Genomic DNA, 114,616 nt, shown 5'->3' with positions numbered 1-114,616 from the left:
GTCGTGGACGAACGAGTACAGCGAGGCGGGCCTGCCCCCGGAGCGTCCGGACGGTGCGGTGTCGCCGGTGTCGGTGAGGAGTCCGCGGCGGGAGAGCACGCGGTGCAGGTTGGTCGCCGCCACCCGGTAGCCGAGCGCGGCCGAGTAGTGCTCGGCCAGTACCGAGACCGGGAATCGCCGTGGCACGAGGGCGAAGCCGAGGTTGGTGTAGCTGAGCTTGGCGCGGAGCCGGTCGCGGGCGCCGGTCACGATCTCCCGGTGGTCGAACGCCGTGCGCGGCAGATCGTCGACGGGATGCCATGCGGTGTCCTCGGGAACCTCGGGGTCGACGTCGGACGGCACGAGGCCGAGGAACGCCGTGGCCACGACCCGCGGCCCCGGGACGCGCCGTGGCTCGCTGAACACGGCGAGCTGTTCGACGTGCCGGAGCTGGCGGATGTCGACCTTCTCCGCGAGCTGACGGCGGATGGAGACCTCGACGTTCTCGTCCGCGCGCAGCCGGCCTCCGGGGAGTGACCAACGTCCGAGGTGTGGATCGAGCGCCCGACGCCACAGCATGACCTGCAACGACGGCGGCCGATCGCTCGCCCGCGGGCGCCGGACGCGGAGGACGGCGGCCAGAACCTCGTGTGCCAACGGGTCGCGGCTGTTAATATGGGAGTGCACGGTTTTCGATTGTAAGGCGAAAACTGGTCGAATGCACGAACCGGAGGCTCGACATGCCGACGCTCGACACGGCGATCAACGGCGACCCTGACACCGGCGCGGACCTGACGCCCTACGGCGGCGTGACCGCCGACGCGGCGTGGGCGGAGGAGATCCGCTCGCTGGCGCAGCAGCGGGACGCCGTCCTGCTCGCGCACAACTACCAGCTGCCCGAGATTCAGGAGATCGCCGACCACACGGGCGACTCGCTGGCCCTCAGCAGGATCGCGGCCGAGAGCGACGCGTCGACGATCGTGTTCTGCGGCGTGCACTTCATGGCCGAGACCGCGAAGATCCTGTCGCCGGACAAGACCGTGCTGATCCCGGACGCGCGTGCGGGCTGCTCACTCGCGGACTCGATCACCGGTGAGCAGCTGCGCGAGTGGAAGGCGGAGCACCCGGGCGCGGTCGTCGTCTCGTACGTCAACACCACCGCCGAGGTGAAGGCCGAGACCGACATCTGCTGCACCTCGTCCAACGCGGTCGACGTCGTGGCGTCGATCCCGGCCGAGAGGGAGGTGCTGTTCTGCCCGGACCAGTTCCTCGGCGCGCACGTCAAGCGAGTGACCGGCCGCGAGAACCTGCACGTGTGGGCGGGGGAGTGCCACGTGCACGCCGGCATCAACGGTCCCGAGCTGGCCGAGCGGGCGGCGGCGGACCCCGATGCCGACCTGTTCATCCACCCCGAGTGCGGGTGTGCCACCTCGGCGCTGTATCTCGCGGGCGAGGGTGCGGTGGCCGAGGGCCGGGTGAAGATCCTCTCGACCGGCGGCATGCTCACGGCGGCGCGGGAGACGAATGCCGAATCGGTGCTGGTGGCCACCGAGGTCGGCATGCTGCACCAGCTCCGCAAGGCCGCACCGGAGACCGATTTCCGTGCCGTCAACGACCGGGCGTCCTGCCGCTACATGAAGATGATCACCCCGGCGGCGCTGCTGCGATCGCTGCGGGAGTGTGCCGACGAGGTGCACGTCGCTCCGGAGATCGCCGAGCGGGGCCGTGCGTCGGTGCAGCGCATGATCGAGATCGGCACGTCGGGCGGCGGCGAATGAGCGTCGATTCGCCGGCGGTTAATGATTATGAGGCGAAAACTGGCTGGGCGAGTCCGCGGTGGGAGGCCGCCGCGGACGTGGTCGTGCTCGGCAGCGGTGCCGCCGGACTGAGTGCGGCGGTGCGGCTCCGCGAACGCGGCCTGCACGTGCTCGTGGTGACCAAGGGGTCGATCGGGGACGGCAACACGCGGTGGGCGCAGGGCGGTATCGCCGCCGTCGTGGACGCTGCACCCGATGCGGACGTCGCGGACGCGGGCCGCGGCGACAGTGTGGCCGCGCACGCTGCGGACACGGAGACGGCGGGTGCCGGGCTGTGCGAGCCGGACGCCGTGGCCGAGGTCGTCGCCGGGGGAGCGGGGGCGGTCGCCACGCTGCGTCGCTTCGGTGCCGTCTTCGACGAGGCCGCCCGCGGCAGCGACGGTGCCCGCGGGCTGGCGCGCACGCGGGAAGGCGGGCACAGCGCGCTGCGGGTGATCCATGCCGGCGGTGATGCGACCGGCGCCGAGGTGCAGCGTGCCCTCGTAGCGACCGCGACCGGCGACGACGTCCCGGTGCTGGAACGCCATGTGGCCGTCGATGCCGTGCGCACCGCCGCAGGCCGGATCGCCGGGGTGACGGTGCTCGACGACCGCGGCTGCCCCGGCGTGGTCCACGCCCCGGCACTGGTGCTCGCCACGGGCGGGCTCGGTCAGCTGTACGGCGCCACGTCGAATCCCGAACAGGCGACCGGCGACGGGGTCGCGCTCGCGTTGCGTGCGGGTGCGCCCGTGGCCGATCTCGAGTTCGTGCAGTTCCACCCGACCGTGCTGTACGCGCCCGGCGCGCGCGGCAGGCGGCCGCTGGTGACCGAGGCCGTGCGCGGCGAGGGTGCGGTGCTGGTCGACGCGACCGGCACGCGCGTGATGCCGGGCGTGCATCCGCTGGCGGACCTGGCCCCGCGGGACGTCGTGTCGGCCGCCGTGATCCGCCACCTCGCCGGGGCGCCGGGCGGGGTCGACGACCACGTGTTCCTCGACGCGACCGGGATCGACGGGTTCGCCGCACGCTTCCCGACGGTGCGGGCCGCGTGTGAGACCGCAGGCATCGACCCCGTCCGGGAACCGATCCCGGTCGCGCCCGCGGCACATTTCGCGTGCGGCGGGGTCGTGGCCGGCACCGACGGGCGTACGCCGGTGCCGGGACTGTACGCCGTGGGTGAGGTGGCGCGGACCGGTCTGCACGGTGCGAACCGCCTCGCGTCGAACAGCCTCCTCGAAGGACTCGTCGTCGGCAGGCGTGCGGCCGATGCCGTGGCGGAGGATCTGGCGTCCTGCCGGCCGGTCCACGCCCGCAGTACGCAGGCGCGGACGGACATCGGGACCGCTGCGTGGCCGGATCCCGCGCCGCTGGAGTGCGCTCCGCGGGACGACGTGCAGCGCGTGATGAGCCGGTACGCCGCGATCGGCCGCGATGCCGACGGCCTCTCCGTCGCCGGATCGGTGCTCGACCTGGCGGCATCCCGTTCGGTGTCCGGCTCCGGACCGGACGGTGCGGGAGGCGCGCGCGAGCGGGTCGAGGACGCCGCGTTGACCTTGGTCGCGCGGGCACTCCTCTCCGCCGCGTCGGCGCGTACGGAATCCCGCGGATGCCACGTCCGCACGGATTTCCCGGAGCGTGACGACGTGTCCTGGCTGCGCAGTCAGACGATCCGGCTGAGCCCGTCGGGCCAGCCCGTGCTGGCCGAGGCGGCGGCCGTGGAGGCCGCGTGACCGGCAACGATGGGAACGGGCACGAGACCGGTGGCAGCAGCAGGAACGGCATGAGCGAGGGCGGCGTGGACGAGAGCGGCATGAGCGAGGGCGGAGTGGACGAGAACCGCGTGGACGGTCCGGACGTCGAGGATCTGCGGCGGGTCGTCACGACGGCGCTGGCCGAGGACCTGCGGTACGGACCGGACGCGACGACGGCGGCGACCGTCGGTGCCGACGTCACCGCGACGGCGGCGTTGACTCCGCGGACTCCCGGGGTCGTGGCGGGTGTGCCCGCGGCCCTGGCGGTGTTCGACGAGGTGCTCGGCGACCGCTACGACGTGGCCGCGCGCGCGGCCGACGGGGCACGCGCGGAGCCGGGTGTGCCTGCACTGGTCGTGCGCGGCACGGTGCGGGACCTGCTCACCGCGGAGCGGACGGCGCTGAACCTGCTGTGCCACCTGTCGGGTATCGCGACGGCGACCGCGGCGTGGGTGTCCGCTGTGGACGGAACGGGCTGTGCGATCCGTGACTCCCGGAAGACACTGCCGGGACTGCGGTTGCTGGCGAAGTACGCCGTGCGGTGCGGCGGCGGGGTCAACCACCGGATGGGGCTCGGCGATGCGGTGCTGATCAAGGACAACCACGTCGTCGCGGCGGGGTCGGTGACGGCCGCGTTGCGCCTGGCGCGGGAGCGCGCCGCGGGCCTGCCGTGCGAGGTCGAGGTGGACGACCTGGAGCAGCTCGCCGAAGCGCTGGACGCGGGCGCGGACGAGGTGCTGCTCGACAACTTCACGCCGGAGTGGTGCCGGGAAGCCGTGGCGCTGCGCGACGAGCGCAGCCCGAAGACCCGCCTGGAGTCCTCGGGCGGGCTGCGGCTGGAGAATGCCCGCGTCTACGCCGAGTCCGGTGTGGACTATCTCGCCGTCGGCGCGCTCACCCACTCCTCACCGGCGCTCGACGTGGGGATGGACCTGACCCGCTGACCCGCTGACGCGCCCCGGCCCGCCGGGCCGGGGCGGCACTGCGACGGGACGCGGGGCCTCAGCGGAGCTTGCGGTTGGCGAGCGCGCCGGTGGCCCTGCGGGACGCCTCGGCGACCGCAGGGTCGAGGTCGGCGAGCACGAGTTCCGGGGCGGCACCGGCCTGCGCGCGCACCGCACCGAACGGGTCGGCGACCGCCGAGTACCCGACGCCCGTCGGCGCCTTCGGGTTCACCTCGACGCCCGCCGCGGCCGGGTCGGCCTGGCCGCACGCGAGGATCCAGTTGCCCGAGTCGAGCGCGCGGGCGCGGGTGAGCAGGTCCCACTGCTCGCGTTTGCCCTCGCCCGCACCCCACGACGCGGCGAGGGCGATCGCGTGCGTGCCCGCCTCGGCCAGCTGCTGGAACAGTCCGGGGAAGCGCACGTCATAGCAGGTCGCGATGCCCAGCCGGACGTCGTCGACGTCCACGGTGACCAGCTCCTCACCGCCCGCGACCGTCGTCGATTCGTGGAATCCGAAGGCGTCGTACAGGTGGATCTTGTCGTAGCCGCGGTGCTCGCCGGGGCCGGTGACGAGCAGGGTGTTGCGCACCCGGTCGCCGTCCGGGGTGAACATGCCCGCCACGACGAGCACGCCGTGTTCCCGCGCGATCGCGGCCACCTCCGAGGCCCACGGCCCGTCGAGCGGCTCCGCCAGCGGTGCGAGTTTGACGCCGAAATGCGCCATCGTGGCCTCGGGAAACACCACGACACGGGCGCCGCGCGCCGCGGCGTCGGCCGTCCACCCGCGCACGAGTGCGAGGTTCGCCGCCGGGTCCGCCGTCGACGTGACCTGGCACAGGGCGATCCGCAGCGCCGCGTCCATCAGCCGGTCTCCTTCGCGTTCGGTGTCCACGTCGTCCATGCCGTCCACGCCGGGGCGCGTGTGGCTCAGCGTACGGGTGGCGGTGGAACGGCTCCGCCGCACGCAGGCCTCCGCGTGGCGGTGAGGCGGGGCGCGATCCGGCCGGGCGAGGCTGCGGTGACCCGGCAGCCCGTGCGCTGGTGGTGGGCCTCACCTCGTACCCTGGAAGGCATGTTGAACCGCACCGACCTGCGAGGTCGCGTCCCCCGGCCCGCCGAGCTGCGTGCCACGTTGCCGCGCGCCGAGGTGAACGTGGACGCGGCGCTGCATCAGGTGCGGCCGGTGGTCGACGCGGTCCGTGACCGGGGCGTCGAGGCGGTGCTCGAGTACACGGAGAAGTTCGACGGCGTGCGTCCCGCCGCGGTGCGGGTGCCGCAGGCCGAGCTCGACAGGGCGCTGGCCGAGCTCGACCCGGACGTCCGCGCGGCGCTCGACGAGGCGATCGTGCGTGCCCGCGCGGTGCACGCCGACCAGCGGCGTGGTGCGGTGACGACGCAGGTCGCCGACGGGGGCACCGTCACCGAACGCTGGGTGCCGGTCTCCCGCGTCGGGCTGTACGCGCCGGGCGGGTTGGCGGCCTACCCGTCGAGCGTCGTGATGAACGTCGTACCCGCGCAGGAGGCGGGTGTCGGGTCGCTCGTGCTGTGCTCGCCGCCGCAGGCCGAGTTCGGCGGGCTGCCGCACCCGACGACCCTGGCGGCCGCGGCGCTGCTCGGCGTCGACGAGGTGTGGGCGGTCGGCGGTGCCCAGGCCGTCGCCGTGCTCGCCCACGGTGCGCTCGACACGGACGACTCCGAGCTCGACCCGGTCGACATGGTGACCGGGCCGGGCAACGTCTATCTCACCGCGGCCAAGCGCATGCTGCGCGGCATCATCGGCATCGACTCCGAGGCGGGGCCCACGGAGATCGCGATCCTCGCCGACGGGACGGCCGACGCGGGCCACGTCGCGGCGGATCTGATCAGCCAGGCCGAGCACGACACCCTCGCGGCGAGTGTGCTGGTGACGACGTCGGAGCGGCTCGCCGGCGACGTCGACGCCGAGCTGGAGCGCCGGGTCGCGACGACCAAGCACACCGAGCGCGTCGACACCGCGTTGCGGGGCCCGCAGTCCGGCACCGTCCTGGTGTCCACCGTGGACGACGGACTGAACGTCGTCGACGCCTACGCCGCCGAGCACCTCGAGATCCAGACGGCGAACGCACGCGAGGACGCTGCGCGGGTGCGCAACGCGGGCGCGGTGTTCGTCGGCCCGTACGCGCCGGTCTCGCTCGGCGACTACTGCGCGGGATCGAACCACGTGCTGCCCACGGGCGGTTTCGCGCGGCATTCGTCGGGCCTGTCGGTGCAGACGTTCCTGCGCGGCATCCACGTGATCGACTACAGCGAGGCGGCGCTGCGCGAGGTGGCGGGCAAGGTCGTCGCGCTGGCCGACGCCGAGGACCTGCCCGCGCACGGCGAGGCCGTGCAAGCACGATTCGAGGGAGAGACCCGGTGACGGCTCGGGACACCCAGCACTCCGACGAGACCCAGCGCCCCGACAGGACCCAGAGCCCCGACGAGGTCGGGCTCGACGACCTGCCGCTGCGCGAGGACCTGCGCGGCAAGAGCCCCTACGGTGCGCCGCAGCTGGACGTTCCGGTGCGGCTCAACACCAACGAGAATCCGTATCCGCCGCCGCAGGCGCTCGTCGACGACGTGACCGAGGCGGCCCGCGAGGTGGCGGCGCAGTTGCACCGCTACCCGGACCGCGACGCCGTGGCGCTGCGCGAGGACCTGGCGGCGTACCTGACGTCGTCGGTCGGGGTCGAGGTCACCAGTCGGCACGTGTGGGCGGCCAACGGCTCCAACGAGGTGCTCCAGCAGATCCTGCAGGCGTTCGGCGGTCCGGGACGCACCGCGCTCGGATTCGAGCCGTCGTACTCGATGCACCCGATCATCTCGGCCGGCACGCGCACCGACTGGATGCCGGCGCCGCGGCGCGGGGACTTTTCGCTGGACGCCGCCGAGGCCGCCCGGATCGTCGAGGAGCGCAAGCCGGACGTCGTGTTCGTGACGAGCCCGAACAACCCGACGGGCGGCTCGATCCCGCTGGCCGAGCTGGACGCCGTGTTGCGGACCGCGCCCGGCCTCGTCGTGGTCGACGAGGCCTACGCGGAGTTCTCCTCGCAGCCGAGTGCGCTCGAACTGCTGCCGCGGTATCCGGCGAAGCTGATCGTCTCCCGCACGATGAGCAAGGCGTTCGCGTTCGCGGGCGGGCGGCTGGGTTATCTGGCGGCCGCGCCCGCCGTGGTCGACGCGCTGCAGCTGGTGCGGCTGCCGTACCACCTCTCGGTGTTGACACAGGCGGCCGCGCGGGCGGCGCTGCGGCACGCCGACGCCACGCTGGGGTCCGTGGCCACACTCGCGTCCGAACGCGACCGCGTGGCGGATGCGTTGCGCGGACTGGGGTTCGAGCCCGTTCCCAGCGACGCCAACTTCATCCTGTTCGGACGGTTCGCCGATCCGTCGGCCGCATGGAAGTCCTATGTGGACAGTGGCGTGCTGATCCGTGACATCGGGATCGACGGGCACCTGCGCGTGTCCATCGGGACCCCGGAGGAGAACGACGCCTTCCTGGAGGCGAGCAAGGAGGTCGGCCGGTGAGCCGGACAGGCAAGGTCGAACGGACGACGAAGGAGTCGTCGATCCGGGTCGAGGTGGATCTCGACGGCACCGGGCAGGTCGACGTGTCGACGGGTGTTCCGTTCTACGACCACATGCTGACGTCCTTCGGTGCGCACGGCTCGCTCGATCTGACGATCGCCGCGACCGGTGACGTGCACATCGACGCGCACCACACCGTCGAGGACACCGCGATCGTGCTCGGGCAGGCGATCCGCGAGGCCCTCGGCGACAAGAAGGGCATCCGCCGCTTCGGCGACTGCTGGATCCCGATGGACGAGACGCTCGCGCACGCCGCGATCGACGTCTCCGGCCGCCCGTACTGCGTGCAGTCCGGTGAGCCCGACGAGTTCAACACCTTCACGATCGGCGGCAACTACCCGTTCGTGCTGACCCGCCACGTGTTCGAGTCGCTGTCGTTCCATGCGCAGCTCGCGCTGCACGTCCGGGTGATCCACGGCCGGGATCCGCACCACATCGCGGAGGCCCAGTACAAGGCCGTGGCGCGGGCACTGCGCGCGGCGACGGAGCACGATCCGCGCGCCGGTGGCGTGCCGTCGACGAAGGGGGTGCTGTGAGTGGATCAGCAGTGGGTCGGCGTGCTGTTGCTCGGCGTGGCGGGATTCCTCGTCGGCGGTGTGTACAGCACCTGGCGCAACGGGTCCCGCGTCCTGGCCGCCGTCTTCGGCCTCGCCGCGCTGGTGGCGATCGGCGGTGCCGTCGCCTGGCTCGCCTGATCGGCGCAGGCCGCCGGCCCGCGGGCCGGCGGCGTTCCTGCGGACCGCGGCCGTGAGTCAGCGCGTGCCCGCGGGGCGTACCGGGACGACGACCGGATTTCCCCCGGCCGTGGTGAGGACCTCGACGTCGGCGGCGTAGTGCTCACGCAGCCGCTCGGTGGTGAGGACCTGCGACGGCGTGCCCGCGGCGACGACACCGCCACGGTCGATCAGCACGAGTTCGTCCGCGTACTGCGCGGCGATCGTCAGGTCGTGCAGGGTCGTCACGACCGTCGTCTCGTCCTCCCTGCGGAGCTGGTCGAGGCGTTCGAGCAGCGTCTGGGCGTGGCCGATGTCCAGCCCCGTCGTCGGTTCGTCGAGCAGCAGCAGCGGCGTGCGCTGGACCAGTACCCGGGCCAGTACCGCCCGCTGCGCTTCGCCGCCGGACAGGGTTCCCAGTCGCCGCCCGGCCAGCTCGTGCAGATCGAGCCGGGTGAGTGCATCCTCCACAACGGACACGTCGGACGCGGATTCCCGCGCCAGCGTACCGAGATGCGGTGCTCTGCCGAGCAGGACGTAATCGGTGACGGTGAGCCGTTCCGGCAACGCCGGGTTCTGCGGGGCGTAGCCGATGCGGCGGGCCAGGTCCTTGCGCGGCAGCCGTCCGGTGTCCGTGCCGTCGAGCAGGACCGTGCCCCGGCGCGGGACGAGTCCGGCAACGGCCTTGAGCACGGTGGACTTGCCCGCACCGTTCGGCCCGACGATCGCCAGCCACCGCCCGCGGCGCGCCTCCAGCGACACGTGTGTCACGACCGGCTCGGCGCCGTAGCCTGCACTGACGTCGTGCAGCGACAGCGCGGTCGCGGCCTGCGTGGCGGTCACGACAGCCGCTCCCGGTTCGTGCGCAGCACCAGGGCGAAGAACGGCGCGCCGGCGAACGCGGTGACCACGCCGAGCGGCAGTTCGCCGGGCATGATCGTCCGGGCGACGATGTCGGCCATGATCACGAACGCGGAACCGCCGAGGAGCGAGAGCGGCACGATCACGCGGTAGCTCGCGCCCGCCAGCAGCCGCACCAGGTGCGGCACGACGATCCCGACGAACCCGATCAGCCCGCTCACCGACACGGCTGCGGCGGTGGCGAGCGAGGCCGCCGACAGCACGGCGAGGCGGATCCGGCCCGGTCGCACACCCAGCGACGTCGCTTCCGCGTCGCCGAGCGTGAGCAGGTCCAGCAGCCGGGCCGACGCCACGAGGACGATCCCGGCGAACGCCACGTACGGCAGGGCGAGCCACACGTCGGTCCAGCCGGTGATGTTCAGGCCGCCGAGTGTCCAGGTGTAGACCTGTTGGAGGGTGTCGGTGTCGAGTTGCTGGACGAACGTCTGGATCGCGGTGAGGAACGCCGTCACCGCGACACCGGCCAGCAACAGCCCGGCCGTCCCGGCGCCGCCCGCCGATCGGCCGAGCATCCAGCTCAGCCCGACGCCCAGCAGTGCGCCGGCGAACGCCGCGAGCGGCAGCGGGCCCACCGGGCCGAGCGACCAGGCCGTCACCGCGGGCGCGAACACGACGAGGGCCGTCACCGCCATGCCCGCCCCCGCGCCGGCACCGAGCAGGTAGGGATCGGCCAGCGGATTGCGGAACACGCCCTGGAACGCCGCACCCGCCCCGGCGAGCGCCGCCCCGACGAGCGCCGCGAGCAGCACTCGCGGCGCTCGCAGCTGCCACACGACCGCAGCCTCGGCCTCCGACAGCGGCGACAGCCCACCTGTCAGCTGCGCCAGGATCTCCGCCAGCACCCGGTTCCCGGCGAGCTCGCCGGGACCGATCAGCAGCCCGAACAGCGCGGCGACCACGAGCACGGCCACCGCGACGGCCACCGCGAGCGGTGTCAGCCGAGTGGTGTGCGCGGGCACTCGGGTGGTGTGCGCTGCGGTGCGCCGCGACCGGGTGCGGAGCATCAGGCTTCCGCGACCGCGTCGGCCACGACCCGCACGAACTCGACCAGACGCGGGCTCCAGCGCGAGGCGATGTCGTCGTCCAGTGCGAACACCCGGCCCTGCTCGACGGCGGTCATGGTGTCCCATCCCGGGCGCTCGGCCACCGTGTCGGCGTTCTGCCCGCAGCACTTCGTGTCGGCGAGGAACACCAGATCCGGGTCCGCTCCGACGATCTTCTCGGCCGACAGCTGCGGATAGCCGTTCATCGCGTCCGGATCCCCCTGGTCGGCGATGTTGCGCAGGCCGAACAGGTCGTAGACCTCGCCGAGGAAGGTCGCCGACGTGATCGTGTAGTAGGTCGGGTCGACCTCGTGGTAGTAGCTCAGGTCCTTGTCCGGGGCGGAGTCGGCGAGGTCGGTGATCGTCTGCTCGGTCTCGTCGGCGAGCTGCTGTCCCTCCTCGGCGTTCCCGGTGGCCTTGCCGACGAGCGCGAACTGGGCGTAGGCGTCCTGCAGCGTCTCCGGGGCGGGCAGTACGAGGGTGGGGACGCCGGTCTTGCCCAGGGCGTCGGCGAGCTTGCCCTCCGCGTCCGAGCCCACGACGACCAGGTCGGGATCGTGGGCCGCGATCGCCTGCGGGTCCGGGTCGATGCCGGACATCTCCGTGCGCGGAGCCTCGGACGGATGGGTCGACATCTCGTCGACGGCGACGACCTGCTCGCCGGCATCGACCTCGTACAGCGTCTCGGTGACCGACGGTACGAGCGAGACGATGCGCTGCGGCTGCGCGTCGAGGGTCACGGCGGGTGCGCCTGCCGGCTCGACCGTGACGGGGAAGTCGGTGCCGGTGTCACCGCCGCCACCGCCCTCGTCGGTGCGCTGGGCACAGCCGGCGAGGGCGAGCACACCCAGCAGGGGAAGCAGGGCGAGCAGCCGGACGAACCGACGGGTGCCGGACGATCCGGTGCGGTGGGCTGCGGTGCTGTGCATTCCGGAACCCTGCTTTCCGGAACCCTGCTTTCCGGAACCGGAGCCGGGTGCTTCGGGTTCGTGCACCTGTGCACTGGGACGGGGAGTCGGCTGGTGAGCCATCGGGGCCTCGGGCGTTCGGGTCGGCCGGCGGAGGCGCGGCTGCGGCCGTCGGGTGGCCGCCCGCGCCGGTGCGGAACCCGCGGGGGAGTCCTGGAGCGCCCGAGGCGGCGGTGTGAGGGCCGTCCCTGACGCCGCACCTCTGCGCCGGAGGTGGGCAAGGCGTCGACGCGGGGCGGAGGCGACCTGACTCGACCCGCCCGAGTCGCAGAACACCAGGTCAGCCGGCTCGGGCAGTCATCACAGTTGCGGCACAGTGCCGGATTCGCACCGGACTTCGCTGCCGCCCGCGTCGATACGACGTTACCAGCCTCCCGTTCACGTCACCGCGGATGCCGGGGTCGCAGGACGGGTACTCGCCGCGAACGGGGTGCGCGGGCGAGCACTTGCCGCGACCGGCCGGCACGTCGGAAACTGGTTCGTCCGGGGTCGTCGGATCACGGTCGTCGGATCACGACGGTCCGCCCGGGAACGGCCTGCTGATCCGGCGCCGGGGCGTTTCTCGAGTGTTAAAGTCGTGGTAACAGGCGGGCCACAGTCGTCCCGTGCCCCGAAGACACCGAGCACGAAGACGACGCAGGAGGTCCGAGTTGATCTTCTCCGCGATTCCGCCGACGCAGGGCCTGTACGACCCCGCCACGGAACAGGATTCCTGCGGTGTCGCCATGGTCTCCCACCTCCGTGGCGTCCGCTCCCACAGCATCGTCAGCGACGGCCTGACCGCGTTGACGAACCTCGACCACCGCGGCGCCGCCGGGGCCGAACCGACCAGCGGCGACGGCGCCGGAATCCTGGTGCAACTGCCGGACGAGCTGTTGCGGGCGGAGGCCGATGTCGACCTGCCCGCTCCGGACGCGTTCGGCGCCCATCACTACGCCGCCGGCATGGCGTTCCTGCCCGCCGACGAGGACCTGCGCCGCGAGGCCGTCACGATCATCGAGCGCATCGCGGGCGAGGAGGGGCTCCGCGTCGCGGGCTGGCGGGACGTGCCCACCGACGTCGACGCCGCCGACGTCGGCCCCACCGCGCGGTCGGTGATGCCGCACTTCGCCTACCTGCACGTCACCGGCCTGCCGGACGCCGACGGCGAGCAGCCCTCCGGGATCGACCTCGACCGGCCGGCGTTCTGCCTGCGCAAGCGGGCCGAGCACGAGACGGCCGATGCCGGGTGCGGGGTGTACTTCCCGTCGCTGTCGGCGCGCACGCTCGTCTTCAAGGGCATGCTCACGCCCGCGCAGCTGCCGCTGTTCTTCCCCGAGCTGCGCGACGAGCGCATGCTCAGTGCGATCGCGCTCGTGCACTCGCGGTTCTCGACCAACACGTTCCCGTCGTGGCCGCTGGCGCATCCGTTCCGGTTCGTCGCGCACAACGGCGAGATCAACACCGTGCGCGGCAACCGCAACCGCATGCGCGCCCGCGAGGCGCTGCTGGAGAGCGACCTGGTCCCGGGCGACCTCTCGCGGCTGTATCCGGTGTGCACGGAGGACGCCTCCGACTCCGCCTCGTTCGACGAGGTGCTGGAGCTGCTGCACCTGGGTGGGCGCAGCCTGCCGCACGCGGTGCTGATGATGGTGCCGGAGGCGTGGGAGAACCACGCCGGGATGGACGAGCAGCGCCGCGCCTTCTACCGCTTCCACGCCAGCCTGATGGAACCGTGGGACGGACCGGCGTGCGTCACGTTCACCGACGGCACGATCGTGGGCGGCGTGCTCGACCGCAACGGCCTGCGGCCCGGCCGCTGGTGGCGCACTGCCGACGACCGCGTCGTGCTGGCCAGCGAGTCGGGCGTGCTCGACATCGAGCCCGCCGACGTCATCACCAAGGGCAGGCTCAAGCCCGGCCGCATGTTCCTCGTCGACACGGCCGCGGGCCGGATCGTCGGCGACACGGAGATCAAGGACGACCTCGCGCGCGGGGCGCCGTACGACGAGTGGCTCCACGCCGGCCTGCTGACGCTGCCGGAACTGCGCGGCCGCGACCACATCACGCAGACGCACGCCTCGGTGCTGCGCAGGCAGCTGTCGTTCGGCTACACCGAGGAGGAGCTGAAGATCCTGCTCGGGCCGATGGCCGGCCACGGAGCCGAACCGCTCGGGTCGATGGGCACCGACACCCCGACCGCGATGACGTCGCAGCGTTCGCGGCTGCTCTACGACTACTTCAAACAGGGCTTCGCGCAGGTGACCAACCCGCCGCTGGATGCGATCCGCGAGGAGCTGGTCACGTCCATGAGCCGGATCATGGGCCCGGAACGGAACCTGCTGGATCCGGGGCCTGCGTCGTGCCGGCACATCGAGCTGCCGCAGCCGGTGATCGACAACGACGAGCTCGCCAAGCTCATCCACGTCGACGACGACGGTGATCTGCCGGGTTTCGCGTGCGCGGTGTTGTCCGGGCTGTACGACGTCGAGGGCGGCGGGCCGGCACTGGCCGAGGCGATCGAGCGCGTGCGCCGTGAGGCGTCGGAGGCGATCGCCGCCGGTGCGCGCACGCTCGTGCTGTCGGACCGCGATTCGGACCACAGCATGGCGCCGATTCCCTCGCTGTTGCTGGTGTCGGCGGTGCACCACCATCTCGTGCGCACGAAGGAGCGGCTGCAGGCCGCCCTGGTCGTCGAGTCCGGCGACGCCCGCGAGGTGCACCACATCGCGTTGCTGCTCGGCTACGGTGCGGCGGCGGTGAACCCGTACCTGGCCTTCGAGACGATCGAGGACATGATCGGCCAGGGTGCGATCCCCGGGATCGAGCAGGCCACGGCCGTGCGCAATTACGTGAACGCGCTGGTCGCGGGCACTCGGAAGATCATGTCCAAGATGGGCATCTCGACGGTCGGCGCGTACACCGCCGCGCAGGTCTTCGAGGCGCTCGGACTGTCGCAGGACGTGCTGGACGAGTACTTCACCGGCACGTCGTCGAAGCTCGGTGGCGTCGGCCTGGACGTGCTCGCCGAGGAGGTGGCCATCCGGCACCGGCGCGCCTATCCGGACCACCCCACGGACCTGGCCCACCGCGGACTGGAGTCCGGCGGTGAGTACGCCTACCGGCGCGACGGCGAGCTGCACCTGTTCACGCCGGAGACCGTGTTCCTGCTGCAGCACGCCAGTAAGACGCGCAGGCAGGAGGCCTACCGCGCCTATACGGAGAAGGTGGACGAACTCAACCGTGCGGGCGGTGCGGTGCGCGGTATGTTCGCGCTCCGTGCCGACGGCCGTGATCCGGTCCCGATCGACGAGGTCGAATCGGTCGAGTCGATCTGCAAGCGGTTCAACACCGGCGCCATGTCGTACGGGTCCATTTCGGCCGAGGCGCACGAGACCCTGGCGATCGCGATGAACCGGATCGGTGGCCGGTCCAACACCGGCGAGGGCGGTGAGGACGTCGAGCGCTTGTACGACCCGGAGCGCCGCAGTGCGATCAAGCAGGTCGCGAGTGGACGGTTCGGCGTGACGAGCGAGTACCTCGTCAACGCCGACGACATCCAGATCAAGATGGCGCAGGGCGCCAAGCCCGGCGAGGGCGGGCAGTTGCCGCCGAACAAGGTGTACCCGTGGATCGGCCACACGCGGCACTCCACGCCGGGTGTGGGGCTCATTTCCCCGCCGCCGCACCACGATATCTACTCGATCGAGGATCTGGCGCAGCTGATCCACGACCTGAAGAACGCCAACGACCGGGCTCGCGTGCACGTCAAGCTGGTCAGCTCGCTCGGCGTCGGCACCGTGGCCGCGGGGGTCTCGAAGGCGCACGCCGACGTCGTGCTGATCTCCGGTCACGACGGCGGCACCGGTGCCTCGCCGCTGAATTCGCTGAAGCACGCGGGCACCCCGTGGGAGATCGGCCTGGCCGAGACGCAGCAGACGCTGATGCTGAACGGCTTGCGCGACCGCATCACCGTGCAGGTGGACGGTGGGATGAAGACCGGAAGGGACGTCGTCGTCGCCGCGTTGCTGGGCGCCGAGGAGTACGGGTTCGCCACGGCGCCGCTGGTCGTCGCGGGCTGCATCATGATGCGCGTCTGCCACCTGGACACCTGCCCGGTCGGGGTCGCCACGCAGAATCCGGAGCTGCGCGAGCGCTACACGGGGCAGGCCGACCACATCGTGAACTACTTCCACTTCGTGGCCCACGAGGTACGCGAGCTGCTGGCCGAACTCGGCTTCCGGTCGCTCGACGAGGCGATCGGCCGGGTCGACGCGCTCGGTGCCGACGAGGCGATCGAGCATTGGAAGGCCGAGGGGCTCGACCTGGCGCCGATCTTCGCGATCCCGGAGGAGACGCCGTACGGCGGTGCGCAGCGCAAGCTCCGCGAGCAGGACCACGGCCTCGACCGCGCGCTGGACCACACGCTGATCCAGCTGGCCGAGGCGGCGCTGGAGGATGCACATCCGCTGCGGCTCGAACTGCCGGTGCGTAACGTCAACCGTACGGTCGGCACGCTGCTCGGCGCGGAGATCACGCGCCGCTACGGCAGCGCCGGTCTGCCCGACGACACGATCCGGGTGGCGCTGACGGGGTCGGCGGGCCAGTCGCTGGGTGCGTTCCTGCCGCCGGGGGTGACGTTGGAGCTGACCGGCGACGCGAACGACTACGTCGGCAAGGGCCTGTCCGGCGGGCGCGTCGTCGTGCGACCGCACGAGGCCGCGGAATTCGCCGCCGAGGGCCAGGTGATCGCGGGCAACACGATCGCCTACGGCGCCACGAGCGGCGAGGTGTTCCTGCGTGGTCAGGTCGGTGAGCGGTTCGGCGTGCGCAACTCGGGTGCGCTGATCGTGGCCGAAGGCGTCGGTGACCACGCCTTCGAGTACATGACCGGGGGCCGGGCCGTGGTGCTCGGCGCCTCGGGCCGGAACCTCGCGGCCGGCATGTCCGGCGGCGAGGCGTATGTGCTGGAGCTGGACCGCGGCAAGGTCAACCCGGGCATGGTCGAGCTCGAAGAGCCCGGCGCCGACGACCTGGTGTGGTTGCGCGGCGTCGTCGCCCGGCACGCGGAGTTGACGGGTTCGGCGGTGGCGACGTCGCTGCTCGGTGACTGGCCGCGGCGGTCGGCGGCGTTCACCAAGGTGATGCCGCGTGACTACAAGCGGGTGCTGGAGGCGACCGAGGCGGCACGGGTCGAGGGCCGCGATGTGAACGAGGCGATCATGGAGGCGGCTCGTGGCTGACAATTGCGGAGCTTGCGGAGCGGCAGTCACGATCGCCGACCGGGTGCGGGTGTCCCGCAAGACACTGGAGGCGGCCCGTGGCTGATCCGACGGGTTTTCTGAAGTACGAGCGCTCCGAGCCGCCGAAGCGCCCGAAGGCCGAGCGCACCCACGACTGGCAGGAGGTCTACGCGGACCAGGGCTCGCAGGTGCGTAACGAGGCGGTGCGCACGCAGGCGAGCCGGTGCATGGACTGCGGCATTCCGTTCTGCCACAACGAGCGGTCGGGGTGCCCGCTGGGCAACCTGATCCCGGAGTGGAACGATCTGGTGAGTCGCGACGACTGGTTCGCGGCGAGCGAGCGGCTGCATGCGACGAACAATTTCCCCGAGTTCACGGGAAAGTTGTGTCCCGCGCCGTGCGAGGCGGGGTGCACCCTGTCGATCTCGGGGTTGTCGGGCGGGCCGGTGGCGATCAAGCGGGTCGAGGAGACGATTTCGGCGCAGGCGTGGGAATCGGGTTACGTCGAGCCCCTGACGGCCGAGGAGTTCTCGGGCAGGCAGGTGGCGGTCGTCGGTTCGGGGCCCGCGGGGCTGGCTGCGGCGCAGCAGTTGACGCGTGCGGGCCACGACGTGACGGTGTTCGAGCGCGACGACCGGCTCGGCGGGTTGCTCCGGTACGGGATCCCCGAGTTCAAGATGGAGAAGAAGGTCCTCGACCGGCGGCTGGCGCAGCTGCACAGCGAGGGCACGAGGTTCGTCACCGGCTGCGAGGTCGGCGTCGATCTCACGGTCGAGGAGTTGCGGGAGCGTTACGACGCGGTCGTGCTGGCGGTCGGTGCGCTGCGCGGCCGGGACGACACGGCCACGCCCGGGCGTGAGCTGGACGGCGTGCACCTCGCGATGGAGCACCTGGTGCCGGCGAACCGGTCCTGTGAGGGGGACGGTCCGCCGGAGATCACGGCCGAGGGCAAGCATGTGCTGATCATCGGCGGTGGCGACACGGGTGCCGACTGCTACGGCACGGCGATCCGCCAGGGTGCGCTGTCGGTGACGCAGCTCGACCAGTATCCGGAGCCCCCGCACACGCGGGACGAGGAGCGTTCGCCGTGGCCGACGTGGCCGTACATCCTGCGCACCTACCCGGTGCACGAGGAGGCGGGGGAGCGGTTGTTCGCGGTTGCCGTCACGCGGTTCGTCGGCGACGAGAACGGCAGGGTGCGGGCGGCCGAGCTGCACACGGTGCGGGTGGAAAAGGACCCGGACACGGGGCGCCGCGAGGTCGTGGCCACCAGTGACGAGGTGCAGGAGGTGCCAGCCGACCTGGTGCTGCTGGCGATCGGGTTCGAGGGTGTCGACCACATGCGGCTGACCGCCGACCTGGGGCTGTCGCTGAACCGGCGCGGCACCGTCTCGTGCGGTGCGGACTGGCAGACCGAGGCGCCGGGGGTGTTCGTGTGCGGTGACGCCCATCGCGGCGCGTCGCTGGTCGTGTGGGCGATCGCCGAGGGGCGGTCGGTGGCCGCGTCGGTGGATGCCTACTTGACCGGGGACTCGGACCTGCCGTCGCCGGTGCATCCCACGGCACTCCCGCTGGCGGTCGTCTGACGTAGCCGGTCCGACGCGTACTCGTCCGATGTGGACTGGTCCGAGGTGGGATGGTCCGATGTAGACGTTCGAGGAGTCGGGCCGAGTGGTCCCGGCTCCCTGTTGGTGTGCGGGCGGGGTTGTCGCGCGCGGGCGGGTCCCCGGGGAACGGCCTGTCCGGGGTGCAGAGTCGGGGTGCAGAGCCTGAGGGTGGATTCACCAGGAGAGGAAGGGATTATCCGGCCTGTTCGCGGGCGCGGATCCAGTCGCGTCGGCCTGCCAGGTAGGGCTCGATGTCGTGGACCGGGACCAGTGCGACGTCCGCCGGGTCGAGATGGCGGGCGGCGATGACGATCGCGTGCTCGTGGTCCGGTTCCCAGGCTGCGTACCAGCGCTCGCCGGTGTCCCAGCGCCGGAAGGTTCGTGGTTGCCCGTCGACCATGATCTCGACCTGACTCTCGGCGGACGAGACATCGGTGCGGCGCCGGCTGGCGCGCACGGTCTCCCGATCGACCGGCCCAGTGGCGCCGCGGTCGCCGAGGGTCCGTTCGAACCGGAGTTCCCGGACCAGGTGGTCCGCGGGGTCGCACGTGCTCAGGACGCGTAGCCAGGGCACCGACTCGTCGTCGGGGTCGCCGTGTTCGAGGCCGATCGTGGTGGCGCGGCCCGTACCGTCGTCGCGGAACGACCAGGGGCCCGTCAGGAGGATTCCGTTCCACGCCTGCTGTCCGAACAGTGGTAGGTCCCCTGCGGTGTCGCGCATCCGGGTTTCGATGGCGGCGTAGTGGCGCCAGAAGTTCTGGGATGCGCGGCGCCGGGTGAGAAACCGCTTCCGGCGATAAACCGCATGGCGTCGGCGTGGCCTGCGAAACCTCATGGTCCGATGCTTGCACAGCCTGCGCCGAGCCGGCGACCACTCACCTCCGCGATCCGGGGACGGCGGGTTCGCGGTGCCGGCGAGCTGCGTGAGATCGCCGGTGACCCGGTGGTGGCTCACCGGGTCACCGGCAACGGCCGTCTCAGTCGCTACCTTCTGCGTCCTGGAACAGTCCGAACTCCACGCCCTGGGCGTCGGCGCAGTGGGCGTACGCGCCGGACGGGATCGTGACGGGATCGTCGGCCGTGCCGCCGAGTTCACGCACCCGGCCGACGGCGGCCGCGAGGTCGTCGACGTCGAAGTAGATCCGCGGGCGCCGGGACGGGTCGTCGTGCGGCGATCCGCCCATCGGCTGCGGTCCCTGGATCATCGAATAGCCGGGGAAGTTCCCTTCGTGGAACGTCCAGCCGAACAGCGAGCCCCAGAAGTGCTGGGTTGCGTCGATGTCAGTGCTCGGCAGTTCGAAGTACGTGACCTGTCCGTTCATGGCTATTCCTCCGTCGTCGAATCCTGCGCGTGATTCGCATGTATCGGTTTATGTCAATGTACTGACATCGAGTCTATGTCAGAATGCTGACATGGAGCAAGCGGAGCGGGTCGGCGATCTCGAACTGTCGGTGGGTTATGTGCTCAAGCAGGTGCACGCGGCGCTGCGGACCGCGATGGACGAGGCGTTGCGGCCGCTGGAGCTGACCGTTCCCCAGTACGCGTGCCTCGAACTGCTCGGCCGGAATCCCGGGTTGTCCAACTCCGAACTGGCCCGCCATGCCTTCGTCACCCGGCAGTCGATGAACCTCGTTCTGCGCAGGCTGCAGGAGCGCGGCCTGCTCGCGCGGCCCGAGCAGGCGCCGCAGGGGAGAGCCCTGCCGACCGACCTCACCCGCGAAGGACGGGCGGTGCTGCGCGAGGCCAGCGTCGTGGTCCGGGCCGCGGAGAAGCAGCTGTTCTCGCCCCTGTCCCCGGAGCAACAGCGCAGACTGCGGGAGGATCTCGCCGCCTGCCTCCCCGCCGTCGCCGACCAGTACTGACGACTACCGGAGGACCTGTCCTGCACCCGCTGCCCGGGCGTGCGGGCATGATCCGCGTCCACCTCACGCAGACCGGGATGGTCGGTCGTTAGGATCAGCCGCGCTACGCGACTGTTGGGCATTGAGGGAGTTTGGGGCGATGGCGGACTTCACCGTGGATGTCGGTGGGCTCGAGGCCCTGGGCACGGACCTGGACCGGACCTGCGAGAACATTGATACGGCCACCAAGAAGCTGGCCGATGCCGCGAAGGACTCGATCGGTACGGCCGAGCTGGACGAAGCCTGCGAAGACTTCCGGTCCGAGTGGGAAGAAGGTCTGAGCAAGTTGCGGGAAGCCGTCGACGAGATTCGCGGCGGGCTCTCGGAGGCGCAGAAGGCTTACGCCGATGTCGAAGGCGATTTGCGGGCCAGTCTCGGCAAGATGGCGCAGGGTGTCGAGTCGGCGGGCCTGAACGGGGGCGGCCATGAGTGACGACCAGTTCCCCTCTCTCGGGTTCGACCCTGCCCCCGGAAACCCGGGAACCGTGGGCGGCCTGGCGAAACAGATGACGGACACGAGTGTCTACGCCAGAGAGGCACACGAGGTCATCACCTCGATCCAGGGCAAAAAGGACACCTGGACCGGTGAGGCGGCGAAGGCCTTCGCCGACAAGGTCGGTGAGCTGCCCGGGTATCTTGATGCGGCCCACACGTCGTTGCGCGATGCCGGCAAGGCCTTGTCGGGCTGGCAAGACACCCTGAAGCAGCACCAGGCGAGTGCCAAGAAGCTGGAAGAGGAGTGCCGTAAGGCCATCGAGAAGGCGGAGCGGGCCGATGCGGCTGCGCAGCAGGCCACTGCTCAAGCCAACACGCCGGTCGCCAGCGGCAGTGACCCCGCCTCCGTCGAGTCGGCGCGGCAACAGCAGCAGGCCGACGCGAACGCAGCCGCCGATGCCAGGCGTGCGGCGGGCGAGGCCTGGGGCAAGGTCGATGACATCCGCCGGAAAGCACGTGAGCTGAAGAGCGCGTGGGAGCAGGACGCCCGCACCTGCGCCGATACGCTCCGGAACGTTGCTGAGCGGGCGCCGGACAAGGGATTCTTCGAGTCGATCGGGGACGCCTTCTCTGCAGCGGGCAGTTGGATTGGTGATCACCTCGGCGAGATCGGCGACGTCGCCGGGATGATCTCCGCGGTCGCGGGTGCGTTGGCGTTCATTCCCGTGCTTGCTCCGGTGATGGGGCCGGTTGCGCTTGCTGCCGGTGGCATCGCCCTCGCTGCGCACGGCGGCGAGATGGTCAAGGAAGGCAAGTGGGACGAACCCGGGGCATGGGTCGGCCTGGGAGCGGACGCGCTCGGCGTCCTCCCCGGCGTCGGCGCCGTGTCGAAGGGGATGTCGATGGCCACCGACTCACTGCAGGTGGTGGACGGCCTGGCTCCGGCGGCGATGAGTGGTGGCAAGGTCATGTTAAGAGAGGCCGGACAGGTTGCCGAACCGGCCAAACTGATGGGCTCGTTCGGTGAGAAGGTTGCGAGCACGGTCGGCGGTAATGCCGATACCATCGCCAAAGCGACGCAGAACACCTTCAGCCTGGGTTCGCAGGTGCCGACCGGTTTGGACATGGCGATCGGCAACGACACCACCGATACGATCAAGAGCGGCACCGGATACGCAGCCGGCGGGATGGCGGGTGCGCAGAGTGTCGGCCAGTGGGGCCAGAACGGGTCCGCACTCAGCGACCTGGGGAGCTCACTCGCCGGTTTCGCCAGAGCGGCCGGCTGAGGTCCGGGTCGGCTTTACATGAAGGTTGAAGTTGGATGACAGTGGTTACCGACACCCCGAATTCGCAGCGACGTTTCCCGCTGGTGTTCGCGTTGCCCGCCCAGTTCCGGCCGGTCGATCTCTCCGCCGACGCGGCCACCCGCGCGAGCCGGTTGCAGGAGCAGCTGGAGTCGAGCCTGCCGGGGCTGTCCGGTGAGCAGTTGCTCCATGTACTCCTGGCCAATCAGTATTCGGTCGAGCGAATGCTCGACGAGGGAGTTATCTACGCGGCGACATTTCTGGGACGTTCCGATCGTGATCCGAATGCCGCGTCGATGGCACAGTTCAGTGTCCTGACGAGGAAGATGGCAGGGCATCATCGGCAGCCGTTGGAACCGGTTCTCGAATCGATTCGACGAGAGCGCGAGAACGCCGAGGCGCAGTACGTCGATCTCGAGATCGGTCGGTGTCTAGTCGTCATGGAGGACGACCGATTCAGCAATCCGGTGCGGGTGACAGGCGAACCGACCGACACAATGCGCCACGTGCGGCAGATCCAGGTGATCTTTCCACTGGTGGACCGTGGGAAGCTAGCCTTCTTCGCATTGAGTACGGAGTGTCTCTGGGATTGGGATGATTACGTCGCGATGATGGCGGAGATCTGCAAGACGATTCGTTGGGCTGAGAGCGATGACGAGCCCAGCACGATCAGCAACGTTTTGGACGGGTGACGTGGGCGTCGCACTCTGGATATTTTTCGGCCTGCTCTGCGCGTTGGCGCTCGCCGTCGTCGGCATCGCCGGATACGCGACCGTTCAACAGCGGCGGACGCCGATCGAGCAGCGCACGCAGCAGGTGCTGGAGAAGTTGCGCGAGGAGGAGACGGCCACCGGGGCGACGTCGATCCTGTCCGGCTACCGGAGCGGAGTGAACGACGACGCGGTGCGTGAACTGGCCGAGGCGAACGGCTACCGGTGGACGGGCTACTCGGGTCTGAACAACCGCCAGCTGAACTTCCAGCGGAACCTGCCGGGACAGGGGTCGGTGTGATGGAGCACGACGCGACGGCCGCCGAAGCGGAGTTCGTTGCCCGGCTGGGTGAGCTGCGCGTCGATCTCGGCGGCACGGCCCGGATCGACGTGTCCGACATTCCGCGATCGTCATGGCGTCGTTGTCGGGAGCTCGCCGAGGCGCACGGCTGGGAGTTCAAGGCGGTGGCCCCGGAACGGGGAGTCCACCACTGGGTGCTCGCGCGTCCGGGGACGGCGAGTGTCGACCGGCGTGATGCGCTGTTCATCACCGGGCCTTCGCAGGCGGAACTGCGGGAGTATCCGCGTGCTCGTGAGGTCGCGGAGCAGGTGTGGCGGGAACTGGGAGTGGACCCGCTGTCGCAGGCTGCGCTGAACGAGACCCGGGCGGCGCACAACGCGTACAGGAAGACGACGAACCGCTTCGTCGCGTTGGCCGTGTGCAGCGGTCTGGCGTTGCTGGTCGTGCTGGTGACCGCGGGGAGGTTGTTCGGCGACGGCGGCACGACCGCGCTCGTGCTCGGCGTCGTGTGTGCTGCCCTCCTGGTGAGTACGGTGAGCGGCACCGTCGGCATCGTCCGCCGCGAACGTGCTCGCAGAGCGGCGATCCGGCCGTTCACCCATGGATACGAACGCGTCGTGGCGGCGGTCCTGCAGCGTGGCGAGTGACACCCGGTGCGCCTGAATCGCGCATCGAAACTACTCCGTACGGCCCAGTAGGGGAGCCTGATCGACCGAGCGGTAGCTGGGTTACTCGGCGGTACAAATCGGTTGTTGCTCACGTCACTCTTACGGGGTTCTGTGAATCTCCGACGAGGAGGCGTGATCGTGCGGTTGCGTTGGGCGCGAGGAGTTCGAAGGGTCGCCGCGGTGGCGGCGGGCGCCGCGATGGTGACATCGGCGGTGGCCATGCCGGCCGCCGCCGACCAGCAGACGCCGGATTCGTCCGGCGACGTCGCGGTGCACCGGATGGATGCCGACGCCGCGGACTGGACGCCGCAGCGAATGCGGTCGGCCATGCCGCTGGACAGGGTGCTGTCGACCGCGACGGGACTCGTCGGCGGTCTGGCGAGCGTGCTGCAGGGGCTGCTTCCGTTTCAGCAGGCCGCGTCCACGGGTGACGAGTGGACCGGCGGTGGCGCTGTCACGAAGACCGCGGGCCGGGTGTTCTTCACGATGGACGGCCAGGACGCGTCGTGCAGCGGCAACGTCGTCGAGAGCGACAACGGCAGCGTGGTCGTGACCGCGGGCCACTGCGTGAAGTACCAGGGAACCTGGCACACCGACTGGGTGTTCGTCCCCGGCTACGACAACGGTGACGCGCCGCACGGGGAGTGGGCGGCCGAGCAGACGATGACCACCCCGCAGTGGGAGTCCGACGAGGACATGAACCACGACGTGGGCATGGCCGTGGTCGAGGAGAAAAGCAGCGGGACCATCGCCGAGACGGTCGGCACGCAGCAGATCGCCTTCAACGGCGAGCGTGGCCAGGAGATGCACTCGTTCGGCTACCCGGCGGCCGAACCGTACGACGGCAGCACGCTGACGTACTGCAACGGCAGTACGTTCACCGATCCGCTGCTGACCGACGACCACGGCATGAACTGCGACATGACCGGCGGTTCCAGCGGCGGCCCGTGGTTCAGCAGCTTCGACCCCGAGACGGGAACCGGCGTGCAGGAGTCGGTGAACAGCTTCGGCTACACCTTCCTGCCCGACATGATGTTCGGCCCATACTTCGGTGACGAGGCAGAGACGCTCTACGAGCGGGCGTCGGCGGCATAAGCCGCGCGCGGCACCGGTCCCGGTGCCGCGCGCGGCATTCCCGGTGCCGCTCCGCTCACAGCCGGTCGTCCACGGTGGACTCGTGACCCGTCGGGTCGGCTCCACCGTGGACGACCGTGTGGGCCGGGTCGGAGTCCGACAAGGATTGTCGTGGCCGACGCGGCCGCCGCCCTCGTGCACCGTCGGGCGGCAGCCACAACCGCTCAGCTGTCTCCTCGGCGGGGGATCGCCAACCGAGATTGTTGATGCGCTCTGCATTGCAGTCGATGTACAAGTATGTATGAGTTCGTTGCTGCAGATCAGGGAGGTTCCTGAGGACGCCCGACGTGCCCTGAACGCCCGGGCAGCTGCGCGGGGAGAATCTCTCGACCGTTACCTACTGCGGCTGGGCTGCCAGGAGGCGGCGCGTTCGACAGCGGACGAGGTGCTCGAGCGCGTTGCCCGCCACACCGAACGGTCCGATACCTCCGCAGCGGCGGTCCTCGACGCGGCCCGGGGTGAGCGCGATGAGCGCCTGAGCGAGCGCACCGAGACATGATCGTCGTCGACAGTGCCGCGGTGGCGGATGCGTTGGCCGCCGTGACCGGCACCGACAAGCTGCGCGCCCACCTCCGTGACGAGGAGCTCCACGCGCGGCTCCGGCAACCGGGCTCCGGCACACCGGCGCAACGGCAAGGTGTCCGTACTGTCCAGGGCACCGCCGCGGCGCCCTACCGGGCTCCGCCACGGAGATCCGCCACGAAGCTCCGGCAGGCCTTCCGACATGGGGTGGGGCCGTCCCGGCATGTGACATTCGTATGCTGGGTGGCGTGAACTGGACTGTGGACGTCCCCCTCGACGCATTGCCCTCGCTGCCCCCGCTGCCCGCCCCGCTGCGCGAGCAGCTCGACGACGCGCTCGCCCGGCCCGCTGCCCAGCAGCCCGAATGGCCCGATGCCGACAACGTCAAGGGTGTCCGGTCGCTGCTCGAGAGCGTGCCGCCGATCACCATGCCCGCCGAGATCGACCGGCTGCGCGAGCGGCTGGCCATGGTGGCGCGCGGTGAGGCGTTCCTGCTGCAGGGCGGTGACTGCGCCGAGACGTTCGAGTCCAACACCGAGCCGCACATCCGCGCCAACCTGCGCACGCTGCTGCAGATGGCCGTCGTGCTCACCTACGGCGCCAGCCTGCCGGTGGTGAAGGTCGGCCGGATCGCCGGGCAGTACGCCAAACCGCGCTCGAAATCGACCGATGCGCTCGGCCTGCCCGTCTACCGCGGCGACATCGTCAACTCGCTGGCCGCCGAGCCCGAGCTGCGCGTGCCCGACCCGGGCCGCATGATCCGCGCCTACGCCAACGCGGGCGCCGCGATGAACCTGGTCCGCGCCCTCACCGGCGCCGGGATGGCCGACCTGGCCCAGGTGCACGACTGGAACAAGGACTTCGTCCGCACCTCGCCCGCGGGTGAGCGCTACGAGGCACTGGCCGCGGAGATCGACCGCGGGCTGCGTTTCATGTCGGCGTGCGGCGTGCAGGACAGCTCGCTGCACAGCACCGAGATCTTCGCCAGCCACGAAGCGTTGCTGCTCGACTACGAGCGGGCGATGCTCCGGCTCGACGACCCGTCCTCGCCCGACGCGCAGCTGTACAACCAGTCGTCGCACTTCCTGTGGATCGGCGAGCGGACCCGCCAGCTCGACGGCGCGCACATCGCGTTCGCCGAAATGCTGGCCAACCCGATCGGCCTCAAGATCGGCCCGACGACCACGCCGGAACAGGCCGTCGAATACGTCGAACGGCTCGACCCGCGCAACGAACCCGGCCGGCTGACGCTGATCTCGCGCATGGGCAACGGCCAGGTCCGCGAGGTGCTGCCCGCGATCGTGGAGAAGGTCGAAAGCTCCGGCCACAAGGTCATCTGGCAGTGCGACCCGATGCACGGCAACACCCACGAGACGTCCAACGGCTACAAGACGCGGCACTTCGACCGGGTCGTCGACGAGGTGCAGGGCTTCTTCGAGGTCCACAACCGGCTCGGCAGCTACCCCGGCGGGGTGCACATCGAGCTGACCGGTGAGGACGTCACCGAATGCCTCGGCGGCGCGCAGGACATCTCCGATCTCGACCTGTCCGGCCGCTACGAGACCGCCTGCGACCCGCGGTTGAACACGCAGCAGTCCCTCGAGCTGGCGTTCCTCGTCGCGGAGATGCTGCGCTCCTGACGGTCCGTCCCGCGCCGGGGCACGCGCCCCGGCGCGGAGCGGCTCACGACTCCAGCTGCAGCCGTGCCATCGACTTGGTCACCGCATCGGCCAGCGAACCGACGTCGCTGACGGCGTGCCCGTTCGCCTGCAGGCCGACGTGCACGCCGTCGCGGTAGGTGGCCACGGCGATGCCCACCGACTGATGCGGCGGCAACGGCACGAACGGATACACCTCCCGCAGCCGCGCTCCGGCGAGCGAGAGCGGGATACTCGGCACCGGCACGGTCGTCACGACGGTGTCGAACAACAATGGAGCGGCCTTGCCCGCCGTCTTCGTCGCCAGCCGGTGCAGCCCGGCCGGCAGGCGCCCGGCCAGTACCGGCAGTGCGCCCGCACCCCGCGTCGGCCCGGCCTCCTTGTTGTGGGCCATCGCCTCCCGCACGAGCCGGAGCCGCTCGACCGGGTCGTCCACCTCGACGGGCAGGTCACACAGGTAGCCGGACAGGCTGTTGCCCGCGTTCCGGTGCTCCCTGCTCCGGCGGCTCACCGGCACGAGCGCGCGCAGCGACCGGGCGTCCGCACGCTGGCCACGGTTGATCATCCACTCGCGTAGCGCACCGGCGAGCACGGCGAGCACCACGTCGTGAGTGGTGCCGCCGTGCGCGGTGCGGACGGAGCGGATGTCGCCGCCGTGCAGCCGGACGAGGCCGATCCGGCGGCTGGGCGAATTGACGGTCGCCGTGGGGGAGAACGGATACGGCCGTGCCGACGTCACGATCGAGCCCGCGATGCTCGCCGATTCGGCGGCCTGACCGAGCAGCGCCGTCGCCGATTCGGTCACCGCGCCGAGCGGCGACCGCGGCTTCTCCTCGGGTTCGTCGTCGACGGGCTGGCGCTGCCACGGCAGGGTGATGTCGTCGAGGAGCGCCATCGCGAGTTCGACCGCGCCCATGCCGTCGGCGAGGGCGTGGTGGAACTTCACCAGCAGCGCGAAATCCCCGTCCGGCAGGCCGGTCACGAGCTGAACGCTCCACAGTGGACGGTCGAGGTCGAGTGGTTCGGCGATCCAGTGCTGCGCGAACGTCGCGAGCGGATCGGATGCGTACCGGTCGTACAGCCGGCTCACGGCCACGTGACGGTGCGGGTCGAACGCCGGGTCGTCCTCCCAGCGGGCGCCGCTGAGTGGAAGCAGGCCGGTCCGTACGCGGCGCCGGAGGCGGGGAATGCGGGCGGCGCGTTCGGCAAGCAGGCCCGCGACGTGGTCGGCGTCCCAGTCGTGGCGGGGACGGAACGTTGCGACCGCGCCCATGTGCATCGGTGTCGCGTCGTCTTCCAAGCAGAGGAAGGCCGTGTCCAGTGCGCTGAGTCGTTCCGGTGCCATACGAGTCTCTCGGACGATGGTGTAGGTGCGGGTGAGCAATCAGTGCACCAGCCGCGCGTGACGCCGACATGGGCGTCGTGTAACCGCCTTGGAAACGCCCGGCAGGCCTGGTGGTGATTCCCTGTCGTCGTTGTCGGCGCCTCCCGCGGCGCGGCTTGAGGGGTGTGGGTGCGAGATCACATGATCGGGGTCAGGGGAGTGTCGAGAGGGTGATCTCCGTGCCCGGCTCCACCCGCTTGCCCGGATCCGGGGATTGGCCGACGACCAACACGAACCGGTCACCGCCGAGTCCGCCTGCGTCGCCCTCGTCGCCCTCGTCGCCTGCCACCGTCAGGCCCGCGTCGGACAGCAGCTGCCGCGCATCCGGCAGCGGCCTGCCCTGCACATCCGGCACGTCGACCGCGTCGGACACGTACACGCCGATGCGGGTGCCCTCGTCGACGGTCTCGCCGTCCGCGGGGTCGGTGCGCACGACGTGGCCGCCCGCGACCTCGGTGGAGAACTCCTCACCCGCGTCGTACGGTTCGAATCCGGCGTTCTGCAGCGTCGTGAACGCCTCGTCACGGGATCTGCCCACGACCGACGGCACCGGTAGCGGTTCGGGGCCCTTCGACACGACGATGGCGACGTTCGTGCCGATGTTGGCCTGGGTGCCGGGCTGCGGTGACACCGAGAGGACCGCACCCTGCTCGACGTCGGTGCTGTACTGGTCGGCGTTCTCGTCGCGGGTCGGCGTCAGCCGGGCCCGTTCTATCGCCTGCTGCGCCTGTTCGACCGAGGTGCCCGGCTGGATGTCCGGCACCACGGGCTTGCCGAGCGAGAGCATGACGGTCACCCGGTCACCCTGCTCCGCCTGCGCGCCCGCGGGCGGATCGGTGCGGATGCCGGTGCCGCTCGGCACCGTGTTGTGCCGCTCCTGTTCGAACGTCGGCGTCAGATCGACGTTCCGGAGCGCCTGCGCGGCCTGCTGCCGGTCCAAGCCGGAGATGTCGGGCACGTCGACGTACCGGCCCGACAACAGCCACCAGCCACCGGCTCCCACGCCGCCCACCAGCAGCAGGGCGGCCACGAGCCACAGTGCGAGCCATCCGCCGCGCCGCCGGGGCGCCGCGGGCTCGTCGCGAGGAGGCCCGTCACCGGGAGGTTCGGAGGCGGCGCCGGATGCCGTCGCCGCGGACCGGGGAAGAGCCTGCGTCCCGGTCGGGCCGTCCGATGTCGGCGCGGTCACGGCCTGCATCACCGGGACGGTGCGCTCGGCGTCGCTCTCGGGCGGGGACGCTTCGGGCGATCCGGCCTGTTCCGGCGGCGGCAGCTGCGGAGCCGGTGACTGCGCCGGTTGCTGCGGCGGGTGTTGCGGTGCGGGGATCGGCACCGCGGTCCGCTGGATGCCCAGTTCGCCGCGGATCGCGCGCAGCTGCTCGAGGAACGCCGTCGCGTCGGCGGGCCGGGCGTCGGCGTCCCGGCGGGTCGCACGCAGGACGAGGTCGTCGAGTGCGGGCGGCAGGTCGGAGCGGGCGGCGCTCGGCGCGGGGACGTCGTCGTTGACGTGGCGATAGGCCACGGAGATCGGCGTGTCCGCGGTGTAGGGCACGTGCCCGGTGAGCATCTCGTACAGCAGGATGCCCGCCGAGTAGACGTCGCCGCGTTCACTGGCCGAGCCGTCGGTCACCTGCTCCGGCGACAGGTACGCCACAGTGCCGAGGATGACGCTGCCCGTCGTGTTGGCCGTGGCGGCGACGGCGCGGACCAGGCCGAAATCGCCGACCTTCACCACCCCGCTGCCCGCCTGGCCGCCACGGCCGATGAGGACGTTCTCGGGCTTGACGTCACGGTGCACCAGGCCGGCGGCGTGCGCGGCGCCGAGCGCGGACAGCACGTCCTCGGCGACCGTCAGCACCTGCGGCAGGGTGAGGGCGCCGCGGCCCTCGAGCAGGTCACGCAGCGTGCCGCCGTCGACGAGCTCCATGACCAGGAACGCGCGCCGCTGCTCGGAGCCGGGGGTGCCGTCGAACCCCTGGTCGTGGACGGCGACGACGTGCGGATGGTGCAGTTTCGCCGCCGACCGGGCCTCGCGCTCGAACCGCTCGACGAAGCTGCGGTCGTCGGCGAACCGGGAGTCCATGATCTTGATGGCCACGGGCCGGTCGAGCCGGGTGTCGAGCCCCCGGTACACCGACGACATCCCGCCGCGGGCGAGTAGCCCGTCCACGCGGTACCGCCGGTCGAGCAGCGCTCCGACGAGGTTTTCGTCCGTCCGTGTCACACCGTGGGATCCTACGGCCGGGCGATGCGGGCGGTACCCGGTGTCCCCGCTACGCCATTCGCCTGGTGCGGCGCTCGCACGGCGTGGCGTGTGGCAGGGTGGAACACGTGAGTGCAATCCCCCTGGCTGACGATGTACTCGATGCCGACGTCACGGTCGTACCCGTGGCCGAGGTCGCGGAGATACTGAACGTGGCGCAGAACAAGGTCCGGCAGCTGCTCCGGGACGGTCACCTGGTCGCCGTCCGTCGTGACGGCGACCTGATGATCCCCGCCGATTTCCTGCGGGACGGCGCGGTGATCAAGGGCCTCGCCGGTACGATCACGGTGCTGTCGGACGCCGGGTTCACGCGCACGGAGATGCTGCGCTGGTTGTTCGCCGAGGACGAGTCGCTGCCCGGTACGACACCGATCAACGCCCTGCGCATCAACCACGGCACCGAGGTCAAGCGCCGCGCCCAGGCGATGGCGTTCTGACGGGCGGTCCCACACCGGCCGCGCAGACGACGGCGCCGCGCGGCCCTCAACCGCGCCTGCGGTGCGCCGCGACCCGTGCGCGGGTCGCGGCGCACCGGGCCGAGCAGTAGCGGCGCGGACTGCCACCGCCGAGTTCGGCGAACGCCCTGCCACACGCCGTCGAGGGGTGACCGCGGTGCGGTGCCGCGGTGCAGCGGCCCGTGGGGGCAGCAAACCCAGGAACATCGTTTCGACGGTGTTCCGGCGACGCCATATCCTGGGCGCGGCCGATGCTCCCGAACGGGAACGGTGAGTTGGTGTTGGTCGAGCTACCTATGGTAACTTCGGAAACACCACGTCCCCCACGCCTCTCCACGGAAGCGCACTTGGGGGATTTTCTTTGTCTGGGAGTCGGAGTGTCCACATGTCCCGGAAGTCACCGCGGGCCCGGGGTTCCCTCCGCTACGAGAAGCCACCGCTGACGCTCGACGAGCTTATGGCGTTGCTTTCCGATCGTGGCCTGCACATCCCCGATCCGGAGAAGACTGGCCGGTACTTGCGCCACATCGGCTACTACCGGCTCTCGCCGTACACGATCCCGTTCCAGCAGCGCGATCGTCGGCCCGACCACGTCTTTCGGCCGGGAACCTCGTTCGAGGATGTACTGGACCTGTACGTGTTCGATCGTGCGTTGCGGCTGCTGGTGATGGACGCGTTGGAGCGGATCGAAGTGGCGGTACGGGCGGCACTCACCGATCACATGTCGACCGCCCACGGCGGCTCGCATTGGTACATGGCCCCATCGCACTTCAAGAACCGCGATAAGCACACAACGCTCCTGCGAATCGTTCGAGAAGGGTGCGAGGACCAACTGCGCAGGGCGCCTGATGTTGACGATGGCTCATTGGTGCACCCGTCCGCGCTCGAGCATTATCTGACGACGTACTGCACACCCGATCTACCACCGTCGTGGCTCATGGTTGAGACCCTCACCATCGGCCAGCTGGACAACACGATTCGCAATTTGCGTCGCCGAGGTGATCAGACTGCGATCGCGGCCGGTGTCGGCCTGACCGCGCCGGTACTTGATTCCTGGATGCGTACGTACGTGAGGGTGCGGAACATCTGTGCCCATCACGGGCGGCTGTGGAACGTCGGTCTCGGTGTTCCTCCGGCGATCCCGCAATCGAAGACGATCTCGTGGCTCCGCTCGCCCCTGCCTGACAGTTCACGGGAACGCCTCTACCCGGTTCTCGTGTCGCTCCAGTCGGTGCTTGACGCCGTCTCGCCCCATAGCAGTTGGGCGCGGCGCCTTCATGAACTCGTGGTTACTCGCCCGCGGGCGAACTTGGTGGGTATGGGAATCCCCGAGGGATGGGTGGACGACCCCTTCTGGAATCGGCACCTCGGTTGACGTCCGACGATGCAGTGCCCTCAGTCACGCCTGCGGTGCGCCGCGACCCGTGCGCGGGTGGCGCACCGGGCCGAGCAGTAGCGGCGCGGACTGCCACCGCCGAGTTCGGCGAACGCCCTGCCACACGCTGTCGAGGCACACAGGCCACCCGGTGGGCGCTGCCGGTCCGCGAGCAGCGTCGCCAGGGCGAGACAGGACGAGGTGACCAACCACTCGTCCCACGGCGCATCGTCGTGGGAATCGACGTGCAGATGCCACGGATGCGCACCCTCGTGGGTGGTCAGCCGCGGCGGCCGGGCGTGACGGGCGAGCAGGTCGTTGAGCCGGTTCGCCGCGTCGCCGGCCGTGGTCGCGGCGAACACCGTGCGCAGCTGCTGCGCGGCCTCCCATAGCCGGGGAAGGTCGCCGGCGGTGAGGTTCAGCGGCTCCCGTTCGCCGTGCGCCACGAGGACCTCGCGCACGGTGTCGACGGTGGGGTTGCCGGTGAGCAGCACGTTGATCACGTCGGCGGCCCGCGTCGCAGCGGCGCGTGCGGAGACACCGGGAAGTGGTTCGTCGCGGGCTGGCACATCCCGAGTGTAACGTCTTCTTTATGAGAGGGCGTTACGCCTTGGTCGGATACCTCGCCGGAGCGCTCGCGGCCCGTACCGGCGACGAGATGTCCGGGCCCGCGTTGTTGCTCGCCGCCGTCGCCGTGACCGGTTCGGTGACTCAGGGCTCGGCCGTGCTGACGGCGCTCACCGCCGCCGCTGCCGTGGGTGGTCCCGTGCTCGGTGCGCTCCTCGACCGCAGCGGTCGTCCCGGTTCGGTGCTGGCCGCGGTGCTCGCGGGCTACGCGGCGGGGCTCGGTCTCGTGCTGCTGTGCCTCGGTGAGGTCCCGGTGCCCGTCGCTGTGGCCGTCGCGGCGCTGGCGGGACTGCTCAACCCGGCGGTGGCGGGCGGCTGGTCGTCGCGGTTGCCTGCGGTCGCGGTCGGCGGTCTCGACCGTGCGAGCCGGTTCGACGCGATGACGTTCAGCGTCGCGAGCCTGGCCGGTCCCGCGGTCGCGGGGTTCGTCGGCGGATCGACTGCCGTGGTGGTGTCGCTGGCGGTCGTGGCCTTCGGCGTGCCCGCTGCCCTGGCGCTGCCGTCGGCGCGTTCCGGTCCCGCGCGGGGGTCGGCGCCGGGCGCTCGCGTGCTCACCGACGTCCTCGCCGGGCTGCGCGCGATCGCCGGGAGCGCGTCCCTGCTGCGGGCGACCACCGTGTCGGTCGTGTCGTACGTCGGAGTCGGCGTGTTCGTCGTGTGCTGTCCGGTACTGGGCATGCGGCGGTTCGGTGATGCCGACCGCGGCGCGCTGCTGCTGGCGGTCCTCGCCGCGACCGGGCTGCTCGCCAACGCCGTGCTGGCGCGGCGGAGGCGGCAGCCGACTCCCGACTCGGTGATCCTGGTGAGCACGCTGGTGCTCGGTGGCGGGTTCCTGCTCGCGGCCGTGCCCGGGGGCGGCTACGCGATCGCGGCCGCGGCACTGTGCGGCATCGGCGAGGGGCCGCAGTTGGCCGCCCTGTTCGCCGTGCGGCACCGCGAGGCGGACGCGGAGGTGCGCGCGCGGGTGTTCACCATCGGCGCGAGCCTGAAGATCGGCGGTGTGGCGGTGGGCACCGCGCTCGCGGGCGTGTTGCTCGCGTGGTCGCTGACGGCGTGCCTGCTCGTCGCGGCGGCGGCGCAGGTCCTCGCAGCCGGGCTCTACCGGGTCTGCGCCTCGCGCCAGCGCTGCGGGGTGACGCCGTAGCGGCTGCGGAAGCGGCGCACCAGGTAGGACGCGTCGCGCAGGCCGGTTCGTGCTGCCACGACCCCGAGCGGCAGGTCGGTCTCACGCAGCATCCGGCGCACCTCGGTCAACCGGCGCTCGGTGATCCACTCCAGCAGCGGCCTGCCGGTGCGTTCCCGCATCAGCGTCGTCAGGTGTCCCGGCGTGTAGCCGAGCGTGGCCGCCACGTCCGTTGCCGAGATCGGCTCCCGGAACGTCTCCTCGATGCGGTCGAACACCCGCTCCACGAGTGCGTCCCGGGTGTCGGGCTGCGGCGGGGCCAGGCGTGCCGCGTCGATCAGCAGCCGGGTGAGCAGACTGGCGACCGCCTCGCGTGCCCCGAGGCGTTCCGGCGCGGCCAGTTCGGCGGTGAGCTCGGCCAGCTGCCGGGACCAGCGGTCACGGTCCTGCTCGGGGACGAGCACGGGTGTCGCATCCGGTGCGAACAGGGCGAGCAGCGGATGCCCGGTCCAGGTCAGCGGGGACACCGACGCCAGCGCGGGCACGGCGTCCGGGGTGAACGAGACGGACCACGCGCTGCCGTCGGCGGGCGCGGCCGCCGCGGCCGGTGTGACGACCTGCCCCGGCAGCAGGGCGTGGACCTCACCTGTCCGCAGGGAGCGGCTGGTGCCGTTGATCTCCATCGCGCCGGCATCCCGCTCGACATAGGTCAGGACGAGGAAGTCGTGAGCGTGGCGGTGATCCGGAGGGGCGGACGTACCGTGACCGGCTGGGCCGGCAGGCGTCGAGGAGCCGAACCGGGTCACGGTCACGGCGGGCATGCTCAGCGGCTGTTCGTGGCGGTAGACGGGGGTGCCGTCCTGGCGCACCGTGCGCAGGCGCCGGGTGCCGCCCACCTGGCCGCCGACGGCCTCGCCGTGCGTGGTGCGGGAGGGCGCCACGTCGGCGGGTGCCGCTCTGTCGGCGGGTGCCGCGGCGGAGGACGTGTCGTCGGAGGGCGTGTTGTCGGAGGACGCCCTGTCGGAGGGCGCCGGGTCCGAGGGCGCCGGGTCCGAGGGCGCCGTACCGGCGGATTCCGGATCGCCCGACGAATGTGCCATGGCTACCAAGGTATGTCCTGCTGGGAGCCCGTGAAATGTCCAATCCTGGAGTCGGTACGCCACACGCCGACCCAGGGAGCACACCATGAGCGACGTACGCATCGTCGACGAACGCACCACCGACGAACGGGACCGCACGTTCCTGCCCGGGATGGGCAAGTCCTGGCTGATGCCGATCTACGATCTTTTCTCCCGTGCGCTGGGTATTCGTGAGCTGCACCGGCGCGGCGTCGACATCGCGGGCGTCGCGCCCGGTCAGGCGGTGCTCGACGTCGGATGCGGTACCGGAAACCTCGCGCTCACACTGCTCGGAGCCACGCCGACCGCGACGGTCACCGGGCTCGACCCCGACGTCGGTGCGTTGCGCCGGGCGGCCCGCAAGGCGCGCAGGCGCCGGGCGTCGCTCACCCTCGCCCAGGGCTACGCCGACCGGCTGCCCTCGGGCGACGGTTCGTTCGACCACGTCATCTCGGCGCTGGCGCTGCACCACCTCGCCGAGGAGGACCGCGCGGCCTTCGCTCGTGAGGCCTTCCGCGTCCTCCGGCCGGGTGGCACGGTGACGGTCCTCGATTTCGGCGGCCCCTCGCCGGCCGCGCAGGACACCGGACACGGATACGGACACGGGCAGGAGCACGGACACGGACAGGAGCACGGGCACGGGCACGGCCCGCTGCACGCCGTGCGGCGGCTGACACGGTTGCTGCGCGCGCAGGCCGAGGAGAACCCGAGGACGGCGCGCAACTACGGCAACGCGCTGGTCGACCTGCTTTCCGGCGCCGGATTCGCCGACGCCGGTGAGCGTGCCCACGTCGATCGTTCGTTCGGCCGCGTCAGCATCGTGCAGGCGAGCCGCGCCTGAACGCAGAACACGCGCGGTTCAGGCGGTGAGTCTGCCGGCGAATGCGCGGGCGGCCACCCCGGCGCGGCGTCTCCCGCCGACCACGACCCGGCGGCCGAGCACGTCGTAGTCGGCGGCCGTGATCTCGTCGAGGATGCCCTGGTACAGCGTCAGCGCCGTGGACACGCACGGACGGGACTCGGGCCGCAGCAGTGCGATACCCGGGCGGGCACGGCGGTAGACGGCCCGGTTGTAGGCGACCAGCCACCGCAGTGCACGGCGGATGCGCGGATCGGGCCTGCCCGTCGCCAGGGACCACTCCAGCAGCTGTCTGTCCACATCGAACGCGGCGAGTTCCTCGGCGGGCAGGTACACCCGGCCGCGGTGCAGATCCTCGCCCACGTCACGCAGGAAGTTCGTCAGCTGGAACGCCTCGCCCAGCGCCGCGGCGTACGGCTCGGCCTCGGCGCGGGCCACCGTGGTGCCGAGCACCGGCAGCATCTGCAGGCCGATGACGCGTGCCGAGCCGTGGACGTACTCGCCGAGCGCGTCGAACGTGGGGTACTCGGTCGTGTGCAGGTCCATCCGCATCGAGTGCAGGAACGCGTCGAACCAGGCGCGTGGCAGGCCGTACCGGGCCACCGTGGCGGCCAGTGCCGTCGCGACGGGCCCGGTGACGTCACGGCCCGCGTAGACGTCGTCGAGCAGCCGCGCGGCATCGTCGAGCGCCCGGTGCGGATCTCCGTCGGGCAGGTCGACGGCGTCGTCCACCTGCCGCGCGAACGCGTACAGCGCGTACGTGGCCGGACGCGCGTGCGCCGGCAGCAACAGCGTGGCGAGGAAGTAGGTGCGGCCGTGCCGGGCGGCGATCCGCCTGCAGGTACGGAACGCCGGTGCCAGGGACCGGCCGGGCACCGGACCCGTGGCTGCGGGGACAGGCGGTGCGGATCTCACGGCCGGCCGGCCCGCTCCGGCGTCGCGGGGCCGGTGATGCGCTCGGCCGCGAGCCGCCCGGAGATCAGCACCGGCGGGATGCCCACGCCGGGCCGCGTGCCGGACCCGGCGAGGACGACGTTGGCCGCGCCGCGCACGAGGTTGCCCGGCCGCAACGGCCCGGTCTGGGCCACGGTGTGCGCGAGCGAGAACGGGGTGCCCGCGGCCATGCCCTGTTCGGCCCAGTCCTGTGGCGTGTCCATGCGGTGGAGGTGGAACTCGCCGGTGAACCCGTCCAGGCCGCGAGCTTCGAGGGTCTGCAGCAGCTCGTCACGGTAGGCCGGGGCGAGGCGCGGCCAGTCCAGCGGTCCGGCGCGGAGGTTCGGTGCCGGGGCGAGCACGGACACGAGCTGCCGGTCGCCGGCGGCGAGGGCCGGGTCGGTCGCGGTGGGGCGGGTGACCAGCAGCGACGGATCGGTCATCGGCCTGCCGTCGTGGACGATCTCGCGGAACGTCTCGTGCCAGGCGCCGCCGAAGAAGATCGTGTGGTGGTCGAGCGTGTCCCAGGTGCGCGGCGTCTCGCCGTGCAGCACGACCGCCGACGGCGAGTACCGGGGCCGGACGAGCCTGCGCGGGCGGATGCCCAGCAGGCGGTAGGCGGCCGTGAGCTCCGTCGCGAGGACGACGGCGTCGCACTCGATGCGTTCGCCGTCACCGGTGCGCACCGCGCGCACCCGGTCGCCGGCCCGTTCGAGCCGCGCCGCTGGGGTGCCGGTGCGGACGGTGGCGCCCGCCTGCTCGGCGGCATCCGCCATCGCGGCGGCGATCGCGCCCATGCCCCCTTCCGGATACGACACGCCGCCCACGGTGTCCATGAACGGGATGGCCCCGTACGCGCCGAGCGCCCGCCTGGGTTCGAGCCCGGCATACAGCGCCTGGAACGAGAACAGCCTGCGCACCCGCTCGTCGGTGACGAACTCGGCGACCTTCGGCCACAGCCTGCCGAACCCGCCCAGCGCGGCGAGCCGGGTCAGCGCCGGTCGCGCCTCGGCACGGAGCAGGTCGAACGGGGTGTCGAAGTTGCCGCCGATGAAATGCTCCGCCTCGGCCGTGTACAGCTCGGTCAGCCACCGGCGCAGCCTGCGGTAGCCCGCCACCTCGTGCGGGCCGACCACGGAGCGCAGTTCGGCCTCCATCGCCTCGGGTTCGGTGTGCAGGTTCAGCGACGAACCGTCGGCGAAATGCGCCCGGTACGCCGGGTCGAGGCGGGTGAGGGTCAGCCGGTCGGCGGTCTTCTCGCCGACCGCGGCGAACGCCTCGTCCAGCAGTTCCGGCATCGTCAGCACCGTGGCGCCCGTGTCGAACGCGTGGCCGCCGATCGTCTCGGTGGACACCCGGCCGCCGGGCTGTGGCGCACGGTCGAGCACGGTGACCTGCCTGCCGGCGCCCGTCAGGCGCAGTGCCGCGGACAGTCCGGCCAGGCCCGCGCCGACCACGACCACCCGGTCGGTGGCCCCGGGAACCGTCCGCATCAGTGCTTCCTCGTCGTTACGTGCGCCGTCGTCGCGTGTGCTGTCGTTACGTGCGTCGTCCGGTGCGCTGTCGGTGCGCGTGGCATCAGTGGGAGCGCTGGGTGGCTTTGACGGCCAGTTCGGTGAGCCGTGTCGGCGCCGGATCGGCCAGGCCCGCGGTGTCCAGCGCGGTCAGCGCCGAGTCGGTGAGCGTCTCGATGCGGCGTTCCACGTCGGCGACGGCACCGACGTCGGTGAGGACCTCGCGCACCCGCTCGACCGCGGCGTCGGTCAGGTGGGCGTCGCCGAGCGCGGCGTCGACGACGCCCGCGGCCGCGGAGCCCTCACCGGCGTGCTGGAGGCCGAGCGCGACCAGCAGCGTCCGCTTGCCCTCACGCAGGTCGTCGCCCGCAGGCTTGCCGGTGACCGCAGGGTCGCCGAACACGCCGAGCAGATCGTCGCGCAGCTGGAACGCCACGCCGATGTCGCCGCCGAACGAGAGCAGCGGGTCGATCACGTCCTCGCCCGCGCCGGCCAGCGCCGCGCCGAGGTGCAACGGCCGCTGCACCGTGTAGGCGGCCGTCTTGAGCAGGTCGATGCGCAGCGCCGCGTCCACCGACGCATCGCCCGTGGCCTGGGTGCGCACGTCGAGATACTGGCCCGCGAGGACCTCCGAGCGCATCGCCCGCCACGGCGGGCGTGCCCGGCGCAGTACGTCGGCGGGCAGCGGCGCGTCGGCGAACATGTCGTCGGCCCACGCGAGTGCGAGGTCGCCGATCAGCACCGCCGCGGCCAGTCCGTACTGCTCGGCCGATCCGAGCCAGCCGCCTCGTGCGTGTTCGTCCGCGAAGGCCACGTGCACCGTCGGGCAGCCACGGCGGGAGTCGGACGAGTCCAGTACGTCGTCGTGGATCAGCGCGCACGCCTGGATCAGCTCGAGGCTCGACACCGCGCGCAGCACTCCTGCCGCCTCGTCGCCGGCCGCGGCGCCGCCGGCCCCGCGCCAGGCCCACCAGGCGAACGTCGGCCGCAACCGTTTGCCGCCGCCGAGCACGAACTCCCGCAACGCGTCGGTGGCGCCGGTGAACGCGGGCTCGGTCCGCCCGATCGACTCGCTCGCGTCGCGGAGGAACTCGGTCAGCGCCTCGCCGATGGCCGCGGGCAGGTCGGCGTCGAAATCGGGCTGGGTCATGACCCCATCGTTCCAGGTGCCGCCGGCGCACTGTGCCGTGTGATCGCCGACTGTGGCACGGGAAACGACGATGCGGGGAGCACACGGGTACCGAGCGGGTCACGACCGCGGGGCGAGCGGTGCGAAATCCCGCGCGGTGCGGGAAGGCGTGCGGGTAGCGTGCCGACCATGAGCGTGCACGACATTGCCAACCAGTACGTCGACGACTACGCGGCCGCCAATCCGATCGGCGCGACCGCGATGGGGATTGTCGGATTCGACGACCAGCTGACCGACTACTCGCCCGAGGGGCACGCCAACCGTGCGGCACTGACCCGCCGCGCGCTGCGGGACATGGAGGCGGCCGAACCCGCCGACGAGGCCGAACGCGTGTCGAAGGCCGTCTTCATCGAGCGCGGCCGGGTGAGCGTCGAGCTCCACGAGGCGGGTCTGGACCTCGCGGAGCTGAACGTCATCGCGAGTCCCGTGCAGGACGTGCGCCAGGTGTTCGACCTGATGCCGCAGGACACACCGGAGCAGTGGGAGACGGTCGCCAAACGCATGGCGGGAGTGCCCGACGCGCTGGACGGCGTCCGCGCGTCGCTGCTCGCGTCCGCCCACGCCGGGCGCGTGCCTGCCATCCGCCAGGTGAGCAAGGTCGCCGAGCAGGCCGAGACGTGGGCCGGGATGAGCGGCGACGGCTACTTCCAGACCATGGTGTCCGCAGCCGACGTGCCGGACTCGCTGCGTGGCGAGCTCGACCACGCGGCCGCGGTCGCCCAGGAGGCCTACGCCGAGTTCGCCGGTTTCCTTCGCGCCGAGCTCGCACCGCAGGCGCCGAAGAAGGACGCCGTGGGGGAAGAGGTGTACAAGCTGTGGTCGCGCCAGTTCATCGGCGCCGACCTGGACCTGCGCGAGGCCTACGAGTGGGGCTGGGAGGAGTTCTCCCGCGTCGAACGGGAGGCCAAGGAGGTCGCCGAGCGGATCAAGCCCGGCGCCACGCTGGCCGAGGCCGCCGCGGCGCTCGACGCCGACCCGCAGTACCGCGTCACCGGCCAGCGGGCGCTGCGCGAGTGGATGCAGAACCTCTCCGACGAGGCGCTGCGGTCACTGCGTGGCACGCACTTCGACATCCCCGACGCACTCATGGCGCTCGACTGCCGCATCGCCCCGCCCGGTGGCGGCGTCGGCGCGTACTACAACGGCCCGAGTGAGGACTTCTCCCGTCCGGGCACCATGTGGTGGTCGGTGCCGCCCGACAAGGAGGACTTCTCGACGTGGCGTGAGGTCACGACCGTCTACCACGAGGGCGTGCCCGGTCATCACCTGCAGCTCGCCACGTCGGTCTACGAGCAGTCGCTCAACCGGTTCCAGCGGCTCATGGCCTTCACCTCGGGTCACGCCGAGGGCTGGGCGCTGTACGCCGAGCGGCTCATGCGCGATCTCGGCTATCTCTCGGACGACGGCAACCTGCTCGGCATGCTCGACGCGCACCTGTTCCGCGCCGCGCGCGTGATAGTCGACATCGGCATGCACCTCGAGCTGGAGATCCCGGCGGGCACCGGCTTCCACGAGGGGGAGCGGTGGACCCCGGAGCTGGGCCTGGAGTTCATGCTCACCCGCACGATCACCGACGCCGACCACGTGCACGACGAGATCGACCGCTATCTCGGCTGGCCCGGCCAGGCGCCCGCCTACAAGCTCGGCGAGAAGCTGTGGCTGGAAGCGCGCGACGACGCCCGGCGCCGCGAGGGCGATGCGTTCGACCTGGCCGCGTTCCACCGCCGCGCACTCCGGATGGGCGGCATGGGCCTGGGCACCCTCCGCGACCTCCTCGTCGGCTGACCAGCCCCGCGTGTCCTGCACTCAGGCACGCGTGTCCTGCGTCCGCTCGTCGGCCACGCTCTCGAGGGCGTGCTGACGCGCGACGGTTTTCGTGGTGCGGCCGTGGGGTGCGGAGAATCCGCGCCCCACGGCCCGGTTCGGTGCGTGCCGTGAAATCGAGGTCGGCCGGTTCGCGTTCAGCCCGCGACGGTGCTGCGGCGGAACGAGCGCGAGCGGCAGGCGATCGCCGCTGTGCCCAACAACAGCACCGCGCACGTGAGCGTCGCTGCTTGCGGGTGACGGCGGCTGCGAGAAGGCCGAGGACGTTGGTTGCGAGAAGCAGTGAACCGCTCTGTACCACGAGCATGCCTGCTTGAACTCTTCCCACGTGATCCGCCGGACTCTGACTGATGAGCAGTGGCGCGAGATGAGAAACGAAGAGTCCCAGGCCGAGACCCGCCAGAATGGCCCCGAACGTCAGCAACACGACCCCTGGCGCGACCGCGAGTGCCACCACGCCGAAACCGGTGACAGCCACGCCGATAAGCGCTGCGAGGCCGGGAAGGCGGAGCGTGCCGAGCTTCGCGACCGGTATCGCGACGAGGATCGAACCCCCTGCCTGGCAGCCGACGAGCAGACCGGTGACGTCGACGGCGAGGCCGGCCTGCCGGGCGAGTAGTGGCATGAGCAGCGACGGAATCGGCAGGGCTGCCGCAGCGGTCATGCCCAGAACGATCAGGCCCGGACGCAGAACCGGATGCCGACTGAGTAACCGGACTCCGGCCCGCATGTCCGACAACAGGTTGCCGTCCGACAGCTCAATCTCGTCCTTCGCCGAGGAGTCGATCAGGAGCAGCACGACCATGACGACTGTGAAGGCGAACGCGCCCAGGACGGCCGTTCCGGCCATCCCGCTCCATCCGATCAGCGCGCCACCGATCGGAGCGCCCACCAGCTGAATCAGTTGGTGCCCGGTCTGTCTCACGGCGAGCGCACGGGGCAGTGCTGCGGGATCGACGAGCCGGCGGGGCATCGAATTGGCTGCGGGAAGATAGAACGCACCGACGGTGCCCATGACCGTTCCAAGGGTGATCAGGAACCACACCGGCGTTCCGCCGAATCCTGTGATCGCGGCAGCGATCGCGTACAGCGGAATCAGTACGGCGCATGAGCCGATCATGGTCGCCCGTGGCGACCAGCGATCGCTGACGGCGCCTCCCACCACGGTGAGGATCGTGCGGGGCAGTGTGATCGCCGACAGTGCGACCGCCGCGGACACGGCCCCGTGCGCCGTTGCCGTCCACCCCACGGCGAAGATGACGACAGCGTCACCGAGTTTCGATACGAGGTCGGCGCCGAGCCAGCCGAGGTAGCGCGGCGGGATTCCGGGGGAACGACTCGTGGCCGGATCGGTGTGGGTCACTCGCGCAGCGTCGGGTTTCGAGGGGCTCGAAGGTCAAATGCCGTGACGGTGACACGGGTCCCGGGGTCGCGGTGCTCGCCGTGACCCCGGGTGTGGGTTCAGTCCAGCGGGAGCGTGCGGCCCAGCACCGCGAACGGACGGGGGTCGCCTGCGAACCGGTACTGCCGCAGGACGTCGTCGAATCCGATCCGGCGGTAGAGCTTCCACGCGCGGCTGTCGCCCTCCGGCGTGGACAGCAGCACGCGCCCGTCGGGGACGTCGTCGAGCAGCATGCGCAGCAGGTCCTCGCCGGTGCCGCGGCCCTGCCCTCCGGGACGCACGTGGATCTCGGTGAGCTCGAAGTAGTCGTCCAACCACTCGTGGGCGGCCCGCTCGCCCTCGCGATCGGTGACGCCGCGGCGCACCTGCTCGTGCCACCACTGGCCCGGCACGCCGCGGTAGCCGTAGGCGATGCCGACGAGGCGATCCTCGTCGTCGAGCGCCGCGACCGCGCGCCAGCCGTCGCGAAGCACGTGGGTGAGCCACATCGGGGCGCGCTGCTCGGCCGTACCCGGCGGGTAGTGCATCGCGGCGACGTAGATGTCGAGCGCCTCGCGCAGCCGCATGCGGAACTCCTCATCGGAGAGCCGGACGTAGCGCTGCGCGCTCGGCATCGCGGTCATCGGGGCTGTCCCGGTTCGGCGGCGACGTGCGCCGCGGTGCCGCCGGTCGCGGCCAGCAGGTCGTCGAACGTGGTGGGGTAGACCGACTTCGGGTGTCCTGCGGCGGCCCACACGACGCCGTAGCCGGCCAGTGCGGTGTCGACGAGCGTGAGAATGCGGTGCGGGTGACCGACCGGGGCGACGCCGCCGATCGCCTGTCCCGTCCAGGTCTTGACGAACTCCGGCTCGGCCTTGCCGACCTGCTCGACACCGGCCAGCTCGGCGAGCGTCGCCGTGTTCGCCCGGTGCGCCCCGGACGTCAGGGCGAGCAGGGCGCGTTCGGTGCCGTCGGGCAGCGTGGCGCGGAACACCAGACTGTTGGCGATCGCGCCGACCTCGATGCCCAGTGCCGCGGCGGCCGACTCGGCGGTGCGTGCGTCGTCGGGAAGAAGGCGGATTCCCTGCGCAGCGGCATCCTGATCGGCCTCGGAGAGCGCGGCCGCGACCTTCGCGACCGACGGATGGTCGAGGGTGCTCATGACTTCATGAGATCACGCCCTCCGCTCGGGGTGCGACGCACATCGCCCGTGGCCGGTGCTTGTCGGAGCGGCGTCGGCGCGCTACCGTGGCCGATGTCGAACAAATGTTCGGCATCGGGGATTCCCGGGCGTCCGGCACGTGGATGGGGGAAGCATCCCGTGCCGGGCGCCGCTCGACCGGGGAGTTCCGCGGGTGGCTGAGCTGGGAAAGGGGACGGTCATGTCGGGTGTCATGGCGCCGCAGGATCCGGCAGTGTGGGGGCGAGCGTCCCGCGACGTGATCGCGGGTGGACGGGCCGGGCCGGAGGGCTCCACCGAACGGTGCGCGGCCGTCGGGCCGGGGCCGGGGCCGGGGCCGGGGCCAGGCCGACGGTCGCGGTCACGGAGTCGGTGATGGTGGCGAGCAGTGGGCCGGTGGTCGATCACCGGCGGCTCGCCGACGCGTTCGGCGACGAGGTCACGCTGCTGGTGGAGGCTTCACGCGGTCTCGCACCCGAAACCCCGGTGCCGACGTGTCCCGGGTGGACGGTCGGTGACACGGTGCGGCACGTCGGGAGCATCTACCGCGTGGCTCAGGCGTGGCTGATCGACGGTGAGCGGCCACGGGAGTGGCAGCGCGGTCCCGCGGCCGGGCAGAGCGACGAGAGTTACGTCCGGCAGGGATACGCGGACCTGCGGGAGATCCTGGATTTCCACGATCCGGACGGGCCCGCGGCGAGTTGGTGGCCACAGGACCGGACGTACGGATTCTGGTACCGGCGCATGACGCACGACACGACCGTCCACCGGGTCGACGTCGAAGGTGCCGGAGGCGCGACGTGGTCCGGGGTCGCTGCCGACACGGCGCTCGACGGAGTAGACGAGGCGCTCATGCTGTGGTTCGGCCATCGGTTGTCACGGCTCGGCCTCCGGGGCACGCACGCGGGCGAGGTGGGGGTGTGTACCGGCGGACACGGTTGGCTCGTGTCGGCGGGGCCGGACGAGACGGCCGTACACCGCTGCCCGGAACCCGAGGCGCGTGATGCCCGTGCCGTGGTGTCGGGCGAACCGGAGGCGGTGTACCTGTGGCTGTGGGGCCGGAACCGGCCCGGCGGCGTCGACGTGGCCGGGGACGACGACGCGGCCGGGCAGCTGTGGGCACTCATGCGGCTGGCGACGCGATGACAAGGCCACGCCACGCCGCAGCACGCGGCGGGTGTCGCCGGGACGGAGGTGCGTGGTGAACGTGATGCCCGGAGTGGTGTTCGAAGCGGAACGGCCACGGGAAACGGCGGAGTTCTGGGCCGCCCTGCTCGAGGGCGAACTCGTCGGCGGTGACCACGACAGTGGCGGTTACGACGGCGGCCGCGACAGGGGCGGTCGGGACGCCGGTGACGACGGCAGGGGAAGCCACGTCACCGGCGGCTACGACGGTGGTGGGTTGCGGGTTCGGCTCCCGGACGGTCCCACGGTGCGCGTCGTCGGTGCCACGGCGGGGAAACCGGCCAAGAACCGGATCCACCTCGACCTCGCCTCCGACGGCGACGGCGACGGCGTGGCCCGTCGCGGCACGCAACGAGCCATTGTGGACAGAGCGATACGCCTCGGTGCCGCGCGTATCGACATCGGGCAGTATGCGGGCCGCGTCCCGGTGCCGTGGCAGGTGCTGGCCGATCCGGCGGGAAACGAGTTCTGTGTCCTCGAACCGCGCGGCGAGTACGCCGCCAGCGGCGTACTCGCCGCCGTGGTGATCGAATCGCCCGACCCGCACCGGTTGGCCGAGTTCTGGTCCGGTGCCACGCGGTGGCCGATCGTGCGGACCGACCCCGAGCTCGTCAGCCTGCGCGCTCCCGGAGGCCGGGGCCCGTGGCTGGAACTGCTGTCGGCAGACCCGTGCCCGCCGGTGACCCCGCGCTGCCGGCTCGAACTGACCGTTCCGCCAGGAGCTCCGGACACAGCCGGGGCCGACACCACAGCGACAGGAGACGCAGCGACGGGAGACGCAGCGACCGGAAACACGGCGACCGGAAACACGGCGGCGGGAACGGCAGCGGTGGCGCCGGGCGCGTTCGCCGTCGAAGCGGACCGGTTGTGCCTGCTCGGCGCGACCCGCCGCGGAGCGGGACGGCTCGTCGATCCGGACGGCATCGTGATCGACCTGGCACCGGGCGGTTGAGAGCGCGGCGCGGCAAGCCGGACAGTGGGCGGGGACGAGGACGGCCGGTTGCGCGTTCGGCTCCGACCGCGACCGGTCCGGACGCGCCGCGGTGGGCACCGGTGTCGGGGGTGCCCACCGCGGCGTCACCAGAGCTCGCCGAGGCGGCGGGTCAGCAGGTGACGTTCACGTCGGCGTAGGACTCGAAGGACACGTGCACGTGGTCGTAGTGGTTCGCGGTCGTACCGCCGCGATCCTCCATGTAGGACCAGCCACTGCCGTCGTTGTACCGCTGCTCCCAGATCACGTACGTCACGCCGAACTCGGACTGGTTGGCGAGGACGTACTCGGCGATCCGATCGCCGGTGGCGCCGGTGGTCATGAAGTCCAGCGCGAGCCCGCTCGGATGGTCGCTCGAGCCGGACCGGCCGGCCACTCCGCCGACCGAGTCGACGTCGTACTTCGTCAGCACGTGGTTGCCCACCTGCGCCACGTGCGGTTGTGTGCCCTCCAGCTCCGTCGAGCACGGCTCGGGCTCCGGCGTCGGCGGTGGGGGAGGGGAGGACGGCTTCTGCGTCGTCGTGGGCGCCGTCGTCGTGGACGGGGTGGGCTTCGGCTTCGACGTGGTGCTGCTCGGGGTGGGCTTGTCGGTGGTGGTCGTCGACGTCGTGGAACTCGGCGCCGACGAGGTCGACGACGCGGTGGGGGCGCTCATGGCGAGCGCGGCGGTGGTCGGCTCACCGCCGGCGCCGGTGAGCCCTTCCGTGATCGACACGGTGGCGCCCAGCAACGCAGCGGCGGCCAGGCCGAGTCCTACGGGCAGCCGCCACGAACGTCGGGACCGTTCGGTGGTGGGCGCCTGCGGCGTCGGGGTGTCGCCGGGCTCGGGTCTTCGGGACTTTCGCGCGCGCGGGTTCGCCGCGCGGTGTCTGCCTGCCATGGGGACGTACCTCGGGATTGCTCGGGGTGGGGGATTGCTCGGGGTGGGGCTGTCGGGGTGATGACAGGTTACGAACCGGCAACGGCGCCGTCACGCGCGGGTGGCAATGCGCACAGCAGGTCGAGACAACCCTTTTGATCTTCCCAGGTCAGCCGCGTGTGGTGAGGTCTCCGGTGGTGCGCGCCACCGGAGGTCCGAGCGGCGTGCGGGCGTGTCCGCTTGACCCGATGGAAACGGAACGATCGGGCGGAACCGGAACGAACCAGGAGAAACGGGACGATCCGGCGGAAGCGGAACGACTCAGCGGAAACGGAACGCCCCGCCGGAAGCGGAACGGATCAGCGGAACGACTCAGCGGAGGCGGAACCAGTCGCGCGAGCGCATGTCCCGCAGCGCGGAGCGGCGCTGCTCGGTCGCCAGCCGGTCGAGGTAGAGCATGCCGTCGAGATGGTCCACCTCGTGCTGCAGGCACTGCGCGGTCACACCGTCGCCCTTCACCGTGACCGGCTGCTGGCGCAGGTCCACACCACGCACGACGGCGTACGTGGCGCGCCGTACCGGGTGCCGCAGTTCCGGCACGGAGAGACAGCCTTCGTCGATGTCGTGGGTGGTCTCGGCCAGTTCGACGATCTCGGGGTTCAGCACGTAGCCGACCGTGCCGTCGAGGCGGTAGCTGAACGCCCGCAGGCCGACGCCGATCTGCGGTGCGGCCAGTCCGGCGCGACCGGGCAGGTCGACCGTGTCCAGCAGGTCGTCGACGAGGCGCTTCGTCGTGTCGTCGAACCGGGTCACGGGATCGGCCACGGTCTTGAGCACCGGGTCACCGAAATACCGCAGTTCACGCACGGCCATCGCCAGTCGTCCTCCGTCGAGCTCGTGGTCGGGTGCGGAGCCGTCCGCACCGTGGTCGTCGGTGTGCCAGCGTAGAACCGGCCCGTTCGCCACCGGTCACGCCCGCAGCCGCAGGCCTTTCGGGGTCGCGCGGAAACCCGCCTCGCGCAGCACCTCCGCGAGCTGTGACGTCAGCGCCTGCTCACCGTCGGCGCGCTGAACCTGCAGTTTGCCCAGCCAGCCCTCCCGGACCGCGGTCGACAGGGCCTCGGCCGCCTGCCGCAGCGGCTCGGTGCGTTCGGTGAACGACAGCAGCGACCGGCCGCCGCGTTCGACGTACAGCGCGGGGACACCGTCGACCAGCACGACCAGCGCCCCGGCCTTGCGCGCCGGCCGGTGTTTCGTGCTGCCGAGCGGTTCGGGCCACGGCAGCGCCGCACCGTAGGGCTGGGCGGGATCGCTCGCCGCGAGCACCACGGCACCCGGGGTGTCCCGCGTTCCGGAGGTGTCGCTCGCCGCGCGTAACCGGTCGACCGCGCCGCGCGCGGCGAACTGCGCGGCGCCCAGGCCGTCGACGACGTAGCCGCGGATGACCTGGCCCGAGTCCTCCATGCTCCGCAGCACCTTGTAGATGCCGGAGAAGCCGCCCGTGACGCGTTCGGTGTCGAGGGCGCCCCTGGTCAGCACGCCGTGCCGTTCGAGGAACGACTCGGTGCGCGCGTGCGCCCGCCGGGTCGGATCGGTCTCCCTCGGCGGTGTCGGGCCCCATCGGCCCGCGACGGTCGGCGGTCCGGTGCGCGAGGGCATCGCGGGCCGGTTCGCGCGCATGCGGGCGTAGCGGCCGCGCGGTGCGGACCGGCGGGGTTTGTGCGCCGCGCCGCCCCCGGACACCTGCGCACGCAGCGGCGCGAGCGTGTCACCGGTGATGAGACCGGCCCACGTGAGATCCCACAGCGCCGCCACGACCGCGGAGTCGTCCGGGGGAGTGTCGAGCAACGGCGTCATCCGGTCGACGAGCTGGCGGAAGAACAGGGCACCGTGTTCGACCGCGGACAGCACGGCCTCGTGAACCGGCCCGGTCGTGGCGACGTCGCCGTCGGCCTCGGGCAGCAGCAGGTCGGCCACGTCGGCCGGTGCGAGCGTGATCCAGCCGTCCCCGCCGGACAGCGCGCCGCAGCCCGCCCAGACCACCTCGCCGGCGGTGGTCAGTTCGTCCAGCAGTGCCGGATGGTAGCCCGGCAGCCTGCTCGGCAGGATCAGCGATTCGAGCGCGCTGGCGGGCAGCGGTGCTCCGGCGAGCTGGTCGACCACCGACAGCACGTCGTCGGCCGTCGGTGCCGACCGCAGCCGTGCACCGATGCCGTGCCAGGAGGGCAGGAACCGGCCGAGCGCCGCCGGTTCGACGGGTTCGACCTCGGCCCGCAGCTTCGCCAGCGACGCGCGCCGCAGTCGTCGCAGTACCGCTGCGTCGCAGTATTCGACGCCGCCGGGTTCGTAGGGCTGTGGGTTCAGCTCACCGCGGACGAGCCTGCCGTCGGCGGTCAGCCGGTCGAGTACGCCCGTGGCCACGGCGGTACCGATCCCGAACCGTTCGGCCAGTTGTGCGGCCGCGAACGGCCCGCGCCCGCGTGCGTAGCGGGTGACGAGGTCGCCGAGCGGGTCGTCGACGGGCTCGGTGAAGGTCTCCGGCACGCCGACGGGCAGGGCCGCTCCCAGGGCGTCCCGTACCCGGCCCGCGTCCTCGATCGCCAGGTACCGGTCCTCGCCCGCGATGCGCACCACGATCGCCCGACGGCTGTCGGCCAGTTCGGTGAGCCATTCGCGGCGCACCCCGCGCGCTCCGGCCTCGTCGACCGTCAGGTCGCCCAGGAAGCGCAACAGGTCGGCCGTGTCCTCCGGGCCGCGGGCGTGGCGGTCCTCGTCGAGCCGCTGGAGTCCGCGTTCCACGTCCGCGATGGCCTCCGGGTCGAGCAGTTCCCGGACCGCTTCGGTGCCCAGCAGTTCCGCCAGCAGTGTCGAGTCGAGCGACAGTGCCGCCGCCCGGCGTTCGGCCAGTGGCGCGTCCGTCTCGTAGAGGAACATGCCGACGTAGCCGAACAGCAGACTGCGCGCGAACGGCGAGGCCGACGGCGTTTCCACCTCGACGAGTTTCACCGTGCGGCCCTGCACGTCGGTCATCAGTTCGCGCAGGCCGTCCACGTCGTAGACGTCCTGCAGGCATTCCCGCATCGCCTCCAGCACCACGGGGAAGCGCTCGTACTTGGCGGCCACACTCAGCAGCTGCGCGGCGCGTTGCCGTTGCTGCCACAGCGGGCTCCGCCTGCCCGGGTTGCGCCGCGGCAGCAGCAGCGACCGCGCCGCGCATTCGCGGAACCGGGCGGCGAACAGTGCCGAACCGCCGACCTCGGTGACGAGGAGCGATTCCACCTCGTCCGGGTCGAGCAGCACGTCCTCGCCGGTGAGGGTGATCTCCTGCCCGTCGGCGTCGAGTGCGTCGGGCAGGCGCAGCACGATGCCGTCGTCGGAATGCGCCGCCTGGGCGTCGACGCCGCGGGTCTCGCGCAGTCGTGCCGTGATCGCCAGCGCCCAGGGCGCGTTGACCTGCGCGCCGAACGGCGAGTGCACCACGACGCGCCAGTCGCCGAGCTCGTCGCGGAACCGTTCGAGCAGCAGGGTCCGGTCGTTGGGCACGTGCCGGGTTGCTTCGCGTTGTTCTCGCAGGTAGGCGAGCAGGTTTGCGGCCGCCCGGTCGTCGAGGCCCGCGTCGGCCGCGCGCCGCAGGGCGGTCTCGTCGCGGGAGCCGGACACCTCGCGCAGGAACGCCCCGAGCGCTCTGCCGAGCTCGAGCGGTCTGCCGGGCGCGTCGCCCTTCCAGAACGGCATACGTGCGGGCACGCCGGGGGCGGGAACGACGATCACGCGGTCGTGCGTGATGTCGGTGATCCGCCACGACGAGGTGCCCAGCAGGACGGTGTCGCCCACGCGGGATTCGTAGACCATCTCCTCGTCGAGCTCGCCGACGCGACTGCCCGAAGTACGTTTTCCCGCTGAGGGCGCGGGGGCACTGCCCGAAGTACGTTTTCCCTCTGAGGGCGCGGGGGCACTGCCCGAGGTACGTTTTCCCGCTGAGGGCGCGGGGGCACTGCCCGAGGTACGTTTTCCCGCTGAGGGCGCGGGGGCACTGCCCGAGGCACGTCTTCCCGCTGAGGGCACATCGGTACTGCCTGTCGCCTGTCCGTCGGTCGTGGGTTCGCCTGCCGGCCGGTCGCCGTCGTCGCCGGGTGTCGTCACGGTGAACAGGCCGCGGTCGGGGATGGTGCCGCCGGAGGTGACGGCCAGCCGCTGCGCACCGGGCCTGCCCTGCAGTTCGCCGGTGACGCGGTCCCAGGTGATGCGGGCGCGCAGTTCGCCGAACTCCTCGCTGGGGTAGCGCCCGGCGAGCATGTCGAGCACGGCGTGCAGCGCGTCGTCCGGCAGTGAGGTGAACGGGGCGGCGCGGCGCACGGTGGCGGCCACGTCGTCGACGGTGCGGGTGTCGAGCGCCACCATCGCCACGATCTGCTGGGCGAGCACGTCGAGCGGGTTGCGGGGGTAGCGGGTGGCTTCGATCGCGCCGGATGCCATGCGCTCGGCGGTGACGGCGCAGGAGACGAGGTCGCCGCGGAACTTCGGGAACATCACGCCGCTGGAGACCGCGCCGACGTGGTGGCCCGCGCGGCCGACGCGTTGCAGGCCCGAGGCGACGGTGGGCGGGGCCTCGATCTGTACCACGAGGTCGACCGCGCCCATGTCGATGCCGAGTTCGAGCGACGACGTCGCCACGACGCACGGCAATGCGCCGGTCTTGAGTTCCTCCTCCACCCGGGTGCGCTGCTGGCGGGACATCGAACCGTGGTGGGCCTTCGCCACGGTCGGGTCGGCACCCGTGGTCAGTCCGGATCCGCCGATGGCCTCTGCGGGGAACTCGTCGCCGGGTTCGAGTTCGGTGCGCTCGGCGGCGAGCTCGTTGAGCCGGGCCGTGAGCCGTTCGGCCAGCCGCCGTGAGTTGGCGAACACGATGGTCGATCGGTGCGCGCGCACCAGGTCCAGCACGCGCCCTTCGACCGACGGCCAGATGGACGGCTTCGGTGCCGCGGCGGCGGGTACTTCGTCCTCGAGCGACCCCGGTTCGGCGGGAGGAGCGGGGCCGTCCAGTTCGGCCATGTCCTCGACCGGCACCTCGACGCGCACCTCGACGGTCTTCGCCGCCTGCGGCTGGACGACCGTCACCGGCCTGCCGCCCGCGAGCAGGGAGCTCACCTCGTCGACGGGCCGGACGGTCGCCGAGAGCCCGATGCGCTGAGCCGGTGCCGACAGCAGATCGTCGAGGCGTTCCAGCGACAGCGCCAGGTGTACGCCGCGTTTGCCGCCGGTGACGGCGTGCACCTCGTCGACGATCACCGTCTCCACGCCCCGCAGCGACTCCCGCGACGACGACGTGAGCAGCAGGAACAGCGATTCCGGCGTGGTCACCAGCACGTCGGGCGGGGTGCGCTGGAACGACCGGCGTTCCGCCGGCGTGGTGTCACCGGTGCGCATGCCGACGGTGATGTCCGGAACGGGCAGGTCGAGTCGGCGGGAGGCCTGGTCGATCCCGGTCAGCGGGGAGCGCAGGTTGCGCTGGACGTCGACGGCGAGTGCCTTGAGCGGCGAGACGTACAGGACGCGGCATCGGTGTTTCGCGTCCTCCGGCGGCGCCGCGGTGGCCAGCCGGTCGAGCGCCCACAGGAAGGCGGCGAGCGTCTTGCCGGATCCGGTGGGTGCGATCACCAGCGCGTGCTCGCCCGCGTGCGCGGCCCGCCACGCGTCCTCCTGCGCGGAGGTGGGCGCGGCGAAGGCCCCCGCGAACCAGTCCCTGGTCGCGGGGGAGAAGAGGTCGAGTGCGCGGGCGGTCACGTCCCCATGATGCGGCCGGTCACCGACATTCCGGGGTCGGGGCCGGGGTGAGCTGCGGTTCCGGATCCGGTCCCGTCGTGTTGCGGCGGGTCATTTCCGGCGGTTGCGGCGGATCTGCACGACCAGCACGACGAGCGTCGCGGTCACGGTCGCGATGGAGGCCAGGGTGAGCGCGGTGGAACCCAGTCCGGAGTCGGGTGGCATGGTGCCCACGATACGGCGCCGGGCCGCGGCTACGCTGGCCTCGATGCGGATCACGGTGTTCCGTCGGCTGATGGCCGACGAGTTCGGCGCCACCAGGGCGGAGATGCTGGCCAAGGACCACGTGCTGAGCGGCCTCGGCGGCCGGACCGTCGAGGAGGCACTCGAGGCGGGCGAGTCCGCGAAGGAGATCTGGAAGCAGGTCTGCGCGGAGTTCGAGGTGCCGGCCGAACGCCGGTGAGGGGCGAAAATCCTGACTCATCGGGGTGTCGGGTTTCGACCTCGAACAGATGTTCTCTAGGATGTTGTCCACATCGGGGTTCGCCGTCCACAGATTCAGCGTGACTCGCGTCGACTGTCGGACCCCGCCCGTAGTGTCGGCCCCGGGTGACCGGCACACGTGATCCGGCATGCGTGCACCGGCTCGGTGCCGGCGCGCGAGCACGACCCGGGCACGGCAGACCCGGATACAACAGGCCCGGATACAACAGACCTGGATACAGCAGACCCGGATAACAGCAGGCCCGGATACGGCAGATCCGGCCACAGCAACCGCGAAGGCCAATGAGGTGGGTTCCATGGCAGCAGCATCGGACAAGGGTGCACCGGACAAGGGCAAGGCGCTCGACCTGGCGCTGGCCCAGATCGACAAGCAGTTCGGCAAAGGCTCGGTGATGCGACTGGGCGAGGACACCCGTCCGGCGGTCGAGGTCATCCCCTCCGGGGCCATTGCGCTCGACATCGCACTGGGTCTCGGCGGTCTGCCGCGCGGCAGGGTCATCGAGATCTACGGCCCCGAATCGTCCGGTAAGACCACCGTGGCGCTGCATGCCGTGGCGAACGCGCAGAAGAACGGCGGTATCGCCGCGTTCATCGACGCCGAGCACGCGCTCGACCCGGAGTACGCCAAGGTCCTCGGCGTCGACACCGACGCACTGCTGGTGTCGCAGCCCGACACCGGTGAGCAGGCGCTCGAGATCGCCGACATGCTGATTCGTTCGGGTGCGCTCGACGTCGTGGTCATCGACTCGGTGGCCGCACTCGTGCCGCGGGCCGAGATCGAGGGCGAGATGGGCGACTCCCACGTGGGTCTGCAGGCGCGGCTGATGAGCCAGGCGCTGCGGAAGATCGCCGGTGCGCTGCACAACTCCGGCACCAGTGCGATCTTCATCAACCAGCTGCGCGAGAAGGTCGGCGTGATGTTCGGTTCGCCGGAGACCACCACGGGTGGTAAGGCGCTGAAGTTCTACGCGTCGGTCCGCCTCGACGTGCGCCGCATCGAGACGCTCAAGGACGGTGGCGAGCCGGTCGGCAACCGCACCCGCGTGAAGGTCGTGAAGAACAAGGTCGCTCCGCCGTTCAAACAGGCCGAGTTCGACATCCTCTACGGCGTCGGCATCTCCCGTGAGGGCTCGCTCATCGACCTGGGTGTCGACCACAGCATCCTGCGCAAGTCCGGTGCCTGGTACACCTACGAGGGGGATCAGCTCGGGCAGGGCAAGGAGAACTCGCGCCGGTTCCTCAGGGACAACCCGGACATCGCCAACGAGATCGAGAAGAAGATCCTGGAGAAGCTCGGGGTGGGTGCCAAGGTCGACGCCGAGGAGGCCGCGGCCGAGCCTGCACCCGTCGAGTTCTGAGGGGCCTGCCGGTGAGCGAACCGGATTCGGCGGAGCCGCGGCGATCGCGCGCCCGCGTCCCGGTGTCCGAGCTTCCGCCGGAGGAGGCGAGGGCGAAGGCCAAGGAGACCTGTTTCGATCTCCTGGCCGCCCGCCCTCGCACCAAGGAGGAGTTGCGGTCGGCACTGGTGCGGAAGGGCTTCGAGGGCGAAGTCTGTGACGAGCTGCTGCGCAAACTCGACGATGCCGGACTGATCGACGACGCGGCGTTCGCCGAATCCTGGGTGCGATCCCGCCACACCCACCAGGGCCTGGCCAAGCGTGCGCTGGTCGCCGAGCTGCGGCGGAAGGGCGTCGACAGCGAGGTGGCCGCCGAGGCGGCGGGGGAGATCGACGCCGGTGCCGAGGAGGAACGCGCGCGGGAACTCGTCCGCAAGAAGCTGCGGACGATGACGGGCGTCGACGAGCAGAAGGCCACGCGCAGACTGCTCGGCATGCTCGCGCGCAAGGGCTATCCGCAGGGCCTGTCCTACGGCGTCGTGCGCGAGGAACTCCGTAACACCGGCGCCGAATCGACCCCGTTGGACGACGCCACCCCGGACTGACCGCGACCCCGCCGAAGCCGCCACCGTGGCGGGGCATACGACGCGAGGCATACGACGTGGGCCCGGCCACTTCATCATCGGTGAGAGCGGCCGGGCCCGTCGTCGTCGGAGCCGGAGCGAGTCGGACGGCTACACGTTGCGGCCGTTGTCGTCGACCGGCTTCACCACGTTTCCGGTGCTCGTCTTGCGCTGCCGCGACCACTTCTCGATCCAGCCTGCAGCGGCGGTGAGCAGGTTGTTCAGCAGGATGTAGATCACCGCGACGACGGCCATGGTGGCGATCGTGTTCGCGAAGTAGTTGTTCGCGATCGGCCGGATCTGGCTGAACAGGTCGGAGAAGCCCAGTGCGGCACCACCCAGTGCGGTGTCCTTCACGATCACGACGAGCTGGCTGACGATCGCGGGCAACATCGCGGTGACGGCCTGGGGCAGCAGCACGTTCGTCATGGTCTGCGCCTTACGCATGCCGATGGCCTTGGAGGCCTCGGTCTGGCCCGCAGGCAGCGACTGGATGCCCGCGCGCACCACCTCGGCGAGAACCGCTCCGTTGTACAGCACCAGCGCGGTGACCACGGCCACCAGCGGCCGGTAGTCCGAGTCGATGTCGGTGTACTCGACGTAGAACACGTTGGCGAAGACCATGAGGATCAGCACCGGAACGGCGCGGAAGAACTCCACCGCGGCGCCGGCGGGCACCCGGATCCACACGTGATCCGACAGCCGGAGGATGCCGAACAACGCCCCAATGGGCAGTGCGATCGCGATCGCCAGCGCCGCGGCGAGCAGTGTGTTCAGCAGACCGGGCAAGAGGAAGGTCGTCCACACCTGTCCGTCGGTGACGAACGGCCCCCACTTCTCCCAGGTCAGTTGCCCCTTCTCTTCCAGCGTCGCGAGGATCCACCAGCCGAGGCCGGCGAGCGCGAGAAGGAACAGCACCGTGTAGACGACGTTGCGTGCTTTGGCCTTCGGCCCGGGCACGTCGTAGAGGACGGAGGGAGCGCTCATCGTTTCACCGCCGCTTTCTTGGCGACCCGGCCCAGGAGGAGCCCGACGGGCAGGGTCAGGATGACGAAGCCCATCGCGAAGGTCATGAAGACCAGCCCGATGACGTCGCTCTCGTTCTCGATCATCTCGCTCATCAGCAGCGAGGCCTCGGCGACGCCGATGGTGCTGGCCACTGTCGTGTTCTTGGTGAGCGCGATCAGCACGCTGGTCAGCGGGCCGATCACGGACCGGAAGGCCTGCGGCAGCACGATCATGCGCAGGACCTGGCCGAAGCCGAGCCCCAGTGCCCGCGCCGCCTCGGCCTGTCCGACCGGGACGGTGTTGATGCCCGAACGCAGCGATTCGCACACGAACGTCGACGTGTACAGCACGAAGCCGAGGATGGCGAGCCGGAAGTTGGTCGTCGTGATGGTGTCCCCGGCCAGCGCAACATTCAGTGTCTGGTACAGACCGAGGGACATCGCGATGATGATCAGGGTCAGCGGGATGTTCCGCACGGTGTTGACGTACGCCGTGCCGAAGGCGCGCATGACGGGGACCGGGCTGACCCGCATACCGGCGAGGATCGTTCCCCAGATCAGCGAACCGATCGCCGAGTACACGGTGAGCTGCACGGTGACCCAGAAAGCGCCGAGTACGTCGTACTCGGTCAGAAAATCGAACACGTGGTGCTCCTCCGGAGACCGAACGAGCCCGGGCCGACCCCGTTGAGGCGGGCCCGAGCTCGATCGGGGTTCTGTCTCAGGTCAGTTACTCGACCACTTCGCCGACCGTCGGCGCCTCCGGAACCTCGTACCCGGCCGGCCCGAAGTGCTTCTCGGCGGCCTTCTTCCACTCACCGGAGTCGATCATCTTCTGGATCGCCTCGTCGAGCGCGTCCTGGCCCTCGGTGTCACCCGAGCGCAGGCCGATGCCGTAGTTCTCGTTGCTCAGCTCGGCGCCGGCCAGCTGGAACTTACCGGGCTGCTGGGAGGCGTACCCGGCGAGGATCGTGTCGTCGGTGGTGATCGCGTCGATGGCCTTGTTCTCCAGGCCGGTGAGGCACTCGGAGTAGCCGCCGTACTCCTGCAGCTGTGCGTTCGGGGCGAAGTCGTTCTTGACGTTCTGCGCCGAGGTCGATCCCTTGACCGAGCAGAGCTTCTTGTTCTTGTTGAGGTCCTCGGCGCCCTGGATCGAGTCGTCGCCCTTCCGCACGAGCAGGTCCTGGTGTGCCAGGAAGTACGGGCCCGCGAAGTCGACCGCCTCGTCGCGCTCGGGCGTGATCGAGTAGCTGGCGACGATCATGTCGACGTCGCCGTTCTGGATCATGTTCTCGCGCTGCGCGGACGGCGACTCGACGAACTCGATGTCACCCTCCTCGACGCCGAGCTCGCCGGCGACGTACGTGGCGACGTCGACGTCGAAGCCCTCGTACGAGCCGTCCGGCTTCTTCAGCCCGAGCCCGGGCTGGTCGATCTTGATGCCGACGGTCAGCGCACCGTTGTCCTCGGCGCGCTGGACGAGCGACTTGTTCGCGTCCTCCTCGCTGTTCGGTTGGCCGCAGGCCGCGAGCGTCAGGCCGACCGCCGCCACCAGGGCGCCGGTACGTAGTACTCGGCTGAAACGCATGTCGTGTTCCTTCCGTTTGCCAGGTGGTTCGCCCGCCTCCGGCGGGTGTCCGGACAGGCCCCGATAGGGGTATCTCGGGGCCGGGGTGTGCGGTCAGTGGGTCAGGATCTTGCCGAGGAAGTCCTTCGCCCGATCGGTCTTCGGGTCGGAGAAGAAGTCCCCGGGGGTCGAATCCTCGACGACCTCGCCGTCGGCCATGAACAGCACGCGGTGTGCGGCCCGACGGGCGAAGCCCATCTCGTGGGTGACGACCACCATGGTCATGCCCTCGTCGGCGAGCGACGTCATCGTGTCGAGCACCTCCTGGACCATCTCGGGGTCCAGTGCGGAGGTCGGCTCGTCGAACAGCATCACCTTCGGCTTCATGGCCAGCGCCCGGGCGATCGCCGCGCGCTGTTGCTGGCCACCCGAGAGCTGTGCCGGGTACTTGTCCGCCTGGTCGGCGATGCCCACCCGCTCGAGCAGCTCCATCGCTGTGGTGCGGGCCTCGCTCTGCGAGACCTTGCGCACCTTGACCGGACCGAGCGTGACGTTCTCGACGATCGATTTGTGCGCGAAGAGGTTGAACTGCTGGAACACCATGCCGACGTCGGCACGCAGTGCCGCCAGCGCCTTGCCCTCGGCGGGCAGCGGTTCGCCGTCGACCTCGATCGTGCCCGAGTCGACCGGCTCGAGGCGGTTGATGGCGCGGCAGAGGGTCGATTTGCCCGACCCGGACGGCCCCAGCACGACCACGACCTGCCCGCGCGGGACCTCGATGTCGATGTTCTTCAGTACGTGCAGGTCACCGAAGTACTTGTCCACGGACGCCGCCTTGATCATCGGCGGGGTGGCCGTGGACGCGCCGCCGGAGCCGGACGCCTCGGTACTCAAATCTTGCCTCCATAACGGTGAGCTGCCGGTTCGACGAGCATGTCCGGCAACCCCGAGATTGAACACCATAGGGTCAATCCCGGTGCGCCATTTAAGTCAAATCGCAATCTTTCGCCCCGGATTCGCCTACGGCGCGTGATCGGGGCCGCTCGCGGGAGCCTAAGTCACCCGGCCCCGCGGCGCTGCGCCGAGGGGCTGTTTACCCTGGAGATGTGACCCGTTCGTACTCCATCCGCACCTTCGGCTGCCAGATGAACGTCCACGACTCCGAGCGTCTCGCGGGGCAATTGGAGGACGCGGGCTACGTCGCGGCGCCCGAAGGCGACGCCGCCGATGTCGTCGTGCTCAACACGTGCGCCGTGCGGGAGAACGCCGACAACAAACTGTACGGCAACCTCGGTCACCTGCGCGCCCGCAAGAACGAGAAGCCCGGGATGCAGATCGCGGTCGGCGGGTGCCTGGCCCAGAAGGACCGCGGCGACATCGTCAAGCGCGCGCCCTGGGTCGACGTCGTGTTCGGCACCCACAACATCGGCTCGTTGCCGACGCTGCTCGAGCGTGCCCGCCACAACGCCGAGGCCGAGGTCGAGATCCTCGAATCGCTCGAGACGTTCCCGTCCACGCTGCCCGCTCGGCGCGACTCGGCCTACTCGGGCTGGGTGTCGATCTCGGTGGGCTGCAACAACACGTGCACGTTCTGCATCGTGCCGTCGCTGCGTGGCAAGGAGCGCGACCGCAGGCCGGGCGAGGTGCTGGCCGAGGTCGGGGCGCTGGTTGCCGAGGGCGTGCTCGAGGTGACGCTGCTCGGTCAGAACGTCAACTCCTACGGCGTCGAATTCGGCGACCGGTACGCCTTCGGCAAGCTGCTCCGTTCCTGCGGGTCGGTCGACGGGCTGGAACGCGTGCGGTTCACCTCGCCGCACCCGGCCGCGTTCACCGACGACGTGATCGACGCGATGGCCGAGACCCCGAACGTCTGCCACCAGCTGCACATGCCGTTGCAGTCCGGTTCGGACCGGATCCTGAAGGCGATGCGCCGGTCGTACCGGTCGGACCGGTTCCTGTCCATCTTGGACAAGGTGCGCGCCGCCATGCCCGACGCCGCGATCACCACCGACATCATCGTCGGCTTTCCCGGCGAGACGGAGGAGGACTTCGAGCAGACGCTCGAGGTGGTGCGCCGGGCGCGGTTCTCGAGCGCGTTCACGTTCCAGTACTCGAAGCGCCCCGGCACGCCCGCCGCCGAACTCGAGGGCCAGCTGCCCAAGGAGGTCGTCCAGGAGCGGTACGAGCGGCTCGTCGCGCTGCAGGACGAGATCTCCTGGGAGGAGAACCTCAAGCAGGTCGGCAAGCGGGTCGAACTGCTCGTCGCCACGGGCGAAGGCCGCAAGGACGCGGAGACGCAGCGCATGAGCGGTCGTGCCCGTGACGGCAGGCTCGTGCACTTCACGCCCACCGGCCCGGAGATCGACACGGCCGTGCGGCCCGGTGACATCGTCGAGACCACCGTGACCTACGCCGCGCCGCACCATCTCGTGGCCGACGGTGACCTGCTCGGCCACCGCAGGACCAGGGCGGGCGACAACGCCGAGGCGGGGCAGCGCCCCAAGACCGACGGCGTCAGCCTCGGCCTGCCGGGCTTCGGCCAACCCGCCGAAGCAGTTGCGGCGAGCACGGCGACGGGATGCGGACTGTGACCGACGACGAACGCGACCCGGCCGTCGACGAGCTCGGCGCCGACGTCGACGCCGCCGTGTCCAGGGCGGCGAAGACCATCGAGCCCGGCCGGTCCGGATTCACGATCTCCGTCGTCGTGTTCGTGGCGCTCGTCGCGCTGCTGCTGCCGTGGGCCGGTGGTGAGCCCGGCTGGCGCATGTTCGCAGGCGACGGCGGCGCGATCCCGCTGCTGTTCGCGTCGACCAGCTCACTGTTCGCGATCCTCGCCTCGGCCGCGGCGCTGGTGACCCGTCGCTGGTGGCTCAGCTGGATCTGCACGGTCGGGTGCTGGGTGTCGTCGGTGGACGGGATGCTGGCCATCTGGTCGCAGCAGTCGTCACCCGTGAGCGGGCACCCCGGTGCCGGCCCCGGCTTCGGGATGATCCTGATGCTGATCTGCGTCGTGGTGCTCGCCGTGCAGTGGACGCGCCTCGCATGGTCGCGCTCCTGACTCGGCCACCCCGATGACGCCGTACTGCTGACGCCCTGCAGTCCGGACGCCCTGCACTCCGGACGGCCCCGTGCCCGGCACCCTGCGGAACCGGGCACGGCGCGTCGGGGTCAGCGGTCGGTGATGGCCGCCTCGGCGGCGGACAGCCATTCGCGCCACTGCGCGGCCTGCTGCTCGGCCTTCGCGGCGCGCTTCTCGTCCCCGGCGTCGCGTGCCTTGGCTGCCTGATCCTCGAACTGCGCGACCTTCTCGCGGAACTGCGCCACCCGCGCCTGGGCCTCGGGGTCGGTGCGCCGCCACCGCGCGTCCTCGGCCCCGCGCACCCGGTCCTGCACCGCCTTGAGCCTGCCGTCGAGTTCGCTGATGCGTTCGCGCGGCACCTTGCCGACCTCGTCCCACTGCTCCTGAATACGGCGCAGCTGCGAGCGCGCGGCCTCGAGGTTCGCCGCCGGATCGATCTTCTCGGCCTCGACCAGCAACTCCTCCTTGCGGGAGGCGTTCTCGGCGAACTCGGCGTCCCGCTCGGAGAAGGCCGCAGCCCTGCGGGAGAAGAACGCGTCCTGGGCGGCGCGGAACCGCTGCCACAGTGCGTCGTCCGAGTCCTTCGGCGCTCGGCCCGCGGCCTTCCAGTCGGCCATGAGCTGCTTGTACCGCGCGGCGGTCGGGCCCCAGTCGGTCGACTCGGTCATCGACTCGGCCTCGGCGATGAGTTCTTCCTTCTGCCGCTTCGCCGTTGCGCGCTGCTTGTCCAGTTCGGCGAAGTGCGAACCGCGCCTGCGGTTGAACGCCTCCCGCGCCTTGGAGAACCGCTTCCACAGCTCGTCGTCGGTCTTGCGGTCGATACCCTTGATCGTCTTCCACTCGTCGAGGATCGCCTTGAGCCGGTCGCCCGCCCACTTCCACTGCGTCGACTCGGCCGCGATCTGCTCGGCCTCGGCGGCGAGTTCCTGCTTGCGGGCGACGGCCTCGGCGCGGGCCTGCTCCCGCTTCTCCCTGACCTGCGAGACCGCCTGCTCGGCGTGCGCGATCACGGCGTCGAGCTTCGCGGCCAGCGCCTCGACGTCGCCGACGATCGCGGCCTCGGCCAGGCCGTCCTTGATCTGCGTGGCGCTGCTGAGCGCCTGTCTCGGATCGCCCGCCCCGGAGGAGATGCGGGTCTCGAGCAGCTCCACCTCGGTGCGCACGTCGTCGAACCGCCGCGCGAAGTGGACCAGGCCCTCCTCGGCGGTCCCCGCCTGCCACACGCCGACCTGTCGTTCACCGCCGGCGGTGCGGACGAACACCGCACCCTCGTCGTCGATGCGGCCCCAGCGTTCGGGATGCGATTCCGCCGTGGGAACCGTGGATGCGGCCTGTGTGTGCGGCACCTCGCTGGGCGCCGGGACATGCGTCGTGTGCTCCGGGGTGTTCTGCTCGGCCATGGCCGGCTCCTTCTCACCTAGGCCCTGGTGCGGGCGCCCCGCCGCGGGCGGGGCCGGGTGGTGCTGTCGGTGTCTCACTGTGAATCGTGCGTCCGGGGGCGTGCTGCCCGCATTCAAACAGGTCAGCGCGGTTCTCGGTACTCCGTTGGCGCAAGATTGCCTCAAGACGTACCGCAGAGAGTGCTGCCGGTAGCCTCTGGACGCGTGATCTCGTGTGCCGTCGTGGTTCCCGCCGCGCCGCTGCTGGTACCCGAGCTGGTACCCGGTACGCGGCTCGGAGACACGGTGCGTGCTGCCGCCGTCGACGCGGCGTCCCGACTGCCGTCGCGGTGGCTCGCGGTGGGCGCGGGCGAGGCCGGGGGCGTGCCCGCGGCCGTCGACGCCGACCGGGTGGGCACGTTCCGTGCGTTCGGTGCCGACGTGGTCGTGCCGCTCGCCGAGGACTCCGCAGGTCCGCCCGAGGACCTGCCGCTGCCTGCGCTCGTCGCGGCGTGGTTGCGGGCGCGGGTGGGCGCGGAGTCGGTGCGGACCGAGCTGGTCGCCGAGGACGCGAGCCTCGCCGACTGTGCGGCGCTCGGCGACGAGCTGGCCGCGGCCGATCCCGGAGGGCCGCTCGGGCTGCTGGTGGTCGGTGACGGCTCCGCGCGCAGGGACACCGCGCCGCCCGGCGAGGAGGACGGCCGCGCCGCAGGCTTCGACACGGCCGTTGCCGCGGCGCTCGCCGACGCCGACGTGCAGGCCCTGCTCGATATCGACCCCGTCCTGGCGAGCGAGCTCCGGGCGGCGGGCCGTGCCCCGTGGCAGGTCCTGGCCTGCTTCGGTCGGGCCCGCGCGAGCGCCTGGCGCGGTGAACTGCTGTATTCCGACGCTCCGCGCGGCGTCGGGTACCACGTCGCGTGCTGGGAGGCCGGATGAGCGTCAGGCCGGTCGCGGTGGTCGGGCCGACGGCCACGGGGAAGACGGCGCTCGGTGTGGACCTGGCCCTGTCCCTGGGAGGGGAGGTCGTCAACGCCGACGCCATGCAGCTGTACCGCGGGATGGACATCGGCACGGCGAAGGCGACCGTGGCGGAACGCCGGGGCGTGCCGCACCGGCTGCTCGACGTACTCGACGTGACGGAGACGGCGTCGGTGGCGGCCTACCAGCGGGATGCGCGCGGCGAGGTGGAGCGGTTGCTGGCCGAAGGCCGGGTGCCGGTGCTGGTCGGCGGATCGGGTCTGTACGTGCAGGCGGTGCTCGACGATCTGCGGTTTCCCGGCACGGACCCGGAGGTGCGGGCCGCACTGGAGGCCGAGGCCGATCGGCTCGGCGCCGCGGCGCTGCACGAGCGGTTGGCGACGCTCGACCCGGACGCCGCCGCGGCCATCCTTCCGGGGAACGTGCGCCGGATCGTGCGCGCGCTGGAGGTCGTCGAGATCACCGGACAGCCCTTTTCGGCGAATCTGCCGACGCCGGGTGAGCCGCGATACGACGCGGTGCTGGTCGGCGTGGACCGTGACGTCGCCGAGCTGGACGAACGGGTGAACCTGCGCGTGGAGCAGATGTTCGCCGACGGGTTCGTCGACGAGGTGCGCGCCCTGGAACGGCGGGGACTGCGGGAGGGCAGGACGGCGTCGAGGGCGCTGGGATACCAGCAGGTGCTGGCTGCGCTCGATGCCGGGACCGGCGATTTCACGCAGGCCGCCGACGAGACGGCGCAGGCGACGCGGCGGTTCGTGCGCAAGCAGCGCAAGTGGTTCCGGCGCGACACCCGCATTCACTGGTTCGACGGCGGTGACCCGGAGCTGGGCGAGCACGTCCGGCGCCTGGTGACGCCGTAATCTGGACGGCATGGGTGGAATCGAGTTCCTCAAAGGGCACGGCACGCAGAACGACTTCGTGCTCCTGCCCGACGCGGCCGGTGCGCTGGAACTGACGCCGGAGCGCGTCGCCGCGCTGTGCGACCGGCAGCGCGGTCTCGGCGCGGACGGCGTGCTGCGGGTCGTGCGTACGTCCGCGCTCGGCGATGACGTGCCGGGCGTGACGGACTCGGACGCCGAGTGGTTCATGGACTACCGCAACGCCGACGGTTCGGCCGCGGAGATGTGCGGCAACGGGGTGCGCGTGTTCGCGCGCCATCTCGTCGAGACCGGCCTGGAGGAGCGGCGGGAGTTCGCCGTCGGCACCCGTGCGGGCGACCGGCCGGTGCAGGTGCACCCGGATCTGTCGGTGACCGTGGCGATGGGACCGGCGCGCGTCACCGGTTCGTCGGTCGCGGTCGTCGACGGCCGGGAGCTGTCCGGGGTGGCCGTCGACGTCGGCAATCCGCACCTGGTGTCCACGATGGACGACGACGTGGGCGGTCTCGACCTGCGGGAATCCCCCCGGTTCGACCACGACTTCTTCCCCGACGGCGTCAACCTCGAATTCATCAACACGATCGAGCCCGGTGCGCTGCGCATGCGGGTGTACGAGCGGGGTGTGGGGGAGACCCGCGCGTGCGGAACGGGCACCGTGGCCGCCGTCGCGGCGGCGCTGCACCTCTCGGGTACCGATCAGGGCTCGTCCACGGTGGATATCGTCGGTGGGCGGGTGACCGTGACGGTCGACCGCGAGGGTTCCACCCTGACCGGGCCCGCCGCGTTCGTCGCCCGCGGCGAACTCGACCCCGGCTGGTGGGATTCGATCACCTGACCTCGCGCGTGTCCTGCGCCCACCCGTCGCCCGACCACCTGCCCGAGTGCAGAACACGCGGGGCCGAGTGCAGAACACGCGGGGCCGAGTGCAGAACACGCGGGGCTGAGTGCAGGGCACGCGGGAGTGTGGTTCGGCCGAGGGTGTGGCCGTCGTCGACACGCGGCCGCACGTAGACTCGGGTGTGTCATCGCAGGACCAGCAGGGATCGCAGGATCAGCAGGGGAGAGTGTGCGTGTCGGACGACGAAGAGGAGTTTCCGCCCGAACTCAGCGAGGGCGACAACTTCATCGCCGGTCCGTTGCCGGACGACCCCGAGCCGCTCAGCGACGAGGACGAGGCTGCCATCGAGCAGCAGTCACGGCGTGAGCTGCAGATCGTCGAGGCCGAGCTGAACGAGCGCTGGCCGGAGACGAAACTCGAGCCGTCGCTGACGCGGATCGCGGCGCTGGTGAACCTGCTCGGCGATCCGCACCGGACGTACCCGGTGCTGCACGTCGCCGGCACCAACGGCAAGAGCTCCGTTGCACGCATGATCGAGGCGCTCATGACCCAGATGGGCCTGCGCGTCGGCCGCTACACCAGCCCGCACCTGCAGCTGGTCACCGAGCGGATCAGCATCGACGGGCAGCCGATCTCGGCCGAACGCTACGTCGACACCTACCGCGACGTCGCACCGTTCGTGCAGATGGTCGACCAGGCGGGCGGTCCGGACGCGCCGCCGATGAGCAAGTTCGAGGTGCTCACCGGCATGGCGTTCGCCGCGTTCGCCGACGCGCCCGTCGAGGTCGCCGTGCTGGAGACCGGGATGGGCGGTGCGTGGGATGCCACGAACGTCGCGGACGGCCAGGTCGCGGTCATCACACCGGTGGGCATCGACCACGCCGACTATCTCGGTGACGACCGCGCGACCATCGCCGGGGAGAAGGCGGGCGTCATCAAGCCCGAATCCGTGGCGGTGGTCGCCGAACAGGAACCCGACGCCGAGCGCGTACTGCTGGAACGCACCGTCGAGGTCGACGCGGCCGTTGCGCGTGCGGGCAGTGAGTTCACCGTGCTGGACCGCACCATGGCCGTCGGCGGGCAGATGCTCACGATCCAGGGCCTCGGCGGGGTGTACGAGGAAGTGTTCCTGCCGCTGCACGGCAAACACCAGGCCGACAACGCCGCACTCGCCCTCGCCGCGGTCGAGGCCTTCTTCGGCGCGGGCAAGGAACGCCAGCTCGTCGGTGACTCGGTGCGCGCGGCGTTCGCCGAGATCGTCACCCCGGGCAAGCTGGAACGGGTCCGTGCCGCGCCCGCAGTGCTCGCCGACGCGGCCCACAACCCGCACGGTGCCGCCGCGCTCGCCGCCACGATCGGCGAGGAATTCGCGTTCCGCCGCCTCGTCGCGGTCGTCGGCGTGCTCGACGACAAGGACGTCCGCGGCATCCTCGAGGCGATCGATCCCGTCGTCGACGAGGTCGTCGTGACCGTCAATTCCTCGCCGCGCGCGATGCCGGCCGAGCAGCTGGCCGAGCTGGCGATGGCGGTCTTCGGCGAGGAACGTGTGACCGTCGAACCCGCACTCGACACCGCGATCGAGACGGCGATCGCCCTGGTCGAACAGCCCGACGACCCCGAGGAACCCCTCGCGGGTGGCGGTGTGCTGGTCACCGGTTCGGTGGTCACCGCGGGCGAGGCCCGCACCCTGTTCGGCAAGGAGCCCGCATGACCGACGACGGCACCACCGGTACCGGGGCGGCGGGCGGCGTGGGTTCGGCCGATGCCGCACCCGCCCCGGAGACCGATCCGATGAAGGGCTTCCGTGGCGTCCAGGCCGGCACACTCGTCATCGAGGCGATCGTCGTCGCCCTGGCGCTGCCCGTGGTCGGCACACTCGGTGACGGCATCACCAGCTTCCAGGGCTGGACCGTCATGGCCGTCGTCGCCGCGCTGGTCGTGCTGTGCGGCTTTCTGACGAAGCCGTGGGCGATCGGCGTGGTGCTGAGCCTGCACGCCGTGTTGCTGGTGTTCGTCGTCGCCCTGCCGTCGATCGCGGTGATCGGGCTCGTGTTCCTCGGCGTGTGGTTGTGGCTGCTGTGGCTGCGCCGCGACGTCTCCCGGCGCATGGCCGAAGGCACCCTTCCCAGTCAGCAGCAGGGCTAGGAACTTCGGTTCCCGGTTCGCGTAGGGGTGCGGGCAGGCGGCCAGGTCCGCGCGACGTCGTCGCACCGAACCGGCGCTCGGGCCCGTCGTTCATCGTCCGGCCATTCCGTGTTGACGCGCTGGCTCTGCTCGCGCGATAGAAGTGCGGCATGACTGATCTCCCTCCCCGTCACGATGTTCCCGGAGCCGGTGCCGGCCTCGATCGCCGCACGTTGCTGAAAGCGAGTGCCGCCGTCGGCGCCGGCGCATTCGCCACCACCGCGCTGACCGGCGGTACGGCCGCCGGCGTCGTCCGCTCCGGTCGTCCGGTCCTCACCCACGGCGTGCAGTCCGGCGACGTCGACACGCACTCGGCGATGGTGTGGACGCGCGCCGACCGCCCGTCGCGGATGCGGGTCGAGGTGTCGGCCGACCCGTCGCTGCGCCGCAGCCGCGTCCTGCGCGGCCCCGTGCTGAGCCCCGAGACCGGCGGTACCGGCAAACTGCGCGTGCGCGGCCTGCCGACGGGTGCCGAGGTGCACTACCGCGTCACCGCCGAGGACCTGGACGGGCGCGTGACGTCCGAGCCGGTCACCGGCAGGCTCCGCACCGCTCCGCGAGGCCGCTCCGACGTCCGCCTCACGTGGTCCGGCGACGTCGCGGGCCAGGGCTGGGGCATCAACGCCGACATCGGCGGCATGCCCGCCTACACGGCCATGGCCGAGCGCAGGCCCGACCTGTTCCTGCACTGCGGTGACACCGTCTACGCCGACGGTCCCCTCGAGGAGTCGGTGGCGTTGCCCGACGGGCGCGTGTACCGCAACCTCGTCACCGAGGCCAAGTCGAAGGTCGCCGAGACGCTCGAGGAGTACCGCGGCCAGTTCGCCTACAACCTGCTCGCCGACAGCGTCCGCGAGTTCAACGCCGTCACCCCGAGCTACGTGCAGTGGGACGACCACGAGGTCGTCAACAACTGGTACCCCGGCGAGATCCTGGACCTGCCCGAGTACACCGAGAAGCGCGTCGACGTGCTGGCGCAGCGGGCATTCCGGGCGTTCCACGAGTGGCACCCGATCGACCCGAAGTCCGCCGAGGACGGGCGCGTGTACCGCAACTTCGCCTACGGCGACCACGTCGAGGTGTTCGTGCTCGACATGCGCAGCTACAAGGACCGCAACGACGGCGACGCCCACCGCGACGGTTCCGTGCTGGGCGAGCGGCAGGCCGCGTGGCTCGTCCGCGCCCTGGCCCGCAGCAGGGCGACGTGGAAGATCGTGCAGGCCGACCTGCCCGTCGGCCTCGTCGTCGCCGACGGCGACTCCGGCGACATGGAAGGCGTGTCCAACGGCGTCGGCGGCGCCCCGGGCGGCCGCGAGACCGAACTGGCGTGGGTGCTGTCGCAGATCGCGCGCAGGCAGGTCCGCAACGTCGTGTGGCTGACCGCCGACGTGCACTACACGGCCGCCCACCACTATTCCCCCGAGCGCGCGAGCGTCACCGACTTCGCCCCGTTCTGGGAGTTCGTCTCGGGCCCGTTGCACGCGGGCGCGTTCGGCCCCGGCGACCTGGACGGCACGTTCGGGCCGGAGGCCGTGTTCACGCACGCGCCGCCGGCCGACGGGCAGAACGCCTCGCCGATGGAGGGCTTCCAGCACTTCGGCGAGCTCAACGTGGACGGCGAGAGCGGCGCCCTGACCGTCGACCTGCGCGATGGCACCGGCGCCTCCCTCTGGTCGACGACCCTGCAGCCGGAATGACGTTCTGCAGCCGGACTGACGTCCTGGAACCGGCATGAGCGGCCGCGCCCGCCCTCACGAGAAGGCGAGGGGACGGACCGCTACGCTTTTTCCAATACCGTTTTGTGTTGAAGGAGAAATACCCCGTGACTGAGCGCACGTTGGTTCTGGTCAAGCCCGATGGCGTCAAGCGGGGCCTGGTCGGTGAGGTCATCTCGCGCATCGAGCGCAAGGGACTGTCGCTCGCCGCGATGGACCTGCGCACCGTCGAGCGTTCCGTGGCCGAGGAACACTACGCCGAGCACAAGGACAAGCCGTTCTTCGGCGAGCTCGTCGACTTCATCACCTCGGGTCCGCTCGTGGCGATGACCGTCGAGGGGCCGCGGGCGATCTCCGCGTTCCGTCAGCTGGCCGGCGGCACCGACCCCGTCGAGAAGGCGACGCCGGGCACGCTCCGCGGCGACTACGCCCTCGAGGTGCAGTTCAACCTGGTGCACGGCTCCGACTCGCCCGAGTCGGCCGAGCGCGAGCTGAAGCTCTGGTTCGGCAGCCTCTGAGGCACGTCGAGCATTCCGGACACGGTGGCCGCTTCCTCCCGTGAGGAGGCGGCCACCGTCGTTCGTGAGGGGAGTTCGTGAGGGGAACCGATGACCCAGCCGTACGGCCACGGCCCGCAGGGCCCGCAACAGCCGCAAGGGATGCCCGGCCCGCACGGCGCGCCCTGGCAGGCACCCGGGCCGTATCAGCAGCCACCTGGGCCGGGGTGGCCGCAGCAGCAACCGCCGTACGGAGCCGTCCCGCCGGGTGGCGGGCCGCCCGCGCCGCGCGGGCCCGACGGATTGTCGATCACGGCGCTCGTCCTCGGCATCCTCGCCCTGCTCGGGGCTGGTCTGCTCAACACGATCCTGTCGGTGCTGCTCGCAGTCGTCGCGTTGTCGTTGTCGATCCCCGCGGTGAATACAGCCCGTTCGGCTCGCCGTCCGATCGGCATGGCCGTGACTGGGCTGGTGCTTGCTGTGGTCGCGATCCCTACGCGGTTCGTACTCCTGGGCCTGGTGTTTCTGTAACAGCGGGTTGCATCGTCCCCGCCTGCTGCGTCGACATTCGTCGTTTCCTGTCGGTGGGGTGTGGCAATGTTCGGCGGGTGAGCGGTGAAACCACATGAGCGGTGAGACGGCGGCAGCTCCGATGGCGGCAGCCCCGATGGTGGAGGCCAAGGCGCTGGTGAAGCGCTTCGGTAATGTCGAAGCCGTGCGCGGGATCGACGTGCAGGTGCGGACGGGCGAGGCGTTCGGCTTCCTGGGCCCGAACGGCGCCGGCAAGTCGTCGACGATGCGGATGATCGCGTCGACCTCGCCCCGGTCCGACGGCGACCTGCGCGTGCTGGGCATGGACCCGGACGTCGACGGGCCGCGGATCCGTGCCCGCCTCGGGTCGGTGCCGCAGCAGGACACGCTCGACACCGAACTGACGGTCCGACAGAACCTGCAGATCTACGGCCGCTACTTCGGCATGTCGCGGGCCGCGGTCCGCCGCAAGGCGACCGAGCTGATGGAGTTCGCCCAGCTCTCCGACCGCGCCGACGACCCGGTGGACACGCTCTCCGGTGGCATGAAACGGCGGCTGACGATCGCCCGTTCCCTCGTGAACGACCCCGACCTGCTGCTGCTCGACGAACCGACCACCGGGCTCGACCCGCAGGCGCGGCACATGCTGTGGGACCGGTTGTTCCGGCTCAAGGCCGGCGGCGTCACGCTCCTCATCACCAGCCACTACATGGACGAGGTCGAGCAGCTGTGCGACCGGCTCGTCGTCATGGACGACGCCCGCATCGTCGCCGAGGGGTCGCCCTCGGAACTCATCGCCCGGTATTCGACCCGTGAGGTGCTCGAACTGCGGTTTCCACCGGGTGAGCAGGGCGGTGTCGCCGAGCGGGTGGCGGAGCTCGGCGAGCGGGTCGAGGAGCTGCCGGATCGCGTGCTCGTCTACACCGGGGACGGCGAACGTGCGCTGGAACAGGTCCACGGCCGCGACGTGCGGCCCGTGTCGAGTCTCGTCCGGCGCAGCACGCTCGAAGACGTCTTCCTGCGGCTGACCGGCCGCACGCTGGTGGACTGACATGGCGGGCGGTGACGTGACGGGCGGTGACGTGACGGGGGCAGCGACGACGAGCGTGGACGCCGGGTCCCGCGCCACCGGCCGGGTCGTCGGATCGTGGCGCGCGGCCTGGCTGCGGGTCGAGGCGCACTGGACCTGGTACCGGCGGTACTGGCGATCGAGCCTGTACTCGTCGGGACTGCAGCCGGTGCTGTTCCTCGCGGCGATGGGCCTCGGTTTCGGTTCGCAGGTGGAGGCGGGTCCTGCCACGGGCGGGCTCGCGTACGTGCAGTACGTGGCGCCCGCGCTGCTGGTCGCCGGTGCGGTGCAGAACGCCATCGCCGAGTCGAGCTATCCCGTGTTGTCCGGCTTCAAATGGCAGCAGGACTACCACGCGGTGACGGCGACACCCGTGACGGCGGGGCAGTTGCTCGGCGGGCAGGTCATCTGGATCGCGCTGCGGGTGGCGATCGCGAGTGTGGTGTACACGATCGTCGCGCTGCTGTTCGGCGCCTGGCGCAACGCCGGGGCGCTGCTGGTCATCCCGGTCGGCGTGCTCGCGGCCGTCGCGTGCGGCACGGCGATCATGGCGGTCGCGGCGACGACGTACAACGAAGGGGAGCGGTTCGCCGCCATCTTCCGGTTCCTCGTCATGCCGATGATCCTGTTCTCCGGCACGTTCTTCCCGATCGAGCAGATCCCCGCCGCGGTGCGGTGGCTCGCCTGGATCTCACCGGTGTGGCACGGCACCGAGCTCGCGCGCGGCGTGACACTCGGCGGGCTCGGCATCTGGCCCGCCCTGGGACACCTGGCGTTCCTCGGCGCCCTGCTCGGCGTCAGCGCCGTGCTGGCGCGGCGGTACTTCTACCGGCGACTGGTGGTGTGATGCGCATGTCCTCGACCACCTCGGCGGCGACCGGCGCTGCGGCGTCCTCGGCGCCCGCGCGGCGCGGCCTGCTGCTGCGGATGCTGCCCGCGCCGCTGTACACGGGACGCGCGCGAGCACTGCTCGAACGTTCGGCGATGGTGTACTCGCGTGCCTGGCTCGTGTTCGTCTCCGGTGTGGTGGAGCCGCTGCTGTACCTGCTGGCGTTCCAGGTCGGCTTCGGCAAGCTCGTCGAAGAGGTCACCGGCCCCGGCGGGCAGACGATGAACTACGTCGCGTTCGTCGCACCGGCACTGCTGGCCGCCTCCGCGATGAACGGCGCGGTGTTCGACTCGACGTTCAACGTCTTCTTCAAGTTCCGCTACAACAAGACCTACGACGCGATGCTCGCGACACCCCTCGGGCCGCTCGACATCGCGCTCGGCGAGATCGGCTGGGCCGTGCTGCGCGGCGGGCTGTACGCGGTGGCGTTCCTCGGCGTGATGGCGGGTTTCGGGCTCGCCACCTCACCGTGGGCGCTGCTTCTCGTGCCGGTGGCGCTGCTGGTGTCGTTCGCGTTCGCCGCCATCGGCATGGTGTGTGCGACGTTCCTGAAATCCCCGTCGCAGTTCGACTTCGTCCAGCTCGCCGTGATGCCGATGTTCCTGCTGTCGACGACGTTCTACCCGCTGTCGGTCTACCCGGAACCGCTGCAGTACGCGGTGCAGTGCCTGCCGCTGTACCACGGTGTCGAACTCACCCGCGGCCTCGCGGTCGGCGTGCTGGACGTGAGCATGCTCGGCCACGTCGCGTATCTGCTCGTGCTGGCCGCGGCCGGTGCCTACTTCACCGCGAAACGGCTCGCGGGCCTGCTGCTGCGGTGACGCTGCGGCCCGTGTGCGCGCCACCGGCCGGGTGCCGAACGCGTGATCGTCAGTGTTCCGCGCCGAGCCGGGTCAGCAGCCGGTGCACCGCGTGGGTCCGATAGGCCGCACGGGTGTCGACCATGCCCCGGCCGTGAAATGCGTTGTCCTCGCGCGGCCCGGTGCAAGTGCCGTTCTCGCGCGCCGTGCCGGGGCAGTCGGTCGGGCGTGCCTGCCGGCGCAGCATCCGCCGCAGTGCCGTGGGGGAGCGTTCGTCGGCGCCGTCGGCCGCGAGGATCGCGGCCGCACCGGTGACGTGCGGAGCTGCCATCGAGGTGCCGCACAGCCGGCCGTATCCGCCGGGCACCGTCGACACCACGCAGTCACCCGCCGAGCCGCCGGGCGCGGCGAGATCGATCACGTCCCGCCCGTAGGAGCTGTAGTCCGTCTTCGTGCCGTGGCGGTCGACGGCGGCGACCGTGACCGTCTCCCGGAGACCGGCGGGAACGGCCACGCAGCTGCGCGCGAGGTCGTCGGAGTCCGCAGCGGCGGTGCCGTCGCTACGGGGGTCCGCGCCGGACCGGTCGTCGCGGTACAGCTCGCTGCGGGGGAGGAGTCCGAGTTCGAAGTCGTCGTTCGTGGCGGCCGCGACGTTGAGGGTGCCCGAGCGGCCGGCGAATTCGACGGCCCGCGCGACCGCCTCGTGCACGACCCGCCTGCCCTCGCTCGCCGCGCACGACACACCCGACGGGGCGACGGTGACACTGCTGTTGACGATCGCCATACCGTGGCGGGCCGCCCACACGTAGCCGCACACCGCCGCCTCCGGGGTGACGTACCCGTCGTCGTCGACGACGCGCAGCGAGGCGAGCCGGACGCCGGGTGCGGTCCCGGTGACGCCGTGACCGTCCGCGGCGGCGCCGATGATGCCTGCGACGTGGGTGCCGTGCGGGGAATCGCCCGCCGACCACGCGGACCGGCTCCGGTCGGGGACGCCGTCTACGCAGCCTGCCGAGGAATCCGGGTCGACTGCCTTCGCCAGGTCGGGGTGGGTTGCGTCGATACCGGAATCGAGGACACCGACGGTGACGCCTGCGAGATCGGCGTGCGCTGAGCGGGTGAGGCCGGCGGGGTCGCCGTCGGCGCCGGGTGCCCCGGCCATGCGGAGGTTCCATTGTTCGCCGGTCCGGTCACGCGTTCCGTCGGCCGCGTCGCCGGCGCGCGCGGTGGACTCGCCCTTCCGGGCCGCCCCGCCTGCCGCGGCGGTGGCGCTGCCCTGATCGCGCAGGTGGCGGGCGCGCTGTGCACTGAAGGCGCGGGCCGATCCCGGCGCGGTGCCGAAGCCGGGATCGGCCGAGGTCGCGACGGCGATCGCGACCTCGGGAAAATAGCTGGTCAGGGTGCCGCACGCGGCGTCGATCACGTCGCGTGCGGCGGAGCCGGATGTGCCGGGATCGAACACCACGACGTATCGCCACGCCCGGGATTCGGTGTGACAGGTCTCACTGTGCGCGGCGTGCACCGGTGTCGTGGCCGTCAGTTGCGCGGCGACGGCTAGTGCGGCACACGCGAGCAGTAGGCTCCTCCGGCCGAGCACTGGACCTCCGTCGATGTCGTCGGGGCGGCCGCATCGACGACTGTGATCCGCGGCTGCCCCATGACGCACCGTAGCCACGGCGCCGTGTGCGTGCCAATCATCTCGCACCACCCGGGTGACCGGCTGTGGAGGCATCGTCGAGGCCGCGCTGCGCGGAGCCGGCCGCGTCGTGTGGGATACTGGGTGTGGCCGCCGAGCCGTCGTCGCCGGATCAGTACGGCGCACGGAGGGACGGTGGCCCGGTGACGTGCCGATTCCGGATCCGAGTCGTCGCCGCGGGCACGCGCCATGTGCCTGGCGGCTGGGACGATGTGGACGCCGGGACCGGACGCCGGAACGCTGTGTCGAGGTCGACGGCTCGGGAGGCACCGAGAGGTCGCGAACAGGGCGGCCGCGTCACCGCGGGACCCGCCACACCGGGCATGTCGGAAGCTCCGGCGCTCACGTGGCACGAGTGACAACAGGATTCCCGCCGGGGGGAACCCACCACGGCGGTAAACAGGAACGGCCCCTGTGCGGCCGCGTCCTGTGTTCCGGTACCGGCAGCGAGGTGCGACACCTCGGCCGGACGGACGCAGGCGCGCCCGGGGGCGGAGGAGACATATGTCGAACGCGGACACGCCCGCCGAGAACACCGGCGGGACCGCCGCCACACCCACCGCACGTGCACTGGCAGAGCTGCCCAACCGGGTGCGGGTCCATGCGCTGGCGAAACTGCTCGGCTCCAGTAGCCGGGAAGTACTCGGGATGCTCGCCGACCTCGGCGAAACCGCCCGGAGCCCGCAGTCCAGCGTGCACCGCGACGTCGCGGTGAAGGTCGCCGAGACCGCGGGTGTGGTGGCCGGCGACGGTGACACGGAGGCCGAGGCGGACGGCGCCACAGCCGAGGGCACCCCGGCGGCCGGCAGCACGACGTCGAGCACTGCGGACTCCGGTGCCGCGGCATCCGGTGCGGTGGCACCCGAGGCCGCGGCTACTCCCGAGGCTGCGGCCGCGGGAGAGCCGGCTGCCGCCGCGCCGGGGACCGCGCACACACCGATGTTCGCGGCGCCGTCGCCGGTCTTCCTGCCGCCGGAGCCGACCGTGGCGGCCGCGGGCGCGGCAGGTGCCGCCGAGGACGGCGACACCGCCGAGCCCGTCTCCGCGCAGGACGAAAACGCATCTCCCGCCGACGCGACCGACGGGCGGGAGACGACGAGCGAGTCTTCGGCCGCAGGCGACGCGACGGACGACCAGTCCGGCGATGTCGATGGTGACGGTGACAGCGATGGCGACAGCGACAGCGACAGCGACGCGGGCCGGCGTCGGCGGCGCCGTGGCCGTCGTGGCCGTGGCCGCGGCAAGGGCGGCGACGAGAACGGCGACGACCAGCAGGGCGATGCCGCCGGTGAGACCACGGGCCAGGACGAGACGCCCGGCACCGACTCCTCGTCGGGTGACTCGTCGGAGGGTGCCGAGGAGCAGGACGACAGCGGTGCCGACGGTGACGACGCCGACGGCGAGTCCGGCCAGTCCGAATCGGGTAGCAAGCGCCGCAGGCGGCGCCGTCGGCGCAAGAGCGGCGGCGGTGACGACGGCGACGGCCAGTCGCAGGACGATCCGCCCAACACGGTGGTGCACGTCCGCGACGGCAAGCAGGACAAGAACGAGAAGCAGGACAAGGGCGACAAGAACGACAAAGGCGACAAGGGTGGCGACGGCGTGCGCAGTGTGCGCGGGTCGACGCGGCTCGAGGCGAAGCGCCAGCGCCGCCGGGACGGCCGGGAGGCGGGCCGGCGCCGTGCCCCGATCCTGTCCGAGTCGGAGTTCCTCGCCCGGCGCGAATCGGTCGAGCGCACGATGGTCGTCCGCGAGCACGGTGAGTCGACGCAGATCGGCGTGCTCGAGGACGGCGTGCTCGTCGAGCACTTCGTCACCTCGCAGGGCAGTGGCTCGATCGTCGGCAACGTCTACCTGGGCCGCGTGCAGAACGTGCTGCCGTCCATGGAGGCGGCGTTCATCGACATCGGCCGTGGCCGCAACGCCGTGCTGTACGCGGGCGAGGTCGACTGGGACGCGGCCGGTCTCGAAGGCAAAGCACGCAAGATCGAACAGGCACTCTCCAGCGGTGACCAGGTTCTCGTGCAGGTCACGAAGGACCCGGTGGGGCACAAGGGCGCCCGGCTGACCACGCAGATCTCACTGCCGGGACGCTTCCTCGTGTACGTGCCCTCGGGCGGTGCGACGGGCATCTCGCGCAAGCTGCCCGAGACCGAGCGGCGCAGGCTCAAGGACATCCTCAAACGCATCGTTCCGGAGGACGCGGGTGTCATCATCCGCACCGCCTCGGAGGGCACCAGCGAGGAGGAACTGGACCGCGACGTCCGCAGGTTGCAGGCGCAGTGGGAGGTCATCAAGGAGAGGTCCGAGTCGGCCTCCACGTCGTCGGGCAAGAAGTCCGGGGCTCCCACGCTGCTGTACGAAGAGCCGGACCTGCTGGTCAAGGTGGTGCGCGACCAGTTCACCGAGGACTTCGTCAAGCTCGACGTGCAGGGGCAGACGGCGTGGGAGACGATCAGCTCGTACGTCGAGCACGTCGCGCCGGACCTCATGGACCGGGTCAAGCGCTACGTCGGCAACGGCAACGTGTTCGCCGACTACCGCATCGACGAGCAGATCACCAAGGCGCTCGATCGCAAGGTCTGGTTGCCCTCCGGTGGTTACCTGGTGATCGACCGCACCGAAGCGATGACCGTCATCGACGTCAACACCGGCAAGTTCACCGGGTCGGGTGGAAACCTCGAAGAGACCGTCACGCGGAACAACCTGGAGTCGGCGGAGGAGATCGTCCGCCAGCTCCGGCTCCGCGACATCGGCGGGATCATCGTCATCGACTTCATCGACATGGTGCTCGAGTCGAACCGGGACCTGGTGCTGCGCAGGCTCACCGAATGCCTCGGCCGGGACCGCACGCGGCACCAGGTCGCGGAGGTGACGTCGCTGGGCCTGGTGCAGATGACGCGCAAGCGCGTCGGCACCGGTCTGCTCGAGGCGTACTCGTCGACGTGTGAGCACTGCAAGGGCCGCGGCGTGCTCGTCACGTCCGAGCCGAACAGCAACGGCGGTGGTCACCAGCACGGCAACGGCAATGGCAACGGCGGTGGCGGCGGCGGTGGTCGCAAGCGTGGCCGCGGTAAGGGCGGCGGCGACCAGTCGGACCAGGGCGAGAAGTCCAAGCAGGCCGATCAGGGGCGGACTCCCGAGCAGCGCGAGTCGGTCGTGACGGCCGTCCAGGCGGTGGCCAACGCGTCCAAGGTGGCCAAGCACGACGACGCGGCCGAGACCGCAGGCGCCGAGGCGGAGCAGACCACGGCGGACACGTCCGACTCCGCAGAGTCCGTTGTACGGGAGACGTCCGGCAAGCCGGGCAAGCGCAGCCGGGACCGCAAGAGCCGCCGCGACCGAGGGCAGCCCAAGGACCAGGCACCGGAGGCGGCCGAGGCCCCGGCGGCGGTGGAGACGTCCGCGAAGGCCCCGGCCGAGGCCGCGGGGCCTGCCGCACAGGCCGAACCGACCGTGCAGGCCGAAGCCGGATCCACTGCCGAGCAGGCAGCCGGCACGCGGACCGGCACCGTCCCGGCCTCGGCAACCGACTCTCCGGTGTCCGAGACGGCGGTGTCCGAGACGGCGGCGTCCGAGGTCGCCGGTTCCGGAACCAGTGACTCCGGAAACAGTGACTCCGGAAAGAGCGGCTCCGGGACCGGTGGCTCCGGGACCGGTGGCTCCGGAGACGGCGGCACCGAGCGGCGTGGCCGTCGCTCGGCACGTCGTGCGGCCGGCAGGCCCACCGGGCCGGCCGCGGACTCGGAGGGAAGCGGTGTCGAGGTCCAGACGGTGATGACCGCTGCGGCGCACTCTCCGGCGGCATCGTCGCCGGAAGAGCCGGGCACCCAGAGCAACGGGACCTCCGGTGCGAGCGTCCCGGGCACGGCGGAACAGGACGCGGCTTCGGTCGCGACCGTGTCCGCGGTGCGGAGCAGCCCCCGGCGTCCGCGCCGGGCGGCGGGCCGTCCCACGGGGCCGCCCGCCGATGACGAAAACAGCTGATCGTGACCCCGGTGTCCCCACGTCACCGGGCGCCACGTAGGCTGGACAGCGGCCTGCTGTTGGAGCGGGCCGCTACATGCGAAGGCCGGATCGCCGCGAGCGGTCCCCATCGCGTGAGCCCCCACCCACAGTCGAGCAATGCAGGAGACTTCCGTGTCGGCGTATGCAGTCGTCCAGACTGGCGGCAAGCAGTACAAGGTCGCCGTTGGTGACGTCGTCAAGGTCGAGAAGCTCGAGGGCGAGCCGGGCACCGAGCACACCTTCCCCGCCGTGCTCCATGTCGACGGCGGCAAGGTCACGTCGGACGCCGACGCGCTGGCGAAGGTCTCGGTCACCGGCAAGGTCGTCGAGCAGACCAAGGGTCCGAAGATCCGGATCCACAAGTTCAAGAACAAGACCGGATACCACAAGCGGCAGGGTCACCGTCAGAAGCTGACCCGCATCGAGGTCACCGGAATCAGCAAGTAAGGCTGTCAGCACGTAAGGCTGTTGCCTTTTCCCAGAGGAGACTGAGCTCAGATGTCAACCAAGAAGGGCGCTTCCAACTCCAAGAACGGCCGCGATTCAAATCCGAAATACCTCGGTGTGAAGCGGTTCGGTGGTCAGGTTGTGAGGTCCGGCGAGATCTTGATCCGGCAGCGCGGCACCAAGTTCCACCCGGGTGACAACGTCGGCCGTGGCGGTGACGACACGCTGTTCGCCCTGGCCCCTGGCTCGGTCGAGTTCGGCGAGAAGCGTGGCCGCAAGATGGTCAACGTGGTTCCGGTCGAGGGCTGAGCGGCCCGACCAGCACCACCAGTAACTCCGACGAGGGGCGGGGCCGGAACACATCCGGTCCCGCCCCTCGTTTTTCGTACTACGCGGTATGCCGCCGCGCGCCCGCACAGGAAGGCACGAGCCATGACAACCCGATTCGTCGACCGGGCGGTGATCCACCTGAGCGCCGGCTCGGGCGGGAACGGCTGTGCTTCCGTCCACCGGGAGAAGTTCAAACCACTCGGCGGTCCCGACGGCGGCAACGGTGGCACCGGCGGCGACGTGCTCCTCGTCGTCGACCCCGGCGTCCATACGCTGCTGGACTTCCATTTCCGCCCGCACGCCCGTGCGGGTAACGGCAAACAGGGGCAGGGCAGCCACCGCAACGGCGCCGCAGGCGAGACGTTGGAACTGCGCGTGCCGGAGGGAACCGTCGTGCTCACCGAGAACGGCGAGGTGCTGGCCGATCTGGTGGGCGCCGGGACGACGTTCGTGGCCGCCAAGGGCGGTCGTGGCGGTCTCGGCAACGCCGCGCTGGCCTCGCGGGCCCGCAAAGCGCCGGGCTTCGCGCTGCTCGGCGAGGACGGTGAAGCCCGTGACCTCGTGCTCGAGTTGCGCTCGATGGCCGACGTCGGCCTCCTGGGCTTTCCCTCGGCCGGCAAGTCGTCGTTGATCTCGGTGTTGTCCGCGGCCAAACCGAAGATCGCGGACTATCCGTTCACCACGCTCGTGCCGAATCTGGGCGTCGTCACCGCGGGCGAGACGGTGTTCACCATGGCCGATGTGCCGGGGCTCATCCCCGGCGCCAGCGGCGGCAAGGGCCTCGGCCTCGACTTCCTGCGTCACATCGAGCGCTGTGCGGTGTTCGTGCACGTCATCGACTGCGCGACCTACGAGGCGGGCCGCGATCCGGTCTCCGACATCGACGCACTCGAGGACGAGCTCGCGCGCTACACCCCGGCGCTGGGTGAAAGCCTCGCCGATCGACCGCGGCTCGTCGTACTCAACAAGGTCGACGTGCCCGACGCCGCCGAGCTCGCCGAGTTGGTGCGTTCCGACCTCGAGGAGCGTGGGCTGCGCGTGTTCGAGGTGTCGACGGTGACGCGGCAGGGGCTGCGGGAGCTGAGCTTCGCGCTCGGCCACATCGTCGAGCAGACCCGCGCCGAGCGTCCCGCCGCGGAACCGGCCAAGATCGTGCTCGCACCGCCTGCCGTCGACGACAGCGGATTCACCATCGAGGCCGACCCCGACGAGACCGGCGGGTTCATCGTGCGCGGCCGGAGGCCGGAACGGTGGATCGCACAGACCAACTTCTCCAACGACGAGGCCGTCGGATATCTCGGCGACAGGCTCAATCGTCTGGGCGTCGAGGAAGAGCTCGCCCGGATGGGTGCCGAGCCGGGCTGTCCGGTGACCATCGGCGATTACACCTTCGAATGGGAACCGTCCACGCCGAGCGTCGCGACGCAGCTGGCGGGACGAGGGACGGATCCACGTCTGGAACGCAGCGACCGGGTGTCGGCGGCCGACCGGAAGCACGCACGCCGGTCCCGCCGAGTGGCCGACGACATCGACGGTGACCCCGACGACGGCGACGAGTGACGGCGACGGGCCACGGCGACGGCGTCCGACCGGAACCGGGCGCGGAGGTCAGCGAGGGAACGGGAGAGCAGCGGTGAGTGAGGGTGCCGGTGAGTGAGGCACGTGCGGCGATCGCCGGCGGGAGCCGGGTCGTCGTCAAAGTCGGGTCGTCGTCCCTGACGACCGCCGATGACGGTCTCGACGTCGCACGGCTCGACGCCCTCGTCGACGCCGTGGCCGGCAGGGTCGGGCGCGACAGTCAGGTCGTGCTCGTCTCGTCCGGTGCGATCGGCGCGGGGCTTGCACCACTGTCACTGGCCACCCGGCCACGGGACCTGGCCACGCAGCAGGCCGCGGCGAGCGTCGGGCAGCTCACGCTCGCGCACGCCTATGCCGCGTCGTTCGGCCGTTACGACCTCGCCGTCGGCCAGGTCCTGCTGACGTCCAACGACGTGGTGCACCGTGCGCATTACCGCAACGCCGAGCGGACGCTGACCCGGCTGCTCGCGCTCGATGCCGTTCCGGTCGTCAACGAGAACGACACGGTCGCCACGGAGGAGATCCGGTTCGGTGACAACGACCGGCTCGCCGCGCTCGTGGCGCATCTCGTCCAGGCGGACGGCCTGATCCTGCTCTCCGATGTACCTGCGCTGTACGACGGTGATCCGCGTGCGGGCGGCACCCGGAAGATCGCCGAGGTGGCAGGCGAGTCCGATCTGGACGGGCTGACGGTCGGCATGTCCAGTTCGGGCCTCGGCACCGGGGGCATGATGTCGAAGGTCGCGGCTGCGAGGACGGCGGCCTCCAGCGGCATTCCCGTGCTCGTCGCCGCCGCCTCGGACGCCCGGCGCGCGTTGGCCGACGCGGATGTGGGCACCGCGTTCCATGCTGCGGACAAGCGGTTGTCGGCGCGCCGGTTCTGGCTCGGCTACGCCGCGGGTCCGGAGGGCAGGCTGCAGCTCGACGAGGGGGCGGTCGCCGCGGTCGTCGGCAAGCGACGGTCGCTGCTCGCCGCCGGCATCGTCGGGGTGGACGGGGACTTCAGCGCCGGCGACGTCGTCGACCTCGTCGACCCGGCGCAGCAGGTGGTCGCCAGGGGAGTGGTGGCCTACGACGTGACCGAACTGCCCGAGATGATCGGCCGGTCGACCCACGAGCTGCCCGACGAGTATCGCCGGGAGGTCGTGCACGCCGACGATCTGGTGCCGATCGGCCGGCACTGAACCCCGGTACGACCCGCAGGCGTCAGCTCGTCGATGCCAGCGCGAGCGGCAGGACGGCGTCGGCCCCGGCGCGCCGCAGCAGCCGGGCAGCGACCGTCATGGTCCAGCCGGTGTCGACGAGGTCGTCGACGAGCAGCACCGGTCCGGTCAGCTCACCGAGCGCCGCGTGCAGGTCCACCGGTACGTGCAGCCGCTGCCACAGGTCGGCGAGCCGCACCGCGCTGTTGGCGCGGCGCGGCGGCGGCCCGTCGGCGTCGAGCGTGCCGAGCAGCGGCAACCTGCCGACCGAGGCCAGTTTGCCGGCCAGGTCCGTCGTCAGTCGTGACCGCCGCTGCGAGCCCATCGCCACGATGCCGGCGGGCCGTTCCTGCCAGTCCCACGACGCCAGTACGGCGATACAGGCCTGGATCAGTTCGTCCGGTACGGGCCCGTCGGGAGACTCCGGACCGAGCAGGTCGCGCAGTCGTCCGCCCCACGCGATGTCGGTGAGCCTGCCGACGACACGCCCCGGCGCGGCCGCCTCCTCGGCCCCGATGCGGCCGGAGAGCGGCACGTCGAGCGCCGCGAGTCCTGTCGGCCACTGCTTTCGCGGGGCCACCTCGATGCCGGGCTTGGCCAGTGCGTCGGCCGTCTCACCGGCGACGTCGTCGGCGACCCGGGACGACCAGCCGGAACCGGTGCAGTTGTCGCACCGGCCGCAGGGTTGTGCGTGCGGGTCGTCGAGCTGCCTGCGCAGGAACTCCATGCGGCAGCCGCCGGTCGCCGCGTAGTCGATCATGGCCTGCTGTTCGGCTTCCCTGGCGGTGCGCACCCGCTCGTAGCGCTCGGCGTCGTAGCTCCACGGCGCGCCGGTGCCGACCCAGCCGCCTTTCACCCGCCGGACCGCGCCGTCGACGTCGAGCACCTTCAGCACCATCTCGAGGCGGGAGCGGGACAGTTCCACCCGTGGTTCCAGCGCCGCCGTCGACAGCGGGCGGTCGGCATGGGCCAGCGCCTCGAGTACCTGGTTCACACGGTGTTCGTCGGGGAAGGCCAACGATCCGAAGTAGTCCCAGATCGCCTTGTCCCCGGCACCCGGCAGGAGCACGACCTCGGCACGTTCCACGCCACGGCCCGCGCGGCCGACCTGTTGGTAGTAGGCGATCGGCGACGACGGCGCTCCGAGGTGGACGACGAATCCCAGGTCGGGCTTGTCGAATCCCATGCCGAGCGCGGAGGTGGCGATGACCGCCTTGACCTTGCTCGCGAGCAGGTCGTCCTCGATGGCTCGGCGGTCGGCGGGGTCGGTCTTGCCGGTGTAGGCGGCCACCTCGTAGCCGCGCTGCGCGAGCAGAGCGGCGGTGTCGTGCGCCGCGGCGACCGTGAGGGTGTAGACGATGCCCGAGCCGGGCAGTTCCGCCAACTGCTCGGCCAGCCAGGCCAGCCGCGCCGTTTCCGTCGGGGTGTCGACCACCGCCAGGCGCAGGCTCTCGCGGTCGAGCGGGCCCCGCAGGACGAGGGTGTCCGACCGCCTGCCGATGCCGAGCTGTTCGGCGACGTCGGTGACGACCCGGTCGTTGGCCGTCGCGGTCGTGGCCAGCACGGGAACGCCGTCGGGCAGCTCGGCCAGCAGCGTGCGGAGCCTGCGGTAGTCCGGGCGGAAGTCGTGTCCCCAGTCCGAGATGCAATGTGCCTCGTCCACCACGAGCAGGCCGGCGGAAGCGGCGAGCTTCGGCAGCACGGCATCGCGGAAGTCCGGGTTGTTGAGCCGTTCGGGGCTGACCAGCAGCACGTCGACCTCGCCCGCGTCGACGCCCGCCTGCACCTCGTCCCACTCCTGTTGGTTGGCCGAGTTCATCGTGGCGGCCCGGATCCCCGCTCGGGAGGCGGAGGAAATCTGGTTGCGCATCAGCGCGAGCAGCGGCGAGATGATCACGGTCGGGCCCGCGCCCCGCTCGCGCAGGAGCGCGGTGGCGAGGAAGTACACGGCCGATTTGCCCCAGCCCGTGCGCTGCACCACGAGCGCGCGCCGGTGCTCGGCCACGAGCGCCTCGATCGCGGTCCACTGGTCGTCGCGCAGTTGTGCGTGCTCACCCGCCAGGGAACGCAGCAGCGTCGCGGCCCGGTCGCGGAGATGCCCGCCGGTGCCGCGGGAGCCCTGGTCGTCGGCGTTCCGGTCGTCGGTTCCCGGGTCGGCGGTGCCGGGTCCTTCGGCGCGGGGTTCCTCGGCGCGGTGTCCCTCGACGCGGTGGCCCTCGGTGCGGGGTTCCTCGGTAGTCACGGGTCCAGCTCTACACCCCGGCGCCGACACCGTCCGCTCCGCGGGGTCGTTTTCCGGCACGAGGGGACCCCTCGTGCCGGAATGTGATGCAGGGCACGTCCAAGTGCCGTCATGATGACGGTGCGGGCGGGTCCCACCCGTGATCGGAACGGGGACCCGGTCACCGGCGTGGTGCGTCCCCCAGATCGCCACGCCGCCCCGTGTGGTGCGGGCCGGCCCGGCAGGGGAGGGCCGGCCCGCACCACACGGATCACCGGCGCGGATCAGCGTCCGCGCGAACGCGGTATAGGGTGGGTGGTCATGTCGTCGCGTCGCATCGGGGTCATGGGGGGAACCTTCGACCCTGTGCATCATGGCCATCTCGTCGCTGCCAGCGAGGTGCAGGCCAGATTCGAGCTCGATGAGGTCATCTTCGTCCCGACCGGCCAGCCGTGGCAGAAGGTCGACCGGGTGGTCACGCCCGCCGAGGATCGCTACCTCATGACCGTCATCGCCACCGCATCGAACCCGGTGTTCTCCGTCAGCAGGGTGGACATCGACCGCGGTGGCCAGACCTACACCGTCGACACGCTGCGCGATCTGCGCGTGCAGTACCCGAACGACGACCTGTTCTTCATCACCGGCGCCGATGCGCTCCAGCAGATCCTCACGTGGCGTGCCGCCGACGAGGTGTTCGCCAACGCGCACTTCATCGGCGTGACGCGGCCCGGGTACCGGCTCGACAACGACCATCTGCCACCCGGCCAGACGAGTCTGGTCGAGGTCACGGCGATGGCGATCTCGTCCACGGCACTGCGCGAGCGCGTCGCGGGCGGTGAACCGGTGTGGTACCTCGTGCCCGACGGCGTCGTCCGCTACATCCACAAACGCGGGCTGTATCTGAGGGACGGGTCGTGACCTGCACGCGAGCTGCGGTCAAGATCATCGGGTACAACATCGGTACAACTCACTGAGCCTTCGCGACCGGCGGAACAGCGCCGAGAGCACCGTCGACCAGCGACCTCGTGCGGTCGATCGCGTCCGGCCACTCGTGCAGGTAGGTATTCAGCGTGACCGTCGGCGTGGAGTGCCCAAGGGCGAGCTGCACGGTCTTCACGCTCGCGCCGCTGTGGATCAACAGCGTTGCGAAGTAGTGCCGGAGCCCGTGCAGACCGAACCCTGTAGGAAGCCCCGAGCGGCGAACGGCGCCCTTCCACGCGCTCGACCACAACCCGCGGTAGAGCGGTCGGCCGGTGCTCGACGCGAACAGCAGGCGAGCCGCCCGCCGCTCGGGCTTGCGGCGATCACGCCAGTCGTCGAGTTCGACAGGTTCGGGTAGATGCGTCTCAATGTGCTGGGCGAGCACTTCGGAGACCACCGCGGGTAGCTCGACGGTACGGCGCGACGTCTGCGTCTTCAGCTTCGAGACGTGGATTCCGCGGTCCTTCGTCCGTTTCAACTGCTGGTCGATCTGGACTTCGCGCCGGAGGAAGTCCACGTGCCCAAGCTCAAGGCCGAAGACCTCGGAAGGCCGCAGCCCGCAGCCGGCGGCGACGTAAGCGATCGCCCGGTAATGGCTCGGCAGCTCCGCAGCTACCGCGTGCACCTGCTCCGCGGACGGGACGAACCGGTCCTCTCGTTCGACGCTGGGCAGCGTCACGCCCTGGCACGGGTTGAACCCGATCACCCGGTCGTCGACAGCGTCCCCGAACATCGCTTTCAGGTCGACGAACATGACACCAAGGGAGGACGGCGCCAGCTCGGCCGATCTGTCCTTCACCCACGCGCGAATGTGAGCGCCGCGTACGGCGCCGAGTCTGTTGTCCCCGAGCAGCGGGTAGACGTGGCGCCGGAACGAGCGCTCGACGCGTTCCGCGGTGCTCACGTCGTGAATCTGGTCCTTGCGCCACTGCTCGGCGTAGTCCTTGACCGTGATCTTCCCGGCTCGCGGGTCGACGTACTGACCGCGGCTGATGTCGGCGCGGACGTTCGCGTCGTGGCGCTCGGCGTCGGACTTCTTCTCGAACAGCTCGACCCGTGGCTCGCCGGTTTCAGGGTCGACCCACCGGCAGCGCCAACGCTTGCCCCGTCCGTACCGCTTGGACGGCAGCGGCTTGCCGTCGCCGCCGCGCTTCTTCAGATACCAGAGATCATCTACCGGCATCGTCGTCTCCGATCAGGTCGGCGACCTCGGCGCGCAGCCGCCGCACGGACCGGCGTACGGAATCCGGGTCTCCGCCCGAGGCGGCCCGTGCGCGCGGCGCATCCGAGCCTTCCCCGTGCCGGGCCGTTCGAACTCCGCCCTCGAATTCCGCGGGCTCTGCCACTTCGGCTTCCCGGGCCTGTACGAGCTGCTGCACCCGTCGCAGCACGTCGACCGCCGCACGCGATGCCGTGTGATCGGAACCCCGCCGCAGCCAGCGCGGCACCGCGTTCAGCTCGAAGTCTTCGTCGTCGCTTCCAGGTAGAGGTAGTGCGCGCTGTGCGAGCGCCCACGCCCACACCTCGCCGACTGGCACGGTCAACTCGGGAGTAAGTGCGACGTCGTCGGGTAGCTCGCCGACCGGGAACAACAGCCGGTTCGGGTTGACGCCGAGCACCACCGCGAGCGCGGTCAAGTCGTCGGCGTCAACGCGTCGAGTGCCCTTCTCAATCCGCGACAGGCCGAGAGGTGGGATTGGGCGGCCGTATTCGCCGAGCAGGGCGGAGAGCTTCTTGTAGTCGAGCCCTCGCGCGCTCCGCAGCTGCTCGACGTTCTGGCGGACGACCTGTCCCGTAGGGCCGAGTGGGTTCTTCTGCTTCTTCTCATCGGTCACAGCGCCGAGGCTCGCATCATTTCGATTCCTGCGCAACCGTTGTTGTTTGTCGCGCGTTGCTTCTTGACGCCAACCAGTCCCGGAGTGCAGAGTGTTTGCTGTAACGATCACTTCGATATTCACATCGATCGAAAGTGGGTTTCGATGCGAGACACCAGACCGCTCGGGAAGCGTCCCGAAGTCGCCGAGTACATCGGGGTTCCCGAAAGAACTCTCGACACGTGGGCCACCCGTGGATACGGGCCGCCCTACATCCGTGTCGGGAAACACGCGCGCTACCGCTGGTCCGAAGTGGACAAATGGCTCGACCAGCAGACCGCACGCGGCGGCCGGGTGACGATGTAATGCCCGCCGGAACAGTGAAGACCCGCCGCCTCGGAGCAGAAAACGAGACGACGGGCCGTCGAAAGACCACCAGCAGGTCCACCCCGAGGGTAGCGCAGCCGGACGACATTACGGCCCATCGCAGGCGCCGCGATGTGCGCAACGCCTGCCGCCGCACCGAACGACACCTGCGCGACGCCGGCCTGTGGGGCGTGCTGTCGGCCCGCGTGCTCGACGACATCGAGGCCGCGTCATGAGCGCCGATGTCGTGACCCTCAGTCGGGCCGAGTACGACCAGCTCGTTGACGACGCGCAAGCGTGGCGCGCGCTCAAGCGGTCGGAGCACGTCATGGACCTGCTCGCCGAGTGGGCCGAGTGGCGCCGACGCCGCGACATGTCCGCCGCAACCGCGGCCATGGCGGGGCTCGTGAACTGGCGGAAGGTCGCCGGCGCGGCCACCTACGCCGAGCTCGAACGCCGGCGCCGTGTCTACGACCGGCCCGCCCTCACCCCCGACCAGATCAAGGCCCGTGCCGCCGCTTCGTGGGCCGCGGGCGAACCGAACACATGGAGTACCGCCGCGTGACTACTGATGACGTGCGGAGGCCACCGCCCGAGATCGCAGTCGACGAGCAGGACGTCGACGAGAGCCCGGTCGACCGGGTCGTGTCGTTCCCGACGCTGACATCGGAGGCGTTGCAGGGCACGGCCGGGTGGATCGTGGAGTCGGTCGTGCCGCACTCCGAGGCGCACCCGGCGGCCGTGCTGGCGACGCTGCTGGCACGGTTCGGCGTGGTCGTGGGCCGGGAGCCGCATGTGCGGGCCGACAACCGCACCCACCCGACCCGGGTGTGCCCGCTGATCGTGGGCAAGACCAGCACCGGCGCGAAGGGCACCTCGGCCGGCGTCGTCGACGCCCTGTTCGACGCCGCAGAGTTCGCCGACCCGGGCGGCGTGCCGAAGGTCGGCGGCCTGTCATCCGGGGAAGGTCTGATCGACCTGGTACGCGACGGCACCGGCGACGACCCGGACGCGAAGACGTTCGACGAGGGCGTCGTCGACAAGCGGGTTTACATCGAGGAGCCGGAGTTCGCCGGCACGTTGTCGGTGATGGAGCGCAACGGGTCGATCCTGCCCCGGGTGCTGCGCGAAGCGTGGGACGGCGGAGTGCTGCGCACCCTGACCCGCGGCTCGCCGTTGACCGCGACCGGCGCGCATATCGTCATCGTCGGTCACGCCACCCCGGGCGAGCTGAAAGCACGTCTCACCGATGCCCAGCTCGCCGGCGGCACCATGAATAGGTTTCTGCCGATCGCGTCCCGGCGCACAAAGTTGTGCCCCGACGGCGGCAACATCCCCGAGAACATCGTCGGCGAGGTCGCCGGCGTTCTGGCCGAGCGGGCGGCCCTCGGCTGGAAGGTCGGCGAGGTCAAGCGCACCGCGGCTGCCGATGAGCTGTGGCGCGCCCAGTACGGGCACGTCCGTCGTGAGCGGCCCGACGGTGCGGTCGCGAAGTTCCTGTCCCGCGCGGTGCCGCAGGTGCTGCGGCTCTCGCTGGCCTACGCCCTCCTCGACGGGCACCACGAGGTCGACGAGCCGCACCTGCGGGCCGCGCTGGCGCTGTGGGAGTACGCCAGCGCCTCGGCCGAGTGGCTGTTCGGCACCGAACCCGACAGCGGCGAGCAGGACCGGCTCGTCGAGTTCATCGCCGCGGCCGGCGCCGCCGGCCGATCCAAGACCGAGGTCGCGAACGGGCACTTCGCCAAGAACCGCAAGGCCGCCGAGATCGACGCGATTCTCCGGCCCCTCATCGAGGACGGCCGCATCCGCCAGGAAGTCACGCCACGACAGCGCGGCCGACCGTCCACTCGCTACTTCACCACAGACCGCCGGAATTAACGGACTTACGGACAAACGCCATGACCAGCGAAAACGCCACGGACTTAATCCGAAGGTCCGTAAACCCGCGGAGAAAAGCACCCAGCATTTCAGCAGGTCACACGCTTAATCCGTAACTCCGTTAATTCCGGAGACCGTAAGCAAAGGGGAAGAACCATGACCGACCCGTACGCGATCGTCGGCGGCGCCGAACTCGACGCCCTGCTCCGCAACCTCGCCGGAACCGAGCGCTGCGACGACTGCGGTGGCGAACCCGCGATCGTCGCCGCCGAACGCGACATCACCGCGGAACTACTCCACCGCCCCGACTGTCCCGACGTCCTCGAGGTTCACGTCGACGACGCACTCCGCCACATCCTCGGCGACCCGACATGACAACGGTCCCCACGCGCGACCCCGCGCCGGACCTGCTCGCCGACGCGCTCCGGCAACTCGCCGACGCCGCCGCACTCGTCGCCGACCACCTCGACCCGCAACCGTCCACAACCGACCCCGACCAGGAAGGACACCCGAAGTGAGTAGACCTCAGCACACCGCCCAATGCCGCGAACCGTCGTGCGACTGGACCCGAACCGGGCCACTCCCGGCCGTCGACGAATGGGCAGCACTGCACTCGTCACACACCGGCCACACCGTTACGTATTCCGCCCGCCCCGACCCGGAGGTACCGACCCGATGATCCGCCGCACCAAGCACAAGACCGACACCACGACCGGCAAGACCGAACCGAAAGGCCAGACGATGACCACGACCAAGCGGCCCCGCGTCACCAGCGAGCAGCGCACCGCTACCCACGCCCTCGTCCGCGCCGTCGACGAGCACGACCTCGGGCACCTGCTCACAGACACCCGCGCCGCCCTCGACCGGGCCAAACTCGTCGGCGCCGAGTTCGCCACCGCCCGCACCGAACTGCGCGACCGGCTCGCCCACCTCGCCGACAACGTCGTCGCCGGCGACACCACCCCCGCCGACGCCGTGCACGCCCTCGCACCGATCGCCGTCGAACGCGGCAAGATCGACCACGTCGACGGCACCCTCGCCGCACAGCTCGAACGGCAGGTCGCCGACGCCCTCGAGGCCGAAGCCGTCCAGGCCGCGCGCCGTGACGCCGGCAAGGTGCACGACTCCCTGTCGAAGCAGGCCGCCCAACTCGTCGACCAGTCCATCGACGCCGCACGGCAGCTACTCGACCTCGACGACTACGCCGCCACGATCCAGCGCGTGCAGCAGCAGGCCCGCAAAGGCCCGCACGAGAACGTGTGGGACTCCGACCGCGGATGCCTCCGAGGCTGGCCACGGGTCAACCTCGACGGAATCGAGCCGATCAAGCTCGGCACCGTCGGCACGCTGCGCGACCTCGCCGCCCGCATGCGGGCGCTGCATCACGCCGGCCGCATCGTCGCCGCACTCGACCAGACCACCGCCAGCACGCTCTACCGCACACCCGGCACCCGCAGCGACGAAAGCGACCTCCGGTGGGTCCCGCCCGAACTACACCTGCCGGTGGCGGCTCGCCTCGGCTGGACACCCGGACTGTGGCGAACCGCCGAGGCCCAGCCCCGGCCCGGCCAGCAGCACACCACCCGCAAGCCGCGCCCGCCCCGCGACGCCGGCGAAGACGACATGCGCGCCGCCACCCGAGCCGCCGTCGCCAGCGTCCCCGACCAGCAACACGAGACCCGCGCCGGGCAGGCGTTCGCCGGCCTCGGCCGATTCCTCCCCGGCGGCCGCAGCTAGCCATGGCCCACCGCACCACCACGGCCGGGGCCGAGGGCACCACGCCCTCGGCCCCGGCCGACCACTGCACCCGCCCCGACTGCCACCGCCCCGCCCGTACCCGCCGACTCTGCGGAACCCACTACCAAGCATGGCGCCGCGCCCGAGGCCCACAACCCGCCCGCCAGCCACTCCCGCCCGCCGAACTCGCCCGACTCCGCCACGCCGTCGGCCTACCACCCGAAGGCCCCACCGACGAACAGGCCGCGCAGTGGCAGCGCGAAGAGAAGAGGAACCGGCCATGAGACGACCACGGCCCAACTGTGACCAGCAACAATGCGGCGAATCACAGCGCCGTTTTCCCCTCAGCTTTTCAAAGCTACACCCCCGTCCCTCTGTCCATTTTTTTGCGCGAACGATTCAAGGGAGGGGGGACGATGAACGGAAAACCTGCTAAACGTCGCTCGTCGCTCAGTTCGTCCGTGAAACGCCTCGGGCGTGAGCTGGGGGTGCCGTCGTGGACTCCGGAGCTGCGCACGGCCGAGCGGCTGGCCGAGGTGGTCGACGGCATGAGCGCGGAGCAGGCCGAGCGGATGCTCGGGCAGACGGTGCCGCCGTTGTTGCGGGCGCTGGAACGGGTGCGTGAGCAGGCCACGGACACGGACGCCGGTGCCGCGGCCGGTCGGGGCTTGTCCGAGTCCGAGTTGACCGCGTTTTTGGCCGGGTTGGAGGGTGACCGTGGGCCCGGCTGAACGTGAGGCGGTGGCCGGGGTGGCGGCGCACATGTGGCCGGGTGTTGCGGTGTCGGAGCGGTTGGGCCGGGCGGCGGTGCTGGCCGCGCGGCAGGTCGACGCCGGGGAGGGTGTGGGCCGCGAGGTGCTGACGCGGGTTCTGTGGCTGTTGCGGGAGTGTGGGCCGGCGCCGTCCGCGCTCGACGAGTTGCGGGCGAAGCGGGCGTGCCGCCCGGTGCTGGGGAGCGGCTGGACGGCACGCGAGGGGTAACAGCGTTCCTCCCGGGTGCCGGTCAGTCGATGCCGAGCCATTCGTGCCAGCAGGCGTGGCAGTCGAACAGGGCTGGCGGCACGCGGCGGTGTCGGCGAGGCACGACGATCTGGCGGCCGCACAGCATCTCGGCCACGGTGTCGGCGGCCGGTTCGTCGACGGTGCCGCCGATGTGGCGCACGCCTTCGGCGACCGGGCGCCATCCGGGCACCGTGTCGAGGTCGGGCGCATCGGGGTCGGCCTCGATCGGCCACCCGTCCGGGCCGATCGTGACCATATGGCCGCTGGGGAATTGCACGTGCCGCATGGCCAGACCATCGACCGCCGGTGACCTGCGACAACAGGGGTTGCGCCATGCGCATAGGCAGGCGCATAAGCGCGTCTACCGGCCAGGGTCGCCGGTCATGTGTCGATACGCCTGCTCCAGCTGCCGCGCCGCCGAGGGCTGCCCCTCGCCGACCGTCCGGACGACCTCGGCAAGGCGCCACCAGTTCGACGGCACGATCCGCTGAGACATCATCGCGGTCTGCGCAGCGTCAGCTGCGGCATCCAGCTCGCCGCGCTTGGCCTCCACGAGCGCAAGATCGACGTGTGCGGTCGCGTAGCGGCGTGGCCAGGTCTGGCCGTCGTCGGCAGGCCGGAACGTCTCGATCACCTGGCGAGCTTGCTCCGCTGCCTCGGAAGCGCCGAGCCACGCCAGCGTGGTCGCCTGGTAGGCGAGCGCCTTTGCCGGGTCATAGCGATAGTGGTGTTCCGGGGTGTCCGGGGTCGCCATGCGGGCCGAGAGCGCCTGCACGTCGTCGACAGCCCGATAGGTGTCGTCCCACAGGCCCAGCCGCGCGGCGGCACGTCCGGCCTGCGCGGTCGCCTGAACCTGCGCGCTACTGCCGTAGGGCGCCAGTTCCCGCGCACGCTCCGCGAGCGTGGCGGCTCGCTGGTAATGGCCTGCGGTGAGCACTCGCCATGCCTCGGTCTCCCAACACCACGCGACGATGTCGGGATGCCCCGCATGTTGTGCCAGGCTCGCCGCGGTACGCAGCTGCGCGGTCGCCGGTCGATGCTGCTCAAGGTCGATATTCACGGTCGCCGCGAGCAGCGAGAACCAGCCACCGAGAACCAGCAGCCGCCGATGATCGGTCAGGGTTTTCCGGGGCGCCTCGACCAGGCCGCCGATATAGGACAAGTGCCGTCGCAACCTCGGAAGCAGGTCCTCGGGCCGCGCGGATGGGTAGTCCATGGCCAGCGCGTCGAACATGACCTCCAGCTGGTCCAGTGTGGCCGAGCTGGTGTCGCTGGCCATCACCCGCCGCTCAAGCTCCAGCGCGGCCAGCTCATCATCCTCACCAAGCAGGCCCGCTGCCTGCTGTTGCGTCTCGGCCTGGTGCGCGAGCTGGCGTAGGGCGCCGCCCGCTCCGACGAGTTCGTCGAGCCGGCCGGCGACGCCCGGATCGTCAACCGCCTGCGTGTCGGACTCGTAGCGCGACAGGCTGGCCTGCGAGATCGGCACCAGGCGTGCCAGGCGGGACTGTGACAGGCCGGCGGCGGCGCGGAGCCGACGCAGACACTGCCCGAACGTCTCGGACGACATGGGGCTACCTCGCTCGCGGAGTCGGTCTCTCCGCGTGGCCCCCGGTGGCCAAACCGGGGGCACTACCTCCGCGAAGAGGACACCGGCCAGGGTAGCCCGATCACCGGCCCCGGCGGGAACGGCCGACCGAGGGGTACGCAGAAGTGCGCACCCCTCGGTCGACCGCGCTCGGGTCAGCAGGCGGTCGACAGCACGCCGGGCGCCCACGTGTACAGCGTGGCGACGGCGCAGGCCAGCGCCAGCGACACCGACCACCCGGCTACGGCCATGCGGCGGAACCACTCACGGTCAGACATGGTCGGCACCGCCCTCGGCGCGGGCACGCTCGAGCGCGGCCAGGGCGGCACGCCGGGTGGCATAGTCCAGCTCCGACGACCACCGGGCGGCGGTGTCGCCGTCCTGACGCCAACACGCCCACCAGTGCCGGGCACCGTGCCGCCAGCCGCGCCACGGCCGGCCGTCGCCGACCCATCCGACGAACACGCCGTCGAGGGTGACGCGGTAGGCCACGGTGCCGCCCTCCTCCATGGGCTCGACTCGTTCCAGCGTCTCGCCGGCGCCGAAGTGGACGTGCCGGATACCGCCGGCGCCGGCGGGAGGGGCGCCGCGGTGCTCGTCGAGGCGTGCGCGAATGTCGCCGAGTCGGCGTTCGACGGCGTCGAGCTCGCCGCGCAGCGCGTGCAGATCGTCGCCGGTCACTCGACCTCACCCCACCGCGCGGCGTGGTCGAACTTGTCGGCGAACAGCGCAGCGTCGGCCGCGGTGAGCCCGTCCGGTACGGCATGGTCGCGCAGCCGCTCGACGAGATGTTCCACCGCGGCCCGGTGCCGAGCGGCGACGCCGCTGGTAGCGCAGAAGGCTTCCTTGTACTTGTTGGCCTGCCGCCGCCAGTGGCGGGCGCGCAACGCGAACGTGAGCGTGGCCGCGGCGAGCAATGCGCACAGCGCGGCGAGAATTACAGTTGCCATGGGTCGGAACCTCATTTCCGATCAAGGCCCCGGCAGGTGGTGCAGTCACCTCGCCGGGGCCGCCTTCTATTGGGCGCCCCGCGTGGTGCCGACCAAGGCCGGTCGGAACAACCCGGGAACAACTTGGGTTGAGTAGAGCCGCGTAGCAACGCGCGACGACGGGTGACGTTTCAGCAGGTCACACGCGAGAAAGAGGGAATCCGCCCTGGTCAGCGTTCCCCGAGGTGCGCTACATCCACAAACGCGGGCTGTATTTGGCGAGTCGGTCCTGATCGGGGCTGGTGTTGTGGTTGAGCGTGTCGGGGAGGACGTCGGTACCACTTACTGAGTCGGTCGTCGTGTTCCCGTTGCCGGGTGGCTGTGGTCGTGGGCCTCGGGTCGTTCAGTCGATGCCGAGCCAGACGTGCCAGCAGGCCGAGCAGTCGAACAGGGCCGGTTGCGGATGGTGGCGTCGGTGAGGTCGGGTTGTGGTGATCTGGCGGCCGCACAGCATTTCGGCCACGGTGCCGGTGGCCGGTTCGTGGACGGTGCCGCCGATGTGGCGTACGCCTTCGGCGACCGGGCGCCAGCCGGGCACGGTGTCGAGATCGGGTGTGTCGGGGTCGGCCTCGATCGGCCACCCGTCCGGACCGATCGTGAGCAGGACACCGTCGGCGCGGTGCAGTTGGTGCATGAGTGAAGCGTGCAGCCGGGAGCAGCGCGTGTAGACGGACAACACCGGGGAGCGCAAGGGGAGAGTTGTGGGAGCGCCGCCGCTTCCTCCTCGCGTGGTCGTTTGGTTACACTCCGCGCATGTCAGGCGGGAGGGGCGCGGGTGGCGGAACGTAACGAGTTGCTGCGCGCAGCCCGGTTGCGGATCGAGTCGCCGTCGTCGCCGCAGCAGCCGATGACTCGTCAAGAGCTGGCCGAGGCCATCAATGCCCATCTGTACCGGGCGAGCGGCGGCCGCCAGGTCACGGCGGTGGACGCGAACCACGTGGGCAAGTGGGAACGGGGCGTCATCCGCTGGCCGGCCGCGTACTATCGGCAGGCGCTACGCGTGATCCTCGACGTGGCCACCGATGCCGAGTTGGGGTTCACCCGCCCTCGTCGTCAGCCCGATAACGTGGACCGTAAGACGTTTCTCAAGACCGCGCTCGGCACGGGTGCCGGCGCGATGGTGGCGCGTCACCTTCCTGCCGCCCCCGCCGACGCAAGCGACCTGGTCTCGACCGTGGCCGCGCCGACCGCGCACTACCGGCGCCTTGAATCTGCGGTGTCGTGTGAACACCTCGCACCGGTCGTCGAAGCGCACCTGACGTTCGCGACCAGCGTGGTCACCGCCGATGCGCGCACGTCGGCCGGATACGGCGTACTGGCCGAGGTGGCCGGTCTGTCGGCGTGGGTGGCCGCCGACCGTGGCGACAACGCCACCGCCCGACGCCGCTACCTGGACGCGATCGGCCACGCCGAGCGTGCGCACCACCCGCTACTCGGCGCCTACATGACCGCGAGCCTCGGGCATTTCGCCGTCGAGTCCGGCGACCCGTGGCAGGGCACGCGCCTGCTCGACCGTGCCGCAGCCCAGCTCGACGACACCGCACCGGACGCGGCGCGCGCATGGCTGGCCTCGCTGCACGCCGTGGCACACGCCGCGCTCGGTGACCACGCCGCGACCCGCGCCGGGCTACGCACCGCCGAACGACTCACCGGCCGCCAGCGCGGCGAACCGCACTGGCCGTGGGTATTCGCGTTCGACGACGCCAAGGCCGCCCGTTACCAGGCGGGAGCGCTGGCCCGGCTCGGTGACGCCCGAGCCGCCGCAACCGCCTACCAAGCCGCCGCGCCCACGCTCGCCGCGCCGAAACCCCGCGCGCTCGCCCAACTCGACCATGCCCGCGCCCTGGCTGCCGTGGGACGGCTCGGCGAGGGTTGCCGGCTCGCCGCCGACGCGGCCCGCACCGGACACGCTTACACCAGCGAACGCATCACCGCCCGCGTGCGCGAGTTCCGCGGCACGCTCCCGGCCCGCTGCGCCGAAGCGCGCGAACTGGACGACACCCTCGCCGAGCTGTACGAAACGGACCGCCCATGACCCGAATGGCCATCACCGGACACCGTGGCCTGCCCACCGACGTGACCGACCGTGTCACCGTCGAGCTGCGCGCCCTCGTCGACGGGCACGCCGACGGCGAACTGACGGCAGTCTCGTGCATCGCCGACGGGCCGGATTCCCTGTTCGCCCGCTTCGTCCTCGACGCCGGTGGCGCGCTCGTCGTCATCGTGCCCGCGGCCCGCTACCGCGACGGCCTGCCCATCGAGCACCATGCCACCTACGACGCGTTGCACGCCTGCGCCGCACACGTGATCAACCTGGATCACGTCGAGTCGACATCCGAAGCGCACATGGACGCCTCGTTACGCATGCTCGACGAGGCAGACCACCTCGTCGCCGTGTGGGACGGCCAACCCGCCCGCGGGTTCGGCGGCACCGCCGACGTCGTGGCGGCGGCACGCGAACGCGGCATGCCCGTCACCGTCGTATGGCCCGACGGAGCCACCCGCGACTAGCGATCCGCCGCGCAGCTGAGGAAACCGGGAACGTCCGCACCCTGCCGACAAGGCCGACGGGCCACGGTGTCGTCGGCGTACATCGCCTCGACACGTTCCAACGTCATCCCGGCCGGCATCAGGCGACATCACCCTCGCGGCCGGCACGCTCGACCTCGGCCAGCAGCGCACGCCCCAGCGCCGCGGTCTCGGCGAGCGTGAGGTTCAGACTCGGCAGGTCCGCGCGGATCACATCCGGGCCGACGTCGACGCGTGGCTCGACCTCCCGCACGTGCTGGGTCAGGGCCACCTGCAGCACCGGTTGCTCGGCGATCGTGCGGTCGTCGACGTGCCACACGTTCGGCGTCGCCAGCGTCAACGGCACATCGTTGCCGAAGGAGAGGTGCGTCCGGTCCGGCAGCGGCTCGGTGTCCTCGTGATCGGTGGAACACCACGATGGGCACGTCAGGCCCTCTCACGGTGCCGGCGGTCGGCTCGTCGATGGCGTCGCCGATGTGGCGCACACCCTCGGCGGCCGGGCGCCAGCCGGTCACCGTGTCGGGATCGTCCGAGCCGGTGCGGGCCGGTCCGCCGACGAGTCGGCACGGCATCACGCCGGGGCAGATCTGCTCCGGCGCGTCCTCGTGCCGCGGGCCGTATCGCACGCATCACGACTGACCGGGCGGAGGCGACAGGTGCGTCGGCCCCTCCGGGTATCCTGCATCCGGCGTACGTACGAAATCCGGAGGGCACCACCGTGGCAGCGACGGCCGAAGCACGAGATCTCGCGAACGTGGCTGCGCACGCGGCTGCGGACAAGAAGGCGACCGACATCGTCGTGCTCGACGTCTCCGAGCAGCTCGTCATCACCGACACCTTCGTCATCGCGTCCGCGCCGAACGAACGGCAGGTCGCATCGATCGTGGACAACGTCGAGGAGAAGATGCGCAAGGCCGGGTACAAACCGGTGCGCCGTGAGGGCGAGCGCGAGGGCCGCTGGGTCCTGCTCGACTTCGTCGACGTCGTGGTTCACATCCAGCACGACGAGGAACGCACCTTCTACGGCCTCGAACGGCTGTGGAAGGACTGTCCGCAGCTCGAGGTCGACGGTCTCGAGGAGGCGGTGGCCCGAGCCGCCGAGGAATCGGACGCCCCGTGAGCGTCGAACGGATCGTGCTGTGGCGGCACGGCGAGACCGATTACAACGCCGCAGGCCGCATGCAGGGACACCTCGACTCGGCGCTGACCGAGGTGGGCTGGAACCAGGCGCGGTTCGCCGTGGCCGCGCTCGCACGGTTCGAACCGGACCTGGTGATCGCCTCCGACCTGCGCCGCGCCACCGACACCGCGACCGTGCTGACCGACGTGATCGGTGTCCCGTTGCGGCTCGACAAGCGGCTCCGCGAAACGCACCTGGGCGAGTGGCAGGGCATGACGGGCTCCGAGGTCGGGGCGCAGGCGCCCGGAGACCGGGAGCGCTGGCGGCTCGACGCGACGTGGGCCCCGCCCGGCGGTGAATCCCGTGTCGACGTGGCCGAACGGGCCGGGGAGGTCGTCACCGATCTGCTGCACGGCGACGAGGAGTACGGCACGGTGCTGCTCGCGGCCCACGGTGGACTGATCCTCGCGTTGACGGCGTACCTCGTGGATCTGCCCGTGACGCTCTGGCCGTCGCTCGGTGGCATCGGCAACTGTCACTGGGTGGACCTGCGCCGCCGTGACGACCGGTGGCGACTGCACGCCTACAACGCCGGCATGACGGGATAACTCCCGATGGCGGACCCGGTGCAGGCGGCGCCCCGGATCCTGGTGCTCGGCGATTCGCTGAGCTTCCACGGGCCGGACAGCGGGCACCCGGCCGACGATCCCCGGCTGTGGCCGAACGTGTGCGCCCGCGAGCTCGGCGGGGAGGCCGTGCTGTTCGCCGGTTTCGGATGGACCGCCCGGGACGCGTGGTGGGCACTGATCGGCGACCCGCAGCTGTGGGCACAGTTGCACCGGGCCGACGTCGTCGTACTGGCCGTCGGCAGCATGGACACCCTGCCCTCACCCCTGCCGACGTACCTGCGCACCGGATTGCGCTACCTGCGCCCGGACGGGCTCCGGCGGTTCGCCCGCGGTGCCTACCGCCGCACACAGCCTGCGCTGGCACGGCTGACCCGGGGCCGGCCCGCGGTGTTGCCCGCCCGGCTGACCGTCCGGTATCTCGACACGGCCGTCGGCGCGCTCCGCGTTCTCCGCCCGGAACTGCCGGTCGTGGGCTGGCTGCCGTCGGTGCACCGGTCGGCCGACTACGGCCGGGTCCACGGTGAACGGGCCGCGACCGCGGCGAGGCTGGCCGCGTGGGCGGAACGCACCGACGTCCCGATGCTCGACCTGGCCGCCGTCATCGGGGAGCACGTGCTCGGCGGGCACGGCAATCCCGACGGCATGCACTGGGGCTGGGACGGCCACGCCGCTGTCGGACGGGCGATGGCGGACCGGATCGGATCGGCCGCGCCCGGCGTGGCGGCGGCGCCGGTCGTGGGCCGGGACGCTCCCGGAACGTAGGCTGACGGCGTGCCGGTCGCCGTCGTCACCGATTCCACCGCCCATCTCCCGGAAGGCTTCGCCGAGAGGTTCGGCATCCGGGTGGTCCCGTTGCATGTGCTCGTCGACGGGCTGGCCGTGCCCGCTGCCGAATTCGGTCCCGAGGAACTGACCGCTGCGCTGCGGCGGAAACGCATCGTCACGACATCGCGGCCGACGCCCTCGGAGTTCGCGGCCGAGTTCCGGGCGGCGCTGGACGCGGGTGCCGATTCGGTGGTCTCGGTGCACCTGTCGAAGCGCCTGTCGGGCACGTGGGAAGCCGCGGTGCTCGCGGCGCAGGAGGTCGGCCCGGAGCGGGTGCGGGTGGTGGATTCGCGCACGACGGCGATGGGCCTCGGATTCGCCGCGGGTCACGCGGCGATGATCGCCCGGGACGGCGTGAGCGGCGCGGAGGTCGAGGAGGCCGCGATGGCCGCCGCGTTGCGGTCGCGGACCCTGTTCGTCGTGGAGACCCTCGAGCATCTTCGGCGCGGTGGGCGGATCGGCCACGCAGCCGCCGTGCTCGGCACGGCGCTGATGGTCAAACCGGTGCTGCACATGGCCGACGGCGAGATCACGCCGCTCGAAAAGGTACGGACCACCGGTCGGGCGATGGCGCGGCTGGTCGAGTTGGCTGCCGATGCCGCCGCGGCCGAACTGGACGTGGAGGTCGCGGTACACCACCTCGCCGCGCCGGACCGGGCGGCGGAACTGGCGACGCGGCTCGACGAACGGCTGCCGGCGTCGCGAGGATGCGTGGTCAGCGAACTCGGCGCGGTGATCGGTGCCCACACCGGCCCCGGAGTCCTCGGTGTCGTCGTGCAGCCGCAGGTTCCGGGGTCGTGAGGACTCGGGGGACGTGACGATGCCGGCGAGCGCGGGGCGGCAGCGCCGGCAGGGACCGCGCGGCGCGGCATCGTAGTACAGCCCACCGACGGCGACCGCCATGCCGGTCGCCGTGGCGGAGAGTTGTCCACAACACCCCGGCCATCCACAGAACGCGAGATTCCCTCTGCCGCCCCGGTTGTTCTCTTCCTAACGTCGAGCGCGTGTTCGACGAAACAGCCCAGGTCCGGACTCCTCATCCCGCCACGAGCGCCTTGCGGGGACCGCACCGACGATTGGCGGATCTGACCGCTCCGGCCTCCCGCGACGACGGTCCCCGCGAGGCGCCGGAACCGATGCCCGCGCGCGAGCCGCCGTCGGACACGGCCGAACCGGCGAGCAGCGATCAGAACGGCGCTCCCCGGGAAGGTGACCTCCGCGACGGTGATCCGGGCGGCAGCGACGCCCGCGACAGCGACGCCCGTCACAGCGACGCCCGCCACAGCGACGCCCGGGAGGAAAGCGCCGGAGCTCCTCCCGGGGACGTCGTGTCCCCGGGACCGGGCTCCGTGCCGGCAGTGCTGCGCCGCCGCACCGGACGACTCGTCGAACGATGGGTGCCGGCCGGGATGGCCGCGGCCGGGCGCAGGCCGTCCCGCCGCGTGCTCGTGACGGTGGCCGCGGGGGTCGTGATCGCACTCGGACTGGCCGGGTTCGTGCTCGCCGACGAACCCGCCGCGGAAGCGCCGCCACCGCTGCCCGCCGCCCACGAGGCGGCTGCGGCCGAGACCACGCCTGCGGCCGAGACCACGCCTGCGGCCGAGACCACGCCTCCGGTATCGGGAGCGCTGCCGGAGGCGAGTACGTCCGGCACTCGTTCGGCGTCGTCGGCCACCGGCAGCGCACCGGAACGACTGGTCGTCAGCGTGGTCGGCAAGGTCCGCACTCCCGGACTGGTGCGGCTGCGTCCGGGTGCACGCGTGGCCGATGCGATCGAATCCGCGGGCGGCGCGCCGCAGCAGGCGGACCTGCGGTCGGTCAACCTGGCCCGGGAGCTGGCCGACGGTGAGCAGCTCTACGTCGGGGTGCCGGTACCTCCGGGCGTGCAGACCGGTTCCGACAGTGGTCGAGGGGACGGAGATGCACCGGCGACGGTCGACGACGAACCTGTCCGGCTGAACTCCGCCGATCCCGACGAACTGGAGAGCCTGCCCGGGGTCGGTGACGTCACCGCGCGGCGAATCCTCGAGTGGCGCGACGAGCACGGCGGATTCACCGCGGTGGAACAGCTGCGGGAGATCGACGGGATCGGCGACAAACGCTTCGAACAGCTACGCGACGCGGTGAGCATCGCATGACGCTCACCGCCGGCATCGGTGCCGCATCCGAGGCCACCGCGGAGCCCGCCGCCCGGCCGCGCCGGGACCTGCGGTTGGTGCCGGCTGCCCTCGCCGTGTGGGGCGGTGCGCTGGCGGGGTTGCAGTGGGGCTGGCAGGCGGCCGTCGCGGTCGGGGCTGTCTCCGTCGTCGCCGGTGTTCTGGCCGGCGTGCACGCGAGGCGTCGCCGGTCGGTCGGGGTGGCCGCGGCGGCGACGGCCCTGGGGGTCTGCGGTGTGCTGGTCCTGGCGCCGCTCAGCGTGCGGGTGCATGCCGTGGGTGAGGATCCGCTGCGGGCGGTGGCCGCCGACGGCGGCGACGTCCGCATGCGCGCCGAGGTGCGGGAGCGTCCGCGCCCGCTGCGGGACGACGGTTACGGGGGACGGCGCGGCGGGATCCGGTCGGTGCTGGTGCCCGTGGACGTCGTGAGCATCGGCAACGGTGACCGGGACACCGGAGCGGGAGCTGTCGCCGGCGCCCCGTCCGGCGGTACCGACGGGAGCATCTCGTCGACGGGACGCGTGCTGCTCATCGGGCCGGCGGGCGAGTGGGCCGGCCTGCTGCCGGGACAGCAGGTCAGCGCGGCGGTATCGCTGGCGCCGGCGCGTCCCGGTGACATGACCGTGGCGGTGGGCTACGTGCGCGGCCCACCGGAACAGGTCGGTGCCCCGTCGTGGTGGCAGCGCTCGGCCGACATGGTGCGCACGGCGCTACGGGATGTATCCGGCGTGCTCGGCGACGAGGAGGCAGGCCTCCTGCCCGGGCTCGTCGTCGGCGACACCGGTGGGCAGTCGCCGCGCGTGGAGGAGGAGTTCCTCGACGCCGGGCTCTCCCATCTCACGGCGGTCAGCGGTTCGAACGTCGCCATCGTGTGCGGTGCGGTGCTCCTGCTTGCACGGGCGGTCCGCGTGGGGCCACGAGTGTCGGCGGGTGCGGCCGGTCTCGCGCTGGCCGGGTTCGTGATGCTCGTCGGATACGAACCGAGCGTGCTGCGTGCCGCGGTGATGGGGGCGCTCGGGCTCGCCGCCCTCGTGCTCGGCCGCCGTCGCTCGGCGGTACCGGCGCTGGCGGTCGCCGTGTGCGGGCTGATACTCGCCGACCCGGCGATGGCCACGAGCATGGGCTTCGCGCTGTCGGTCGTCGCGACGGCCGGACTGATCTTCCTGGCGCCCCGGTGGGCGGCCGCCCTCGCCGCACGACGGGTACCGCCCGGTATCGCGGAGGCACTCGCCGTGCCGGTGGCCGCATTCGTCGCCACGGCGCCGGTGATCGCCGGGATGGCCGGCGAGGTCAGCGTGGTGTCCGTCGCCGCGAATCTGCTCGCCGCGCCGGTGGTCGCGCCGATCACGGTGCTCGGAGTGGCGGCGGCCGCGCTGGCCGTACCCTCGCCGGCCGCAGCGGAGGTCCTGGTGCACTTCGCCGGACCCGGTGTGAGCTGGCTCGTGTTCGTCGCCAGGGAGGCAGCTGCGGTACCGGGTGCGGTGGTGTCGTGGCCGGCCGGCTGGTGGGGCGGTCTCGGCGCCGCCGGCGTCGCCGTCGGGGCCGTGGCAGCCCTGCGTTACCGCAAGGCGCGCGTGGCCGTGGCGGTCGCAGTGACGGGCACGCTCGTGGTCACCGTGCCGCCGCGGCTGATTGCGCCCGCCTGGCCACCCGTGGGCTGGGCGGTCGTGGCGTGTGACGTCGGCCAGGGCGACGGGATCGTGCTGGCCACCGGGAAGCCCGGTCGTGCGGTCGTCGTCGATGCCGGTCCGGACCCCCGGGCGATCGACCGATGCCTCGATCGGCTCGCCGTCGAGCGCATCCCGCTCCTCGTCCTGAGCCACCTCCACGCCGACCACGTCGGCGGGCTGTCGGCGGTGTTCGACGGCCGAACCGTCGGTGCGGTCGGGGTGGGGCAGGGCCGGACGCCGTCGTGGGCGTGGCGCGCGGTCCTGGACGAGGCACGTGCGAATCGGGTGCCGGTCGTCGAGCTCACGGTCGGCGAGCAGGTGCGCTGGGACGAACTGACGTTGGACGTGCTCGGTCCGCATTACGTCGCACCGGCGGCGCGCGAGGAGGTGGGCGACGGGACGGAACACGCGGAGTCGAGTGCGGACGGCACGGCGATCAACGATGCGTCGGTGGTGGTGCGAGCCTCGACCCCTGCCGGGCGGGTGTTGTTGGCCGGGGACGTCGAGCTGGCCGCGCAGAGCGACCTGCTGGCCCGTGGTGCCTCTGTGGAGGCGGAGATCCTGAAAGTTCCGCACCACGGCAGCAGGCACACCCACCACGAGTTCCTGACGGCGGTGCGTGCGCGGATAGCGCTGGTCAGCGTGGGTGCCGACAACACTCACGGTCATCCGAACGACGAGATCATGCGCGTCCTCCGCGGCGACGGCGCGCTGATCACCCGCACCGACGAGGGAGGTGACATCGCGATCGTGCCGGGCCCCGAGGACGACGGGGCGGGCGGTCCCCACGTTGTGCGACGGGGCCCCGACCGGCGTTGACCACGGCCAGGGCCCCGTGTGCGGACGTGCGTGTGGGCTCAGCCGCCCAGGATCTCGTTCACGGCGGCGGCCGACGGCGCGACGGTCGCCTTCGGGCCGACCGCGTCCTCGACCGCGTCGAGGGTCTTGAGCCCGTCACCGGTGATCAGCAGGACGGTCTCGGCGTCCGGGTCGATCTTGCCGGCCTCGATGAGCTTCTTCGCCGTCGCGACGGTCACACCGCCCGCGGTCTCGGTGAAGATGCCTTCGGTGCGGGCGAGCAGCCGGATGCCCTCGACGACCTCCTCGTCGGTGACGTCCTCGATCGAACCGCCGGTGCGGTTCACGGTGTCGAGCACGTACGGCCCGTCGGCAGGGTTGCCGATCGCCAGGGAACGGGCGATCGTGTCCGGCTTCACCGGCTGGACGACGTCGTGGCCGTTGCGGAACGCCGTGGAGACGGGGGAGCAGCCGGCGGCCTGGGCCCCGAAGATCGTGTACGGCGACTCGTCGACCAGTCCGAGCTGGGCCAGTTCCTTGAAACCCTTGTCGACCTTGGTGAGCTGCGAACCGGACGCGATCGGCACCACGATCTGTTCGGGCAGGCGCCAGCCGAGCTGCTCGGCGACCTCGAAACCGAGGGTCTTCGAACCCTCCGAGTAGTAGGGGCGCACGTTGACGTTCACGAACGCCCACGACTCGTGCTCGCCGGCCAGCTCGGTGGCCAGGCGGTTGACGTCGTCGTAGTTGCCGTCGACGGCGAGCAGCGCCCCGTCGTACACCGCCGTGGTGAGGATCTTCGCGCGCTCGAGCGACGAGGGCACCAGCACGACCGACTGCCAGCCCGCACGCGCGGCCGCGGCCGCCACGGCGTTGGCCAGATTGCCCGTCGACGGGCAGGCGAGTGTGTCGAAACCGAATTCACGGGCCGCCGCGAGCGCCACGGCGACCACGCGGTCCTTGAACGAATGGGTCGGGTTGCCGGTGTCGTCCTTGACCCAGAGGCGCTTCACACCGAGCGCCTTCGCCAGGTTGTCGGCCCGCACCAGCCGGGTACAGCCCGGCTCGGTGTTCGGGATCTCCTCGACGTTGGACGGCACGGGGAGCAGCTTCTTGTAGCGCCAGATGTTGCGCGGTCCGGACTCGATGTCCTCGCGGCGGACGCGGCCGAAGTCGTAGCCGACCTCGAGCGGCGAGAAGTCCTCCGCGGAGACGAACTCCGGAGCGAGCGGCTGGCGGTGCCCCTCTTCCTTCGACACCAGTTCGACGGCCGGACCGAGGTCGACGGCGTTGGTGGAGGGGGTCAGGGCTGTGGTCATCGCGAGGTTCCTTTCCTCATCTGCCCCGCTGGCACGGGTCGGAATTAGCACCGTGGTCGTCAGCTACCTCGCGGAATCGAGATGACGGGCTGACGCCGGTTGCCGGGGCTTCTGCGGGCCGTTCCCTCTGCCCCTCTTGATGAGCGGTATTCGTTTTTCCGCCGTATGCCTGCGCGGTGTGTTCACGGACCACCTTAGGCCATCGCGATCAGTTCCGGCCATGCCGTTGCAATCCATGTCACCGTGGCAGGATCGGGGCGTGACCGCGTCCACCGCCGCTCCCGCACCGCTGCATCTCGTGCTGGGCGAGGAAGAACTGCTCGTCGACCGGGCCGTGCACGCCGCCGTCGGTGCGGCCAGGGCCGTGGACGACACGGCCGAGCTGACGCGGATGAAGGTGTCCGACCTCACGCCGCCGGAGCTGGCCGAGCTCGTCAGCCCGTCGCTGTTCAGTGAGGGCCGGGTGATCGTGCTCGAGCAGGCGCAGGACATCGGACAGGAGCTCGCCGACGCCGTGCTGGCGTATCTGAAGGACCCTGCCGACGGCATCACGTTCGTCGTGGTGCATTCCGGTGGCGGCCGGAGCAAGGCCGCCAAGTCGCTGCCGACCGCCCTGAAGAAGGCGGGCGCCGAGGTCACCGAATGCGCCAAGATCACCAAACCCGCCGAGCGCGAGTCGTTCGTGCGCGCGGAGGTCAAGCGTGCCGGTGGCCGGATCGATGCGGCGGGCGTGTCCGCGCTGGTCGACGCCGTCGGTTCCGATCTGCGGGAACTGTCGTCGGCGGCGACGCAACTCGTGGCCGACTCGGGCGGCAAGGTCGACGAGGAGGCGGTCCGCCGATACCACCGCGGCAAGGCCGACGTCACCGGTTTCCTGGTCGCCGAGAAGGCCGTGGGCGGGGATCGGGCCGCGGCGTTGGAGACGCTGCGCTGGGCACAGCAGATCGGGGTGCCGCACGTGCTCATCGCCGATGCACTCGCCGACGCGGTGCGCACCGTCGCCCGGGTCTCGGCCGCGGGCAGGGGGAATCCGAACCAGCTCGCCGGTGAACTCGGCATGCCGCCGTGGAAGATTCGCAAGGCGCAGGGGCAGACCCGCGGCTGGAACGCGACGGGACTCGCCGAGGCCATGCGCACGGTCGCGCGGGTGAATGCCGAGGTCAAAGGTGCGGCGGCCGACCCCGACTACGCGCTGGAACGCGCCGTGCTCGACGTCGTCGGCGCGAAGCAGACCCGCTAGGTGGGTGATTCGGGGCGGTTCGTGACGAGGGGCGACGGTCGGGCGCATGACGAAGCCCCGGCTCCGTGACGGAACCGGGGCTCGGTCGAGTCGACGAGCGAAAAGCTCAGAGCCTGTTCACGCGCTGGGCCATGGCCGACTTCTTGTTGGCGGCCTGGTTCTTGTGGAGGACGCCCTTGGTGGCGGCCTTGTCCAGCTGACGACCCGCGGCGCGCTGCAGCTCGGCGGCCTTCTCCTTGTCGCCGGCGTCGGCGGCCTGGCGGAACTTGCGGATCGACGTCTTCACCGCGGACTTGACCGCCTGGTTGCGCTGACGGCGCTTCTCGTTGGTCTGCATGCGCTTCATCTGCGACTTGATGTTGGCCACAGGGTGACTCCTTCACATTCGGCCGTGTTCCACGGCGGCTGACGATCGTTGCCGCGCTCGTCTCGGCACCGGCTGAGCCGGGTCGGCTGAACCGGGTTTCCTCCCTGGCGGAATGCCGCACGGCAACGGTGAAACAGCTTATCAGCGCTGCTCCGGCCCCTTGCGCGTGGTTGTAGGGTGCCCGCCGACAGTGCCTAGGGTTCCGCCGCGTCCCGTTCGTTCCGGCACGGACGACATCACCGACAACCAGGGCAGCGCGGGTCCGGTCCGAGCGGCACCCGTGTGCGGGACGGGCCGCGCACGCATATGACGGGACAAAAGCCTGGAGTAGCCGGCCTGCCGCGTCCGCGGCGGGCCAGAAAGGCTACTCGTGTCCGGTCTCGCGCTCGTCCTCGTCCTGTTCGCCGCCGCCGTCCACGCGTCGTGGAACCTGGCCGCCACCCGCGTCCCCGGCGGGGCCCGTTTCGTCTTCTGCTACTACACCGTCTCGGCGGTGGTGCTCGTGCCGGTCGGCGTGGCGCACCTCGTGGTGACCGGGGACCGGCCCCGGTGGGCCTGGCTGCTCGCCGCCGCGGTCACGGCTGTGGCACACGTCGCCTACGGCGTGGTGCTGCAGCGTGGCTACGCCGTCGGTGACCTGTCGGTGGTGTACCCGCTCGCACGGGGGTGCGGTCCACTGCTGTCGGTACTGGTCGCGGTCGCCGTGCTGCACGAGCGTCCGGGGTGGCCGGGGTTCGCCGGTGCCGTCCTCGTCGTCGGGGGCGTGCTGGTGATCAGCGCGCCCCGCGGTCCGGGTGATCCCGGCCGCAGACGAGCCGGCGCCGGCTACGGGGTGCTGACCGGGGTGACCATCGCGGCCTACACGCTGTGGGACGCGTACGCCGTCGGTGAGCTCGGCGTTCCGCCGGTCGTCTACCTCGCCGCCGGGACGGTGCTGCAGAGCCTGATGCTGGCTCCGTACGCGCTGCGCGGCGGTGGGCGGCGCGGTGACGCCGGGGGATCGCCCCGCGCGCTCTGGCGCGAGCACCGGCGGGCCGTGCTGCTCGTCGGGCTGCTCTCCCCGGTCGCGTACGTGCTCGTGCTGTTCGCGATGCGCCTGGCTCCGGTCAGCCTGGTGGCGCCGCTGCGTGAGGTCAGCATCGTGCTCGGCGGCCTGGCCGGCTGGCTGCTGCTGGGCGAACCGCACGGCGGGCGGAGGCTGGCCGGCTCGGCGATCGTGCTGGCGGGGATCACGGCGATCGCGCTGGCGTGAGCAGGCGCCGCGGTGTGAGACCCTGCCGCCATGGACGTGCTCAACAGCCGCATCCTGCTGCAGCCCCGCGATCCGGAGGTCACGACCGCCTTCTATCGCGACACGCTCGGGCTGGCGATCTACCGCGAGTTCCCAGGGGGAACGGTGTTCTTCGCCGGCGGCGGCCTGCTGGAGATCGTCGGCCGTGCGAGCACCGGGCCCAGCGAGGCGATGGCGCTGTGGTTGCAGGTCCGCGACCTGCCCGCCGAACTGGCGACCCTGCGGGAGCGGGGAGTGGAGCCGGAACGCGAAGCCAGGCGGGAGCCGTGGGGGCTCGACGAAGCCTGGTTGCGGGACCCGGACGGCGTGCGGATCGTGCTGGTGCAGATCCCGGCGGACCACCCGTTGCGGACCGACGTCCGGCCCGCCGCGGACTGACACCGGCCGCGCCCCGGCGGTGTCCCGACCGCGGCGCGGCGGTGTCCCGGTGGTGACGTGCGGGCTGACCTCGCCCGACGCGGCGGCCTCCGGAGGAACCCCACGGGCGGCGGCATGGGACCATGAGTGTGGCCGTCCACGAGCGATCCGAGGAAACGAGTGACAAAGAACCGCCCGTCCGCCGAGAAGACGTTCACGCCGCCGGAGTTCATCCGCAACTTCTGCATCATCGCCCACATCGACCACGGCAAGTCGACGTTGGCCGATCGGATGCTGCAGCTCACCGGCGTGATCGAGCAGCGGGCCATGCGCGACCAGTACCTCGACCGCATGGACATCGAGCGGGAACGTGGCATCACGATCAAGGCGCAGAACGTGCGGCTGCCGTGGCACGTCGATGACCAGGACCACGTCATGCACCTCATCGACACCCCGGGGCACGTCGACTTCACCTACGAGGTCTCCCGCGCGCTCGAGGCGTGCGAGGGCGCGATCCTGCTCGTGGACGCCGCCCAGGGCATCGAGGCGCAGACGCTGGCCAACCTGTACCTCGCGCTCGAGAACGACCTGCAGATCATCCCGGTCCTGAACAAGATCGACCTGCCTGCGGCCGAGCCGGAGAAGTACGCCGCCGAGCTGGCGCACATCATCGGGTGCGATCCCTCCGACGTGCTGAAGGTGTCGGCGAAGACCGGCGACGGTGTCGAAGAACTGCTCGACGAGGTCGTGCGCCAGGTGCCGCCGCCGGAGGGTGACGCGGACGCGCCGGCCCGCGCGATGATCTTCGACTCGGTCTACGACACTTACCGCGGTGTCGTGACCTACATCCGCGTCGTCGACGGCAAGATCACGCCGCGCGAGAAGATCCGCATGATGTCGACGGGCGCGACGCACGAGCTGCTCGAGGTCGGCATCATCTCGCCCGATGCGAAGCCGTCCGAGGGGCTCGGGGTCGGCGAGGTCGGCTACCTCATCACCGGGGTGAAGGACGTCCGGCAGTCGAAGGTCGGTGACACGGTCACGTTCGAGCGGCGCGGGGCGGAGCAGCCGCTGGCCGGGTATCGCGAACCGCAGCCGATGGTGTTCTCCGGGCTCTATCCGGTGGACGGTTCGGACTACCCGGTGCTGCGCGACGCGCTCGACAAGCTGCGCCTCAACGACGCGGCGCTGTCCTACGAGCCGGAGACGTCCGTGGCGCTGGGCTTCGGTTTCCGGTGCGGCTTCCTCGGCCTGCTGCACCTCGAGATCACGCGCGCCCGGCTCGAGCGCGAGTTCGGCCTGAACCTGATCGCCACGGCGCCGAACGTCGTCTACGACGTGTTCTTCGAGGACGGCACCGAGCACGTCGTCACCAACCCGTCGGACTGGCCGACCGAAGGCAAGATCGCCGAGATCCACGAGCCGATGAGCAAAGTGACGATCATCGCGCCGTCGGAGTTCGTGGGTGCGGTCATGGAACTGTGCCAGAGCAAGCGCGGCACCATGCTCGGGATGGACTACCTGTCCGAGGACCGCGTCGAACTGCGGTACCAGCTGCCGCTCGCCGAGATCATCTTCGACTTCTTCGACTCGCTGAAATCCCGGACGCGCGGGTACGCCTCGCTCGACTACGAAGAGGCGGGCGAGCAGACCGCCGAACTGGTCAAGGTGGATATTCTCCTGCAGGGCGAGGCCGTGGACGCGTTCTCGGCGATCGTGCACAAGGACTTCGCCTACAGCTACGGCAACAAGATGACCAAGCGGTTGCGCGAGCTGATCCCGCGGCAGCAGTTCGAGGTGCCGATCCAGGCCGCCATCGGTTCCCGCATCATCGCCCGCGAAACGATCCGGGCCATCCGCAAGGACGTGCTGGCCAAGTGCTACGGCGGTGACATCTCGCGGAAGCGCAAGCTGCTGGAGAAGCAGAAGGAAGGCAAGAAGAAGATGAAGACCGTCGGCCGGGTGGAGGTGCCGCAGGAGGCGTTCGTCGCGGCGCTGTCCGCGGAAGACGGGGAGAGCAGCGACAAGGGCGACAAGGGCGGCAAGGGCAAGAAGTAACGACTCGCGTCCGGATCGGACCGTCCGATCGCGACACTCGTGGTCGTGACGCCGGTCGTGACCGACCTCTCGTGACAGGCGAAGGCCGCGCGATCCCCGGGGATCGCGCGGCCTTCGCCGTCCGAGGCGAGATCAGCTCACGCCGAGCAGCACGCCCAGGGCCTCGACCAGCGAGGCGGACGTGGCGGCGATCGTCTCGTCGAGATACTCGGCGATCGGCGTCAGTTCCGCCGCCGAGGCCGTCCCGCCGAGCACCGCCACCATCGGGACGGCGAGCGCGCTCACGGCGAGGCCGCGCATGGTCCAGCGCTTCGCGGCGGACGGGGTCTGCTGCTTCTCGGTCATATGTCCTCTTCCTCTCGGGTGATACGCGAAGGGATCTCGCGTATGGCCGGTAGCCTGCATCGCTCCGAACGGCCCACTCAAGATTCGGCGGACAGGATTAGCGGGCTCGAAACGAGGTGTAGCTCAGGCGGGTGACGATGGGTCATCGCGGCGTTACGTTGCCGGCCCGGATGTCACATGATCGCGATCTGCCGTCCGCGGTCCACCGCGTCACGTGCCGATGGCACCCCGATGCCGCATCGAGCCCCGGTGGTGCCCGTTCGTACGATGAGGGGCATGTTCGAGTCCTTGCGCGTCCCGGTGATCGCGGCGCCGATGGCCGGCGGTCCGTCCACTCCGGAACTGGTCACCTCGGTCGTGCGGGCAGGTGGCTTCGGGTTCCTCGCCGGGGGCTACCTCACGGCAGCGACGCTGGCCGACCAGATCCACAAGACCCGTGAACTCGCGGGGGAGACGTTCGGGGTGAACCTGTTCGTCCCCGGCGTGCGGTCGCTGGTCGACGTGACGTCGTATGCCGACCGGCTACGCGGCGAAGCCGACCGCTACGGGGTTACGCCCGGTGCCGGTCGGTGGGACGACGACGGCTACGCGGCGAAACTGGATCTCGTCGTCGAGCGGCGGGTGCCGGTCGTCTCGTTCACCTTCGGCACGCCGCTCGTCGCCGACATCGAGCGGCTCCACGAGGCGGGCGCGACCGTCGTGGTGACCGTGACGACGCCCGACGAGGCGCGCGAGGCGGCTGCGGCGGGCGCAGACGTGCTGTGTGTCCAGGGCTTCGAGGCCGGCGGGCACCGGGCCGTGTTCACCGACGACGCCGGCACCGACAGTGGCGGGCCGTTGCTGGGCCTGCTCTCGGCGCTCCGCCTCATCGGGGGTGAGACCGACCTGCCGCTCGTGGCTGCGGGCGGGCTCGTGCACGGCGCGGACGTCGCGGCCGCCCTGTCGGCGGGCGCGGTGGCCGCGCAGCTCGGGACGGCGTTCCTGCGCGCCGACGAGGCGGGCACGAACGGCACCTATCGCGCGGCCCTCGACGCGGCCGGCCGGTCGACGGCGATCACACGCGCCTTCAGCGGCAGGCCCGCGCGAGGTCTGGAGAACCGGTTCCTGCGGGAGAACTCGGCGAGCGCTCCCGCCGCATATCCGCAGCTGAACAACATCACCAAGCCGGTGCGTGCCGCGGCCACGGCCGCGGGCGATCCGGAGGCGGTGTCGCTCTGGGCGGGACAGACCTACCCGTTGACGGAGTCGGCGCCCGCCGAACGGATCGTCGCGCGGCTCGCCGACCAGGCACGGGAGGCCGTGTCGGCGGCCGCCCGCCGGTTCGGCGAGTAGCCGGGACGGGCTCTACCCCACGGCTCTACCCCGCGGCGCCGGAGAGTATCCCGGTGCGGGCGTTCCGGCTCGGCGACTGCGGCCGTTCGGCCAGCGCGCTGCCCGCGAAGTAGTGCAGCGCCTGCGCGAGTCCGTGCGGGTCGTCGAGCTGCGGGCAGTGTCCCCAGTCCTCGCGGACCAGCAGCCTGCTGTGCGGTACGAGTGAGTGCAGGCGCTTGCCCGAGTTCGCGTTGACCAGCCGGTCGCGACCGCAGGCCACCGCGAGCAGGGGCAGCGTGATGCGTTCGAGCTCGTAGGCGTCGTCCAGCTCGGTGAGCAGGCGCGCGGCCTGTTCCAGGCGCTCGCCGGTCGCAGGCAAGTCCGGAAACAGGTCGACGAACCGGTCGACGTGCTCGGCCGCCGCCTTGCTCGAGTCGGCGTACAGCAACCGCGGCACGACCTGCTCGGCGATGCCCCTGACGAGGAAGCGGGGGACGGGCACGGGCAGGGATGTGGCGAGCCGGGTGAGCGGGTTCCGTGCGAGCCCGCGGACGAGCCACGAGTCGGACAGGCCGGGCGCCGCGATCGAGGCGACGCCCGATAGTGGCAAGGACGGATTCTGGGCCGCCCGCAACGCCATGGTGCCGCCGAGCGAGTTGCCCGCCAGCACGACCCCGCCCAGCGCCGACTGGTCCGCTGCGACGGCGGCGGTGAACACGTCGAGCTGCGGCAGCATCGCCCCGGACCGCAGGGCCGAGGCCTCGCCGAACCCGGGGAGGTCGACGGCGATCGCGGCCACGCCTGCGCGCGCCAGCTCGGTCAGCACCGGACGCCAGGTGTCGGCGCTGTCGCAGTAGCCGTGCAGCAGGACGAGCCGGGGTACGTGGCGACGGCGCTCGTCGCTGCGTTTACGGAAACGCCGCCCCGCGGGGCGTTCCACGGGCCGAGGGCCCGCTTCGAGGACCCGGGTCGAGAAGCCACCGAACCGGCGGTAGCCGGTGCGGATCTCGATGTCTTGGTCGGAGCCCGCGCCGGGGCGGCCGGAGCGGGTCTCGATATCCGGAGGTTCCGGGGAATCCGGAGCGTCGGACGCGTCCGGATTCCCCGGAACCTCGGCTGCTGCCGGGGAGACCGATGCCTCCCGCCGGGATGCGATCATGGAACCAGGCTAAACACAGATCTCCGGTTCGAGGTCCGTAACAAAGGTCACGAAACGATATCGTGACTCCCTGTGTTCGCCATTTCCCCTGGTCAGCGGTATTTTCGTATTATCGGCTGAAGACGACCTTTCCCGATGTTCGTCCTTCGAGCATGTCTTCGAAGCCCGTCGCCGCCTCGTCGAACGGCAATTCGGCGCCGATCTGCGGCCGGATGCCTGCCAACTCGGTGTAGGAGAGCAGGTCGGCCAGCTCGTCGCGGGTTCCCATGGTCGAACCGGCGACCCGCAGCTGGAGGAAGAACAGGCGCTGCAGCTCGGCGCTCGCGTCCGGACCGCTCGTCGAGCCCGACACGACGATGATGCCGCCCGGTTTGAGCGACTTCATCGAGTGCGACCAGGTGGCCTTGCCGACCGTCTCGAACACGCCGTCCACACGCTCGGGCAGGCGAGCACCCGATTCGAACGTCTGGTGCGCGCCGAGCCCGTCGGCCAGCGCACGCTTGTCCTCGCTGCGGCC

Annotated in this window: 107 protein-coding genes, 4 pseudogenes and 1 riboswitch (2 of these 112 cut by a window edge); of the genes and pseudogenes, 68 read left to right on the top strand and 43 right to left on the bottom strand. The window is 71.1% G+C overall.

Translation table 11 applies throughout. The annotated features are described in order from the left end of the window. Positions 1-666, bottom strand: the 5' portion of a protein-coding gene (locus LY41_RS03190) for an NUDIX hydrolase (protein ID WP_308292193.1). 69 nt of this gene lie to the left of the window's left edge; 666 of the gene's 735 nt are visible here — the first part of the coding sequence; the start codon lies at positions 664-666; its stop codon lies off the left edge, out of view. A 53-nt stretch (positions 667-719) separates the two neighbouring features. Between LY41_RS03190 and nadA the strand changes: the two genes are divergently transcribed. The 3 genes from nadA to nadC all read left to right on the top strand — a co-directional run bounded on the left by nadA (position 720) and on the right by nadC (position 4,470). Beyond that, positions 720-1,757: a quinolinate synthase NadA gene (nadA, locus tag LY41_RS03185; RefSeq protein WP_253862295.1), complete on the top strand. Its 1,038-nt coding sequence runs from the start codon at positions 720-722 to the stop codon at positions 1,755-1,757. Further along, positions 1,754-3,505 carry an L-aspartate oxidase gene (locus tag LY41_RS03180; protein ID WP_253862294.1) on the top strand — a complete coding sequence of 584 codons (1,752 nt, stop codon included), beginning with the start codon at positions 1,754-1,756 and terminating at the stop codon, positions 3,503-3,505. The genes nadA and LY41_RS03180 overlap by 4 nt, the downstream gene beginning before the upstream one ends. 80 nt (positions 3,506-3,585) lie before the next feature. Beyond that, positions 3,586-4,470 carry a carboxylating nicotinate-nucleotide diphosphorylase gene (gene nadC / locus LY41_RS03175; protein ID WP_253862869.1) on the top strand — a complete coding sequence of 295 codons (885 nt, stop codon included), beginning with the start codon at positions 3,586-3,588 and terminating at the stop codon, positions 4,468-4,470. Between the two features lie 58 nt (positions 4,471-4,528). On the opposite strand, the gene LY41_RS03170 is transcribed toward nadC, so the two are convergent. After that, complete coding sequence (locus LY41_RS03170; protein ID WP_253862293.1) at positions 4,529-5,371, bottom strand: carbon-nitrogen hydrolase family protein; 843 nt, start codon at positions 5,369-5,371, stop codon at positions 4,529-4,531. A 171-nt stretch (positions 5,372-5,542) separates the two neighbouring features. On the opposite strand from LY41_RS03170, the gene hisD reads away from it, so the two are divergent. The 4 genes from hisD to LY41_RS03150 all read left to right on the top strand — a co-directional run bounded on the left by hisD (position 5,543) and on the right by LY41_RS03150 (position 8,771). After that, positions 5,543-6,868, top strand: coding sequence for a histidinol dehydrogenase (gene hisD / locus LY41_RS03165; protein WP_253862292.1), 1,326 nt, complete (start codon positions 5,543-5,545; stop codon positions 6,866-6,868). An 80-nt stretch (positions 6,869-6,948) separates the two neighbouring features. Then, the gene (locus LY41_RS03160) at positions 6,949-8,016 is read left to right on the top strand and encodes a histidinol-phosphate transaminase (protein WP_253862868.1); all 1,068 of its coding nucleotides are present in this window, start codon (positions 6,949-6,951) and stop codon (positions 8,014-8,016) included. Beyond that, entirely contained in the window at positions 8,013-8,612 is a 600-nt protein-coding gene (gene hisB / locus LY41_RS03155; RefSeq protein WP_253862291.1) for an imidazoleglycerol-phosphate dehydratase HisB, read from the top strand. The genes LY41_RS03160 and hisB overlap by 4 nt, the downstream gene beginning before the upstream one ends. Beyond that, positions 8,613-8,771, top strand: coding sequence for a CG2302 family histidine operon protein (locus LY41_RS03150; protein ID WP_253862290.1), 159 nt, complete (start codon positions 8,613-8,615; stop codon positions 8,769-8,771). It abuts the gene before it with no gap. A 57-nt stretch (positions 8,772-8,828) separates the two neighbouring features. Here the strand turns inward: LY41_RS03150 and LY41_RS03145 are convergent, their stop codons facing one another. Genes LY41_RS03145 through LY41_RS03135 form a run of 3 tightly spaced genes read right to left on the bottom strand, consistent with a single transcriptional unit; the run spans position 8,829 to position 11,682 of the window. Then, complete coding sequence (locus LY41_RS03145) at positions 8,829-9,632, bottom strand: ABC transporter ATP-binding protein (RefSeq protein WP_372493063.1); 804 nt, start codon at positions 9,630-9,632, stop codon at positions 8,829-8,831. Continuing rightward, a complete protein-coding gene (locus LY41_RS03140; RefSeq protein WP_253862289.1) occupies positions 9,629-10,714 on the bottom strand; it encodes a FecCD family ABC transporter permease in 1,086 nt (361 codons plus the stop codon). The genes LY41_RS03145 and LY41_RS03140 overlap by 4 nt, the downstream gene beginning before the upstream one ends. Beyond that, on the bottom strand, positions 10,714-11,682 hold the full coding sequence (locus tag LY41_RS03135; RefSeq protein ID WP_253862288.1) for an ABC transporter substrate-binding protein: 969 nt from the start codon (positions 11,680-11,682) through the stop codon (positions 10,714-10,716). The genes LY41_RS03140 and LY41_RS03135 overlap by 1 nt, the downstream gene beginning before the upstream one ends. 689 nt (positions 11,683-12,371) lie before the next feature. Between LY41_RS03135 and gltB the strand changes: the two genes are divergently transcribed. Both gltB and LY41_RS03125 read left to right on the top strand, forming a co-directional pair. After that, positions 12,372-16,943, top strand: coding sequence for a glutamate synthase large subunit (gene gltB, locus LY41_RS03130; protein ID WP_253862287.1), 4,572 nt, complete (start codon positions 12,372-12,374; stop codon positions 16,941-16,943). Positions 16,944-17,020: 77 nt separating this feature from the next. Further along, the gene (locus LY41_RS03125) at positions 17,021-18,529 is read left to right on the top strand and encodes a glutamate synthase subunit beta (protein ID WP_253862286.1); all 1,509 of its coding nucleotides are present in this window, start codon (positions 17,021-17,023) and stop codon (positions 18,527-18,529) included. A gap of 214 nt (positions 18,530-18,743) precedes the next feature. Here LY41_RS03125 and LY41_RS03120 read toward each other — a convergent pair whose 3' ends face one another. Next, the gene (locus LY41_RS03120) at positions 18,744-19,385 is read right to left on the bottom strand and encodes a hypothetical protein (protein WP_253862285.1); all 642 of its coding nucleotides are present in this window, start codon (positions 19,383-19,385) and stop codon (positions 18,744-18,746) included. A gap of 142 nt (positions 19,386-19,527) precedes the next feature. Beyond that, positions 19,528-19,872 (bottom strand): VOC family protein, encoded by a 345-nt coding sequence (locus LY41_RS03115; RefSeq protein ID WP_253862284.1) that lies wholly within the window; start codon positions 19,870-19,872, stop codon positions 19,528-19,530. A gap of 91 nt (positions 19,873-19,963) precedes the next feature. On the opposite strand from LY41_RS03115, the gene LY41_RS03110 reads away from it, so the two are divergent. The 9 genes from LY41_RS03110 to LY41_RS03070 all read left to right on the top strand — a co-directional run bounded on the left by LY41_RS03110 (position 19,964) and on the right by LY41_RS03070 (position 27,166). Next, positions 19,964-20,413 (top strand): MarR family winged helix-turn-helix transcriptional regulator, encoded by a 450-nt coding sequence (locus tag LY41_RS03110; protein ID WP_253862283.1) that lies wholly within the window; start codon positions 19,964-19,966, stop codon positions 20,411-20,413. A 139-nt stretch (positions 20,414-20,552) separates the two neighbouring features. Continuing rightward, complete coding sequence (locus LY41_RS03105; RefSeq protein ID WP_253862282.1) at positions 20,553-20,885, top strand: DUF6317 family protein; 333 nt, start codon at positions 20,553-20,555, stop codon at positions 20,883-20,885. Positions 20,886-20,937: 52 nt separating this feature from the next. Then, on the top strand, positions 20,938-22,173 hold the full coding sequence (locus LY41_RS03100) for a hypothetical protein (RefSeq protein ID WP_253862281.1): 1,236 nt from the start codon (positions 20,938-20,940) through the stop codon (positions 22,171-22,173). A 35-nt stretch (positions 22,174-22,208) separates the two neighbouring features. Continuing rightward, entirely contained in the window at positions 22,209-22,883 is a 675-nt protein-coding gene (locus LY41_RS03095; RefSeq protein WP_253862280.1) for a hypothetical protein, read from the top strand. Position 22,884: 1 nt separating this feature from the next. Continuing rightward, complete coding sequence (locus LY41_RS03090) at positions 22,885-23,202, top strand: hypothetical protein (RefSeq protein WP_253862279.1); 318 nt, start codon at positions 22,885-22,887, stop codon at positions 23,200-23,202. After that, a complete protein-coding gene (locus tag LY41_RS03085) occupies positions 23,202-23,849 on the top strand; it encodes a hypothetical protein (protein ID WP_253862278.1) in 648 nt (215 codons plus the stop codon). The genes LY41_RS03090 and LY41_RS03085 overlap by 1 nt, the downstream gene beginning before the upstream one ends. Before the next feature lie 219 nt (positions 23,850-24,068). Continuing rightward, positions 24,069-24,965, top strand: a complete 897-nt coding sequence (locus LY41_RS03080; RefSeq protein WP_372493111.1) for a trypsin-like serine peptidase — start codon at positions 24,069-24,071, stop codon at positions 24,963-24,965. A gap of 280 nt (positions 24,966-25,245) precedes the next feature. Then, positions 25,246-25,503, top strand: a complete 258-nt coding sequence (locus tag LY41_RS03075; RefSeq protein WP_253862277.1) for a hypothetical protein — start codon at positions 25,246-25,248, stop codon at positions 25,501-25,503. Between the two features lie 259 nt (positions 25,504-25,762). Further along, complete coding sequence (locus LY41_RS03070; RefSeq protein ID WP_253862276.1) at positions 25,763-27,166, top strand: class II 3-deoxy-7-phosphoheptulonate synthase; 1,404 nt, start codon at positions 25,763-25,765, stop codon at positions 27,164-27,166. A gap of 43 nt (positions 27,167-27,209) precedes the next feature. On the opposite strand, the gene LY41_RS03065 is transcribed toward LY41_RS03070, so the two are convergent. Beyond that, entirely contained in the window at positions 27,210-28,529 is a 1,320-nt protein-coding gene (locus LY41_RS03065) for a wax ester/triacylglycerol synthase family O-acyltransferase (protein WP_253862275.1), read from the bottom strand. Between the two features lie 190 nt (positions 28,530-28,719). Continuing rightward, positions 28,720-30,792 carry a Stk1 family PASTA domain-containing Ser/Thr kinase gene (locus LY41_RS03060; protein ID WP_253862274.1) on the bottom strand — a complete coding sequence of 691 codons (2,073 nt, stop codon included), beginning with the start codon at positions 30,790-30,792 and terminating at the stop codon, positions 28,720-28,722. A 107-nt stretch (positions 30,793-30,899) separates the two neighbouring features. Here LY41_RS03060 and LY41_RS03055 point away from each other — a divergent pair, with 107 nt between their 5' ends. Continuing rightward, positions 30,900-31,268, top strand: coding sequence for an Rv2175c family DNA-binding protein (locus tag LY41_RS03055; protein WP_253862273.1), 369 nt, complete (start codon positions 30,900-30,902; stop codon positions 31,266-31,268). Positions 31,269-31,314: 46 nt separating this feature from the next. Here LY41_RS03055 and LY41_RS23970 read toward each other — a convergent pair. Further along, positions 31,315-31,500: pseudogene (locus tag LY41_RS23970) on the bottom strand (CGNR zinc finger domain-containing protein); the annotation flags it as partial. A 171-nt stretch (positions 31,501-31,671) separates the two neighbouring features. On the opposite strand from LY41_RS23970, the gene LY41_RS03045 reads away from it, so the two are divergent. Beyond that, complete coding sequence (locus tag LY41_RS03045; protein WP_253862272.1) at positions 31,672-32,661, top strand: Abi family protein; 990 nt, start codon at positions 31,672-31,674, stop codon at positions 32,659-32,661. Positions 32,662-32,681: 20 nt separating this feature from the next. Here the strand turns inward: LY41_RS03045 and LY41_RS03040 are convergent, their stop codons facing one another. Beyond that, positions 32,682-33,230, bottom strand: a complete 549-nt coding sequence (locus LY41_RS03040) for a CGNR zinc finger domain-containing protein (RefSeq protein ID WP_253862271.1) — start codon at positions 33,228-33,230, stop codon at positions 32,682-32,684. 23 nt (positions 33,231-33,253) lie between these two features. Between LY41_RS03040 and LY41_RS03035 the strand changes: the two genes are divergently transcribed. Then, entirely contained in the window at positions 33,254-34,432 is a 1,179-nt protein-coding gene (locus LY41_RS03035; RefSeq protein WP_253862270.1) for an MFS transporter, read from the top strand. Here the strand turns inward: LY41_RS03035 and LY41_RS03030 are convergent. Further along, complete coding sequence (locus tag LY41_RS03030) at positions 34,387-35,511, bottom strand: helix-turn-helix transcriptional regulator (protein ID WP_253862269.1); 1,125 nt, start codon at positions 35,509-35,511, stop codon at positions 34,387-34,389. The two genes, LY41_RS03035 and LY41_RS03030, sit on opposite strands and share 46 nt — an antisense overlap. 85 nt (positions 35,512-35,596) lie before the next feature. On the opposite strand from LY41_RS03030, the gene LY41_RS03025 reads away from it, so the two are divergent. Next, on the top strand, positions 35,597-36,370 hold the full coding sequence (locus LY41_RS03025) for a class I SAM-dependent methyltransferase (protein WP_253862268.1): 774 nt from the start codon (positions 35,597-35,599) through the stop codon (positions 36,368-36,370). An 18-nt stretch (positions 36,371-36,388) separates the two neighbouring features. Here the strand turns inward: LY41_RS03025 and LY41_RS03020 are convergent, their stop codons facing one another. The 3 genes from LY41_RS03020 to LY41_RS03010 form a co-directional block, all read right to left on the bottom strand. Continuing rightward, the gene (locus tag LY41_RS03020; protein ID WP_253862267.1) at positions 36,389-37,264 is read right to left on the bottom strand and encodes a phytoene/squalene synthase family protein; all 876 of its coding nucleotides are present in this window, start codon (positions 37,262-37,264) and stop codon (positions 36,389-36,391) included. Between the two features lie 35 nt (positions 37,265-37,299). Further along, entirely contained in the window at positions 37,300-38,814 is a 1,515-nt protein-coding gene (gene crtI / locus LY41_RS03015; RefSeq protein WP_253862266.1) for a phytoene desaturase family protein, read from the bottom strand. Positions 38,815-38,899: 85 nt separating this feature from the next. Next, positions 38,900-39,985 carry a polyprenyl synthetase family protein gene (locus LY41_RS03010; protein WP_253862265.1) on the bottom strand — a complete coding sequence of 362 codons (1,086 nt, stop codon included), beginning with the start codon at positions 39,983-39,985 and terminating at the stop codon, positions 38,900-38,902. A 168-nt stretch (positions 39,986-40,153) separates the two neighbouring features. Here LY41_RS03010 and LY41_RS03005 point away from each other — a divergent pair, with 168 nt between their 5' ends. Next, positions 40,154-41,809 (top strand): DUF885 domain-containing protein, encoded by a 1,656-nt coding sequence (locus LY41_RS03005; protein ID WP_253862264.1) that lies wholly within the window; start codon positions 40,154-40,156, stop codon positions 41,807-41,809. 334 nt (positions 41,810-42,143) lie between these two features. Here the strand turns inward: LY41_RS03005 and LY41_RS23965 are convergent. From LY41_RS23965 to LY41_RS02990, 3 genes and pseudogenes are all read right to left on the bottom strand, one after another. Then, positions 42,144-43,097: pseudogene (locus LY41_RS23965) on the bottom strand (MFS transporter); the annotation flags it as partial. 212 nt (positions 43,098-43,309) lie between these two features. Then, the gene (locus LY41_RS02995; protein WP_253862262.1) at positions 43,310-43,873 is read right to left on the bottom strand and encodes a GNAT family N-acetyltransferase; all 564 of its coding nucleotides are present in this window, start codon (positions 43,871-43,873) and stop codon (positions 43,310-43,312) included. Then, a complete protein-coding gene (locus tag LY41_RS02990; protein WP_253862261.1) occupies positions 43,870-44,391 on the bottom strand; it encodes a YbaK/EbsC family protein in 522 nt (173 codons plus the stop codon). The genes LY41_RS02995 and LY41_RS02990 overlap by 4 nt, the downstream gene beginning before the upstream one ends. Positions 44,392-44,784: 393 nt before the next feature. On the opposite strand from LY41_RS02990, the gene LY41_RS02985 reads away from it, so the two are divergent. Both LY41_RS02985 and LY41_RS02980 read left to right on the top strand, forming a co-directional pair. After that, positions 44,785-45,555 (top strand): maleylpyruvate isomerase N-terminal domain-containing protein, encoded by a 771-nt coding sequence (locus LY41_RS02985; RefSeq protein ID WP_253862260.1) that lies wholly within the window; start codon positions 44,785-44,787, stop codon positions 45,553-45,555. 52 nt (positions 45,556-45,607) lie between these two features. Then, positions 45,608-46,546, top strand: coding sequence for a VOC family protein (locus tag LY41_RS02980; RefSeq protein ID WP_253862259.1), 939 nt, complete (start codon positions 45,608-45,610; stop codon positions 46,544-46,546). Between the two features lie 151 nt (positions 46,547-46,697). On the opposite strand, the gene LY41_RS02975 is transcribed toward LY41_RS02980, so the two are convergent. The 4 genes and pseudogenes from LY41_RS02975 to LY41_RS24165 all read right to left on the bottom strand — a co-directional run. Next, entirely contained in the window at positions 46,698-47,465 is a 768-nt protein-coding gene (locus LY41_RS02975) for a VldE C-terminal domain-containing protein (RefSeq protein WP_253862258.1), read from the bottom strand. A gap of 351 nt (positions 47,466-47,816) precedes the next feature. Beyond that, on the bottom strand, positions 47,817-48,317 hold the full coding sequence (gene def / locus LY41_RS02970) for a peptide deformylase (protein ID WP_253862257.1): 501 nt from the start codon (positions 48,315-48,317) through the stop codon (positions 47,817-47,819). A gap of 96 nt (positions 48,318-48,413) precedes the next feature. Further along, positions 48,414-51,326, bottom strand: a pseudogene (locus tag LY41_RS24170) (Lhr family ATP-dependent helicase); the annotation flags it as partial. Between the two features lie 228 nt (positions 51,327-51,554). After that, positions 51,555-53,231: pseudogene (locus LY41_RS24165) on the bottom strand (DEAD/DEAH box helicase); the annotation flags it as partial. Between the two features lie 247 nt (positions 53,232-53,478). Between LY41_RS24165 and LY41_RS02960 the strand changes: the two are divergent. From LY41_RS02960 to LY41_RS02950, 3 genes are all read left to right on the top strand, one after another. Continuing rightward, positions 53,479-53,673 (top strand): DUF3046 domain-containing protein, encoded by a 195-nt coding sequence (locus LY41_RS02960; protein ID WP_253862255.1) that lies wholly within the window; start codon positions 53,479-53,481, stop codon positions 53,671-53,673. A 337-nt stretch (positions 53,674-54,010) separates the two neighbouring features. After that, on the top strand, positions 54,011-55,072 hold the full coding sequence (gene recA / locus LY41_RS02955; RefSeq protein ID WP_253862254.1) for a recombinase RecA: 1,062 nt from the start codon (positions 54,011-54,013) through the stop codon (positions 55,070-55,072). A 62-nt stretch (positions 55,073-55,134) separates the two neighbouring features. After that, positions 55,135-55,656 carry a regulatory protein RecX gene (locus LY41_RS02950; RefSeq protein WP_253862865.1) on the top strand — a complete coding sequence of 174 codons (522 nt, stop codon included), beginning with the start codon at positions 55,135-55,137 and terminating at the stop codon, positions 55,654-55,656. A gap of 129 nt (positions 55,657-55,785) precedes the next feature. Here the strand turns inward: LY41_RS02950 and LY41_RS02945 are convergent, their stop codons facing one another. From LY41_RS02945 to LY41_RS02930, 4 genes are all read right to left on the bottom strand, one after another. Then, positions 55,786-56,661: an amino acid ABC transporter permease gene (locus tag LY41_RS02945; protein WP_253862253.1), complete on the bottom strand. Its 876-nt coding sequence runs from the start codon at positions 56,659-56,661 to the stop codon at positions 55,786-55,788. Next, positions 56,658-57,326 carry an amino acid ABC transporter permease gene (locus LY41_RS02940; RefSeq protein WP_253862252.1) on the bottom strand — a complete coding sequence of 223 codons (669 nt, stop codon included), beginning with the start codon at positions 57,324-57,326 and terminating at the stop codon, positions 56,658-56,660. The genes LY41_RS02945 and LY41_RS02940 overlap by 4 nt, the downstream gene beginning before the upstream one ends. Before the next feature lie 85 nt (positions 57,327-57,411). Then, positions 57,412-58,269 (bottom strand): glutamate ABC transporter substrate-binding protein, encoded by an 858-nt coding sequence (locus tag LY41_RS02935; protein ID WP_253862251.1) that lies wholly within the window; start codon positions 58,267-58,269, stop codon positions 57,412-57,414. A 93-nt stretch (positions 58,270-58,362) separates the two neighbouring features. Further along, positions 58,363-59,091 carry an amino acid ABC transporter ATP-binding protein gene (locus tag LY41_RS02930; protein WP_253862864.1) on the bottom strand — a complete coding sequence of 243 codons (729 nt, stop codon included), beginning with the start codon at positions 59,089-59,091 and terminating at the stop codon, positions 58,363-58,365. A 263-nt stretch (positions 59,092-59,354) separates the two neighbouring features. On the opposite strand from LY41_RS02930, the gene miaB reads away from it, so the two are divergent. Both miaB and LY41_RS02920 read left to right on the top strand, forming a co-directional pair. Beyond that, complete coding sequence (miaB, locus tag LY41_RS02925) at positions 59,355-60,839, top strand: tRNA (N6-isopentenyl adenosine(37)-C2)-methylthiotransferase MiaB (protein ID WP_308292192.1); 1,485 nt, start codon at positions 59,355-59,357, stop codon at positions 60,837-60,839. Then, a complete protein-coding gene (locus LY41_RS02920; protein ID WP_372493059.1) occupies positions 60,827-61,309 on the top strand; it encodes an Rv2732c family membrane protein in 483 nt (160 codons plus the stop codon). Before miaB ends, LY41_RS02920 begins: the two co-directional genes overlap by 13 nt. A 110-nt stretch (positions 61,310-61,419) precedes the next feature. Here the strand turns inward: LY41_RS02920 and LY41_RS02915 are convergent, their stop codons facing one another. Then, the gene (locus tag LY41_RS02915) at positions 61,420-62,730 is read right to left on the bottom strand and encodes a DUF349 domain-containing protein (RefSeq protein ID WP_253862249.1); all 1,311 of its coding nucleotides are present in this window, start codon (positions 62,728-62,730) and stop codon (positions 61,420-61,422) included. A 204-nt stretch (positions 62,731-62,934) separates the two neighbouring features. Here LY41_RS02915 and LY41_RS02910 point away from each other — a divergent pair, with 204 nt between their 5' ends. The 11 genes from LY41_RS02910 (at position 62,935) to LY41_RS02860 (ending at position 73,112) form a co-directional block, all read left to right on the top strand. Next, entirely contained in the window at positions 62,935-63,645 is a 711-nt protein-coding gene (locus LY41_RS02910; RefSeq protein ID WP_253862248.1) for a class III extradiol ring-cleavage dioxygenase family protein, read from the top strand. Further along, a complete protein-coding gene (gene miaA / locus LY41_RS02905) occupies positions 63,642-64,550 on the top strand; it encodes a tRNA (adenosine(37)-N6)-dimethylallyltransferase MiaA (protein ID WP_253862247.1) in 909 nt (302 codons plus the stop codon). The genes LY41_RS02910 and miaA overlap by 4 nt, the downstream gene beginning before the upstream one ends. A gap of 10 nt (positions 64,551-64,560) precedes the next feature. After that, positions 64,561-65,403 (top strand): diaminopimelate epimerase, encoded by an 843-nt coding sequence (gene dapF / locus LY41_RS02900; protein WP_253862246.1) that lies wholly within the window; start codon positions 64,561-64,563, stop codon positions 65,401-65,403. A gap of 235 nt (positions 65,404-65,638) precedes the next feature. Next, on the top strand, positions 65,639-67,117 hold the full coding sequence (gene folC, locus LY41_RS02895; protein ID WP_308292191.1) for a bifunctional tetrahydrofolate synthase/dihydrofolate synthase: 1,479 nt from the start codon (positions 65,639-65,641) through the stop codon (positions 67,115-67,117). After that, complete coding sequence (locus tag LY41_RS02890; protein WP_372493058.1) at positions 67,114-67,551, top strand: DUF4233 domain-containing protein; 438 nt, start codon at positions 67,114-67,116, stop codon at positions 67,549-67,551. Before folC ends, LY41_RS02890 begins: the two co-directional genes overlap by 4 nt. 149 nt (positions 67,552-67,700) lie before the next feature. Next, on the top strand, positions 67,701-69,287 hold the full coding sequence (locus tag LY41_RS02885; protein ID WP_253862245.1) for an alkaline phosphatase D family protein: 1,587 nt from the start codon (positions 67,701-67,703) through the stop codon (positions 69,285-69,287). Between the two features lie 125 nt (positions 69,288-69,412). After that, entirely contained in the window at positions 69,413-69,823 is a 411-nt protein-coding gene (gene ndk / locus LY41_RS02880; RefSeq protein WP_253862244.1) for a nucleoside-diphosphate kinase, read from the top strand. Between the two features lie 90 nt (positions 69,824-69,913). After that, positions 69,914-70,333 (top strand): hypothetical protein, encoded by a 420-nt coding sequence (locus tag LY41_RS02875; protein WP_253862243.1) that lies wholly within the window; start codon positions 69,914-69,916, stop codon positions 70,331-70,333. Between the two features lie 94 nt (positions 70,334-70,427). Further along, positions 70,428-71,384 (top strand): ABC transporter ATP-binding protein, encoded by a 957-nt coding sequence (locus LY41_RS02870; protein ID WP_253862242.1) that lies wholly within the window; start codon positions 70,428-70,430, stop codon positions 71,382-71,384. A gap of 1 nt (position 71,385) precedes the next feature. After that, on the top strand, positions 71,386-72,249 hold the full coding sequence (locus LY41_RS02865; protein ID WP_253862241.1) for an ABC transporter permease: 864 nt from the start codon (positions 71,386-71,388) through the stop codon (positions 72,247-72,249). A gap of 5 nt (positions 72,250-72,254) precedes the next feature. Further along, the gene (locus LY41_RS02860) at positions 72,255-73,112 is read left to right on the top strand and encodes an ABC transporter permease (protein ID WP_253862240.1); all 858 of its coding nucleotides are present in this window, start codon (positions 72,255-72,257) and stop codon (positions 73,110-73,112) included. Positions 73,113-73,161: 49 nt separating this feature from the next. On the opposite strand, the gene LY41_RS02855 is transcribed toward LY41_RS02860, so the two are convergent. Further along, on the bottom strand, positions 73,162-74,688 hold the full coding sequence (locus tag LY41_RS02855; protein WP_253862239.1) for a S8 family peptidase: 1,527 nt from the start codon (positions 74,686-74,688) through the stop codon (positions 73,162-73,164). A gap of 603 nt (positions 74,689-75,291) precedes the next feature. Between LY41_RS02855 and LY41_RS02850 the strand changes: the two genes are divergently transcribed. The 5 genes from LY41_RS02850 to proB all read left to right on the top strand — a co-directional run bounded on the left by LY41_RS02850 (position 75,292) and on the right by proB (position 82,334). After that, positions 75,292-78,774: an Rne/Rng family ribonuclease gene (locus LY41_RS02850; protein ID WP_253862238.1), complete on the top strand. Its 3,483-nt coding sequence runs from the start codon at positions 75,292-75,294 to the stop codon at positions 78,772-78,774. A 153-nt stretch (positions 78,775-78,927) separates the two neighbouring features. Further along, a complete protein-coding gene (gene rplU, locus LY41_RS02845; RefSeq protein ID WP_253862860.1) occupies positions 78,928-79,242 on the top strand; it encodes a 50S ribosomal protein L21 in 315 nt (104 codons plus the stop codon). A gap of 51 nt (positions 79,243-79,293) precedes the next feature. Next, positions 79,294-79,551: a 50S ribosomal protein L27 gene (gene rpmA / locus LY41_RS02840; protein WP_253862237.1), complete on the top strand. Its 258-nt coding sequence runs from the start codon at positions 79,294-79,296 to the stop codon at positions 79,549-79,551. 123 nt (positions 79,552-79,674) lie between these two features. After that, complete coding sequence (obgE, locus tag LY41_RS02835; RefSeq protein WP_253862236.1) at positions 79,675-81,132, top strand: GTPase ObgE; 1,458 nt, start codon at positions 79,675-79,677, stop codon at positions 81,130-81,132. An 89-nt stretch (positions 81,133-81,221) separates the two neighbouring features. Then, positions 81,222-82,334, top strand: coding sequence for a glutamate 5-kinase (proB, locus tag LY41_RS02830; protein WP_253862235.1), 1,113 nt, complete (start codon positions 81,222-81,224; stop codon positions 82,332-82,334). 22 nt (positions 82,335-82,356) lie between these two features. On the opposite strand, the gene LY41_RS02825 is transcribed toward proB, so the two are convergent. Next, complete coding sequence (locus LY41_RS02825) at positions 82,357-84,426, bottom strand: RecQ family ATP-dependent DNA helicase (protein WP_253862859.1); 2,070 nt, start codon at positions 84,424-84,426, stop codon at positions 82,357-82,359. 468 nt (positions 84,427-84,894) lie between these two features. On the opposite strand from LY41_RS02825, the gene nadD reads away from it, so the two are divergent. Continuing rightward, on the top strand, positions 84,895-85,491 hold the full coding sequence (nadD, locus tag LY41_RS02820) for a nicotinate-nucleotide adenylyltransferase (protein ID WP_253862234.1): 597 nt from the start codon (positions 84,895-84,897) through the stop codon (positions 85,489-85,491). A 49-nt stretch (positions 85,492-85,540) separates the two neighbouring features. On the opposite strand, the gene LY41_RS02815 is transcribed toward nadD, so the two are convergent. Both LY41_RS02815 and LY41_RS02810 read right to left on the bottom strand, forming a co-directional pair. Further along, positions 85,541-86,737: a tyrosine-type recombinase/integrase gene (locus LY41_RS02815; protein WP_253862233.1), complete on the bottom strand. Its 1,197-nt coding sequence runs from the start codon at positions 86,735-86,737 to the stop codon at positions 85,541-85,543. Next, positions 86,724-87,512, bottom strand: a complete 789-nt coding sequence (locus tag LY41_RS02810; protein WP_253862232.1) for a helix-turn-helix domain-containing protein — start codon at positions 87,510-87,512, stop codon at positions 86,724-86,726. The genes LY41_RS02815 and LY41_RS02810 overlap by 14 nt, the downstream gene beginning before the upstream one ends. 21 nt (positions 87,513-87,533) lie before the next feature. Between LY41_RS02810 and LY41_RS02805 the strand changes: the two genes are divergently transcribed. The 8 genes from LY41_RS02805 (at position 87,534) to LY41_RS02770 (ending at position 92,330) form a co-directional block, all read left to right on the top strand. Then, complete coding sequence (locus tag LY41_RS02805) at positions 87,534-87,734, top strand: helix-turn-helix transcriptional regulator (RefSeq protein ID WP_253862231.1); 201 nt, start codon at positions 87,534-87,536, stop codon at positions 87,732-87,734. Positions 87,735-87,966: 232 nt separating this feature from the next. Continuing rightward, positions 87,967-88,299, top strand: coding sequence for a hypothetical protein (locus LY41_RS02800; RefSeq protein WP_253862230.1), 333 nt, complete (start codon positions 87,967-87,969; stop codon positions 88,297-88,299). Beyond that, a complete protein-coding gene (locus tag LY41_RS02795) occupies positions 88,296-89,612 on the top strand; it encodes a YfjI family protein (protein ID WP_253862229.1) in 1,317 nt (438 codons plus the stop codon). The genes LY41_RS02800 and LY41_RS02795 overlap by 4 nt, the downstream gene beginning before the upstream one ends. 156 nt (positions 89,613-89,768) lie before the next feature. Continuing rightward, complete coding sequence (locus LY41_RS02790; RefSeq protein WP_253862228.1) at positions 89,769-89,987, top strand: hypothetical protein; 219 nt, start codon at positions 89,769-89,771, stop codon at positions 89,985-89,987. Then, on the top strand, positions 89,984-90,130 hold the full coding sequence (locus LY41_RS02785) for a hypothetical protein (protein ID WP_253862227.1): 147 nt from the start codon (positions 89,984-89,986) through the stop codon (positions 90,128-90,130). The genes LY41_RS02790 and LY41_RS02785 overlap by 4 nt, the downstream gene beginning before the upstream one ends. Positions 90,131-90,287: 157 nt before the next feature. Beyond that, on the top strand, positions 90,288-91,349 hold the full coding sequence (locus LY41_RS02780) for a hypothetical protein (RefSeq protein ID WP_253862226.1): 1,062 nt from the start codon (positions 90,288-90,290) through the stop codon (positions 91,347-91,349). Between the two features lie 461 nt (positions 91,350-91,810). Further along, the gene (locus LY41_RS02775) at positions 91,811-92,080 is read left to right on the top strand and encodes a hypothetical protein (protein ID WP_253862225.1); all 270 of its coding nucleotides are present in this window, start codon (positions 91,811-91,813) and stop codon (positions 92,078-92,080) included. Further along, positions 92,067-92,330: a hypothetical protein gene (locus LY41_RS02770; RefSeq protein WP_253862224.1), complete on the top strand. Its 264-nt coding sequence runs from the start codon at positions 92,067-92,069 to the stop codon at positions 92,328-92,330. The genes LY41_RS02775 and LY41_RS02770 overlap by 14 nt, the downstream gene beginning before the upstream one ends. Positions 92,331-92,352: 22 nt before the next feature. Here LY41_RS02770 and LY41_RS02765 read toward each other — a convergent pair whose 3' ends face one another. The 6 genes from LY41_RS02765 to LY41_RS02745 all read right to left on the bottom strand — a co-directional run bounded on the left by LY41_RS02765 (position 92,353) and on the right by LY41_RS02745 (position 95,559). After that, positions 92,353-92,637, bottom strand: a complete 285-nt coding sequence (locus LY41_RS02765) for a hypothetical protein (protein ID WP_253862223.1) — start codon at positions 92,635-92,637, stop codon at positions 92,353-92,355. A 75-nt stretch (positions 92,638-92,712) separates the two neighbouring features. Beyond that, positions 92,713-93,918 carry a helix-turn-helix domain-containing protein gene (locus LY41_RS02760; protein ID WP_253862222.1) on the bottom strand — a complete coding sequence of 402 codons (1,206 nt, stop codon included), beginning with the start codon at positions 93,916-93,918 and terminating at the stop codon, positions 92,713-92,715. Between the two features lie 173 nt (positions 93,919-94,091). After that, positions 94,092-94,214, bottom strand: coding sequence for a hypothetical protein (locus LY41_RS23495; RefSeq protein WP_301296473.1), 123 nt, complete (start codon positions 94,212-94,214; stop codon positions 94,092-94,094). Continuing rightward, entirely contained in the window at positions 94,207-94,617 is a 411-nt protein-coding gene (locus LY41_RS02755; RefSeq protein WP_253862221.1) for a hypothetical protein, read from the bottom strand. The genes LY41_RS23495 and LY41_RS02755 overlap by 8 nt, the downstream gene beginning before the upstream one ends. Then, on the bottom strand, positions 94,614-94,886 hold the full coding sequence (locus LY41_RS02750) for a hypothetical protein (protein WP_253862220.1): 273 nt from the start codon (positions 94,884-94,886) through the stop codon (positions 94,614-94,616). The genes LY41_RS02755 and LY41_RS02750 overlap by 4 nt, the downstream gene beginning before the upstream one ends. 382 nt (positions 94,887-95,268) lie before the next feature. Further along, entirely contained in the window at positions 95,269-95,559 is a 291-nt protein-coding gene (locus LY41_RS02745; RefSeq protein ID WP_253862219.1) for a hypothetical protein, read from the bottom strand. 141 nt (positions 95,560-95,700) lie between these two features. Here LY41_RS02745 and LY41_RS02740 point away from each other — a divergent pair, with 141 nt between their 5' ends. Continuing rightward, positions 95,701-96,960: an NsdA family TPR-like regulatory protein gene (locus LY41_RS02740; protein ID WP_253862218.1), complete on the top strand. Its 1,260-nt coding sequence runs from the start codon at positions 95,701-95,703 to the stop codon at positions 96,958-96,960. Next, complete coding sequence (locus LY41_RS02735; RefSeq protein WP_253862217.1) at positions 96,957-97,436, top strand: hypothetical protein; 480 nt, start codon at positions 96,957-96,959, stop codon at positions 97,434-97,436. The genes LY41_RS02740 and LY41_RS02735 overlap by 4 nt, the downstream gene beginning before the upstream one ends. 118 nt (positions 97,437-97,554) lie before the next feature. Here LY41_RS02735 and LY41_RS02730 read toward each other — a convergent pair whose 3' ends face one another. Then, complete coding sequence (locus LY41_RS02730; RefSeq protein WP_372493110.1) at positions 97,555-97,884, bottom strand: DUF6907 domain-containing protein; 330 nt, start codon at positions 97,882-97,884, stop codon at positions 97,555-97,557. A 288-nt stretch (positions 97,885-98,172) separates the two neighbouring features. On the opposite strand from LY41_RS02730, the gene rsfS reads away from it, so the two are divergent. The 6 genes from rsfS to LY41_RS02700 all read left to right on the top strand — a co-directional run bounded on the left by rsfS (position 98,173) and on the right by LY41_RS02700 (position 104,673). Then, a complete protein-coding gene (gene rsfS, locus LY41_RS02725) occupies positions 98,173-98,574 on the top strand; it encodes a ribosome silencing factor (protein WP_253862215.1) in 402 nt (133 codons plus the stop codon). Further along, positions 98,571-99,182, top strand: coding sequence for a histidine phosphatase family protein (locus tag LY41_RS02720; RefSeq protein ID WP_253862214.1), 612 nt, complete (start codon positions 98,571-98,573; stop codon positions 99,180-99,182). The genes rsfS and LY41_RS02720 overlap by 4 nt, the downstream gene beginning before the upstream one ends. 6 nt (positions 99,183-99,188) lie before the next feature. Next, positions 99,189-99,965 carry a diglucosylglycerate octanoyltransferase gene (gene octT, locus LY41_RS02715; protein ID WP_253862213.1) on the top strand — a complete coding sequence of 259 codons (777 nt, stop codon included), beginning with the start codon at positions 99,189-99,191 and terminating at the stop codon, positions 99,963-99,965. Positions 99,966-99,974: 9 nt separating this feature from the next. Beyond that, the gene (locus LY41_RS02710; protein ID WP_253862212.1) at positions 99,975-100,829 is read left to right on the top strand and encodes a DegV family protein; all 855 of its coding nucleotides are present in this window, start codon (positions 99,975-99,977) and stop codon (positions 100,827-100,829) included. 203 nt (positions 100,830-101,032) lie between these two features. Continuing rightward, complete coding sequence (locus LY41_RS23775) at positions 101,033-102,166, top strand: ComEA family DNA-binding protein (RefSeq protein WP_253862211.1); 1,134 nt, start codon at positions 101,033-101,035, stop codon at positions 102,164-102,166. Beyond that, entirely contained in the window at positions 102,163-104,673 is a 2,511-nt protein-coding gene (locus LY41_RS02700) for a ComEC/Rec2 family competence protein (protein WP_253862210.1), read from the top strand. The genes LY41_RS23775 and LY41_RS02700 overlap by 4 nt, the downstream gene beginning before the upstream one ends. Positions 104,674-104,711: 38 nt before the next feature. On the opposite strand, the gene thrC is transcribed toward LY41_RS02700, so the two are convergent. Continuing rightward, positions 104,712-105,971 (bottom strand): threonine synthase, encoded by a 1,260-nt coding sequence (gene thrC / locus LY41_RS02695; RefSeq protein WP_253862209.1) that lies wholly within the window; start codon positions 105,969-105,971, stop codon positions 104,712-104,714. Positions 105,972-105,984: 13 nt separating this feature from the next. After that, positions 105,985-106,117: riboswitch (SAM riboswitch) on the bottom strand. 113 nt (positions 106,118-106,230) lie between these two features. On the opposite strand from thrC, the gene holA reads away from it, so the two are divergent. Continuing rightward, positions 106,231-107,211, top strand: a complete 981-nt coding sequence (holA, locus tag LY41_RS02690; RefSeq protein ID WP_253862208.1) for a DNA polymerase III subunit delta — start codon at positions 106,231-106,233, stop codon at positions 107,209-107,211. A 106-nt stretch (positions 107,212-107,317) separates the two neighbouring features. On the opposite strand, the gene rpsT is transcribed toward holA, so the two are convergent. Then, complete coding sequence (gene rpsT, locus LY41_RS02685; protein ID WP_253862207.1) at positions 107,318-107,578, bottom strand: 30S ribosomal protein S20; 261 nt, start codon at positions 107,576-107,578, stop codon at positions 107,318-107,320. Between the two features lie 370 nt (positions 107,579-107,948). Between rpsT and LY41_RS02680 the strand changes: the two genes are divergently transcribed. The 3 genes from LY41_RS02680 to lepA all read left to right on the top strand — a co-directional run bounded on the left by LY41_RS02680 (position 107,949) and on the right by lepA (position 111,284). Further along, positions 107,949-108,830 carry an EamA family transporter gene (locus LY41_RS02680; protein ID WP_253862206.1) on the top strand — a complete coding sequence of 294 codons (882 nt, stop codon included), beginning with the start codon at positions 107,949-107,951 and terminating at the stop codon, positions 108,828-108,830. A gap of 30 nt (positions 108,831-108,860) precedes the next feature. Continuing rightward, entirely contained in the window at positions 108,861-109,247 is a 387-nt protein-coding gene (locus LY41_RS02675) for a VOC family protein (protein WP_253862205.1), read from the top strand. Between the two features lie 159 nt (positions 109,248-109,406). Continuing rightward, positions 109,407-111,284 (top strand): translation elongation factor 4, encoded by a 1,878-nt coding sequence (gene lepA, locus LY41_RS02670; RefSeq protein ID WP_253862204.1) that lies wholly within the window; start codon positions 109,407-109,409, stop codon positions 111,282-111,284. 132 nt (positions 111,285-111,416) lie between these two features. Here lepA and LY41_RS02665 read toward each other — a convergent pair whose 3' ends face one another. Beyond that, complete coding sequence (locus LY41_RS02665) at positions 111,417-111,629, bottom strand: hypothetical protein (protein ID WP_253826891.1); 213 nt, start codon at positions 111,627-111,629, stop codon at positions 111,417-111,419. Positions 111,630-111,905: 276 nt separating this feature from the next. On the opposite strand from LY41_RS02665, the gene LY41_RS02660 reads away from it, so the two are divergent. After that, on the top strand, positions 111,906-112,961 hold the full coding sequence (locus LY41_RS02660) for a nitronate monooxygenase (RefSeq protein ID WP_253862203.1): 1,056 nt from the start codon (positions 111,906-111,908) through the stop codon (positions 112,959-112,961). Positions 112,962-112,986: 25 nt separating this feature from the next. On the opposite strand, the gene LY41_RS02655 is transcribed toward LY41_RS02660, so the two are convergent. Further along, the gene (locus LY41_RS02655; protein WP_253862202.1) at positions 112,987-114,099 is read right to left on the bottom strand and encodes an alpha/beta fold hydrolase; all 1,113 of its coding nucleotides are present in this window, start codon (positions 114,097-114,099) and stop codon (positions 112,987-112,989) included. Between the two features lie 109 nt (positions 114,100-114,208). Next, positions 114,209-114,616 carry the 3' end of a zinc-binding dehydrogenase gene (locus LY41_RS02650; protein WP_253862201.1) on the bottom strand. Its footprint extends 558 nt past the window's final position, so the window shows 408 of its 966 coding nt (coding positions 559-966); its start codon lies beyond the right edge, outside the window; it ends in the stop codon at positions 114,209-114,211.

The organism is Prauserella halophila (genome assembly GCF_024171895.1).
GTDB lineage: Bacteria > Actinomycetota > Actinomycetes > Mycobacteriales > Pseudonocardiaceae > Prauserella > Prauserella halophila.
Note: the sequence above shows the minus strand (reverse complement) of the source record. Positions and strands in the feature narration are given on the sequence as shown.

Coding starts and splice junctions, on each gene's coding strand:
- nadA (WP_253862295.1), top strand. CDS start 720: ATGCCGACGCTCGACACGGCGATCAACGGCGACCCTGACACCGGCGCG.
- LY41_RS03180 (WP_253862294.1), top strand. CDS start 1,754: ATGAGCGTCGATTCGCCGGCGGTTAATGATTATGAGGCGAAAACTGGC.
- nadC (WP_253862869.1), top strand. CDS start 3,586: ATGAGCGAGGGCGGAGTGGACGAGAACCGCGTGGACGGTCCGGACGTC.
- LY41_RS03170 (WP_253862293.1), bottom strand. CDS start 5,371: ATGGACGACGTGGACACCGAACGCGAAGGAGACCGGCTGATGGACGCG.
- hisD (WP_253862292.1), top strand. CDS start 5,543: ATGTTGAACCGCACCGACCTGCGAGGTCGCGTCCCCCGGCCCGCCGAG.
- LY41_RS03140 (WP_253862289.1), bottom strand. CDS start 10,714: ATGCTCCGCACCCGGTCGCGGCGCACCGCAGCGCACACCACCCGAGTG.
- LY41_RS03135 (WP_253862288.1), bottom strand. CDS start 11,682: ATGCACAGCACCGCAGCCCACCGCACCGGATCGTCCGGCACCCGTCGG.
- LY41_RS03120 (WP_253862285.1), bottom strand. CDS start 19,385: ATGAGGTTTCGCAGGCCACGCCGACGCCATGCGGTTTATCGCCGGAAG.
- LY41_RS03115 (WP_253862284.1), bottom strand. CDS start 19,872: ATGAACGGACAGGTCACGTACTTCGAACTGCCGAGCACTGACATCGAC.
- LY41_RS03110 (WP_253862283.1), top strand. CDS start 19,964: ATGGAGCAAGCGGAGCGGGTCGGCGATCTCGAACTGTCGGTGGGTTAT.
- LY41_RS03105 (WP_253862282.1), top strand. CDS start 20,553: ATGGCGGACTTCACCGTGGATGTCGGTGGGCTCGAGGCCCTGGGCACG.
- LY41_RS03095 (WP_253862280.1), top strand. CDS start 22,209: ATGACAGTGGTTACCGACACCCCGAATTCGCAGCGACGTTTCCCGCTG.
- LY41_RS03085 (WP_253862278.1), top strand. CDS start 23,202: ATGGAGCACGACGCGACGGCCGCCGAAGCGGAGTTCGTTGCCCGGCTG.
- LY41_RS03080 (WP_372493111.1), top strand. CDS start 24,069: ATGGTGACATCGGCGGTGGCCATGCCGGCCGCCGCCGACCAGCAGACG.
- LY41_RS03075 (WP_253862277.1), top strand. CDS start 25,246: ATGAGTTCGTTGCTGCAGATCAGGGAGGTTCCTGAGGACGCCCGACGT.
- LY41_RS03070 (WP_253862276.1), top strand. CDS start 25,763: ATGCTGGGTGGCGTGAACTGGACTGTGGACGTCCCCCTCGACGCATTG.
- LY41_RS03065 (WP_253862275.1), bottom strand. CDS start 28,529: ATGGCACCGGAACGACTCAGCGCACTGGACACGGCCTTCCTCTGCTTG.
- LY41_RS03045 (WP_253862272.1), top strand. CDS start 31,672: ATGTCCCGGAAGTCACCGCGGGCCCGGGGTTCCCTCCGCTACGAGAAG.
- LY41_RS03035 (WP_253862270.1), top strand. CDS start 33,254: ATGAGAGGGCGTTACGCCTTGGTCGGATACCTCGCCGGAGCGCTCGCG.
- LY41_RS03030 (WP_253862269.1), bottom strand. CDS start 35,511: ATGGCACATTCGTCGGGCGATCCGGAATCCGCCGGTACGGCGCCCTCG.
- LY41_RS03025 (WP_253862268.1), top strand. CDS start 35,597: ATGAGCGACGTACGCATCGTCGACGAACGCACCACCGACGAACGGGAC.
- crtI (WP_253862266.1), bottom strand. CDS start 38,814: ATGCGGACGGTTCCCGGGGCCACCGACCGGGTGGTCGTGGTCGGCGCG.
- LY41_RS03010 (WP_253862265.1), bottom strand. CDS start 39,985: ATGACCCAGCCCGATTTCGACGCCGACCTGCCCGCGGCCATCGGCGAG.
- LY41_RS03005 (WP_253862264.1), top strand. CDS start 40,154: ATGAGCGTGCACGACATTGCCAACCAGTACGTCGACGACTACGCGGCC.
- LY41_RS02995 (WP_253862262.1), bottom strand. CDS start 43,873: ATGACCGCGATGCCGAGCGCGCAGCGCTACGTCCGGCTCTCCGATGAG.
- LY41_RS02990 (WP_253862261.1), bottom strand. CDS start 44,391: ATGAGCACCCTCGACCATCCGTCGGTCGCGAAGGTCGCGGCCGCGCTC.
- LY41_RS02985 (WP_253862260.1), top strand. CDS start 44,785: ATGGTGGCGAGCAGTGGGCCGGTGGTCGATCACCGGCGGCTCGCCGAC.
- LY41_RS02975 (WP_253862258.1), bottom strand. CDS start 47,465: ATGGCAGGCAGACACCGCGCGGCGAACCCGCGCGCGCGAAAGTCCCGA.
- def (WP_253862257.1), bottom strand. CDS start 48,317: ATGGCCGTGCGTGAACTGCGGTATTTCGGTGACCCGGTGCTCAAGACC.
- LY41_RS02960 (WP_253862255.1), top strand. CDS start 53,479: ATGCGGATCACGGTGTTCCGTCGGCTGATGGCCGACGAGTTCGGCGCC.
- recA (WP_253862254.1), top strand. CDS start 54,011: ATGGCAGCAGCATCGGACAAGGGTGCACCGGACAAGGGCAAGGCGCTC.
- LY41_RS02945 (WP_253862253.1), bottom strand. CDS start 56,661: ATGAGCGCTCCCTCCGTCCTCTACGACGTGCCCGGGCCGAAGGCCAAA.
- LY41_RS02935 (WP_253862251.1), bottom strand. CDS start 58,269: ATGCGTTTCAGCCGAGTACTACGTACCGGCGCCCTGGTGGCGGCGGTC.
- LY41_RS02930 (WP_253862864.1), bottom strand. CDS start 59,091: ATGATCAAGGCGGCGTCCGTGGACAAGTACTTCGGTGACCTGCACGTA.
- LY41_RS02920 (WP_372493059.1), top strand. CDS start 60,827: ATGCGGACTGTGACCGACGACGAACGCGACCCGGCCGTCGACGAGCTC.
- LY41_RS02915 (WP_253862249.1), bottom strand. CDS start 62,730: ATGGCCGAGCAGAACACCCCGGAGCACACGACGCATGTCCCGGCGCCC.
- miaA (WP_253862247.1), top strand. CDS start 63,642: ATGAGCGTCAGGCCGGTCGCGGTGGTCGGGCCGACGGCCACGGGGAAG.
- dapF (WP_253862246.1), top strand. CDS start 64,561: ATGGGTGGAATCGAGTTCCTCAAAGGGCACGGCACGCAGAACGACTTC.
- LY41_RS02890 (WP_372493058.1), top strand. CDS start 67,114: ATGACCGACGACGGCACCACCGGTACCGGGGCGGCGGGCGGCGTGGGT.
- LY41_RS02885 (WP_253862245.1), top strand. CDS start 67,701: ATGACTGATCTCCCTCCCCGTCACGATGTTCCCGGAGCCGGTGCCGGC.
- LY41_RS02875 (WP_253862243.1), top strand. CDS start 69,914: ATGACCCAGCCGTACGGCCACGGCCCGCAGGGCCCGCAACAGCCGCAA.
- LY41_RS02870 (WP_253862242.1), top strand. CDS start 70,428: ATGAGCGGTGAGACGGCGGCAGCTCCGATGGCGGCAGCCCCGATGGTG.
- LY41_RS02865 (WP_253862241.1), top strand. CDS start 71,386: ATGGCGGGCGGTGACGTGACGGGCGGTGACGTGACGGGGGCAGCGACG.
- LY41_RS02860 (WP_253862240.1), top strand. CDS start 72,255: ATGTCCTCGACCACCTCGGCGGCGACCGGCGCTGCGGCGTCCTCGGCG.
- LY41_RS02850 (WP_253862238.1), top strand. CDS start 75,292: ATGTCGAACGCGGACACGCCCGCCGAGAACACCGGCGGGACCGCCGCC.
- rpmA (WP_253862237.1), top strand. CDS start 79,294: ATGTCAACCAAGAAGGGCGCTTCCAACTCCAAGAACGGCCGCGATTCA.
- obgE (WP_253862236.1), top strand. CDS start 79,675: ATGACAACCCGATTCGTCGACCGGGCGGTGATCCACCTGAGCGCCGGC.
- nadD (WP_253862234.1), top strand. CDS start 84,895: ATGTCGTCGCGTCGCATCGGGGTCATGGGGGGAACCTTCGACCCTGTG.
- LY41_RS02815 (WP_253862233.1), bottom strand. CDS start 86,737: ATGCCGGTAGATGATCTCTGGTATCTGAAGAAGCGCGGCGGCGACGGC.
- LY41_RS02805 (WP_253862231.1), top strand. CDS start 87,534: ATGCGAGACACCAGACCGCTCGGGAAGCGTCCCGAAGTCGCCGAGTAC.
- LY41_RS02800 (WP_253862230.1), top strand. CDS start 87,967: ATGAGCGCCGATGTCGTGACCCTCAGTCGGGCCGAGTACGACCAGCTC.
- LY41_RS02790 (WP_253862228.1), top strand. CDS start 89,769: ATGACCGACCCGTACGCGATCGTCGGCGGCGCCGAACTCGACGCCCTG.
- LY41_RS02785 (WP_253862227.1), top strand. CDS start 89,984: ATGACAACGGTCCCCACGCGCGACCCCGCGCCGGACCTGCTCGCCGAC.
- LY41_RS02780 (WP_253862226.1), top strand. CDS start 90,288: ATGATCCGCCGCACCAAGCACAAGACCGACACCACGACCGGCAAGACC.
- LY41_RS02765 (WP_253862223.1), bottom strand. CDS start 92,637: ATGCGGCACGTGCAATTCCCCAGCGGCCATATGGTCACGATCGGCCCG.
- LY41_RS02760 (WP_253862222.1), bottom strand. CDS start 93,918: ATGTCGTCCGAGACGTTCGGGCAGTGTCTGCGTCGGCTCCGCGCCGCC.
- LY41_RS23495 (WP_301296473.1), bottom strand. CDS start 94,214: ATGTCTGACCGTGAGTGGTTCCGCCGCATGGCCGTAGCCGGGTGGTCG.
- LY41_RS02750 (WP_253862220.1), bottom strand. CDS start 94,886: ATGGCAACTGTAATTCTCGCCGCGCTGTGCGCATTGCTCGCCGCGGCC.
- LY41_RS02745 (WP_253862219.1), bottom strand. CDS start 95,559: ATGCACCAACTGCACCGCGCCGACGGTGTCCTGCTCACGATCGGTCCG.
- LY41_RS02735 (WP_253862217.1), top strand. CDS start 96,957: ATGACCCGAATGGCCATCACCGGACACCGTGGCCTGCCCACCGACGTG.
- octT (WP_253862213.1), top strand. CDS start 99,189: ATGGCGGACCCGGTGCAGGCGGCGCCCCGGATCCTGGTGCTCGGCGAT.
- LY41_RS02700 (WP_253862210.1), top strand. CDS start 102,163: ATGACGCTCACCGCCGGCATCGGTGCCGCATCCGAGGCCACCGCGGAG.
- thrC (WP_253862209.1), bottom strand. CDS start 105,971: ATGACCACAGCCCTGACCCCCTCCACCAACGCCGTCGACCTCGGTCCG.
- LY41_RS02675 (WP_253862205.1), top strand. CDS start 108,861: ATGGACGTGCTCAACAGCCGCATCCTGCTGCAGCCCCGCGATCCGGAG.
- LY41_RS02665 (WP_253826891.1), bottom strand. CDS start 111,629: ATGACCGAGAAGCAGCAGACCCCGTCCGCCGCGAAGCGCTGGACCATG.
- LY41_RS02660 (WP_253862203.1), top strand. CDS start 111,906: ATGTTCGAGTCCTTGCGCGTCCCGGTGATCGCGGCGCCGATGGCCGGC.
- LY41_RS02655 (WP_253862202.1), bottom strand. CDS start 114,099: ATGATCGCATCCCGGCGGGAGGCATCGGTCTCCCCGGCAGCAGCCGAG.